The organism is Streptomyces sulphureus DSM 40104 (assembly GCF_000381025.1).
Lineage (GTDB): Bacteria > Actinomycetota > Actinomycetes > Streptomycetales > Streptomycetaceae > Streptomyces > Streptomyces sulphureus.
Window position 1 is genome coordinate 1 of record NZ_KB905823.1, and the last position, 113185, is coordinate 113185.

General features: G+C 72.9%; 104 protein-coding genes, 1 rRNA gene, 1 pseudogene and 1 riboswitch (1 of these 107 cut by a window edge). Of the genes and pseudogenes, 54 read left to right on the forward strand and 52 right to left on the reverse strand.

The window, feature by feature from the left end; translation table 11 throughout:
* From rrf to F603_RS32930, 11 genes and pseudogenes are all read left to right on the forward strand, one after another.
* A 5S ribosomal RNA gene (rrf, locus tag F603_RS33630) occupies positions 1-98 on the forward strand; the annotation flags it as partial.
* 253 nt (positions 99-351) lie between these two features.
* Positions 352-960, forward strand: a complete 609-nt coding sequence (gene clsA, locus F603_RS0125485) for a cardiolipin synthase ClsA (RefSeq protein ID WP_019548773.1) — start codon at positions 352-354, stop codon at positions 958-960.
* A 116-nt stretch (positions 961-1076) separates the two neighbouring features.
* On the forward strand, positions 1077-3572 hold the full coding sequence (locus tag F603_RS0125490; protein WP_026328706.1) for a mannose-1-phosphate guanyltransferase: 2496 nt from the start codon (positions 1077-1079) through the stop codon (positions 3570-3572).
* A gap of 96 nt (positions 3573-3668) precedes the next feature.
* Positions 3669-4562 carry a DUF881 domain-containing protein gene (locus F603_RS0125495; protein ID WP_211231125.1) on the forward strand — a complete coding sequence of 298 codons (894 nt, stop codon included), beginning with the start codon at positions 3669-3671 and terminating at the stop codon, positions 4560-4562.
* Entirely contained in the window at positions 4559-4891 is a 333-nt protein-coding gene (locus tag F603_RS0125500; RefSeq protein WP_016910425.1) for a small basic family protein, read from the forward strand. Before F603_RS0125495 ends, F603_RS0125500 begins: the two co-directional genes overlap by 4 nt.
* A gap of 5 nt (positions 4892-4896) precedes the next feature.
* Positions 4897-5733, forward strand: a complete 837-nt coding sequence (locus F603_RS0125505; protein ID WP_019548776.1) for a DUF881 domain-containing protein — start codon at positions 4897-4899, stop codon at positions 5731-5733.
* Between the two features lie 411 nt (positions 5734-6144).
* Positions 6145-6675 carry an FHA domain-containing protein gene (locus F603_RS0125510; protein WP_019548777.1) on the forward strand — a complete coding sequence of 177 codons (531 nt, stop codon included), beginning with the start codon at positions 6145-6147 and terminating at the stop codon, positions 6673-6675.
* 17 nt (positions 6676-6692) lie between these two features.
* Positions 6693-7391, forward strand: coding sequence for a transcriptional regulator FtsR (gene ftsR / locus F603_RS0125515; RefSeq protein ID WP_019548778.1), 699 nt, complete (start codon positions 6693-6695; stop codon positions 7389-7391).
* Between the two features lie 74 nt (positions 7392-7465).
* Entirely contained in the window at positions 7466-7939 is a 474-nt protein-coding gene (locus tag F603_RS0125520; protein ID WP_016910429.1) for a bifunctional nuclease family protein, read from the forward strand.
* 171 nt (positions 7940-8110) lie between these two features.
* Complete coding sequence (locus F603_RS0125525; protein ID WP_019548779.1) at positions 8111-8755, forward strand: MerR family transcriptional regulator; 645 nt, start codon at positions 8111-8113, stop codon at positions 8753-8755.
* Positions 8756-8817: 62 nt separating this feature from the next.
* Positions 8818-10275, forward strand: a pseudogene (locus F603_RS32930) (DNA polymerase IV).
* Here F603_RS32930 and F603_RS0125535 read toward each other — a convergent pair.
* Entirely contained in the window at positions 10185-10568 is a 384-nt protein-coding gene (locus tag F603_RS0125535; protein ID WP_019548781.1) for a PRC-barrel domain-containing protein, read from the reverse strand. The pseudogene F603_RS32930 and the gene F603_RS0125535 overlap by 91 nt on opposite strands.
* 154 nt (positions 10569-10722) lie before the next feature.
* A riboswitch (glycine riboswitch) is annotated at positions 10723-10820 on the forward strand.
* Between the two features lie 183 nt (positions 10821-11003).
* Between F603_RS0125535 and gcvP the strand changes: the two genes are divergently transcribed.
* Positions 11004-13889 (forward strand): aminomethyl-transferring glycine dehydrogenase, encoded by a 2886-nt coding sequence (gcvP, locus tag F603_RS0125540; protein WP_019548782.1) that lies wholly within the window; start codon positions 11004-11006, stop codon positions 13887-13889.
* A 132-nt stretch (positions 13890-14021) separates the two neighbouring features.
* Here gcvP and F603_RS0125545 read toward each other — a convergent pair whose 3' ends face one another.
* Positions 14022-14228 (reverse strand): DUF5999 family protein, encoded by a 207-nt coding sequence (locus F603_RS0125545; RefSeq protein ID WP_016910434.1) that lies wholly within the window; start codon positions 14226-14228, stop codon positions 14022-14024.
* A gap of 455 nt (positions 14229-14683) precedes the next feature.
* Positions 14684-15328 (reverse strand): hypothetical protein, encoded by a 645-nt coding sequence (locus F603_RS0125550; protein WP_019548783.1) that lies wholly within the window; start codon positions 15326-15328, stop codon positions 14684-14686.
* A 530-nt stretch (positions 15329-15858) separates the two neighbouring features.
* Here F603_RS0125550 and F603_RS0125555 point away from each other — a divergent pair.
* Positions 15859-17343, forward strand: a complete 1485-nt coding sequence (locus F603_RS0125555; protein ID WP_019548784.1) for a glutamate-cysteine ligase family protein — start codon at positions 15859-15861, stop codon at positions 17341-17343.
* A 13-nt stretch (positions 17344-17356) separates the two neighbouring features.
* On the opposite strand, the gene F603_RS0125560 is transcribed toward F603_RS0125555, so the two are convergent.
* A complete protein-coding gene (locus F603_RS0125560) occupies positions 17357-19168 on the reverse strand; it encodes a substrate-binding and VWA domain-containing protein (protein WP_026328708.1) in 1812 nt (603 codons plus the stop codon).
* A gap of 201 nt (positions 19169-19369) precedes the next feature.
* On the opposite strand from F603_RS0125560, the gene F603_RS0125565 reads away from it, so the two are divergent.
* Complete coding sequence (locus F603_RS0125565) at positions 19370-20176, forward strand: CPBP family intramembrane glutamic endopeptidase (RefSeq protein WP_425427022.1); 807 nt, start codon at positions 19370-19372, stop codon at positions 20174-20176.
* Between the two features lie 19 nt (positions 20177-20195).
* Here F603_RS0125565 and F603_RS0125570 read toward each other — a convergent pair whose 3' ends face one another.
* Positions 20196-21023, reverse strand: coding sequence for a PhzF family phenazine biosynthesis protein (locus F603_RS0125570; RefSeq protein ID WP_019548787.1), 828 nt, complete (start codon positions 21021-21023; stop codon positions 20196-20198).
* Positions 21024-21125: 102 nt separating this feature from the next.
* The gene (locus F603_RS0125575; protein WP_019548788.1) at positions 21126-21806 is read right to left on the reverse strand and encodes a DUF4232 domain-containing protein; all 681 of its coding nucleotides are present in this window, start codon (positions 21804-21806) and stop codon (positions 21126-21128) included.
* A gap of 352 nt (positions 21807-22158) precedes the next feature.
* Here F603_RS0125575 and F603_RS0125580 point away from each other — a divergent pair, with 352 nt between their 5' ends.
* Positions 22159-22689: a Clp protease N-terminal domain-containing protein gene (locus F603_RS0125580; protein ID WP_019548789.1), complete on the forward strand. Its 531-nt coding sequence runs from the start codon at positions 22159-22161 to the stop codon at positions 22687-22689.
* Positions 22690-22734: 45 nt separating this feature from the next.
* Entirely contained in the window at positions 22735-23742 is a 1008-nt protein-coding gene (locus F603_RS0125585; protein WP_019548790.1) for an EamA family transporter, read from the forward strand.
* Between the two features lie 6 nt (positions 23743-23748).
* On the opposite strand, the gene F603_RS0125590 is transcribed toward F603_RS0125585, so the two are convergent.
* Positions 23749-24420, reverse strand: a complete 672-nt coding sequence (locus tag F603_RS0125590) for a pyridoxamine 5'-phosphate oxidase family protein (RefSeq protein ID WP_019548791.1) — start codon at positions 24418-24420, stop codon at positions 23749-23751.
* Between the two features lie 84 nt (positions 24421-24504).
* Between F603_RS0125590 and F603_RS0125595 the strand changes: the two genes are divergently transcribed.
* On the forward strand, positions 24505-25836 hold the full coding sequence (locus tag F603_RS0125595; protein ID WP_078503752.1) for an aminotransferase class I/II-fold pyridoxal phosphate-dependent enzyme: 1332 nt from the start codon (positions 24505-24507) through the stop codon (positions 25834-25836).
* On the opposite strand, the gene F603_RS0125600 is transcribed toward F603_RS0125595, so the two are convergent.
* On the reverse strand, positions 25827-27944 hold the full coding sequence (locus tag F603_RS0125600; RefSeq protein ID WP_051096383.1) for a S9 family peptidase: 2118 nt from the start codon (positions 27942-27944) through the stop codon (positions 25827-25829). The two genes, F603_RS0125595 and F603_RS0125600, sit on opposite strands and share 10 nt — an antisense overlap.
* Before the next feature lie 238 nt (positions 27945-28182).
* Between F603_RS0125600 and F603_RS0125605 the strand changes: the two genes are divergently transcribed.
* The 8 genes from F603_RS0125605 to F603_RS0125640 all read left to right on the forward strand — a co-directional run bounded on the left by F603_RS0125605 (position 28183) and on the right by F603_RS0125640 (position 35147).
* Entirely contained in the window at positions 28183-29013 is an 831-nt protein-coding gene (locus tag F603_RS0125605; RefSeq protein WP_019548794.1) for a HipA family kinase, read from the forward strand.
* Positions 29010-29441 (forward strand): DUF3037 domain-containing protein, encoded by a 432-nt coding sequence (locus F603_RS0125610; protein WP_051096385.1) that lies wholly within the window; start codon positions 29010-29012, stop codon positions 29439-29441. Before F603_RS0125605 ends, F603_RS0125610 begins: the two co-directional genes overlap by 4 nt.
* Positions 29442-29562: 121 nt before the next feature.
* Positions 29563-30324, forward strand: a complete 762-nt coding sequence (gene fabG / locus F603_RS0125615) for a 3-oxoacyl-ACP reductase FabG (protein WP_019548796.1) — start codon at positions 29563-29565, stop codon at positions 30322-30324.
* Positions 30325-30341: 17 nt separating this feature from the next.
* Positions 30342-31100, forward strand: coding sequence for an SDR family oxidoreductase (locus F603_RS0125620; RefSeq protein ID WP_019548797.1), 759 nt, complete (start codon positions 30342-30344; stop codon positions 31098-31100).
* 63 nt (positions 31101-31163) lie between these two features.
* The gene (locus F603_RS0125625; RefSeq protein ID WP_019548798.1) at positions 31164-31850 is read left to right on the forward strand and encodes a M15 family metallopeptidase; all 687 of its coding nucleotides are present in this window, start codon (positions 31164-31166) and stop codon (positions 31848-31850) included.
* A 275-nt stretch (positions 31851-32125) separates the two neighbouring features.
* A complete protein-coding gene (locus F603_RS0125630; protein WP_019548799.1) occupies positions 32126-33724 on the forward strand; it encodes an ABC transporter substrate-binding protein in 1599 nt (532 codons plus the stop codon).
* Positions 33725-33821: 97 nt separating this feature from the next.
* Complete coding sequence (gene ung, locus F603_RS0125635) at positions 33822-34499, forward strand: uracil-DNA glycosylase (protein ID WP_019548800.1); 678 nt, start codon at positions 33822-33824, stop codon at positions 34497-34499.
* Positions 34500-34610: 111 nt separating this feature from the next.
* Complete coding sequence (locus tag F603_RS0125640) at positions 34611-35147, forward strand: hypothetical protein (protein WP_019548801.1); 537 nt, start codon at positions 34611-34613, stop codon at positions 35145-35147.
* A gap of 57 nt (positions 35148-35204) precedes the next feature.
* On the opposite strand, the gene F603_RS0125645 is transcribed toward F603_RS0125640, so the two are convergent.
* A complete protein-coding gene (locus F603_RS0125645) occupies positions 35205-35723 on the reverse strand; it encodes a DinB family protein (RefSeq protein ID WP_019548802.1) in 519 nt (172 codons plus the stop codon).
* Positions 35724-36434: 711 nt separating this feature from the next.
* Between F603_RS0125645 and F603_RS0125655 the strand changes: the two genes are divergently transcribed.
* On the forward strand, positions 36435-37340 hold the full coding sequence (locus F603_RS0125655) for a Gfo/Idh/MocA family protein (RefSeq protein WP_019548804.1): 906 nt from the start codon (positions 36435-36437) through the stop codon (positions 37338-37340).
* On the opposite strand, the gene lnt is transcribed toward F603_RS0125655, so the two are convergent.
* From lnt to F603_RS0125675, 4 genes are all read right to left on the reverse strand, one after another.
* A complete protein-coding gene (gene lnt / locus F603_RS0125660) occupies positions 37312-38850 on the reverse strand; it encodes an apolipoprotein N-acyltransferase (protein ID WP_019548805.1) in 1539 nt (512 codons plus the stop codon). The two genes, F603_RS0125655 and lnt, sit on opposite strands and share 29 nt — an antisense overlap.
* 193 nt (positions 38851-39043) lie before the next feature.
* Entirely contained in the window at positions 39044-40057 is a 1014-nt protein-coding gene (locus F603_RS0125665; RefSeq protein ID WP_019548806.1) for a DMT family transporter, read from the reverse strand.
* Between the two features lie 121 nt (positions 40058-40178).
* Positions 40179-40445, reverse strand: coding sequence for a hypothetical protein (locus F603_RS0125670; protein ID WP_019548807.1), 267 nt, complete (start codon positions 40443-40445; stop codon positions 40179-40181).
* A 91-nt stretch (positions 40446-40536) separates the two neighbouring features.
* Entirely contained in the window at positions 40537-41304 is a 768-nt protein-coding gene (locus tag F603_RS0125675) for a TVP38/TMEM64 family protein (RefSeq protein ID WP_019548808.1), read from the reverse strand.
* Positions 41305-41582: 278 nt separating this feature from the next.
* On the opposite strand from F603_RS0125675, the gene F603_RS0125680 reads away from it, so the two are divergent.
* Positions 41583-42428, forward strand: coding sequence for a spermidine synthase (locus F603_RS0125680; protein WP_019548809.1), 846 nt, complete (start codon positions 41583-41585; stop codon positions 42426-42428).
* A gap of 17 nt (positions 42429-42445) precedes the next feature.
* Here F603_RS0125680 and F603_RS0125685 read toward each other — a convergent pair whose 3' ends face one another.
* Positions 42446-43456, reverse strand: coding sequence for a DUF8017 domain-containing protein (locus F603_RS0125685; RefSeq protein ID WP_019548810.1), 1011 nt, complete (start codon positions 43454-43456; stop codon positions 42446-42448).
* A gap of 120 nt (positions 43457-43576) precedes the next feature.
* On the opposite strand from F603_RS0125685, the gene F603_RS0125690 reads away from it, so the two are divergent.
* The gene (locus F603_RS0125690; RefSeq protein WP_019548811.1) at positions 43577-44032 is read left to right on the forward strand and encodes a DUF4442 domain-containing protein; all 456 of its coding nucleotides are present in this window, start codon (positions 43577-43579) and stop codon (positions 44030-44032) included.
* A 50-nt stretch (positions 44033-44082) separates the two neighbouring features.
* Here F603_RS0125690 and F603_RS0125695 read toward each other — a convergent pair whose 3' ends face one another.
* Positions 44083-44667: a gamma carbonic anhydrase family protein gene (locus F603_RS0125695; protein ID WP_019548812.1), complete on the reverse strand. Its 585-nt coding sequence runs from the start codon at positions 44665-44667 to the stop codon at positions 44083-44085.
* A gap of 128 nt (positions 44668-44795) precedes the next feature.
* Between F603_RS0125695 and F603_RS0125700 the strand changes: the two genes are divergently transcribed.
* Positions 44796-45596, forward strand: a complete 801-nt coding sequence (locus F603_RS0125700; RefSeq protein WP_019548813.1) for an acyltransferase — start codon at positions 44796-44798, stop codon at positions 45594-45596.
* Between the two features lie 239 nt (positions 45597-45835).
* On the opposite strand, the gene F603_RS0125710 is transcribed toward F603_RS0125700, so the two are convergent.
* The 7 genes from F603_RS0125710 to F603_RS0125735 form a co-directional block, all read right to left on the reverse strand.
* Positions 45836-46579 carry an urease accessory protein UreD gene (locus F603_RS0125710; protein WP_019548814.1) on the reverse strand — a complete coding sequence of 248 codons (744 nt, stop codon included), beginning with the start codon at positions 46577-46579 and terminating at the stop codon, positions 45836-45838.
* Positions 46579-47307 carry an urease accessory protein UreG gene (gene ureG, locus F603_RS0125715; RefSeq protein WP_019548815.1) on the reverse strand — a complete coding sequence of 243 codons (729 nt, stop codon included), beginning with the start codon at positions 47305-47307 and terminating at the stop codon, positions 46579-46581. Before ureG ends, F603_RS0125710 begins: the two co-directional genes overlap by 1 nt.
* Positions 47300-47986, reverse strand: a complete 687-nt coding sequence (locus F603_RS0125720) for an urease accessory UreF family protein (protein ID WP_026328710.1) — start codon at positions 47984-47986, stop codon at positions 47300-47302. The genes ureG and F603_RS0125720 overlap by 8 nt, the downstream gene beginning before the upstream one ends.
* A gap of 22 nt (positions 47987-48008) precedes the next feature.
* Positions 48009-49730 (reverse strand): urease subunit alpha, encoded by a 1722-nt coding sequence (locus tag F603_RS0125725; RefSeq protein ID WP_019548817.1) that lies wholly within the window; start codon positions 49728-49730, stop codon positions 48009-48011.
* Positions 49718-49996, reverse strand: coding sequence for an urease subunit beta (ureB, locus tag F603_RS34330; RefSeq protein WP_078503753.1), 279 nt, complete (start codon positions 49994-49996; stop codon positions 49718-49720). The genes F603_RS0125725 and ureB overlap by 13 nt, the downstream gene beginning before the upstream one ends.
* A complete protein-coding gene (locus tag F603_RS0125730) occupies positions 49993-50295 on the reverse strand; it encodes an urease subunit gamma (protein WP_019548818.1) in 303 nt (100 codons plus the stop codon). Before F603_RS0125730 ends, ureB begins: the two co-directional genes overlap by 4 nt.
* Before the next feature lie 407 nt (positions 50296-50702).
* Positions 50703-51575, reverse strand: a complete 873-nt coding sequence (locus F603_RS0125735) for an EamA family transporter (RefSeq protein ID WP_019548819.1) — start codon at positions 51573-51575, stop codon at positions 50703-50705.
* 137 nt (positions 51576-51712) lie between these two features.
* On the opposite strand from F603_RS0125735, the gene F603_RS0125740 reads away from it, so the two are divergent.
* A complete protein-coding gene (locus F603_RS0125740; protein ID WP_019548820.1) occupies positions 51713-52285 on the forward strand; it encodes a helix-turn-helix domain-containing protein in 573 nt (190 codons plus the stop codon).
* A gap of 30 nt (positions 52286-52315) precedes the next feature.
* Here the strand turns inward: F603_RS0125740 and F603_RS0125745 are convergent, their stop codons facing one another.
* Complete coding sequence (locus tag F603_RS0125745; protein WP_019548821.1) at positions 52316-52726, reverse strand: CoA-binding protein; 411 nt, start codon at positions 52724-52726, stop codon at positions 52316-52318.
* A gap of 107 nt (positions 52727-52833) precedes the next feature.
* Here F603_RS0125745 and F603_RS0125750 point away from each other — a divergent pair, with 107 nt between their 5' ends.
* The 4 genes from F603_RS0125750 (at position 52834) to F603_RS0125765 (ending at position 59551) form a co-directional block, all read left to right on the forward strand.
* On the forward strand, positions 52834-53469 hold the full coding sequence (locus F603_RS0125750) for a YigZ family protein (protein ID WP_019548822.1): 636 nt from the start codon (positions 52834-52836) through the stop codon (positions 53467-53469).
* A 150-nt stretch (positions 53470-53619) separates the two neighbouring features.
* Complete coding sequence (locus tag F603_RS0125755; protein WP_019548823.1) at positions 53620-54786, forward strand: exonuclease SbcCD subunit D; 1167 nt, start codon at positions 53620-53622, stop codon at positions 54784-54786.
* Complete coding sequence (locus F603_RS0125760) at positions 54783-57848, forward strand: AAA family ATPase (RefSeq protein WP_019548824.1); 3066 nt, start codon at positions 54783-54785, stop codon at positions 57846-57848. The genes F603_RS0125755 and F603_RS0125760 overlap by 4 nt, the downstream gene beginning before the upstream one ends.
* An 836-nt stretch (positions 57849-58684) precedes the next feature.
* Positions 58685-59551 carry an SDR family oxidoreductase gene (locus F603_RS0125765; RefSeq protein WP_019548825.1) on the forward strand — a complete coding sequence of 289 codons (867 nt, stop codon included), beginning with the start codon at positions 58685-58687 and terminating at the stop codon, positions 59549-59551.
* A gap of 88 nt (positions 59552-59639) precedes the next feature.
* On the opposite strand, the gene F603_RS0125770 is transcribed toward F603_RS0125765, so the two are convergent.
* The 4 genes from F603_RS0125770 to F603_RS0125785 all read right to left on the reverse strand — a co-directional run bounded on the left by F603_RS0125770 (position 59640) and on the right by F603_RS0125785 (position 65056).
* Positions 59640-61334, reverse strand: a complete 1695-nt coding sequence (locus F603_RS0125770) for a DUF885 domain-containing protein (RefSeq protein ID WP_019548826.1) — start codon at positions 61332-61334, stop codon at positions 59640-59642.
* Between the two features lie 71 nt (positions 61335-61405).
* The gene (locus F603_RS0125775) at positions 61406-62764 is read right to left on the reverse strand and encodes a GNAT family N-acetyltransferase (protein WP_019548827.1); all 1359 of its coding nucleotides are present in this window, start codon (positions 62762-62764) and stop codon (positions 61406-61408) included.
* An 82-nt stretch (positions 62765-62846) separates the two neighbouring features.
* Positions 62847-63434 (reverse strand): DUF1990 domain-containing protein, encoded by a 588-nt coding sequence (locus F603_RS32935; protein ID WP_019548828.1) that lies wholly within the window; start codon positions 63432-63434, stop codon positions 62847-62849.
* A gap of 29 nt (positions 63435-63463) precedes the next feature.
* Positions 63464-65056: an alkaline phosphatase D family protein gene (locus F603_RS0125785; RefSeq protein WP_019548829.1), complete on the reverse strand. Its 1593-nt coding sequence runs from the start codon at positions 65054-65056 to the stop codon at positions 63464-63466.
* A gap of 265 nt (positions 65057-65321) precedes the next feature.
* On the opposite strand from F603_RS0125785, the gene F603_RS0125790 reads away from it, so the two are divergent.
* Entirely contained in the window at positions 65322-68135 is a 2814-nt protein-coding gene (locus F603_RS0125790; RefSeq protein ID WP_019548830.1) for a hypothetical protein, read from the forward strand.
* Between the two features lie 511 nt (positions 68136-68646).
* Here F603_RS0125790 and F603_RS0125795 read toward each other — a convergent pair.
* Genes F603_RS0125795 through F603_RS0125805 form a run of 3 tightly spaced genes read right to left on the reverse strand, consistent with a single transcriptional unit; the run spans position 68647 to position 70653 of the window.
* Positions 68647-69258 (reverse strand): DUF1707 SHOCT-like domain-containing protein, encoded by a 612-nt coding sequence (locus F603_RS0125795; RefSeq protein ID WP_019548831.1) that lies wholly within the window; start codon positions 69256-69258, stop codon positions 68647-68649.
* A gap of 35 nt (positions 69259-69293) precedes the next feature.
* Positions 69294-69710: a polyketide cyclase gene (locus tag F603_RS0125800; protein ID WP_026328711.1), complete on the reverse strand. Its 417-nt coding sequence runs from the start codon at positions 69708-69710 to the stop codon at positions 69294-69296.
* 55 nt (positions 69711-69765) lie between these two features.
* The gene (locus F603_RS0125805; protein WP_019548833.1) at positions 69766-70653 is read right to left on the reverse strand and encodes an alpha/beta fold hydrolase; all 888 of its coding nucleotides are present in this window, start codon (positions 70651-70653) and stop codon (positions 69766-69768) included.
* A gap of 125 nt (positions 70654-70778) precedes the next feature.
* Between F603_RS0125805 and sigJ the strand changes: the two genes are divergently transcribed.
* The gene (gene sigJ / locus F603_RS0125810) at positions 70779-71768 is read left to right on the forward strand and encodes an RNA polymerase sigma factor SigJ (RefSeq protein ID WP_019548834.1); all 990 of its coding nucleotides are present in this window, start codon (positions 70779-70781) and stop codon (positions 71766-71768) included.
* Here the strand turns inward: sigJ and F603_RS0125815 are convergent.
* The gene (locus F603_RS0125815) at positions 71728-72513 is read right to left on the reverse strand and encodes an SDR family oxidoreductase (RefSeq protein WP_019548835.1); all 786 of its coding nucleotides are present in this window, start codon (positions 72511-72513) and stop codon (positions 71728-71730) included. The genes sigJ and F603_RS0125815 overlap by 41 nt on opposite strands.
* Before the next feature lie 262 nt (positions 72514-72775).
* Here F603_RS0125815 and F603_RS0125820 point away from each other — a divergent pair, with 262 nt between their 5' ends.
* Positions 72776-73528, forward strand: a complete 753-nt coding sequence (locus F603_RS0125820) for a GntR family transcriptional regulator (RefSeq protein WP_026328713.1) — start codon at positions 72776-72778, stop codon at positions 73526-73528.
* 97 nt (positions 73529-73625) lie between these two features.
* Here the strand turns inward: F603_RS0125820 and F603_RS0125825 are convergent, their stop codons facing one another.
* Positions 73626-74786: an ROK family protein gene (locus tag F603_RS0125825; RefSeq protein WP_019548837.1), complete on the reverse strand. Its 1161-nt coding sequence runs from the start codon at positions 74784-74786 to the stop codon at positions 73626-73628.
* A gap of 361 nt (positions 74787-75147) precedes the next feature.
* Between F603_RS0125825 and F603_RS0125830 the strand changes: the two genes are divergently transcribed.
* The gene (locus F603_RS0125830) at positions 75148-75540 is read left to right on the forward strand and encodes a hypothetical protein (protein ID WP_019548838.1); all 393 of its coding nucleotides are present in this window, start codon (positions 75148-75150) and stop codon (positions 75538-75540) included.
* A 61-nt stretch (positions 75541-75601) separates the two neighbouring features.
* Here the strand turns inward: F603_RS0125830 and mug are convergent, their stop codons facing one another.
* The 6 genes from mug to F603_RS0125865 all read right to left on the reverse strand — a co-directional run bounded on the left by mug (position 75602) and on the right by F603_RS0125865 (position 81667).
* A complete protein-coding gene (gene mug, locus F603_RS0125835; protein WP_019548839.1) occupies positions 75602-76129 on the reverse strand; it encodes a G/U mismatch-specific DNA glycosylase in 528 nt (175 codons plus the stop codon).
* A 23-nt stretch (positions 76130-76152) separates the two neighbouring features.
* A complete protein-coding gene (gene purB, locus F603_RS0125840; RefSeq protein WP_019548840.1) occupies positions 76153-77583 on the reverse strand; it encodes an adenylosuccinate lyase in 1431 nt (476 codons plus the stop codon).
* Between the two features lie 52 nt (positions 77584-77635).
* A complete protein-coding gene (locus F603_RS0125845) occupies positions 77636-78466 on the reverse strand; it encodes an SGNH/GDSL hydrolase family protein (RefSeq protein ID WP_019548841.1) in 831 nt (276 codons plus the stop codon).
* 115 nt (positions 78467-78581) lie between these two features.
* Positions 78582-79601, reverse strand: coding sequence for a hemolysin family protein (locus tag F603_RS0125855; protein WP_019548842.1), 1020 nt, complete (start codon positions 79599-79601; stop codon positions 78582-78584).
* Positions 79598-80956, reverse strand: coding sequence for a hemolysin family protein (locus tag F603_RS0125860; protein WP_019548843.1), 1359 nt, complete (start codon positions 80954-80956; stop codon positions 79598-79600). The genes F603_RS0125855 and F603_RS0125860 overlap by 4 nt, the downstream gene beginning before the upstream one ends.
* Positions 80957-81208: 252 nt before the next feature.
* Positions 81209-81667, reverse strand: a complete 459-nt coding sequence (locus F603_RS0125865) for a GNAT family N-acetyltransferase (protein ID WP_019548844.1) — start codon at positions 81665-81667, stop codon at positions 81209-81211.
* A gap of 95 nt (positions 81668-81762) precedes the next feature.
* Here F603_RS0125865 and F603_RS0125870 point away from each other — a divergent pair, with 95 nt between their 5' ends.
* From F603_RS0125870 to F603_RS0125880, 3 genes are all read left to right on the forward strand, one after another.
* Positions 81763-81999, forward strand: coding sequence for a toxin-antitoxin system HicB family antitoxin (locus F603_RS0125870; protein ID WP_026328715.1), 237 nt, complete (start codon positions 81763-81765; stop codon positions 81997-81999).
* Positions 81996-82367, forward strand: a complete 372-nt coding sequence (locus F603_RS0125875; protein ID WP_019548846.1) for a hypothetical protein — start codon at positions 81996-81998, stop codon at positions 82365-82367. The genes F603_RS0125870 and F603_RS0125875 overlap by 4 nt, the downstream gene beginning before the upstream one ends.
* A gap of 270 nt (positions 82368-82637) precedes the next feature.
* Positions 82638-83105 carry an ATP-binding protein gene (locus F603_RS0125880; RefSeq protein WP_019548847.1) on the forward strand — a complete coding sequence of 156 codons (468 nt, stop codon included), beginning with the start codon at positions 82638-82640 and terminating at the stop codon, positions 83103-83105.
* Between the two features lie 415 nt (positions 83106-83520).
* Here F603_RS0125880 and F603_RS0125885 read toward each other — a convergent pair whose 3' ends face one another.
* Complete coding sequence (locus tag F603_RS0125885; RefSeq protein WP_019548848.1) at positions 83521-83826, reverse strand: hypothetical protein; 306 nt, start codon at positions 83824-83826, stop codon at positions 83521-83523.
* Entirely contained in the window at positions 83823-84461 is a 639-nt protein-coding gene (locus tag F603_RS0125890; protein ID WP_019548849.1) for an ATP-dependent Clp protease proteolytic subunit, read from the reverse strand. Before F603_RS0125890 ends, F603_RS0125885 begins: the two co-directional genes overlap by 4 nt.
* Positions 84462-84556: 95 nt before the next feature.
* Here F603_RS0125890 and F603_RS0125895 point away from each other — a divergent pair, with 95 nt between their 5' ends.
* Positions 84557-84859 (forward strand): type II toxin-antitoxin system Phd/YefM family antitoxin, encoded by a 303-nt coding sequence (locus tag F603_RS0125895; protein WP_037957077.1) that lies wholly within the window; start codon positions 84557-84559, stop codon positions 84857-84859.
* A 72-nt stretch (positions 84860-84931) separates the two neighbouring features.
* Here F603_RS0125895 and F603_RS0125900 read toward each other — a convergent pair whose 3' ends face one another.
* The gene (locus F603_RS0125900) at positions 84932-85903 is read right to left on the reverse strand and encodes a M28 family metallopeptidase (RefSeq protein WP_019548851.1); all 972 of its coding nucleotides are present in this window, start codon (positions 85901-85903) and stop codon (positions 84932-84934) included.
* Between the two features lie 270 nt (positions 85904-86173).
* Between F603_RS0125900 and F603_RS0125905 the strand changes: the two genes are divergently transcribed.
* On the forward strand, positions 86174-87826 hold the full coding sequence (locus F603_RS0125905) for an alpha/beta hydrolase (protein WP_019548852.1): 1653 nt from the start codon (positions 86174-86176) through the stop codon (positions 87824-87826).
* Between the two features lie 125 nt (positions 87827-87951).
* Here the strand turns inward: F603_RS0125905 and F603_RS0125910 are convergent, their stop codons facing one another.
* Entirely contained in the window at positions 87952-88935 is a 984-nt protein-coding gene (locus F603_RS0125910; protein WP_019548853.1) for a TIGR03557 family F420-dependent LLM class oxidoreductase, read from the reverse strand.
* A 70-nt stretch (positions 88936-89005) separates the two neighbouring features.
* Here F603_RS0125910 and F603_RS0125915 point away from each other — a divergent pair, with 70 nt between their 5' ends.
* Complete coding sequence (locus F603_RS0125915; protein ID WP_019548854.1) at positions 89006-89674, forward strand: DNA polymerase ligase N-terminal domain-containing protein; 669 nt, start codon at positions 89006-89008, stop codon at positions 89672-89674.
* A gap of 22 nt (positions 89675-89696) precedes the next feature.
* Here the strand turns inward: F603_RS0125915 and F603_RS35450 are convergent, their stop codons facing one another.
* From F603_RS35450 to F603_RS0125935, 4 genes are all read right to left on the reverse strand, one after another.
* Entirely contained in the window at positions 89697-89852 is a 156-nt protein-coding gene (locus tag F603_RS35450) for a hypothetical protein (protein WP_162130093.1), read from the reverse strand.
* A 90-nt stretch (positions 89853-89942) separates the two neighbouring features.
* Positions 89943-90908, reverse strand: coding sequence for a cytochrome c oxidase assembly protein (locus F603_RS0125925; RefSeq protein WP_019548856.1), 966 nt, complete (start codon positions 90906-90908; stop codon positions 89943-89945).
* Positions 90909-91038: 130 nt separating this feature from the next.
* Positions 91039-91767 carry a type 1 glutamine amidotransferase gene (locus F603_RS0125930; protein WP_019548857.1) on the reverse strand — a complete coding sequence of 243 codons (729 nt, stop codon included), beginning with the start codon at positions 91765-91767 and terminating at the stop codon, positions 91039-91041.
* A gap of 28 nt (positions 91768-91795) precedes the next feature.
* Positions 91796-93034, reverse strand: a complete 1239-nt coding sequence (locus tag F603_RS0125935; protein ID WP_019548858.1) for a Mur ligase family protein — start codon at positions 93032-93034, stop codon at positions 91796-91798.
* A 130-nt stretch (positions 93035-93164) separates the two neighbouring features.
* On the opposite strand from F603_RS0125935, the gene def reads away from it, so the two are divergent.
* Complete coding sequence (gene def / locus F603_RS0125940) at positions 93165-93725, forward strand: peptide deformylase (RefSeq protein ID WP_019548859.1); 561 nt, start codon at positions 93165-93167, stop codon at positions 93723-93725.
* A 1-nt stretch (position 93726) separates the two neighbouring features.
* Here the strand turns inward: def and F603_RS0125945 are convergent, their stop codons facing one another.
* Positions 93727-94395 carry a TetR family transcriptional regulator gene (locus F603_RS0125945; RefSeq protein WP_019548860.1) on the reverse strand — a complete coding sequence of 223 codons (669 nt, stop codon included), beginning with the start codon at positions 94393-94395 and terminating at the stop codon, positions 93727-93729.
* 160 nt (positions 94396-94555) lie between these two features.
* Between F603_RS0125945 and F603_RS0125950 the strand changes: the two genes are divergently transcribed.
* Complete coding sequence (locus F603_RS0125950) at positions 94556-95785, forward strand: acyl-CoA dehydrogenase family protein (protein ID WP_019548861.1); 1230 nt, start codon at positions 94556-94558, stop codon at positions 95783-95785.
* Between the two features lie 160 nt (positions 95786-95945).
* Here the strand turns inward: F603_RS0125950 and F603_RS0125955 are convergent, their stop codons facing one another.
* On the reverse strand, positions 95946-97751 hold the full coding sequence (locus F603_RS0125955; RefSeq protein ID WP_019548862.1) for a hypothetical protein: 1806 nt from the start codon (positions 97749-97751) through the stop codon (positions 95946-95948).
* A gap of 350 nt (positions 97752-98101) precedes the next feature.
* On the opposite strand from F603_RS0125955, the gene F603_RS0125960 reads away from it, so the two are divergent.
* The 3 genes from F603_RS0125960 to F603_RS0125970 all read left to right on the forward strand — a co-directional run bounded on the left by F603_RS0125960 (position 98102) and on the right by F603_RS0125970 (position 101637).
* Complete coding sequence (locus F603_RS0125960) at positions 98102-99730, forward strand: alkaline phosphatase D family protein (protein WP_019548863.1); 1629 nt, start codon at positions 98102-98104, stop codon at positions 99728-99730.
* A gap of 192 nt (positions 99731-99922) precedes the next feature.
* Positions 99923-101203, forward strand: a complete 1281-nt coding sequence (locus F603_RS0125965; protein WP_019548864.1) for a molybdopterin-dependent oxidoreductase — start codon at positions 99923-99925, stop codon at positions 101201-101203.
* Complete coding sequence (locus F603_RS0125970; RefSeq protein WP_026328718.1) at positions 101200-101637, forward strand: hypothetical protein; 438 nt, start codon at positions 101200-101202, stop codon at positions 101635-101637. The genes F603_RS0125965 and F603_RS0125970 overlap by 4 nt, the downstream gene beginning before the upstream one ends.
* Before the next feature lie 38 nt (positions 101638-101675).
* Here F603_RS0125970 and F603_RS0125975 read toward each other — a convergent pair whose 3' ends face one another.
* Both F603_RS0125975 and F603_RS0125980 read right to left on the reverse strand, forming a co-directional pair.
* Positions 101676-102557 carry a Vgb family protein gene (locus F603_RS0125975; protein ID WP_019548866.1) on the reverse strand — a complete coding sequence of 294 codons (882 nt, stop codon included), beginning with the start codon at positions 102555-102557 and terminating at the stop codon, positions 101676-101678.
* Between the two features lie 658 nt (positions 102558-103215).
* Positions 103216-104523 (reverse strand): pyroglutamyl peptidase, encoded by a 1308-nt coding sequence (locus F603_RS0125980; RefSeq protein ID WP_158678690.1) that lies wholly within the window; start codon positions 104521-104523, stop codon positions 103216-103218.
* A 133-nt stretch (positions 104524-104656) separates the two neighbouring features.
* Between F603_RS0125980 and F603_RS0125985 the strand changes: the two genes are divergently transcribed.
* Together F603_RS0125985 and F603_RS0125990 are read left to right on the forward strand one after the other, a co-directional pair.
* Positions 104657-105517 (forward strand): endo alpha-1,4 polygalactosaminidase, encoded by an 861-nt coding sequence (locus F603_RS0125985; protein WP_019548868.1) that lies wholly within the window; start codon positions 104657-104659, stop codon positions 105515-105517.
* A gap of 493 nt (positions 105518-106010) precedes the next feature.
* A complete protein-coding gene (locus F603_RS0125990; protein WP_019548869.1) occupies positions 106011-106511 on the forward strand; it encodes a hypothetical protein in 501 nt (166 codons plus the stop codon).
* A 200-nt stretch (positions 106512-106711) separates the two neighbouring features.
* Here the strand turns inward: F603_RS0125990 and F603_RS35240 are convergent, their stop codons facing one another.
* Positions 106712-106912: a hypothetical protein gene (locus tag F603_RS35240; RefSeq protein ID WP_158678691.1), complete on the reverse strand. Its 201-nt coding sequence runs from the start codon at positions 106910-106912 to the stop codon at positions 106712-106714.
* Between the two features lie 234 nt (positions 106913-107146).
* Here F603_RS35240 and F603_RS0126005 point away from each other — a divergent pair, with 234 nt between their 5' ends.
* From F603_RS0126005 to fdh, 3 genes are all read left to right on the forward strand, one after another.
* Positions 107147-108121 (forward strand): 4Fe-4S dicluster domain-containing protein, encoded by a 975-nt coding sequence (locus F603_RS0126005; RefSeq protein ID WP_026328720.1) that lies wholly within the window; start codon positions 107147-107149, stop codon positions 108119-108121.
* Positions 108118-109152 carry an NrfD/PsrC family molybdoenzyme membrane anchor subunit gene (nrfD, locus tag F603_RS0126010; RefSeq protein WP_019548872.1) on the forward strand — a complete coding sequence of 345 codons (1035 nt, stop codon included), beginning with the start codon at positions 108118-108120 and terminating at the stop codon, positions 109150-109152. The genes F603_RS0126005 and nrfD overlap by 4 nt, the downstream gene beginning before the upstream one ends.
* A 285-nt stretch (positions 109153-109437) precedes the next feature.
* A complete protein-coding gene (fdh, locus tag F603_RS0126020; protein WP_245600904.1) occupies positions 109438-112686 on the forward strand; it encodes a formate dehydrogenase in 3249 nt (1082 codons plus the stop codon).
* Positions 112687-112693: 7 nt separating this feature from the next.
* On the opposite strand, the gene selD is transcribed toward fdh, so the two are convergent.
* Positions 112694-113185, reverse strand: the end of a protein-coding gene (gene selD / locus F603_RS0126025) for a selenide, water dikinase SelD (protein ID WP_019548875.1). It continues 558 nt past the right edge of the window; the window shows 492 of its 1050 coding nt (coding positions 559-1050); its start codon lies off the right edge, out of view; the stop codon is at positions 112694-112696.

Sequence of the window (113185 nt, forward strand, 5' to 3'; positions counted from 1 at the left end):
GGGAAACGCCCGGTCACATTTCGAACCCGGTAGCTAAGCCTTTCTGCGCCGATGGTACTGCATACGGGAGTGTGTGGGAGAGTAGGACACCGCCGAACTTCCCTTGAAGAGAGGGGGAGGGAGTGTGTGGAACCCGGTATTGTCCGGGAGGTTTTCCACACGCCCCCTCCCCCTCTTCTTTGTGTTTGAGGACCGGGCTGACACGGGCTGCGCGGGTCGCAGTGCCGGTGCCATGCGGAGTGGGTGCTTCCGGGATGTGTTGGTGCTGAGTGCACCCGGTGTCGGGGTTGCGAGGACGTGCCGGTAAAGTCATGGGGCATCGTCGGTACGGTACTTAGGGGAGGCCCCCGGGTGGAGGTCCAGGAGACGCGGGTCCAGACGGACCGGGTCCTCACCATCCCGAACATTCTCAGCATGGCCCGCCTCGTGGGCGTCCCCGTCTTCCTCTGGCTCATCCTGTGGCCCGAGTTCGGTGGGCCCAACTGCGACGGATGGGCTCTGCTCGTGCTCGCGCTGAGCGGAGTCAGCGACTACCTGGATGGGAAGCTCGCGCGGCGCTGGAACCAGATAAGCGGGCTCGGGCGCATCCTCGACCCCGCTGCCGACCGGCTGTACATCCTCTCGACCCTCGTGGGGCTCACCTGGCGGGGCATCCTCCCCCTTTGGCTCACTGCTGCTCTCCTGGCGAGGGAAGTGCTGCTGCTGGTCATGGTGTGGGTGCTCGACCGGCACGGTTACGCGCCCCCGCAGGTGAACTTCCTGGGCAAGGCCGCCACCTTCAACCTGATGTACGCCTTCCCGCTGCTGCTTCTGAGCGACGGAAGTGGAGCCCTGGCGTCGCTCGCTGCTATTTTCGGATGGGCGTTCGCAGGTTGGGGCACCGCGCTCTACTGGTGGGCAGGCATCCTGTACGTGGTCCAGGTGCGCCGGCTCGTCAAAGCGGACGCCGAGGCCGACTGAGCCGGCCCTTCCGGCAGACGCAAAGGTCGGTTGCCCGTAGCGCCACCTCATGGGCCATCCTGGATGGGTGAGAGCCGGTACGACCGTCGTCTCTGTGCGAGGAGGACGCCTCCGACATGAAGGCAGTTGTCATGGCCGGCGGAGAGGGCACACGCCTTCGTCCGATGACCGCCAGTATGCCCAAGCCGCTGTTGCCCGTCGCCAACCGTCCGATCATGGAGCACGTGCTCCGGCTGCTGAAGCGGCACGGACTCAACGAGACCGTGGTGACCGTGCAGTTCCTCGCGTCCCTGGTGCGCAATTACTTCGGGGACGGTGAGGAGCTCGACATGGAGCTCACCTATGCGAACGAGGAGAAGCCCCTCGGCACCGCGGGCAGCGTCAAGAACGCGGAGGAAGCCCTCAGGGACGATTCCTTCCTCGTCATCTCCGGTGACGCGCTCACCGATTTCGACCTGACCGACCTCATCCGGTTCCACAAGGAGCAGGGAGCCATGGTCACGGTCTGCCTGACGCGAGTGCCGAACCCTCTGGAGTTCGGCATCACCATCCTCGACGACGAAGGAAAGGTGGAGCGCTTCCTCGAGAAGCCGACGTGGGGCCAGGTCTTCTCCGACACCGTCAACACCGGCATCTACGTGATGGAGCCCGAGGTCTTCGACTACGTCGAGTCGGACGTCTCCGTCGACTGGTCGGGGGACGTCTTTCCGCAGATGTTGAAGGAAGGCAAGCCGATCTACGGCTATGTCGCGGAGGGGTACTGGGAGGACGTCGGCACCCACGAGAGCTACGTCAAGGCCCAGGCCGACGTGCTGGAGGGCAAGGTCGACGTCGAGATCGACGGGTTCGAGATCTCGCCCGGCGTCTGGGTCGCGGAGGGTGCCGAGGTGCACCCGGACGCGGTGCTGCGCGGCCCGCTCTACATCGGTGACTACGCGAAGATCGAGGGCGACGTCGAGATCCGGGAGCACTCCGTCATCGGCTCCAATGTCGTGGTGCGGAGCGGTGCCTTCCTCCACCGGGCCGTGGTGCACGACAACGTCTACGTCGGGCAGCAGAGCAACCTGCGCGGGTGCGTCATCGGGAAGAACACCGACGTGATGCGTGCCTCGCGGATCGAGGACGGTGCCGTCGTCGGGGACGAGTGTTTCATCGGCGAGGAGTCCATCGTCCTCGGCACCGTCCGGATCTACCCGTTCAAGACGATCGAGGCGGGGGCGTTCGTCAACGACTCGGTCATCTGGGAGTCCCGGGGGCAGGCACGGCTCTTCGGGGCGCGGGGTATCTCGGGCATTCTCAACGTCGAGATCACGCCGGAGCTGTGCGTACGACTGGCCGGCGCCTACGCGACGACGCTGAAGAAGGGCTCCACGGTGACGACGGCGCGCGACCACTCGCGCGGCGCGCGGGCCCTGAAGCGCGCTGTGATCTCCGCATTGCAGGCGAGCGCGATCGACGTCCGGGACCTGGAGAACGTCCCGCTCCCCGTCGCCAGGCAGCAGACCGCGCGCGGCAGCGCGGGCGGCATCATGATCCGTACCAGCCCCGGGCGTCCCGACTCCGTCGACATCATGTTCTTCGACGCCAGGGGCGCCGACCTCTCGCAGGCGGGGCAGCGGAAGCTCGACCGCGTCTACGCACGCCAGGAGTACCGGCGGGCGTTCCCCGGGGAGATCGGCGACCTGCACTTCCCCTCCAGCGTCTACGACTCGTACACGGGCTCGGTCCTGCGGTCCGTCGACACCGCGGGCGTGGCGGAGTCCGGCCTCAAGGTGGTCGTCGACGCCTCCAACGGAAGCGCCGGACTGGTGCTGCCGAGCCTCCTCGGGCGGCTCGGTGTGGACTCGTTGACGATCAACCCCGGGCTCGACGAGTCGCGCCCGACGGAGACCGTGGATGCGCGGAGAGCCGGGCTGGTGCGGCTCGGCGAGATCGTCGCGTCGGCGCGTGCCGACTTCGGCGTGCGGTTCGACCCCGTCGGTGAGCGCCTGTCGCTCGTCGACGAGCGCGGGCGGATCATCGAGGACCAGCGGGCGCTGCTCGTCATGCTCGACCTCATCGCCTCGGAGCGCAGAAGCGGCCGGGTGGCGCTGCCGGTGACGACGACGCGTATCGCCGAGCAGGTGGCCGCCTACCACGGAACGCAGGTGGAGTGGACGACGACCTCGCCCGACGACCTCACCCGCGTCTGCCGGGACGAGGCGACGGCGTTCGCCGGGGACGGACGGGGCGGCTTCATCGTCCCGGAGTTCAGCTCGGTCTTCGACGGTGTGGCGTCCTTCGTCAGGCTCATCGGACTTGTGGCCCGCACCCAGTTGACGCTGAGCGAGATCGACGCCCGCATCCCGCGGGCGCACGTGCAGCGCCGCGATCTGGCGACTCCCTGGGCGGTCAAGGGGCTGGTGATGCGGACCGTCGTGGAGGCGGCCGGTGACCGGTACGTCGACACGACGGACGGTGTGCGCGTCGTCGAGTCCGACGGGCGCTGGGCGCTCGTGCTCCCGGACCCGTCCGAGGCGGTCACCCACCTGTGGGCGGAAGGACCCGACGACGCCTCGTCCCAGTCGCTCCTCGATGAGTGGGCGGCGGCGGTCGACAACGCCGGGAAGTGAACTGCCCGTCCCGCGGCCGGAGTTTGCCCGGTCGCGGGACGACGCCCGGGTGGGTCCGTTCGTTGAGGGGGCCGGCGGCATGCGACGATGTGCGGCATGTCGCAGCAGCCGGGTAGCAGGAGTTCGCGGTTCTCGCGGCCCGACGCCTCCATGTCGCTGCTGAACAACGTCATGGACCACAGCCTCGACGAGGGATACGCGGAGGCCGCCGCACGCGAAGGGACCAGCGGCCACGCGCGGTTGCCGCGTACCCGGCGTGCGAAGGCCGGCCTCGCGGTGGGCCTCGCGCTCGCCGCACTCGTGGTGACGGTCGGCGCCGCGCAGGCGAGGCTCGCGGCGCCGAGCCTCGCCAAGGAGAAGGAAGAGCTGATCGACCGGATCGAGGACGGCACCGAGAACGCCGACCAGCTCCAGGGACGCGTCGACGGCCTCCGTGCCGACGTCGAGAAGCGGCAGCGTGCGGCTCTTCAGCGGCACGGCGACGAGCGGGACCGCAGCACGGCGCTGCTCTCCGGTGCGCTGCCCGTGGCGGGCCCGGGTGTCAAGCTCGTCATCAACGATGCCAAGGACACCGAGGCGGGCGACGGCGACGGACCGAGGGAGAGCAGCGGGTTCTCCGACACCGGCCGGGTGCGCGACCGGGACCTCCAGCGGGTCGTCAACGGCCTCTGGGAATCGGGCGCCGAGGCGGTCTCCGTCAACGGCCAGCGCTTGACGTCCCTTTCGGCGATCCGGGCGGCCGGGGACGCGGTGCTCGTCGACAACAAGCCGCTGGCACCGCCGTACACGCTCCTGGCGATCGGTCCGGGCAAGGACCTGAGCACGGCGTTCCAGGACAGCGAGGACGGCCGGTACCTCTACGTGCTGCGGGAGAACTACGGGGTGCGTACCAGCATTTCGGTACAGGACGAGGTGCGGCTGCCGGCGGCGCCGCACCTGAGCGTCCGGACAGCAAAGCCGGCGGGGACAGGAGAGGGCAGCACATCGTGATCGCCGTACTGGGGCTCGTCGTGGGCGTCGTGGCGGGGCTGGTCGTACGACCGGTCGTGCCGACCGTGATGGAGCCCTACCTGCCCATCGCCGTCGTCGCGGCACTCGACGCAGTCTTCGGTGGACTGCGCGCGATGCTCGACGGCATCTTCAACGACAAGGTTTTCGTCGTCTCGTTCCTCTCCAACGTCGTCGTGGCGGCTCTCATCGTCTTCCTCGGCGACAAGTTGGGCGTGGGCGCGCAGCTCTCCACGGGGGTGGTGGTCGTCCTCGGTATCCGGATCTTCTCCAACGCGGCCGCGATCCGTCGGCACGTCTTCCGGGCGTGAGGCCGATGAGCGACGAGCACCGGTCCTCGGGGGAGCTGCCGCCGGAGGAGCCGAGCGACGGGCCGCAGGAGCCGGACGCCGGCGAGCGTCCGCAGACTCCGGAGAAGCAGGGGCCGACGGGACGGCAGCGGCTGGCGCAGGCGCTGTGGCCGCCGCGGGTGACGCGTGCCCAACTCGTCGTGGCCGTCCTCCTCTTCGTGCTCGGCCTCGCCCTCGCCATCCAGGTCAGGTCGACGAGTGAGAACAGCGCGCTGCGGGGCGCGCGCCACGAGGACCTCGTCCGCATCCTCGACGAACTCGACGACCGCACCACACGTTTGGAGGACGAGAAGCAGGAGCTCCAGTCGCAGCGGACGGAGTTGGAGAACAGCTCCGACCGTGCGGAGGAGGCGCGGAAGCAGACGGCCGAGAAGCAGCGCCAGCTCGGCGTCCTCGCGGGTACGGTGGCTGCTCAGGGGCCCGGCATCGAGATGACGATCACGGACCCGCGGGGGACGGTGGAGCCCGACATGCTCCTCGACGCGGTGCAGGAACTACGAGCGGCCGGAGCGGAGGCGATCGAGGTGAACGAGGTCCGGGTGGTCGCCGACACGCACTTCTCGCCCGGGAGTTCGTCGGGTGACGGGGTGCGCGTCGACGGGCGTAGGATCAGTCGGCCTTACAGCTTCAAGGTCATCGGCAAGCCGCAGGACCTGGAACCCGCCCTGAAAATCCCGGGAGGGGTCGTGCAGACACTCAAGGAGGAGCAGGCCACCGTCTCCGTGACGCGTGAGGAGACGGTGAAAGTGGACGCCTTGCGATCGGCGAAGCGGCCTGACTACGCTCGGTCGTCATCCCAGTAGGAGGCGGAAGTTCGTGGGGGGTCGGGGGGCTCGTCCGGCTCCGTGTAAGGGAAACTGTGTGCAGGTCATGGACGTTGAGTGGGCGTCCCGGCCGGCCAATGAGAGCATCGATGGTCTGTCCTGCCCCACGGGCGGGTCTGTTGTGTGCGAGGGGAATCGCCCGTGAGTTTTTTTGCGAAGTTGTTCGGCAAGGGCCGCCAGGACGGTGGCAACGCCGCTGCGCGCCACCGGGCTCCCCGTCAGCCCCAGGAATCGGGCGAGAGCCAGGAGGAGCGTCCGCTCTTCAGGGACGAGGTCGCAGGCGGCACGGCACTCGGTAACGGTGCGGCGTCAGTTGACCGCGGAGCGTCCGGCCGCATAGGTTCCGGGGTACCGCAAGCCTCGAATCCCGGTGGAGGGTCTGCCTTGCCCGTGTGTAACAGGTGCGGGACCCGTGCCTCCGAGGAGAGCCGCTTCTGCTCCAACTGCGGTGCGCCGCTCAAGGGTGGCGTCCCTGCGGCCGAGGGTTCCTCCGAGACGACGTCGACCATCTCCATCTCCGGTATCGAGGCGTACGACGCCGAGACGACGGGCCAGCACCAGGTGCCGGTCCTGCCGCCGGAGGCGCAGGCGGCCGTCGACGCGCTGCCGATCGGTTCGGCGCTCCTCGTGGTGCGTCGCGGTCCCAACTCGGGCAGCCGCTTCCTTCTCGACGGCGAACTCACCACGGCGGGACGGCATCCGGAGAGCGACATCTTCCTCGACGATGTCACCGTCTCCCGGCGGCACGTCGAGTTCCGGCGCGGCTCCGACGGCACCTTCACCGTCTCCGACGTCGGCAGCCTCAACGGCACCTATGTCAACCGCGAGCGCATCGAGACGGGTGTGCCGCTCGCGTACGGCGACGAGGTGCAGATCGGCAAGTACCGCCTGGTCTTCTTCGCGAGCCAGCGCACCGCCTGACGCACCAGGGAAGGCACATGCCCCACACCGCCGCAGAGTCAGGGGCGGGGACGGCGCTGAGCTTCGGCGCCGTCCTCCAGGCGCTCCGCGAGGAGTTCCCCGAGGTGACCGCCTCCAGGGTCAGGTTCCTGGAGGCGGAGGGGCTGGTGCGGCCCTCCCGATCTCCCGCCGGCGCACGGAAGTTCGGCGAGTCCGACGTCGAGCGGCTGCGGCACGTGCTGCGCCTCCAGCGGGACCACTGCCTTCCGCTGAGCGCCGTGCGGGCCACGGTCTCGCCCGAGGAGGAGCCCGCGCGGACGTCGGAGGCCGACACGGGCGCCTCCGCGCGCGGTGCGCCCGCCGAGGCCGCTGCCCGGTACGGGCGTGCCGCTCTCGCGGCGGAGGTCGGCGTGAGCGAGGAGCAGCTCGCCGAGTGGGAGTCGTACGGCCTGTTGCGGCCCGACGCCGAGGGGCAGTACGACGCCGGGCAGCTAGCGGTGGCGGGACTCGTCGCGGAGGTCGGGCGGTTCGGTCTGCAACCGCGCCATCTGCGGGCCGTCAAGGCGGCCGCCGAGCGGGAGGCGGCCCTCGTCGAGCAGCTTGCCGCTCCGCTTCGCCTGCACGGCAACCCCGAGCGGCGCGCCAGGGGCGAGGAGGAGCTGCGCGAGCTCGCCGGACTCGCCTCGCGCCTCCACTCGGCTTTCGTCGAGGCGGCGCTCGGGCCCCGAGGGGCCTGAACCGGTACCCGGATGCGCTTGTTGAACGGGTGCCCGACTACCCAAACGGGCCGCCCACGGCCTAGGGTTGCTGTGTGAACGAGCTCGACGTCGTGGGTGTCAGGGTGGAAATGCCCACCAACCAACCGATCGTGCTCCTGCGCGAGGTGGGAGGCGACCGCTACCTCCCCATTTGGATCGGCCCCGGGGAGGCGACCGCGATCGCCTTCGCCCAGCAGGGCATGACCCCTGCCCGGCCGCTGACGCATGATCTCTTCAAGGACGTCCTGGAGGCGGTGGGCCAGGAGCTCACCGCGGTGCGCATCGTCGATCTGCGGGAGGGCGTCTTCTACGCCGAGCTGGTCTTCGCCAGCGGCGTCGAGGTCAGCGCCCGGCCTTCCGACGCGATAGCGCTGGCGCTGCGTACCGGGACGCCGATCTACGGCAGCGACGGTGTGCTGGACGACGCGGGGATCGCGATCCCTGACGAGCAGGAGGACGAGGTGGAGAAGTTCCGCGAGTTTCTCGACCAGATCTCCCCCGAGGATTTCGGGACCAGCAACCAGTAGGGGCGTTCCGCCGGTGCGGCCCGACTCCGCATCCGGCAAGCTGTTCCCCGTGCCCCTTGCGGGAAACCATTCGCGGGGCCGGTGTCACCCGGCGTGCCGAATCCGGCGATCGTTGACCCACCGAGGGTGACTCCCTACCTTCAAGTGGGCAGGTTCCGGGGGTGACTCGGGATGCGGAAGACGGAGGTCGGCGTGGTGCGCACCGGCGGTGACGACGCAGCGGCGGGGGATTCAGCCCCGTTCGCCCGGCCCTCCGCGGGGCCGGCCGCTCCGCCGGCGGGGTCCGCGGCTCAGGAGGCAGAAGCGGGGGAAGGACCTTCGGACGAGGTCGGCTATCGCGGGCCGACAGCCTGCTCGGCGGCGGGCATCACCTACCGGCAGCTCGACTACTGGGCACGGACCGGACTCGTGGAGCCGAGCATCAAGGCTGCCTACGGCTCCGGAAGCCAGCGTCTCTACAGCTTCCGCGACATCGTCGTTCTCAAGATCGTCAAACGGCTTCTCGACACCGGCGTCTCGTTGCAGAACATTCGGGCCGCCGTGCAGCACCTGCGCGCCCGGGGGCGTACCGACCTGCCGAGGATGACGCTGATGAGCGACGGGGCCACCGTCTACGAGTGCTCCTCGCCCGACGAGGTGGTCGACCTCCTCCAGGGCGGGCAGGGCGTCTTCGGGATTGCGGTGGGCGTCGTCTGGAAGGACGTCGAGGGGGCGCTCGCGCAGCTCCACGGGGAGCGGGTCGACACCGGCGAGACCGTGGTGGGCGAGCACCCGGAGGACGAGCTCGCGCGGCGGCGCCAGAACCGCGCGGGCTGAGCCGGGACCGCGGCTGCGTCGCGGGGTTCGGATGTCAGTGCGGTGCGGCAGTATCGGTGGGTGTGAGAAGCGGACCGACCATCCTCCATCTCGACATGGACGCCTTCTACGCCTCCGTGGAGCAGGCGTGCAAGCCGAGCCTGCGGGGGAAGCCGGTCGTCGTCGGCGGGTTGGGGCCGCGCGGTGTGGTGGCGACGGCCTCCTACGAGGCGAGGCAGTTCGGTGTGCACTCGGCGATGCCGACGGCGCAGGCGCGTAGGCGCTGTCCCAACGCCGCGTACCTGAACCCGCGGTTCGGTCTCTACCGCGAGATCAGCCAGACGGTGATGGAGCTGCTGGCCCGCCTCTCGCCCCTCGTCGAACCGCTCAGCCTCGACGAGGCGTTCGTCGACCTCGAGGCGGGCGAGGCGCTCGCGGAGGAGGACCCGCGGGGCGTCGGTGAGCGGCTGCGGAGGCAGATCTTTGCGGCGACGGGGCTGAAGGGCTCTGTCGGCCTCGCCGGGTCGAAGATGCTGGCGAAGATCGCCTCGGAGGAGGCGAAGCCGGACGGTCTCGTCGCGATCGCGCCGGGGACGGAGCGGGAGCTGCTCGCCGGGATGACGGTGCGCACGCTGCCAGGGATCGGTCCGGCGACCGAGCAGGTGCTCCGCCGGGCCGGCATCCACACCATCGGCGAGACGGCGGAGGCGGGGGAGGACGAGCTGCTGCGGCTCCTCGGCAAGGCCCACGGCACCGCCCTGTACACGATGGCGCTCGGGGTCGACGAGCGCCCCGTCGTCGCTGAGCGGGACGCCAAGTCGGTGTCGGTGGAGGACACCTACGACGTCGACCTCACCGACCGCACCCAGGTCCAGGCGGAGGTGGCCCGGCTCGCCGACCGCTGCGTGCGGCGGCTGCGGGAGGCCGGACGCTCGGGCCGCACAGTGGTGGTCAAGGTCCGCAGCTACGACTTCTCCACGCTGACCAGATCGGAGACCCTCCGCGGGCCGACGGACGACCCCGGCGTCGTCCGCGAGGCGGCAGCCCGGCTCCTCGAGGGGATCGACACCACGGCGGGTGTGCGGCTGCTCGGCGTCGGTGTCAGCGGGCTGGCCGACTTCACGCAGGAGGACCTCTTCGCGCAGTGGAGCGAGGCGGAGGCCGCAGCGGCCGGCGTGGCCGAGCCGGCCGAGGCAGCGGCGCCTCAACCCGTGCGTGTGGACAGGGGGCAACCCGCGCGGGGCGAGTGGCGTCCGGGGCAGGACGTCGTGCACCGCGAGCACGGCGCGGGGTGGGTCCAGGGGAGCGGGCTCGGCAAGGTCACGGTGCGGTTCGAGGGCCCTGCCACCGCGCCCGGCAGGGTCCGCACCTTCGCCGCAGACGACGAGGGGTTGGAGCCCGCCCCTCCGCAGTGGCCCGTGCCGGGGCACGAGCCGCCCGCGGGGTGAACTCAGGCGGTGGTGCCGCCCTCCGGCTCGCCGGCGATGCGGCCGAACTCCTGGTCCGGCGGCGCGGGGTCGGCGGGGACGTCGAGGCCGTAGTGCTCGTAGAGCTGTAGCTCCTGGGCGGGGGAGAGATGGCGTCCCACGCCCATGTCGGGGGCCGCGCGCACCTGGTTGCGTTCGTACGGGACGTGGAGGCTGCCCTCGTCGAACTCGCTGGGCTCCAGCGGGACGAAGGCGTCTCGGCTGAAGAGGCCGGTGCGAACGGAGGCCCACTGAGCCCGTCCGGTGGCGTCGTCGAGGTAGACCTCGTCGACTCTGCCGATCTTGGCGCCGTCCCGGTCGAGCGCCGTGTGGCCTATCAGGCTCCGCGGGTCGATGTCGGTCTGCACGATCCCTCCAGTGGTCTCGGCGACGGGCCGTCGCGCGCACGCCGTCGCGGCGAGCGCCGTGAGTACAACGAAACGGTATTTTTCGGCCGTTGGCCACTCGAGTGCCTGCCCGGTTACGCAGAGCGGAACCGCTGGTAGGCTCGGAAACGGCTGTCGACCCCGTGCGGGAGAGTCCTCCGGTGATGGTGCCGGGGGCGCCGAAGGAGCAAATCCTCCCCGGAATCTCTCAGGCACACGTACCGTGCGGACGAGGTCACTCTGGAAAGCAGGGCGGGCCCGAGGACGAACGCCGAGAGTCCCCCTCACCGACGGTGTAAGCCGGGCCGGCCGAGAGAGGGCGGCGGCGCCGGTGAATCTCTCAGGTTGCGATGACAGAGGGGGAGGCCGCAGGGCGCCCGCAGGGCGCCTGAAGGTCACAGCGACCAGGAGGCCTCCATGACCCCCAACCCCGTCCCCCTCACCGAGCTCGAGAACGACAGTCCCTTCGCCGGCAGGCACATCGGGCCCGGCGCCGAGGCCCAGGCGAAGATGCTGGCGCAGGTGGGGTACGCCTCGCTCGACGAACTCACCGAGGCGGCCGTCCCCGACGCGATCAAGAGCACCGAGCGGCTGCGGCTCCCCGCGGCGCGCACCGAGGCCGAGGTCCTCGACGAGCTGCGCGAAATGGCGGGGCGCAACCGCGTCCTCCACTCGATGATCGGGCTCGGCTACTACGGCACCCACACCCCGGCCGTGATCAAGCGCAACGTCCTGGAGAACCCGGCCTGGTACACCGCGTACACGCCCTACCAGCCGGAGATCTCCCAGGGGCGCCTCGAGGCGCTGCTCAACTTCCAGACCGTCGTCGCGGACCTGACCGGACTGCCGACGGCGGGCGCCTCGCTCCTCGACGAGTCGACGGCGGCGGCGGAGGCGATGGCCCTCTCCCGCCGCGTCGGCAAGGTCAAGGGCGGGGTCTTCCTCGTGGACGCCGAGACGCTGCCGCAGACGGTCGCCGTGCTGCGGACGCGGGCCGAGCCGACCGGCGTCGAGGTGGTCGTCGCCGATCTTGCGGAGGGGGTGCCGGAGGACGTCGCGGAGCGCGGGGTCTTCGGCGTACTCCTCCAGTACCCCGGTGCGTCCGGGGCCGTGCGGGACCTGCGGCCTGTGATCGAGCAGGCGCACGAGCGGGGCGCGGTCGTCACCGTCGCGGCCGATCTGCTGGCGCTGACGCTGCTCGCCTCGCCCGGTGCCCTCGGCGCCGACATCGCGGTCGGCACGAGCCAGCGGTTCGGCGTCCCGATGGCCTTCGGCGGGCCGCACGCCGGGTACATGGCGGTGCGGGAGAAGTTCGCGCGCAGCCTGCCGGGGCGGCTCGTCGGCGTCTCCAAGGACGCGGACGGGCGGCAGGCCTACCGGCTCGCGCTCCAGACGCGCGAGCAGCACATCCGCAGGGAGAAGGCGACGAGCAACATCTGCACGGCGCAGGTCCTGCTCGCGGTGATGGCCGGTATGTACGCCACCTACCACGGGCCCGAGGGGCTCACGGCGATCGCGCGGCGCACCCACCGGTTCGCCGCGCTCCTCGCGGCGGGGCTCCGCGACGGGGGCGTCGAGGTGGTGCACGGCGGGTTCTTCGACACCGTGACGGCGCGGGTTCCCGGCGGTGCCGGGCAGGTCGTCGAGCGGGCCGGGGAGGCGGGTGTGAACCTGCGGCTCGTCGACGCCGACCACGTGGGCATCGCCTGCGACGAGACGACGACGCGGGAGCAACTCGCCCTCGTCTGGCAGGCGTTCGGCGTCTCGGCGGATGTGGAGGCGCTCGACGGGCGGACGCCCGACGCGCTCCCCGAGGGGCTGCTGCGCACGGAGGAGTTCCTGACGCACCCCGTCTTCCACGCCCACCGATCCGAGACGGCGATGCTGCGCTACCTCCGTCGGCTCTCCGACCGGGACTACGCGCTCGACCGGGGAATGATCCCGCTCGGTTCGTGCACGATGAAGCTCAACGCCACCACCGAGATGGAACCGATCAGTTGGCCGGAGTTCGCCGGTCTCCACCCCTTCGCGCCCGCCGATCAGGCCGAGGGGTACCTGAGCCTGATCCGGCAACTGGAGGAGCAGCTCGCCGAGGTGACGGGGTACGACGCCGTCTCGTTGCAGCCCAACGCCGGTTCGCAGGGTGAGTTGGCGGGGTTGCTGGCGGTCCGTGCGTACCACCGTGCGTGCGGTGAGACGCAGCGCGACGTCTGCCTGATCCCGTCGTCCGCGCACGGCACCAACGCGGCGAGCGCGGTGATGGCCGGGATGCGCGTGGTGCTCGTGGCGACGGGCGAGAGCGGTGACGTCGACCTCGACGACCTGCACGCGAAGCTGGCGAAGCACGGCGGGGAGCTCGCCGTGCTGATGGTCACCTATCCGTCCACGCACGGGGTCTTCGAGGAGCACATCCAGGACGTCTGCGCCGCCGTGCACGACGCGGGCGGGCAGGTCTACGTCGACGGGGCCAACCTCAACGCGCTGCTCGGGGTGGCGCGTCCGGGGCGGTTCGGTGCCGACGTCTCGCACCTCAACCTCCACAAGACGTTCTGCATCCCGCACGGCGGGGGCGGCCCCGGCGTCGGGCCGATCGGGGTGCGCGCGCACCTTGCGCCGTACCTGCCCAACCACCCGCTCCAGCCTGGTGCGGGGCCCGAGACGGGGATCGGTCCCGTCTCTGCGGCGCCGTGGGGGTCGGCCGGCATCCTGCCGATCTCCTGGGCGTACATGCGCCTGATGGGCGCGGAGGGCCTGCGCACGGCGACGCAGGTGGCGGTGCTCGGCGCCAACTACCTTGCCAGGCGGCTCGAACCGCACTACCCGGTGCTGTACACGGGCCCGGGCGGTCTCGTCGCGCACGAGTGCATCATCGATGTACGGGGGCTGACGAAGCACACGGGCGTGAGCATCGACGACGTCGCCAAGCGGCTGATCGACTACGGCTTCCACGCGCCGACGATGTCCTTCCCCGTCGCGGGGACGTTGATGACGGAGCCGACGGAGAGCGAGGACCTCGCCGAACTCGACCGGTTCTGCGAGGCGATGATCGCGATACGTGCGGAGATCGACCGCGTCGGTGCGGGGGAGTGGACGGCGGAGGAGAATCCGTTGCGCAACGCGCCGCACACCGTCGGTCAGCTCGCGGGTGAGTGGCCGCACCCCTACGGCAGGGAGGAGGCCGCCTTCCCCGCGGGGGTGGACGCTGCGGACAAGTACTGGCCACCGGTGCGCCGCATCGACGGCGCGTACGGTGACCGCAACCTCGTCTGCTCGTGCCCGCCGATGAGCGACTACGAAGAGTGAGCGGGACGGTGGCGCGGGGCTGAACACCCGGAGGCCCGGCGGGAGTCGGGCCCTCGGACGGCCGCGCGGCAACGCTGACAGAGGCCGGTACGCGCGGGCGTACCGGCCTCGGTTCTCCGCACGGCTGCCGGCTCAGGCCGCCGTGGTGATCCTGCCCGCCGTGAGCGGGCGGTGGGGCGCGATGACGCGCCCGTCGGGCAGCAGCTCACCGGTGTCCTCGAAGAGCAGGACCCCGTTGCACAGGAGGCTCCAACCCTGTTCGGGGAAGTGGACCAGCGGCTGGGCCGCCTCCCGGTCTGCTGATTCGGCTGTCGGACACGGTGGTTGGTGCTGGCACATCTTCGGTGTCTTCCGTTGTGGTGTGTACGTCTCGCCGTCTGCGGATGTCGATTCCATGCCGCCGGTCCCCGTCGTCGTGCGTCGCCAGTCTTCCTCCTGCCGGCGCCGATCCGCGTGGATTCCGCGCCGGCTGCCCTCAATTGAGACAGACGTGACGCCTCGCCGAGCGGATTCCGCGGAAGAACCACCAATCCGGGGTGTTCCCGTAGCCCGTAATGACTACGTCCTACGGTGCGCGGCGGTGCGTGGGGCGCGTGTGTCCGAAACCGAAAATCCTGTGGGGGAAGGGCGATTGCGGCGTAGGCGGCGCGAACGGCCGGGCGTTGCCGACGCGGTTGCGGTCCAACGCGCCGAGCACCACGGTCCGTTGGGCGGGCCTCACCGAGCGCCCGGGGGCCTGTCTCCGCGGCAGGCGCGGGCCGTCCGTGGCGACGGGCCCCGGGGCGTGTGCGACGTCAGTTCGCCGAGGCGAGGTCGCCCGTGCCGGTCATCGGACGGCTGAGCGGCGCTGTGACGAGGCGGTGGGTGAGGAGCGCCAGGAGAGCGTCGGCGCGCTGCGGCTGGTGCGCGGCGATGCCGGGGGGCGCGGGTGCGAGCGGGATGAGGAGGTCGGCGTCGGAGGGGCTGCCTTCGGCCGGGTCGGCGTCGAGGTCCTCGCAGAGCCACAGCGTGAGCATGTAGAGCTCGGGTACCGAGAGGAGCCTCGGTTGGTGGCCGCCGGGCAACGTGTGCGCCTCACGGAGCGCGCGTACCGAGGAGGTGACGTACGGGCCCTCGCAGAAGTGCGCGAACGCCCAACCGTCCGCGGTGAGCACGGCCTCGGCGGCGCCGACCGGTTCGCCGCCCTCGGTGCCGCTGTCGTGGAGATGGAACCGCCAGCCGGTGAGCCTGGTGTACGGCGCGTCGGCCGTTCTGCGGATGCCGGTCATCTCGTGGACGGGCAGCGGTAGTTGGGGGCGGAGTTGGCCTGCGGCCGCGCGGAGCGCGGAGCCGGCGTGGAGCGTCGGCGCCGTCCGCGGGTCGTGGACGGCGGTCGGGGAGCCGAGCGCGGTCTCGACGCTGCGGAGCGCGGGTGCGGGGGCCGGGGGGACATGCAGCATGATCGTTCGCCTCTCGTTCTGGAGACTCGGATACGCGGGCAACGGGTATGCGGCCGGGACACGACGACAGTGTCGTTTTCGGGGGAGGGCGGTGCGTGCGCGCACCGGTCGGTCGGGGCGGCGCCTGAACGCCAATTCCCGCCTCTTCAGGGGAGTTTATACGAACCGCGTTCCCCCGGCGTTTCGGCTAGCGTGCGCCGCCGGAAGAGGCAAGGCCGAGGCACGCCGAATCCGCGTGGTATTTCTCCGCATTTGCGCGGGATACGAGGTGCGTGCCCTGGTAATTCTCTGCCCGCGTAGTCGGCTTGATCTGCACCCGAGCTTTTCCTGAGGCGGACGTGCACGGCATGGTAGGAGCCGATGCCTGCCGTCTATGCCGTTGGCAGTCCGTATGCCGGAGGAATGTGCCGCATAACTCCCCTCAGCGTAATTGCATTCGCCCGCCGTCAGCCAGGGGGCGCAGGCGTTGTGGATCGTGTTCCGGGGCATCATCGGTGCACTGCCGGGCCCCGACCGAGGAGGAAGCTTCGATGGGAGAGAAGCTCGTCGCGGACAGGTTCGACCTGTCCGACCGGCGGCTGTACCGGGAGAAGCTGCAGAAGTGCAGAGCGGCGCTCGGGGAGCTGCTCGCACAGGGGAGGTTCCAGGGGCCGCGCGATCTCATGGGCCTGGAGATCGAGTTGAATCTCTCGGACGCCTCCGGGCTCCCGCGCATGCGCAACAAGGAGGTGCTGGAGCGCATCGCGAGCACCGATTTCCAGACCGAGTTGGGGCAGTTCAACCTCGAAGTCAACGTCGTGCCGCACCGGTTGGTGGGACGCGTCTTCGACCAGCTCGCCGAGGAGCTGCGTACCGGGCTCGGGTACGCCGACCGGCAGGCGAGCGAGGCCGCGGCCCGCATCGTGATGATCGGCATCCTGCCGACCCTGGAGGCGGACGACCTCGTGCCGGCGAACCTCACCGCCGTCGACCGCTACCGGCTGCTCAACGACCAGATCATGGCGGCACGCGGTGAGGAGGTCGCCCTCGATATCAGGGGCGTCGAGCAGCTCAGGCGGACCACCTCCTCGATCGCGCCCGAGGCCGCGTGCACCTCGCTCCAGCTCCACCTCCAGGTGACGCCCGACCGGTTCGCCGACGTCTGGAACGCGGCGCAGGCCGTGACAGGGCCGCAGATCGCGATGGGGGCGAACTCCCCGTTCCTCTTCGGGCGGGAGCTGTGGCGCGAGTCGCGGATACCGGTCTTCGTGCAGGCGACCGACACCAGGCCGCCGGAGCTCGCGGCACAGGGCGTGCGCCCGCGCACCTGGTTCGGCGAGCGCTGGATAGACTCACCGCTCGACCTCTTCGAGGAGAACCTCCGCTACTTCCCGCCACTCCTGCCGCTCCTCGACGAAGAGGACCCGCAGGAGGCGCTCGCCGCCGGGCACGCACCCTCCCTCGCCGAGCTGGTGCTCCACAACGGCACCGTCTACCGCTGGAACCGGCCCGTCTACGCGGTGGCCGGAGGCGTCCCGCATCTGCGGGTGGAGAACCGCGTCCTGCCGGCGGGGCCCACCGTCACGGACGTCCTCGCCAACACGGCGTTCTACTACGGGCTCGTCCGCACCCTCGCCGACGAGCGCCGCCCCGTGTGGCGACGCATGACCTTCGCCGAGGCGGCCGCCAACTTCGACGCCGCCTGCCGCGACGGCATCGGGGCGCGCCTCAACTGGCCCAGGCCCGGCGGCGGTACGGCCGAGTGGCCCGCGGCGCGGCTGGTGCAGGAGGTCCTGCTGCCGATGGCGGCCGAAGGGCTCGACGCCTGGGGCGTGGAGCCCTCCGACCGGGACCGGTTCCTCGGCGTCATCGAGGGGCGCTGCCGTACGCGGAGCAACGGCGCCGAGTGGCAGGCTCGTGCCTACCACCGCGCCGTCGACTCGGGGTTGGACCGCGCCAAGGCGCTCGCGGGCGTCACCCGCAGGTACTCGGAGCTCGCCTGGGAGGGGGAGCCGGTGCACACCTGGCCGGCGTGACGCGCGAGCGGCCTCAGGCGCCGCTGCCGGCCGCCATGATCGCCTTCAGGATCACCTCGTGGATCTGCGCCGGGTCGTTGACCTGGTGCGCCGAGCCGCTCGTCGCCTTGGCGATCTCCTTCGCCGCGTCCTCGTCCGCGTCCGGGCCGACGGCGATCGCGATCAGCGGGACGGGGCGCTTGTCGTCGGCGAGGTCGTCGAGTTCGGTGAGGAGCTCCTTGCGCGAGATGCTGCCCGGGTCCTCGTTGGCGCCGTCGGTGAGGAGGACGACCGCGTTGAACTTGCCGCTGGAGTAGCTCTCGGCGGCCTTCTTGTACGCGGCGAGCGTCGTGTCGTACAGGCCGGTGGCGCCGCCGGGGATCGGGTGCATCTTGCCGAAAGCGGAGAGGAGCTTTTCGCGCTGCGTCGCGCCGCTGCCGGCGCGGTCACCGAGGCGGACGGTCGGCACCAGCTCGCGGTAGTCGTGCTTGCCGTCGAGGCGGGTGGCGAACTCCCAGAGGCCGACCTCGTCCTCCGGTGTGAACTGCGAGAGTCCCTGCATCAGGCTCGCCTTGGTGACGTCCATCCTCGACTCGCCCGGCCGGCCGGGGACTTCGGCGGCCATCGAGGCCGAGGCGTCGACGACGAGGGTGAACCGTGCGCTCTGCACGGTGATCGTCCACATCCCGAGCGTCTCCTGGACGCTCTTGGGCGAGGGGGCGCCTGCCGGGCTCGCCGCGTAGGGCTGGGGCTTCTTCGCGCCGGCCGCGGTGGAGATGTCCTCCACGGCGTCGCCGTTCTTCGGGCGGAAGCCGCCGGTGGTGAGGGCGCGTTGGCCCTGGGTGTCGCCGAGGAGCGTCTGGAACCGCATGGCGGCGCGGCTCTGTTCGGTGCTCAAGTCGTCGCTGTCGACGAGGGCGTAGGGGTAGTCGAGGAGCGTCAGGCCGTCCTTGGGGTAGAAGAGTTGCAGGTCGGGGGAGTCGCCCGAGCCCTTGTTGTGGGAGTGGGCCGCCTGTTCGGAGAGGACCAGCGCCTGGTTGCGCTTCGGGTTGCCCAGCTCGGTGCCGGAGTCGTCGCGGGGGAGGGTGGCGAGGACCTGGGAGTCGCCCGGTGCCGTGCGCTCCGCGAGCTGCTTGGCGGCGGCGGCCGTCTTGGTCTCCGCGTCCTTGCCGCCCGCCTTGGCGGCCGACTCCTGGATGCGGGTGAGTGCCAGCAGCCCGGTGGCGCTGCGGGCCGGGTCGGCGGTGCCGATGCGCAGTTCGTCCCCGGGCGCCGACGAGTCGGCTATCTGCCCCCACGAGTACTGCTTCTTCGGCCACCCGAGCGCCTTCGCCGCGGGGGGTACGGCGGCGAGGGTGATCGGTGAGGAGGCGACGCTGCCGAGCGAGTCGGCGGCCGACGCGTTCCCCGAGGCGGTGGCCTGCTCGATCCAGAAGGAGGAGTCCGGCAGCCACACCTCGTACTCCGGGGCTTTGCCCGAGGAGCCGCCGTGCTGGAGCGCGTCGGCCATCTCGGCGCCCGCGCGTGCGCTCACGCGGACGTCCATGCAGCGGCCGTCGGACTTCGCCTCGCCGTCCTCGGTGCGCTCGGCGACCCGGCGCAGCACGGGGGCGATGTCGGGCGAGGCGGCGACGCGCAGCTCCACGGTCTCCCCGTCGCACCCGCTGCCGAAGGGCAGCATCCCCTTCTGCGCCGCGACGCCCGTGCCTGCGCCGAGGGCCACGACCAGCGCCGTCGCGAGCATGACGTTCCGTCGTCTCGCACTCTTGCGGGAGGGAGGCGCGGCGGTCGGCGCGTACCCCGACCCAGAGGTGTCCTGATCGTCGGGCAAGCTGTGACGTGCCATGGCGTGTGCGTCTCTCCTCGGGTGGCCCTAGGTGACGGCGGGAGGCAGCACGCCTTGATCGTGCTCGTCCCCCCGAGTCGTCGCGCGCGATCTACGTAGTGTGTGTTTTCGAGACCATAGCGTGGCGGACGTGGCTGATGAGACGCGATTGGCGAACTCGAGTCAATGGCGGGGGCCGGTTCCGTGCGAAGCCGTTCGAATCTGGAGGTTGCTGTGGCGTCGGATGAGGGCGTACGTCCCGAACTTTCCCGACAGGCGCTGTCCCGGCGGGTGTTGGGAACCGAGACGCTGCTGGTCCTCGCCCTGTCGCTCGGTGCCAGCGGCGTCTCGGCGCTCATCAGCTTCGTCGGCTCCCTCACCGAGCCGGGGGGCCTCGCCGACCAGTCGGCGCACCTCAACTCCTCGCGGGCGCCCGGGCGTCCGTGGCTCGACCTCGCCTGGCAGCTCTTCGGGATCGCGACGGCGCTCGTCCCCGTCGCCCTCGTGGCGCACCTGCTGCTGCGCGAGGGCGCGCCCGGGCTACGGGCGCTCGGCCTCGACCGGCGGCGCCCCTGGCCCGACCTCGGGTGGGGCGCCGCGGTGGCGGCCGGGATCGGTGGCTGCGGGCTGCTCCTCTACTTCGGGGCCAGGGCCGCAGGGTTCAACCTCACCGTCGTCCCCGAGGGGCTGCCCGACGTGTGGTGGAAGTACCCGGTGCTCGTCGCGGCGGCGGTGCAGAACTCCGTCGTCGAGGAGGTCATCGTCGTCGGTTATCTGCTGCGCAGGCTGGGGCAGTTGGGGTGGTCGCCGTGGACGGCGCTGGCGGCGAGTTCGCTGCTGCGCGGCTCGTACCACCTCTACCAGGGCATCGGCGGCTTCCTCGGCAACGTGGCGATGGGCGTCGTCTTCGTCCTGCTGTACCGCAGGTGGGGACGAGTGGGGCCGCTCGTCGCCGCGCACGCGCTCATCGACGTCGTGGCGTTCACCGGGTACGGGCTGCTCGCCGGGCGGGTGGGGTGGCTGCCGTGAGCCGCCCCACCCGCATTGCTCACAGCGGCACTCGGAGCTCGGCGTCGAGGACGGTGACGGCCGCACCCGTCAGGCGGGTGCGGCCACCGAGGACCTCGGTGCGCACGAGCCCGGTACGCCGCGAGCACTGAAGCCCGATGAGTTCGGTGCGGCCCAGCCGCTCCGCCCACAGCGGCGCGAGCGCGGTGTGCGCGCTCCCCGTGACGGGGTCCTCGGGGACGCCCTGCGCCGGTGCGAAGAAGCGGGAGACGAAGTCGTACTCGGCCCCGGCTGCCGCCTCGGCGGTGACGGCCACGCCGCGGCAGGGCAGCGCGGCGACGGCGGCGAGGTCGGGGGCGAGGGCGCGCACCGTCGCCTCGTCCGCGACCTCGACGACGAGGTCGCCGAGGTCGCCCGTCGTGTGGACTCGGCGCACCGGCGCGCCCAGCGCGGGCCGGAGGCCCTCCGGCGGCTCGACGAGGGCGAGGGCGGCCGTGGGGAAGTCGAGGGTGTGGCCGGAGCCGTCGGGGGTGGCCTCGGTGGTGAGGACGCCGCTGCGGGTGCGGAAGCGCACCATGTCCTGCGCGTGGCCGTCCTGGTGGAGGACGTGCGCGGTGGCCAGGGTGGCATGGCCGCAGAGGTCCACCTCGACGGCAGGCGTGAACCAGCGCAGGGCCCAGTCGGCGGTGTCCTCCCTGAGGCGCAGTGCGAACGCCGTTTCGGCGAGGTTGAGTTCGGCGGCGAGCATCTGGAGGCGCTCGTCGTCGGGGAAGCCCGCGGGGAAGTCCGCCTCGTCGAGGAGGACGACCCCTGCCGGGTTGCCGGAGTAGGGCTGGTCGGTGAAGGCGTCGACGGTTCGGATCCTCATGGCGGCGAGTCTACGGAGCGGCCCGGCTCCTCGAAGAGGGCCAATCGCCGGTGGGTGGCCCGGGATTGAGAGCCACCCACCGGTGGAGGCGGCGCGGGTGCCTCAGCGTGGACCGGTCCCCGCACGGAGTGCGGCCGCCGTGACATGGCCTGCTCCGCAGACCTCGCCCTGCGACCAGTCCGCCTCGGTCGCGGTGCGCTGGTCGGGCGGGATGACACGGAGCGAGCCGGGCGCCGGGCAGGGCCCGTCGTCTCCCTCGCCGGGGACCACCGCCCAGTGGAGTCGGCTCCAGGCGTGCGCGCCCGGGCGGAGCGTCACTTCCTGGGCGGCCTGTTCGCGGTCCCTGACGTTGTCGGTGGGGAGGCCGGAGCCCCCGCCGTCGACGAACTGGAGGCCCGGCCAGCCCTTGGTGCGGCAGGTGGTGTCGCCGGTGTTGGTGAGGACGAGCGCGGCGTACCGGTTTCCGGCGCCGGGGCTGAGGCCGCGCACCGAGGCGGAGAGCGAGTCCGTCGGGCACCAGGCGACGAGGCCGTCGGGCTGCGGGGTGCTCTGCCCGCCGTCGGAGCGCGGCTCCGACTGCTGCGGTGTCCCGGGCGACGGTTCCGCGGACGTGGGGGGCTCGCTCGTCGAGCCGCCGCCCGCCTTCGGGGCGGAGGCGCTCACCGTGGAGTCGCCGGCCTCCGTCGAGTCGGAGGTGCAGCCCGCCGCGAGGAGCGCGGTGCAGGCCGCGGCCGCGGCGAGTGCGATACGGGTGTGGCGCTGCGGAGAGGACGTGAGGGGCATGGCGGTCTCCCTGTGCTGCCGTTGGCTGGAGGTGCCCTGGCGTGTGCCCTGTCGGGGTGGTGCAGCCGTCGGTGATGGGACCGCGGGCACGCGTTGTCGGTTCCCGCTCCCGAACGCTCCAAGCCCCCAGCGGGGGCGGCGCGTTGGGAGCGGGGCGGCGTCGTGTACCACCCGCGTACCCGGAGCGTGCGCCGCTCCGGGGGCGCCTGACGCGGCCGCTTTCCCTGAGACACGTGACCGGATCTCCTCCCTGCGGAGGAGGTCGCGGATACCGCGTGGTGACCAGTCGGCCGGGCGGTATATGCCACGGGGTGGTGATGTTGAGGGTGCGGGGATGTGATGTGGTGGTCCTGTGCAGATTCCGATGCCGTCGGATGCCGAGTCCTCGACGGGGCATCCCGAGAGCCAGGTCAGCGAGGCCGTCGCCGTGATGGTGGCGGCTGCGCGGCGGCGTGCTGCTCGCGACGGGGATCGCCAGGTCGACACGGCGCACCTGCTCCACAGCGTCCTCGAATCCGACCGGGAGGTCTGGGAGTTGCTGGAGGGCGGGGCACCCCAGCTCGGGCGCCTCCTCGGCTACCTCGTGCAGCGCAGCGTCGGCTACGGGCTGAAGTGGCAGGGGTCCGTGGAGGATTCGGGGTCGCTGCCCGCCGTCGCCGAGCAGCCGGGCGGCGCCGCCGGCTGGTCCCCGAGCGCGTCGGCGGCGCTGGAGTGCGCCGTGTGCAGGGCGCAGCGGCGCGGGGTCGAACTCGCCGAGGGCATCGACCTCTTCGCCGGTATCGTCGCCGATCGCGAGTGCCGTGCCGTGGAGGTGCTCGATGCCGCCGGTGTGGACGTCGAGCTCCTCGCCGTCCGTCTGGGCACGGGGCGCGAGGAGGCGTGAGCCTTCATGAGTGACACGCTCAGTCGCTGCTGACATGATGCGGCCATGCCCGCTGCCACCTCCCACGCGGAGCCGCGACGCGTCGGCCTGCTCCTCGCGCTCGTCTCCGCCTTCGCCTTCGGGAGCTCCGGCACCGTGGCCAAGCCGCTCATCGAGGCCGGGCTCGACCCGCTGGAGGTGACGTGGCTGCGCGTCGCCGGTGCGGCGCTCCTGCTGCTGCCGCTCGCCGTCCGGCACCGGGCGCTGGTGCTGCAACGCCCCGGTCTGATCGCGGGGTTCGGCGTCTTCGCCATGGCCGGCGTGCAGGGCTGCTACTTCGCCGCCGTGTCCCGCATCCCGGTCGGCGTCGCGCTGCTCATCGAGTACCTGGGGCCCGCGCTGGTGCTCGGCTGGGTGCGGTTCGTGCAGCGCCGTCCGGTGAGCAGGGCCGCGGCGCTCGGAGTGGTCCTCGCCGTCGGCGGGCTCGCGTGCGTCGTGGAGATCTGGGCGGGGCTGCGGTTCGACGCGGTCGGCCTGGCGCTGGCGCTCGGTGCTGCGGTGTGCCAGGCGAGCTACTTCGTCCTCTCCGAGCAGGGGAGCAGGAAGGGGCGGGCGGGCGACGACCGGCCGGTGCCGCACCCGCTCGGCGTCATCGCGCAGGGGGCGCTCCTCGCCACGGTGGTGCTGACGCTCGCCGCGCGTCCCTGGGGCATGGAGTGGGGCCTCCTCGTCGAGCGCGTCTCCGTCGACGGGACGCCGGTGCGGGGCGTGGTCCTGCTGGTCTGGATGGTGGCGGTGGCCACGGTCGTCGCGTACGTCACCGGGGTCGTGGCCGTGCGGCGGCTCTCCCCTCAGGTCGCCGGGGTCGTTGCGTGCCTTGAGGCGGTGGTGGCGACGCTCGTCGCCTGGGTGGTGTTGGGGGAGTACCTGGGCTGGGTGCAACTCGCGGGCGGCGCTGTGGTGTTGCTCGGCGCCGCCGTCGCGCAGGCGCCGGGGCGCCCGCGCGGCGGCGCGGCCGCGGAGGGCCCGGTGCGTGCCGATGCCGTCGACGTACCGCCGTCGCGCACCGGTTGAGGCCGCCTAGCGGAGCGCCGCCAGGTACTCGGGGACCGGTGTCCCCGCCGTGAGGTCGTCGGCGGGTACCGGGGCGCCGTAGGTGCGGGAGACCGGGACGACGCCGCTCCAGAAGGGAAGCGCGAGGTCCTCGGCGTCGTCGTTCGGGCCGCCCTCGCGGACCTTCGCCGAGACCTCGGCGAGGTCGACCCTGAGCACCGCCGTCGCCGCCGACTCCTTGGCGTTGGCCGGACGCGAGTCCGCGGAGCGTCCTGGGACGACGGAGTCGACGAGCGTGTCGAGCGCCGCCGCCTTCTCCGCCTCGTCGCGGACCTGGACCGCCGTGCCGTGCACCACGACGGAGCGGTAGTTGAGCGAGTGGTGGAAGGCCGAGCGGGCCAGCACCAGGCCGTTCACCTGTGTGACGGTCACGCAGACCGGCAGGCCCTCCGGCGTCCCGCCGTCCCGCAGCGGACGCGATCCCGTGGAGCCGTGGAGGTAGAGGCGTTCGCCGACGCGGGCGAAGAGGGTGGGGAGGACGACGGGCGCACCCTCGCGCACGAAGCCGAGGTGGCAGAGGTACTCGGAGTCCAGGACGGAGTGGACCGACTCGCGGTCGTAGGCGGCACGTTCGGCGTGACGGGTCGGTGTGGTGCGGTCGGTGCGCTCGTACGGGGCCTCGGCGGATGCGGGGGTCATCGGTCCTCCAGGCGTTCGGGGCGGCTCGGTGCCGCTTCCGGGGCGGGTTGCTCAACTTCCTTGTACTAGTGCATAGTTGATTTTGTGCTAGGAGAGTACCGGATAGCAGGCCGGGGCGGTGCGGAGATCGCCGCCAGCGTGGAACGGGGCATCGCGGAAGGCGCGTTGGCGCCCGGCCAACACCTGCCGCCGCTGCGCGAGTTGGCGCGCGAACTCGGCGTCAACCCGAACACCGTCGCCGCCGCGTACCGCACCCTTCGGGAGCGCGGCGTCATCGAGACCGCGGGCCGCCGCGGCAGCCGCGTCCGTGCGCGCCCCGCGAGCACACCGCGCGAGGAGCTCCGCCCCGACGTGCCCGAGGGCGCCGTCGACCTCTCCACGGGCAACCCGGACCCCGCGCTGCTCCCTCCGCTCGACGAGGCGCTCGCCGCCGCCGCCCGCCGTGCGGCGGCCGAGCCGACGGTCTACGGCTCTCCGCCGCTCGTCCCCCGCTTCGCCCGACTCGCCCGCGCAGCACTGGCGTCGGACGGCGTCCCCGAGGCGCCGCTCGCAGCCGCCTCGGGGGCGCTCGACGCGATCGAGCGCGTCCTCTCGGCGCACCTGCGCCCCGGCGACCGCGTCGCCGTCGAGGACCCGGGCTGGGGCAGCCTCCTCGACCTCGTCCCCGCGCTCGGTCTCCGCCCCGTCCCGGTGGCTCTCGACGACGAGGGCCCCACCCTGCGCTCGGCCGAGCGCGCACTCGCCTCGGGCGCCCGCGCGCTCGTCGTCACGGCCCGCGCGCAGAACCCGACGGGCGCCGCGGTGAGCGAGGAACGCGCTGCCCGGCTACGGGAGTTGCTCGCCACCCGGCCGACGACCCTCCTCGTCGAGGACGACCACGGGCACGGCATCGCAGGACTCCCGCACCACCCGCTCGCCGGCGCCACGGCGCACTGGGCGCTGGTCCGCTCCACCTCCAAGGCGTACGGCCCCGACCTGCGCGTCGCGGTGCTCACCGGGGACGACACCACGCTCGCGCGGGTCGCAGGGCGGCAGCGCCTCGGCCCCGGCTGGGTCAGCCGGCTCCTCCAACACGCGGTCGTCCACCTGTGGGAGACGGACGCGGTCGACGGCCGTGCCGTCGCCCACTCCTACGACCGGCGCCGCGAGGAGCTGCGCGGCCTCCTCGCGGCCCGGGGGATCGAGGCGCGCGGGCGCAGCGGGATGAACCTCTGGCTCCCCGTCCCCGACGAGACCGGTGCCGTCGCCCGGCTCCTCCACGCGGGCTGGGCCGTCGCCCCGGGCGCGAGGTTCCGCACCTCCTCGGCGCCCGGAGTCCGGCTCACCGTCTCGCCGCTGACGCAGGCGTCGTTGGAGCCGTTCGCCGACGCCGTCGCCGCTGCGCTGCGCCCCTCCTCCGGCGGTCGCTACGACTGAGACCCAGTCGGACGCAGCGCGGAGAGCAGGAAGTTCCGCTCGTAGCGGAGGAGTTGGCGCTGTGTCACCGGATCGCGCACCAGGTGGGTCTCGCCCGGAAGCGGCAGGACGGTGTGCGGGCGTCCGGCGGCGAGGAGCGCGGCGGACAGCTTGAGGGTGTGGGTGAAGGCGACATTGTCGTCCGCGGTGCCGTGCACCAGCAGGAGCGGGCGGCGCAGGCCGGGAGCGTCGTCGAGGAGGGAGCTGCGCGCATAGTGGGCGGGGTGCTCGTCCGGATGGCCGAGGAAGCGCTCCTTCCAGTGGCTGTCGTAGTGGCGCTGATCGGAAGGGGCGGCACCGGCGACGGCTACGTGGAAGACGTCCGGGCGGCGCAGCACGGCGGCAGCCGCGAGCGTGCCGCCGAAAGACCAGCCGCGGATGCCGACCCGGGAGAGGTCGAGGTACGGCAGCTCGGCCGCCGCGGCGCGGACCGCGTCGACCTGGTCCTCCAGCGCCGGGCCCAACTGGTCGCCGCTGATGGCCTTCTCCCACGCGAGTCCGCGTCCCGGAGTGCCGCGGCCGTCGACGACGAGCACCGCGAAACCCTGTTCGGCGAACCACTGCGCGACGGCGTCCTGCCAGCCCGAACCCTTCCGCACGAGCTGCATCCCCGGCCCCCCGTACGGCGAGAGGAGCACCGGGAGCCGCGTGCCCGCGCGCGGCTCCCTGCCGCCCGGAAGGAAGAGAGCGCACCGCAGGCGCCGCTCCCCGAGTACCAGCAGCCGGGGCCTCGGCTGCGGGACGGGCTCCTCGGTGAGCGTCGCGAGCTCGCCGAGGAGCCCGTCACCGCGGTGGAGCGTGACGCAACTCCCGTGCGTGCCCGCGGAGTCGAGGACGAAGGTGTCGCCGCCGACGGCCGCCGTGTGCACCCCCGGCTCCTCGCTGAGCCGTTCGCATCCCCGCTCGGGCGTGTAGCGGTACACGTGCTCCTCGGTGGGCTCCTCGGCGCCGCCGAAGAGCACCGCGTCGCCCTGCGTCCCGTGTACGGCGATGAGTTGGAGCCCCGGAGGCGTCACGGCCCGGCCGTCCACGGCGAGCCGCCGCGTGTCGCAGCCCTCGTCGTCGTACGGCTCGACGAGCGCGCCGGACGCGGTGCGGCAGGGTGTTCCGCTGATCAGCTCCACCCAGTGCGCGTCGGTGCGCTCGGAGACCGTTCTGACGTGCCCCGTCGTCGGATCGACGGCGAGGGTGCGCAGCGTGCGCTGATCGCGGGTCTGTGCGGCGGCGAACGGGCCGTGCGCGTCCCAGCCGGCCGCCGGGAGGTACTCGAAGTCACCGCCCGGCAGGTCGATTCGGACCCGCTCGCCGTCGAGCCCCAGCACATGGAGCGTGACGCGCGGATTGGCCGTTCCGGCGGCCGGGTACGGCGCCGACCGCGGGGCGCGCTCGGGGCGGAACGGGTCGGCGTACCACCGCAGTTGGACGTCGGACTCGTCGACGCGCACCGCGAGGACGGCGTCTCCCCCGTGCGCCCACCAGTGGCCGCGCAGCCTGCCCATCGACTCGGCCGAGATGTGGTCGCTCGACCCGTAGCCGACGCAGGGGCCTTCGGGCGCTGCGAGAGTGCGCGCACCGGTGCCGTCGACGCCGACGACGTGCAGGGCGCCCTCGCTGACGTAGGCGATGCGGGAGCCGTCGGGGGAGGGCCGCGGATCGAAGACGGGTCCTGGTACGGGGACGCGGAAGGGGACGGCGTCCTCGGTGCGGACCGCCCAGAGTGCGCCGCCGAGCGTGAAGGCGGCGATGGTGCAGTCGGCGTCGGCCGCGAACGCCGTGATGCCCAGGGCGAGTTCGCGAGTGCGTTCGCGGAGCGGGTCCGCCGGCTCGGGGGCGGCGGGCAGCTCGCCCGGGTCGGCTAGGGTGCGCTCGGTGCCGTCCTGCCAGAGCCGGAGGAGGCTCACCGGATCGCTGCCTGTACGGGTGCGCAGGAACACGACGCGCCGACCGTCGGCCGAGACCGACGGTGCGCGTACGGCGCCGAGCGAGAAGCGCCGGGTGCGCGCGAACTGCTCGGGGAAGTCGGGGCACGGGTCGACGGGGCCGTCGTCCCGCGGGTCGGGAAGGTGCATCGGTTGCTCCTCGTCCTGGAGGGTCGGTATGTGCGCCGGGCCGTGCGCGCACACGAAAAAGCCTCCAGGCGGTGAACACCGGGAGGCTGGAGGAACGGGGCGGCTGCACGGGCAACTCGCGTACTGCGCAAAGTCGTTGGAAGAGTACACCCTGACACCGCGCCCGGTCCCGCTCTTCGCGGGCCACGCGGCACCCACCGGGCACACGGCGGCGGTGCACTCGGCATAACCTGGGCGGATGCTTCCAGAGACCACCGCCACGCGCTATGTGACGCCGCTCCGCGAGGGCGGCTCGCTCCCCGGCCTCGTCGAGGCCGGAGATCTGGGCACCTACGTGGCGAAGTTCACCGGCGCCGGGCAGGGGCGTAAGGCGCTCGTCGCCGAGGTCGTCGCCGGGCAGCTCGCCCGCAGGCTCGGGCTGCGCGTCCCCGAGCTGGTGTCCCTGGAGGTCGACCCGGTGATCGGGCTCGCCGAGCCGGACGAGGAGGTGCAGGAGCTCCTCAAGGAGAGCGGCGGTCGCAACCTCGGCATGGACTACCTGCCGGGCTCGCTCGGCTTCGACCCGCTCGCGTACACGGTCGGCCCCGAGGAGGCGGGCCGGATCGTGTGGTTCGACGCGCTCGTCGACAACGTCGACCGCTCGTGGCGCAACCCCAACATGCTGGTCTGGCACGGCGACCTGTGGCTCATCGACCACGGGGCCACGTTGGTCTGGCACCACAGCTTCGGCTCCGCGGGCCGCGCCGTCGCGAAGCCGTACGACGCCTCCGACCACGCGCTCGCGCCCTTCGGTCCCGACATCGCGGCGGCTGCCGGGGCGCTGGCGCCCCGCGTCACCGAGGAGCTGGTCGCCGCGTGCGCCGCGGACGTCCCGGACGAGTGGCTCGCACCCGAGCAGGGCGCTCCGGACGCGGACGCCGTGCGCGCCGTCTACGCGCAGGTCCTCTCGGAGCGGGCGCGCACGGTCCACGAGCACGTCACCGTCGGCGAACCGACGCGGGACCGCCCTTCGCAGGCGCCGGGCTGGCTCACGGGCCGCGACGAGCCGAGCGGGTGCGGTGCGAGATGAGCGGAAACGTACGGGCGAGCGGCAACCACCGAGTGAGCGGGGAGCGCAGGGAGTTGGACGTCTTCGAGTACGCGGTGCTGCGCGTGGTGCCGCGGGTGGAGCGGGGCGAGTCGATCAACGCAGGCGTGGTGGTGTACTGCCGTGCCCGTTCCTACGTCGGCGCCTGCGTCCACCTCGACGAGGCGCGGCTGCGGGCGCTCGACGCCGGTGCCGACGTGGTCGGTGTCCGCGCGGCGCTGCGTGCCGTCGAGGGGGTGTGCGCCGGCGGGCGGGCCGCGGGTCAGGCCGCCGACGAGGACCCGGGACGCAGGTTCAGGTGGCTGGTGGCGCCGAAGAGCACCGTGGTGCAGCCCGGTCCGGTGCACACGGGGCTCACGGCCGACCCGGAGGCGGAGACGGAGCGCCTGCTGGAGGAGCTCGTCCGCTGACGACCGCGGCCGACGACCGGTGCGCAGGCGGCCGTTGACAGCGGGTGCCGGGGCTCATAGCGTCACGACTGCCGTAGCAACTAAGCGTTTGCTCACCATCCAGGACGAGGAGATACCCAGCATGTCCACCACCGAGCAGCGTGTCGCGATCGTGACGGGTTCGGCCCGGGGCATCGGCGCGGCCACGGCCGTACGCCTCGCCGCCGAGGGCCGCGCGGTCGCCGTCGTCGACCTCGACGAGGCGGCCTGCCAGGAGACCGTCGACAAGATCACCTCCGCCGGCGGCACCGCGCGCGCCTTCGGCTGCGACGTCTCCGACTCGGCGCAGGTGGAGGCGGCCGTCGCCCGCGTCGCCGAGGAGCTCGGCGCGCCCACCGTGCTCGTCAACAACGCCGGCGTCCTCCGCGACAACCTGCTCTTCAAGATGAGCGACGCCGACTGGGACACCGTCCTCGGCGTCCACCTGCGCGGCGCCTTCCTGATGTCGCGGGCCTGCCAGAGCCACATGGTCGACGCCGGCTTCGGCCGCATCGTCAACCTCTCCTCGTCCTCGGCGCTCGGCAACCGCGGGCAGGTCAACTACGCCGCGGCCAAGGCCGGGATGCAGGGCTTCACCAAGACCCTCGCCAAGGAGCTGGGCAAGTTCGGCATCACCGCCAACTCCGTGGCGCCCGGCTTCATCGCCACCGACATGACCGCCGCCACCGCCGAGCGTGTCGGCATGGGCTTCGACGACTTCAAGGCAGCGGCGGCGACGCAGATCCCGGTGCAGCGCGTCGGCGCCCCGGAGGACGTGGCCCACGCGATCGCCTTCTTCACCGGCGAGCAGGCCGGCTTCGTCTCCGGCCAGGTCATGTACGTGGCCGGCGGCCCCCTCAACTGAACCCGGAGGCAGGCAGGATGGCAGAGCAGCAGGACACCGGGCGCGTCGCGCTCGTCACCGGCGCGAGCCGCGGGATCGGCTACGGCGTCGCGGAGGCGCTCGCCGCACGGGGCGACCGCGTCTGCGTCACCGGGCGCAACGAGGACGCGCTCAAGGAGGCCGTGCAGTCGCTCGGCACCGACCGTGCGATGTACGTCGCGGGCAAGGCGCACGACCCGGGGCACCAGGAGGAGGCCGTCGGCCGGGTGATGGAGGCGTACGGCCGCCTCGACCACCTCGTCAACAACGCGGGCACCAACCCGGTCTTCGGCCCGATAGCCGACGCCGACCCCGGCGTGGTGCGCAAGGTCTTCGAGACCAACGTCCTCTCCGCGCTCGGCTTCGCGCAGCAGACGTGGGCGGCGTGGCAGCAGGAGCACGGCGGCACCATCGTCAACGTCGCCTCGATCGCGGGGGTTTCGGCCTCGCCGTTCATCGGCCCCTACGGCATGAGCAAGGCGGCGATGATCAACCTCACGCTCCAATTGGCGCACGAGTTCGCGCCCGCGGTCCGGGTCAACGCGCTCGCGCCCGCGGTCGTCAAGACCAAGTTCGCGGTGGCGCTCTACGAGGGCCGCGAGGACGAGGCCGCCGCCCGCTACCCGATGGGCCGGCTCGGCGCCCCGGAGGACGTCGCAGGCGCCGCCGCCTTCCTCACCTCGGACGAGGCGGCCTGGATCACCGGGCAGACCCTCGTCCTCGACGGCGGTCTCTTCCTCAACGCCGGCGTGGAGTAGCCCGGTGGGGGCGCGCCGGAAAGGCGCGCCCCCGCGGTTACCCTGCCTCCGGAGGGAGCGCCGATGTCGTACACCGCCCGGCCCGTCGATCCGCGTACGGGCGTGCCGATCGTGTTGATGGGGGACGGCCGGGTGGCGCGGGTCCCCGTGCGCGAGTGCGGGGAGCCCCTCGTGGACTGCCGGGAGGCGGTGCGCGTCGACGACAGGCGCGGTGACGCGGCGGGGGAGTGGGCGCGGTTGCGTGCCGGCGTTCTCGAACTCCTCGTGCGCGCAGAGGCGTTGCTGCCGCGCGACCGGCGGTGGCTGCTCGTCGAGGGGTACCGCCCGCTGGCGCTGCAGCACCGCATCAGGGACGGGTATCTCGCCGTGCTCCGGGGGCGCCATCCCCGCGCCGGCGAGCGGGAGTTGCGCACCGCGGCGAGCCGCTGGGTGGCGCCGCCGGAGACGGCGGGGCACGTTGCCGGGGCCGCCGCGGACCTGACGCTGTGCACGGCCAGCGGCACCGAGGTGGATCTCGGCTGTCCCGAAGCGGCGACGCCCGAGGAGAGCGCGGGCGCCTGCTTCACGGCGGCACGCGGTATCGGGGCCGCGGCGGCAGCCGAACGACGCGCCATGGCCGAGGCATTGGGCTCCGTCGGCATGGTCAACTATCCGACCGAGTGGTGGCACTGGTCGTTCGGCGACCGCTACTGGGCCTGGTCGACGGGGGCGGAGGCGGCGAGGTACGGCCCGCTCCCGCACGACGGTTGAGCGTCAACTCCCCTGCTTGCACCGCCGGTTGAAGCAGGTGTCGACGCGGACGGGATGTTCCGCCGGCACGTGCTGGGGTAAGGTGCTCACTTGCCTCAGGCCAAAGGATTCGCCTGAGTGGTCACTCCCGGTACGGCGCACGCCTCGGGAGGCCGCTCGGCAGCGGACGGCCCGCAGGCCGAGCCCGGCGCCGCCGGAGCGCACCACCCGTGAGTTCCCGCCCCATCGCCGCCGGCGCCGAGTCGAGGCCGCGGCACCGCCGATCGAGGAGCGACGTGTTCGACCGGAAAGGCCCCCCGAGATCCGCTGCGCTGCTGCTGCCCCTCGCCCTGCTCGCCTCCGCGTGCAGCGCTTTCTCCGGTGACGAGGCCGACGCGGACCACACCCTCACCGTCGGCACCACCAGCGCCCCGAGCGTCCTCGACCCGGCCGCCGCCTGGGACGGTTCCTGGGAGCTGTACCGGAACGTCTACCAGACGCTGCTGAGCTTCCCCTCCTCCAGCACGGCCCCCGAGCCCGAAGCCGCCCGCACCTGCGGCTTCACCGACGGGCAGAGCAAGGTCTACCGCTGCACGCTCCGCAAGGGCCTCACGTTCTCCAACGGCAACAAGCTCGACGCCGCCGCCGTGCGGCACTCCATCGAGCGCGTGCGCACCATCGGAGCCAAGTCGGGCCCCGCAGCCCTCCTCGGCTCCCTCGACAAGATCGAGACCAAGGGCAACAGAACCGTCGTCTTCCGTCTGAAGCGGCCGGACGCCACCTTCCCCTTCCTCCTGTCCACCCCCGCGACCTCCCTCGTCGACCCGGCCTCCTACCCGCGCGACGCGCTGCGCGAGAAGAGCGGCATCGTCGGCTCCGGGCCCTACACCCTCCACCGGTACCGCAAGGACGACCGCGCCGAACTGCGCAGGAACGGCGACTACCGAGGCCCGATCGAGGCGAAGAACGACGGCGTCACGATCCGCTACTTCAAGCGCTCGACCCGCATGGTCTCCGCGCTGGAGCGGGGCGACATCGACGTCACCTACCGCGGCCTCACGCCCTCGCAGATCACCCGGTTCGAGAACACGGGACCCAAGAGCGCCGACGGCGCCGAGGAGATCCAGTTGAGCGAGATGGTGGGCACCGAGATCCACTACCTCGTCTTCAACCCTCGCGACCCCGCGGCGCGCAAGCCGGCGGTCCGCCGCGCCGTCGCCCAGCTCATCGACCGCAAGGCGCTGGTGCGGCGCGTCTACTACCGCACGGCCGACCCGCTCTACTCGATGGTCCCCGGCGGCATCGCCGGGCACACCAACGCCTTCCTCGACGTCTACGGCGAGCCGGACGTCGACAAGGCGCGGAAGACCCTCGCCGAGGCCGGCGTCCGCGGCCGCACCACCCTGCGGCTCTGGTACCCCACCGACCGCTACGGCGCCGCGACGAAGCGCGAGTTCCAGGAGATCAAGCGGCAGTTGGAGGAGTCCAAGCTCTTCGAGGTCGAGCTGCGGGGGCGCTCCTGGGACGCGTACCAGAAGGGATACCTCGACGGCGAGTACCCGGTCTTCGGCCGCGGTTGGTCGGCCGACTTCCCCGACGCCGACAACTACGTGGCCCCCTTCGTCGGCCCCGAGAACGCCATGGGCACCCCGTACGCGAGCCCGGAGCTCACCGAGAAGCTGCTGCCGGCCTCCCGCAAGCAGAGCAACCGCGGTGCGGCGGGCGGCGCCTTCAAGGAGGCCCAGCGGGTGCTCGCGGAGGACGCGAGGCTGCTGCCGCTGTGGCAGGGGCGCCTCTACCTCGCCTCGGCGAAGAACGTCGCCGGCATCGAGTTCGCCCTCGACCCCGCCGGGATCATGCGCATGTGGGAGCTGCACGAGAAGTCGAGCTGGTAGCGGGGACCAGGGCGCCCGATGTCGGTGCCCGACGGTACGTTCTGTGGTGCGAGCGCGGGTATCTGCGCCCGTCCCACCGCAACCGGAGGTCCCACGAGTGATCGGAACGCTCCCCGCATCCTGGCGCGAGGTACTCGCCGAGGAGGTCGAGCAGCCGTACTTCGCCGAGCTCTGCGAGTTCGTCGAGCAGGAGCGGGCCGCAGGCCCCGTCTACCCGCCGCAAGAGGAGGTCTTCGCCGCGCTGGAGGCGACACCGTACGACCGCGTCAAGGTGCTCCTCCTCGGCCAGGACCCGTACCACGGCGAGGGCCAGGGCCACGGCCTCTGCTTCTCGGTACGCCCCGGCGTGCGCGTCCCGCCGTCCCTCCGCAACATCCACCGCGAGCTCCGGGACGACCTCGGCCACCCCGTCCCGGACAACGGCTCGCTCACGCACTGGGCCGAGCAGGGCGTCCTGCTCCTCAACACCGTGCTGACGGTGCGCGCGGGCGAGGCCAACTCGCACAAGGGGCAGGGGTGGGAGCGGTTCACCGACGCGGTGATCGGTGCCGTCGCCGCGCGGGAGCGGCCCGCCGTCTTCGTCCTGTGGGGCAACCACGCGAAGAAGAAGGCGAAGCTGATCGACACCGAGCGGCACGCGATCATCGAGGGCGCCCATCCCTCCCCGCTCTCCGCGCGGAGGTTCTTCGGCTCCCGCCCGTTCTCCGCCGTCGACAAGGCCCTCGCCGAGCAGGGGCACGCGCCGGTGGACTGGCGGCTGCCCGACCTCGCCTGAGCCGTCCGCCTGCGCCTCACGTGCGTTGTCGGTGGTGGCGGTTAGCGTCGTGGCGACGGGCACCGGGCCGGGCGTCCGGGGCTTGCAAGTGCACTGAGTGGGAGGCAGCGCGTGGCGGAGGAAGAAGAGCGGACGACCCCGGCGGAAGCCGGGCCGATGACGGCCAGGATCGGCCAGGCGATCATGCTCCACCGGGCGGGCGACCGCGAGGAGGCGCGCAATCGCCTCGCGCAGCTTTGGGCGGAGACGGACCCTGAGCACGACCTCTTCCACCGCTGCACCATTGCCCACTATCTCGCCGACACCCAGGAGGACCGGGCGGACGAACTCGCCTGGGACCAGCGGGCGATGGCCGCGGCCGAGGCGCTCACCGGCGCCGAGGTCCACTGGGGCGAGCACGCCCTGGCCGTCCGCTCCCTCTACCCGTCGCTCCACCTCAACCTCGCCGCCGACCACGCCGCACTCGGCGACGAGCGCTCGGCCCGACGCGAACTCCACGCCGCCCGCTCCTACCTCCCCGAGCTGTCGGAGGACGGCTACGGGGACGGCATCCGCGCCGCGGTCCATCGCCTGGGCCTGCGCCTCGGGGACGTCGGCGACGATCCGGGCCCGCCCCCGTGCGGGGGAGCCGACGCGCAGGGGCGTTAGGCCGCGCGCCGCCAACCGCCGTGCGGCCGGGGCGAATCGGGCACCGGCAGGCGCCGCTCACATCCCCGTGGCGCCGTCGATGCGCTCCCGGACCAGGTCGGCGTGGCCGTTGTGGCGGGCGTACTCCTCGATCATGTGGAGGTGGACCCACCGCAGGCTGTACCTCTCGCCGGTGAGCGGGTCCGGGCTCGTCTCGTCGAGATCGCGCCCGGCCGCCGTGCTGCGGGCGAGGGCGATCTGCTCCCGCCAGGTGGCGAACGCCTCCTCCGTCGTGTCGCCCGGCTCGCACTCGAAGTCGCGGTCCGGCCTGTCCTCGGTGCAGTAGAGCGGCGCTGCCGGCTCACCGCCGAACACCGAGACGAACCAGCCGCGTTCCACCTCCGCCATGTGCCGCACCAGCCCGAGGAGCGTGATCGGGGAAGGCGGCGCTGAGCGGGCGCGGAGCTGCGCGTCGTCGAGCCCGGCGCACTTGAGCGCGAGGGTCTCCCGGTGGAAGTCGAGCCACCCTTCGAGTTGCTTCCGTTCGCCGTCGGTGGGGTTCGGCCGGGCGCGGTTGTCGGCTGGGTCGGTCGTCATGGGGGAGAGTCTCCGGCACGGCCCGCGCTCGGTCCAGGTGATTTATGGCTGCGGAGCCGAACGCGGCCGCCCTCTTTACGAGTTGGTTGCTGTGCGGCCGCGCGTGCCGAGCGTGCGGCGGCAGCGCGCGTCGTACGTGGGCGAGTTGACCGGCCGTGGTCGTGTCGGGGCTGAACTCGGCGCGGGACTGGGGGACGTGGCCGGCGGCGACCGGGCCTCGGCGCACGCCTCCGGTGCGAAGACGGCGGCCCGGACGCCGATGGCGCGCAGACGCGAGGAGCGGTGAGACCACCGCGACCCTCGCGGACGACCGCGACGGGGTGAGGGGTGCTCATGGCCTCCTTCGGATGACTGGCCGAGTGCGTGCGGGAACGGGGGCACGGAGCCGGCGAGTTGGCTTGCCTCCAACTGCCGGATGCTTTCCCGGCGTTCCTCGCCCGCAGGTCGCCGTCCTTGCTGTAGAAGAGGTCGTTGCCGGCGGAGTTCCGGTTCTGCACGATCGCCAACCCCCCACGATTCACCACCGGAAACGTCGGGCTGCGCCCCCGACAACCCGACCCGCGCCCTGCAACGCCGAGTCCCCCGAGGCAGCGCCCCGCACCGCCCACTCGTCCGCCCGTATGCTTCGCCCGCGCGGCCCGCCTACACGCAGCCGGTGGGGCCGTCGCGCGCCCGCCCGACCAACCGCTCCACCACCCTGAGGGGGGACCCGTGAAGATCGGCGTGATCGGCCTCGGCGACATCGCGCAGAAGGCGTACCTGCCGGTGCTCGCCGCCCAACCGGGCCTGGAACCGCACCTGTTCACCCGAACCCCTGCGACGCTCGAGCGCATCGGCGACGCGTACCGCGTCCCGGCGCACCACCGCCACCCCGACCTCGACGCGCTCCTCGACGCGCGTCCCGACGCGGCCTTCGTCCACGCGCCCACCGCGTTCCACCCGCCCCTCGTCCGCGCCCTGCTCGACGCCGACGTGCCCGTCTACGTCGACAAGCCGATCGGCTACCACCTGAGGGACGCCCAGGACCTCGTCGCCCTCGCCGAGGAGCGCGGCGTCCCCCTCGCCGTCGGGTTCAACCGCAGGCACGCGCCCGGGTACGCCCAATGTCTCGAGCTGTCACGGGAGTTGATCGTCCTCCAGAAGCACCGCGTCGGCCTGCCCGACGACCCGCGCCGGCTCGTCTACGACGACTTCATCCACGTCCTCGACACACTCCGGTTCCTCGTGCCCGCTGACCCGGACCGGATCGACGTGCGCGGCCTGCTCCGCGACGGGCTCCTCCACCACGTCGTCGTGCAGCTCGCGGGGGAGGGGTTCACGGCGATCGGTGCGATGAACCGCCGCTCCGGATCGGCCGAGGAGGTCCTGGAGGTCTCGGGCCACGACGCGAAGCGGGAGGTACGCAACCTCGCCGAGGTCGTCGACCACCGGGGGCAGCCCAGCGTCCGCCGGCGGGGCGACTGGGTGCCGGTGGCCCGCCAGCGCGGCATCGAGCAGGCGGCGCTCGCCTTCCTCGACGCCGTACGCGAGGGCCGTACCCTCTCCGCGCAGGACGCGCTGCGTACCCACGAGCTGTGCGAGCGGGTCGTCATCTCCGTACGGGAACAGGAACGTTGAACTCCTCGGCCTGCCGGGCGCGGACGGTGCGGGCCCACTCCAGCGCGCAGAAGGCGAGGAGCACGGTGGTACTGGCGTGCACCACCCAGTCCCCGAACCTGACGTACGGACTCGTCCCGGTGGCGGTCGGCGCCGCGTACTCGGCCACGCCGGAGCGGTCGGTGCCGAGCCGTTCGCCCTGCTGCCGGCCGTCGGGGCCGTAGACGGCGCTCACGCCTGTGAGGGTCGCGTGGACGACGGGCCGCCAGGTCTCGGCGGCGCGGAGCGCGGCGAGCGAGGCGTGCTGCTCGGGCGCCCAACTCTCCTGGAAGGAGGACGTGGCCGACTGTGCGACGAGCATTTCGGCGCCGTCGCCCGCGAGTTGGCGGCTCATGTCGGGGAACGCGGTCTCGAAGCAGATCAACGGCCCGATCCGGACGCCGCCCGCGTGCATCATCACGGGGCCCGAGCCGCGCTGCCTGTCCTCGTTGGCCGCCTTGCCCACCGAGGTGGCCCAGCCGAGCACGGAGCGTGCCGGGATGTACTCGCCGAAGGGGACGAGACGGGTCTTGTCGTACCGCTGTCCCGTGAGGCCGTCCCCGTCCACGAGGACCGAGCTCTTGTAGATGCCTCCGCCCCCGTCGGCGCGCGCCGAGTCGACGTTGACGAGGATCGGGGTGCCGATCCGTGCGGCGAGACCGCTGATCTTGCGGCGCAGGTCGGGCCGGTGCGTCAGATCGAAGCCGACGCTGCTCTCGCCCCACACCACCAGATCGGTGCGGGAGTCGGCGAGCCTTTCGGTGAGCGCGATGGCGCGGTAGAGGCGGTCGCCCGCAGTCTTCGTCATCCCCGGCTGTACCACCGCCACGCGTACGTCGTGGCCCGAGCGCTGCGGCGCGGGCGACCACAGCCAGGCACCGCCGATCGGCACGACGACGGCGGCGACCGCGGCGAGCGCCGGCAGGCGGCGGGTGCCGGGCGCGCAGGAGACGAGCAGCACCGCCAGCGCGGTGTTGGCCGCCACGAGCGCGAAGCTCACCAGCCACACGCCTCCCAACGAGGCGAGCCGCAGGGCCGGTTGGAACTCGTACTGGCTCGCCCCGAGCAGCCCCCACGGACCGCCCAGGTACTCCCAGGAGCGCACCAGCTCCACCATGAGCCATCCGGAGGGGAGCAGCACCAGCGCGGCAGCCGTACGCGCCCCCCGCTGAGGGCCGGAGAGCACCCGGCGCACCAGCCATCCCCACGGCGCCCACAACAGCCCCAGCAGTGCGGCGAGGAAGAGGATGAAGACGTGCAGGCTCGGCAGCAGCCAGTGGTGGACGGCGAGCATGAAGGCACTGCCGCCGAGCCACCCCGTCATCGCCGCAGCCCGCGCCGTCGGCGCCGTGCGCGCCAGCAGCATCCAGGGGACGAGCCCGAACCAGGCGAGCCACCAGAGGCTCGGCGTCGGAAAGGACAGCGCGGGGAGCGCCCCGGCGAGGAGGCTCAACGGCCAGCGGCCCCATCGGGACTCCAGCGCTCCCTGCATCCCGCGCCTCCTCTGTCCCGCTGTGACCCGGCAGCCGCATCGGCTACCCGCGCGTGTCGCCTCACCAGTGTGCGCAAACAACACGCTCCGGGCGAGGGCGCGATGGGGCGGGGCCCGACCTTTTCCGCCGTCCGGGGGTCGTACGGAGCGAGGAGAGGGGCAGCGCCGGCAGGCAGCCGAACGCGGGACGCCGTCAACCGGTGCGCCCGGCGTCCGTCCCTGGCGCAGGAAGCAGGACCCGCAGCTCGTCGCGCGTCGCGGAGCGCGGCGGGCGCCGGAACGTCGGCTGCTCCTCGCCGCGCTGGCGCGGGATCACCACGCGTACCCCGTGGCACGGGCCGCCGCGGTCGCGGGCGCTCTCGCGGGCGAGCACGGCGATGCCCCAGGCGGCGACGGCGCCGGCGCACACCGCGCCCGCCGCGCCCGCCGTGCCGAACCTGAACCCCTCGCCGAGCAGGAGGACGCCCGCCGTTGCCGCGAGGACGGGGTTGGCGACTGTGGTGGTCGCGAGCGGCGCCGCGAGGCCGCCGCCGCGGTAGGCGGCCTGCGACAGGGCGAGGCCCGCGACGGCGAGTACGGCGACGAGCACGAGCAGCGGGGCGGCGGCCAGCAGCGAGCGGAGCGACGGCTCCTCGACCGCGGTCTTCACGAAGAACGACGCGGCACCGTGCGCCGTGCCGGAGGCTGCGGCGAGCAGGATGCTGCGGGTGACGGCCCGTTGACGTGCTCCGTGGCCTCCGCCGCCCGTACGGCGTCCGAGTGCCCTGGCCAGGACCGTGAGGAGGGCCAGCAGCGCCGCTACCGCACCGGCCGCCCACCGCAGCTCGTCGCCGCTGCCCGGGTCGCTGCGCCCCGCCCCCGTCAACAGGAGCACCCCGCCGAGGCCGGCGGTGACGAGCAGGATGCCGCGCCAACCGGCCGCGCCGACGGGGCGTTTGACGACCACGGCGGCGAGCGGCGCCGCGAAGACGAGCGTCAGGACGCCGAGCGGCTGGACGACGACGAGCGGGCCGAGCGCGAGCGCGGCGACGTGGAGCAGTGCTCCGGTGCTCTGCAGCCCGGCCGCCGCCCACCAGCGCAGCCTGCGCAGCAGTCCGAACCGGCTGGGCGCGGTCGTCGCCGCGAGCCGCTCCTGCACGAGGGCCGCGCCCGCGTAGCCGAGCGCGGAGGCGAGCGCGAGCAGCACGGGCGCCAGCAGCGGGGTCACCGGGTACTGCCGGGGCCGTGCGCGGGGAGAATCATGTCTCCACGATGCGCCGTGGCCCTGCGCCTGTCGTCATCTCGGGGAGGGGCCCGACCTACCACCTCAGGAGTACTCCGAGTGGGACTTACGACGGAAGGCCGCCCTCCCCGACGATCTCCGCGGGGCCGAAGCCGCTGCCCGTGATGCGTACGTAGCCCTCCCGGCCGTCGGAGAGGCGCAGTTGTGCGACGTCGGTGACGAACTCGGCCCACAGGGACTCGTCGCCCGTCGCGCGGAGCGTCCCCGTCCACGGCTTCTCCGGCCCTTCGGCGTCGGTGTAGAGAGCCGCGTCGACCTCGATCTCGACGGCTCCGAAGATCAGCGTCGCAGGTCCGCGGTAGAAACTGTCCATGATCGCCAGTCTGGCAGGCTCTGCCGACGGCACCACCGCAGACGGTTGCATGTCGCAGCGAGCGCAAGGCCGCCGCGCACGTCCGGGGGCGTCAGCCGGCGGTGTGGCCGGCGGGCTCCTGCTCGGCTTCGGCGTTCCCCGGCTTCGGCCCGCGGGCGACGACCCGGCGGATGCGACCGCGCCGGCACCAGGCGTACGCCGTCCCCGCCAATCCGGAGACGGCGATGAAGCCGAACGAGACGAGGAAGGCGGGCGAGGTCGGGGTGGTGGCGGCGCTGCCGGCGACCGTGTACGCGGCGGTGTTCGGCACCGAGCCGAGCGCGGTCGCGGCGAGGAAGGCCGGCCAGCGCATGCGGGAGACGGCGGCGCCGTAGTTGGAGGCGGCGAAGGGGATGCCGGGCAGCAGCCTGAGGATCAGGGTGGAGCGGAAACCGTGGCGGCTGAGGTACCTGTCGGCGGTGTCGAGCCAGCGTCCTCTCAGCAAGGGGCGCAGCGCGCACTGACCGAGGAGGCGGCCGAGGCCGAAGCAGATGCCGGCGCCGAGGACGGTCCCTGCGACGGCGGCGGCCGTGCCGACCTGGGCGCCGAAGAGCGCGCCCGCAGCGACGTTGAGCACGGGGCGCGGGACGAACGCCGCCGTGCACGCTCCGTAGCCGGCGGCGAAGAGGGCCGCGGCGCCGGCCCCGGTGAGGCGCGAGGGCCAGCCGTCGACGAGGAGGTCCTGGGGTTGGTAGGCGAGCGCGGCGGCGGCCGCGGCGCACAGGAGGAGTACCAGCAGGGCGAGTCGGGACCAGGGGGAGAGCAGGGTCTGGACGAGACGGCCGGGGACGCCGTCGGATTGCGTGGCGGGGACGGGCACGGGGCGAGCGTAACCGACGCGACGGCGCGCGGCCGGACGCCGAGCGCCGCGGACCCGCCGCTCCGGCCGTCCTCTCCGGCCCACCGCCCGGCGCTTCTCCCGGCCGCCGACCTCGTCCGGAACCGGCGACGGCCGGCAACCGGCCCGTGCCCGGGCGGCGTTCGCGGAGTCGGCGAAGTGACGGAGAAAACACCGGATTTGGGGAAAGGGGAGCAACGCGCAGGCGCACGGGCGCAGTCGGCACGCGGGTGCGGCCCCGCGCCCCGCACAATGGAGGTGTGCCAGAGCCGATCCCCGTCATCCGCGCCGTCGCAGGCGGCACCGCGAAGCTCCTGCCCGACGTCGACCGGCCGCGCGCCTGGCTGCTCACGCTCGACGGCGCGCCCCAGTCCTACGTCGACCTCGACGACCCGCACCATCTGGAGTTCGAGTACGCCCGCCGAGTGGCCCACCTCCTGGACGCCGCGGCGCCGCCCGAGGCGCCTTTGGCCGCGCTCCACCTCGGCGCCGGCGCCTGCACGCTGCCGCGGTACCTCGCAGCGACGCGCCCGGGCTCGCAGCAGACCGTCGTCGACGCGGACGGCGAACTCCTCGCGCTCGTCGAGGAGTTCCTGCCGCTGCCGGCGGAGTGCGGGGTGCGGCTGCACACGGCGGACGCGCGTGCGGCGCTGGAGGCGGCGGAGCCCGGCCGCTTCGACGTCGTCCTCTCGGACGTCTTCGGCGGCGCCCGCGTCCCGGCGCACCTGGGCACCGTCGACTACGTGCGCGCGGCCTCGCGGGCGCTGCGCCCCGGTGGCCTCTACGTCGCCAACCTCGCCGACGCCGCGCCCTTCTCCTTCCTCGCCCCGCAGTTGGCGACGGTCGGCGCCGTCTTCTCCGAGCTCTGCGTGGTCGCCGAGCCCTCGGTGCTGCGCGGGCGCAGGTTCGGCAACGTGGTGCTGGCGGCGAGCCAGGGCCCGCTGCCGGTGGGCGAGTTGGCCCGCCGGTGTGCGGCCGACCCGTTCCCCGCGCGGGTGGCGCACGGGGCGGCCCTCGGCGGATTGCGGCGGGGCGCCGCACCGGTGGCGGAGGGCGCCGCCGTCGCCTCACCCGAGCCGCCCGCCGGCGCCTTCAGCCTGGAATAGCCGGGGGCGGCGGGGTCTCAGCCGCGGGGCTCGTCGTCGTCCCCGGCGGAGCCGGCGTCGTAGCTCCGCAGGCTCGCCATCATCTTCTTGACGGTCGTGTCCGGCACCTCGTCGTCGACGTTCATGTCGCTGTAGAAGACCCAGATCGCCAGGTCGTCATTGGAGTTGATCCAGGAGACGGCGGTGACCTTCCCGTCGGCCGAGCACTTGTCCTCCTTCGGCGCCCCCGTGATCTCGGCGGTGGAGACATGGCCCTTGATGCCGTGCTTGTTCTTGAAGGGGCGGGGCTTGCTCTGCTCGAGGCTGCCCTTCTGGTCCTGGTCGAAGCCGGCGATCGCGAAGTTGCCCGCGGCTATCCTGGCCGCCTCTTTGGTGTTCTTCGAGCCCTGCGCGCCCTTGGTGCCCACCCCTGCCCTCGTCGAGCTCTTGCACCAGTCGTCCTTGTAGTAGGCGGGCGCCGACATCGCGACGAGGACCTTGCCGTCGTCGTCCTCGAAGCCGGTGATGGTGCCGGGGCTCGACACCTCCCAGTCCTTGGTCTTCGGTACGTCGAAGGCCGAGTACCACTTGGGGTTGACGACGGCCTGCCAGCCGGGCGTCACCGGGTCGCTCCCGTCCGACTTCGTCGGCTGCGGCTCCGGCTGCTGCGTCGGCTGCTGGTTCGGTGAGGCCGAGGTGGTCGAGGAAGGCGCACCGCCCTTCGCCTCGTCGTCGTCCTCGCCGCCGCCGAGCACGAAGACCCCGGTCACCACGGCGGCCGCCACGACGGCGACCGCGGCCACGACCGCGATCGCCGTGTTCCGGCCTCGCTTGCCGCCCGAGGGCTTCTGCGGCCCCGGCGAACTCGCCGGCCCCCACTGCGGGTTGGTGCCGTACGGGTTCTGGTCCTGCTGTCCGTACCCGGGCTGTGCCTGCTGCCCGTACCCGTGCTGCTGGTACGGGTTCGGCTGCCCGTATCCCGGCTGCTGGTACGGGTTCGGCTGCTGCGGGTTCTGCTCGCCCCCTGGCGGCTGCTGTCCTGGCCACATGGCCGACAAGCCTATGGGCAGCGGTCGTTCGCGGCCACGCCGTGCGGGGCTTCGGTACCGAGCCGGTACATACGGGGGAGCGGCGGAAGGAGGCTTATTACCCGGTGGTAACCTCCGGGTATGACAGCCGAACCCCAGCCGTCGATCGGCGAACTGATGGCGGCGAGCGTGCCGATGGTCCGTACGCTCAACCTGGAGTACCTGGAGACGACGCCGGAGCGCGCCGTCGTCGCCTTCCCCGACCAGCCCGAGTACCGCAACCACGTCCAAGGCCCGCACGCCGGCGCCATGTTCACCGTGGGCGAGTCGGCGAGCGGGGCCGTCACACTCGCCGCCTTCGCCGACCAGCTCGCCAGGGCGGTGCCGCTGCCCGTCCGCGTCGAGGTCAGCTACAAGAAGGTGGCGAGGGGCCGCGTCACCGCGACCGCGACCCTGCGGCGGCCCGTCGCGGAGGTCGTGGCCGAGCTCGACGCGGGCAACCGCCCCGAGTTCCCCGTCCACGTCTCCCTCACGCGGGAGGACGGGGCCGAGACGGGGGAGATGACCGTCGTCTGGACGCTCAGGCCCAACGACTGAGCCCTGCCCGCGAGTCGGCCCCGCGCCCGCGCGGCACGCGGCCCGGGGCCTCACTGCTCGGGCGCCGCCTCGTCGCGCGAACCGCCGTCCTGTGCACGGCCGTCGACCGGTTCGGCTCCGCGGTGCGTCTCCGCGAGGTCGAGGTAGACGGCCGCGTTGAGGCGCACCCCTTCCCGCTCCTCCTCGGTGAGCTCCCGCTTCACCTTCGCCGGTACGCCGGCGACGAGCGAGCCCGGCGGCACCTGCATGCCCTGCGGCACGAGCGCCTGCGCCGCGACGAGCGAACCGGCCCCGATCCGGGCGCCGTTGAGCACCGTCGCGCCCATGCCGACGAGCACCTCGTCCTCGACGGTGCACCCGTGGAGTACCGCGTTGTGGCCGACGGAGACGCGCTCGCCGACCGTCACGGGGAAGCCGGGATCGGCGTGGACGGTGCTGTTGTCCTGGATGTTGGACCCCGCGCCGATCGAGACCGAGGCGGTGTCGCCGCGCAGCACGGCGCCGTACCAGAGCCCCGTGCTCTCGCCCATCGTCACCTCGCCCACGACCACCGAGGTCGGTGCCGTGTACGCGGTGTCGGCCAGTCTGGGACGTCGCCCACCGACAGCGGCCACCACCGCTTGCTGCTCGCCCATCTCTCGACCTCCGCCGACTCGTTGGCTCCACCGGTACTCCGGCACGGCAGCACCGTAGGCGATCGGCGGGAGAAAGATCACAGCGACTCCGGAGGCGCCGCATCCGTCGCGCCGTCTACCGTGACCGCGTGTCCTCCCACCGCACCCCACGCGCGCGGCCGCGGCTCGGCGCGCTCGGTCGCAGGCTCGCCTCCCGCGCCGTGCACGGTGCCTGGCGACTGGCCCAGCGCGCCGGCGCCGTCACGGCGGAGCACCCGGGCGGCTACGCCTTCCATCGGATCGGCACCGGCACCCGACTCGCCTTCCCGCAGGGCACCGTCTTCGGCGCCGGGTGGATCGAACTCGGCGACCACTGCGTCGTCGGGCAGGAAGTGACGCTCACGGCAGGGATGATGCCCGACCTCGATCTCGGCCCCGAGACGGTGCTGCGGATCGGCGACGGCGTCGTGCTCGGCCGCGGTAGCCACGTCGTCGCGGACACCGCCGTGACCATCGGCGACGACGTCTTCTGCGGCCCCTACGTCTACATCACCTCCACCAATCACTCCTACGACGACCCGTATCAGCCCGTCGGCCGGCAGTGGCCGCGCGCCGCTCCCGTGGAGATCGGCGCGGGTAGCTGGCTGGGCGCGGGCGCCGTGGTGCTGCCCGGGGCGCGGCTCGGGCGGAACACCGTGGTCGCGGCCGGCTCGGTCGTCCGCGGCGAGGTGCCGGATCACGCGGTGGTCGCCGGGGCGCCGGCGCGGGTGGTGCGCCGCTGGGACGAGGAGTCCGGCTGGCAGCCGCCGCTCGCGACACCGCCCCCGGCCCCGGTGCCGGAGGGCGTCACCCCGCAGGAGCTCCGCGCCGGCGCCGAGTTGGCGAGCGGCACCGGTCCCGACGGGGAGTCCAGGGGCGCGTCGGGCAAGGGCGGGAGCACTCGGCGGTGACGGCACACTGGGGGAGAGCGCCCGCTGGAGAGCCCCGCGTCGAAGGGACGCCCACCGTGAACGACCGTCTGCTGCGCATCCTGCTCGCCTGCGCCGTCGCCCTCGTTGGCCTCGGCATGCTGCTGAGCCTGGTGGTGCGCGCGTAGGAGTGCTTCGCCGGGACAACCCGGATTGCTCCCCGGTAGAAGCTCGGGGAGCTGCGTGATCAGCACCATGGTGAGACACGCTGGAACGGCGGGTCAGGGTCTCTCCGAAGGCTGCGGATCTTGAGGGCACTCGTGCCAGGCGTCCCACGCCGTATCGAGTGCGGACTCCAGGGGCGGAGCCGAGGGGCCGAGATGGCGTACGAGCGCGCCAGGACCCGCGAGTGCGGTGAGGTACGGGTCGGCCGGGTCCTCGGGGCGCCCGGCGCCGAAGTGGGTGACGGAGCCCAGGAAGCGGGCCCCGCCCAGAATGCCGGGCAGATCGCGTTCTTCGGGCGCGGAGAAGGCCAGGTCCTCCACCAGAAGTTCGTCCCCGTCGTACGAGGCCCTGGTCACCGAGTGCAGGGCGCCGCCGCGTTCGCCACAGCGACCGAGCACGAGCAGCTCGCGCCAGAGCATCGCGGCCCCATGCGCGAGTTCAGCCGCCATGGAGCGGTGGACACGTGCGCCGGAGGAGACCACGAACGGGCGCGCGCCCCAGCACAGCCGCGCGCCCTCACCAAGCGTGACGTCTGCCGACCAAGTGGCGCCGCCGCCCCGGTGGTCGTAGGCCACCAGCCCTGCTGGTTCGACCAGTTCAAGCCGGGCACCGGGCCCGACGGTGACGCGCAAGTCGAGCGCGTCCCCCGTGAGGAGCCCGGCGCGAATGCCGACGAGCGCAAGCCGCAGGACCCCGGGCGGCGAGGCCAGGGGGCGCGGTGCCAGGAAGGTGCCGGAGGCCAGCTCACGCGCGACGTGCCGCTCGCCCTCGCGCTCGACGGTGACGACGGTGGGTTCCATCAAGGTCGCGCGTCGCCGTGGGTGTGGCTGCCCTCGTGCACGTGGCTGTGCGGGGCCATGGGGCCGGGGTCGACGGGGGTGTGGCGGTCCGCACGGTACCGGGCGAGCAACGAACGTACCCAGTCGGCGAGTTCGGCTACGGAGGAGGCGTCCTTCTTGGAGAGGGCGAGCACGGGCAGACCTTCACGGGCGCAGCGCGCGTCGTCGACCATGCGCGCCACGTCGACATCGACGTGCGGTGCCAGATCCGTCTTGTTGATCACTAGCAGATCGGCCTTCGAGATGCCGGGGCCGCCCTTGCGCGCGACATCGCCGCCGCCCGCGACGTCGAGGCAGAATATCTGCGCGTCGACCAGCGCGGGACTGAAGGTGGCTGTGAGATTGTCGCCGCCGCTTTCGATGAGGATCACGTCCAGTGGCCCGTACGCGTCCTCCATGTCCTCGACAGCGTCCAGGTTCACGCTGACATCGTCGCGGATCGCGGTGTGCGGGCAGGCCCCAGTCTCCACGGGGCGTATGCGCTCGGCGGGCAGGACGCCGGCTGAGCGCAGAAAGCGTGCGTCTTCATCGGTGTAGATGTCGTTGGTGACGACGGCCATGGACAGCTCGTCGGCGAGCTCGCGGCAAAGCGTGGCCAGGATCGAGCTCTTGCCTGTGCCGACGGGACCCGCGACGCCGAGGCGCAGCGTCCTGCGGACGGTGCCAGCCTTGCTCCGGATGTTATGCAAGGAAAAGTCTCCGTTCTGTTCGTGCGTGTTCCAGTGCCCACTGTTCGATCAGGGGCGCCGAGCGGGCCGGGAGGTCCGACGGCTTCGAGGTGGCGACCGCCTCGACGACGGCCTCTTCCACCGAGGAGGCGGTTTGCGCTACCCAGGCGACCGAGTCGAGCGGGTCGCCGGGCAGCAGTTTGAGCGCGGCCGAGGCGACGGCTTGGAGGTCGTCGTAGACGACGGTGCGCGCCAACTCGGCTTCGGCCAGGCCCAGTACGGCCCCGAGCGCCCCCGTGACCACGGGCCGCAGGGGTCGTAGTACGGGTGGCCCCGGCAGCACGGCCGTGTCCAACGCCGCGATCGCGGGATGTCCGGGCGCGAGCCGTAGTGCGAGGCGGTGCACGCCCCGGCCGAGTGCTGCACCGACCTCGCGTAGGGGAGCGACCGGCGTACGGGCCGCGAGGGCCCGTTGGAGCGGCCCGTAGTCGACGGGGTCGCGGGCGACTGCCTCTCGCGCCGCCAGCACCGCTGCCGCTGCCTCCGTCACGCATACCGTGCGCACTCGGGCCCGCAGAAGCGCCGGGATCTCCTCACGGGTCAGCCCCGCGGCGACCGCAGGCTCCAGGCCGGCGCTGTAGACGTAGGCGCCGACCGGAAGGCGACCGTCGGCAAGCAGCAGCGCGGCCAGCGGCCCGATGCCTGCCGTCATGGCGTCGCCATCAGAACAGGCTGTACCGCTGGGCGAGCGGTACCTCGGTTGCGGGTTCGGGCCGTACCAGCTCGCCATCGACCCGGATGTCGAAGGTTTCGGGGTCGACGTGGATGTGCGGCGTCGCCGCATTGTTGCGCATGTCAGCCTTGGTGATCCCGCGCGTGGACCGTACGGGCAGCAACTCCCGTACGAGGCCGAGGCGTTCGGCGAGCCCGTCCTCCAACGCGGCGGGCGCGACGAAGCTGACGGACAGGTGCGGCGCGGCAGCCGCAGCGGCCGAGGGGCGCAGCAGCACGGGTTGGGCAGTGGGGATGGCCGCGTTCGGATCGCCGACGGGGGCGTAGACGACCATGCCGCCCTTGAGGACGGCCGAAGGCCGAATCCCGAAGAACGCCGGGTCCCAGAGCACCAGGTCAGCGAGCTTGCCGGGTTCGACGGAGCCGATGACGTGATCCACGCCGTGCGCGAGCGCCGGGTTGATCGTGTACTTCGCCACATAGCGCCGGGCGCGCTCGTTGTCGGCGCGCAGCCCGCCGGGGAGCGCGCCGTTGCGACCTTTCATCACGTGCGCGACCTGCCAGGTACGGCTGATGACCTCGCCGATCCTGCCCATCGCCTGTGCGTCGGAGGAGGTGATGGAGAGTGCACCCAGGTCGTGCAGGACATCCTCGGCAGCGATCGTGGAGGCCCGGATGCGGGACTCGGCGAAGGCCAAATCCTCCGGGACGCGCGGATTGAGGTGATGGCAGACCATCAGCATGTCGAGGTGCTCGGCGACGGTGTTGACGGTGTGCGGCAGCGTCGGATTCGTGGAGGCCGGCAGTACGTTGGTGTGGGAGGCGACCGCGATGATGTCCGGGGCGTGGCCACCGCCCGCGCCCTCCGCGTGGAAGACGTGAATGCCTCGGCCTCCGATCGCGTCCAGGGTTCGTTCGACGTATCCGGCCTCGTTGAGGCTGTCGGCGTGCAGTGCGACCTGGAGGCCGTAGGTATCGGCGGCGCGGAGGGCCGTGTCGATGGCTTGCGGGGTCGCGCCCCAGTCCTCGTGCACCTTGTAGCCGCCAGCGCCTGCGAGCGCCTCCTCACCGAGCGCCCGGTGGCCGGCCGGGCCGCGCGTGCTGCCCTTGGCGAACAGCAGGATGTTCAGCGGTACGTGGTCGAGGGCGCGGTGCATCATTGCCAGGTGCCGGGCCCCGGGCGTGACGGTGGTGGCCTTCGATCCCTCAGTGGGCCCGGTGCCGCCGCCGATGACGGTGGTTGTGCCGGTGGCCAGGGCCTCGTGCAGGGTGTGGGGGATCAGTACGTGCACATGAGTGTCGACTGCTCCCGCCGTCAGGATGCGGCCCTCGCCTGAGACGACGTCGGTGCCTGGACCGATCACCATTTCCGGGTGGATGCCGTCGGAGACCTCAGGATTGCCTGCGCGGCCGAGCGCGACGATCCGGCCGTCGCGCACGCCGACATCGGATTTGATCACGCCCCAGTGGTCCAGGACGACAGCGTTGGTGATGACGAGGTCGAGGGTGCCTTCGGAGCGTGGCGCGGCGGACTGGGCCATGCCTTCGCGGATGGACTTGCCGCCGCCGAAGACTGCCTCGTTCCCCGCGCCGTCCCCGCCGCAGCGGTCCTCCTCGACCTCGATCCACAGGTCGGTGTCGCCGAGGCGGATCTGATCACCGGTGCTCGGGCCGTACAGCGCCGCGTAGGCGCTCCTGTTCAGCTCAACCAATTACGACTGCCTCCGAATTCCACGATGATTACCTCCACATCCACGCCCGGATCAAAACGCAGGGAGGTGCCCGAAGGGTTGTTGATCCGAAAACCCCGAGTGGATTCCCGGTCGAATTCCAGGGCCGGATTCGCATCGGGCAGGTGGAGATGGGAGCCGATCTGGACGGGTCGGTCCCCAGTGTTGGTGACCGTCACCGAGCGGGTGCGCCTCCCGGAATTGAGAGCCACGGCGCCGGCGCCTGTGCGAATCTCGCCGGGGATCACGGGATGGGCTCCGTGATCGTGACGAGCTTGCGGCCGTCGGGGAAAGTGGCCTCGACCTGCACATCTTGCAGTATCTCGGGGATGCCGTCCATGACGTCGGCTCGACCGAGGACCGTACGTCCCTGAGTCATCAGGTCCGACACGGTGTGGCCTTCTCGGGCGCGTTCGATGGCCCAGCAGGACAGCAGCGCGACGGCTTCGGGGTAGTTCAGGCGAACTCCGCGGGCCTGCCTGTCCCGTGCCACCAGACCGGCAATACTAAGCAGCAATTTCTCCGTGTCAGACGGAGTGAGCAGCATGAGAAACCTCCACGGAAGGGGTTCACGAAATTTTTTCGTGAGACCGCGAAAGACTTCTCTCTTATAGCTCCATCCAGCACGTAAAGGCAAGTTTTCTGTGCGCCGCAAGAAGCCGCCTTGTCCTACTATGCCCTCAAACGTTGACAAAGTTTGCATATGGCATGTGCAACTCACCACTGATCGCCGTACGGCGTCGTGCGGCATGTACGGGGCGTAGAGCGTGACCGCCACGCAGTGTCGGGCCGTGTGATCTGTGCGCCCAGAGCGGACTGTCGGCGGACGGTGGGGCGGCTTGCGCCGTGAAGGGCGAGGTCGAAGCGCTGGTGCTGCGCTTCCGCACCAGTGCCGACTGAGGCACCCTCCAAGGCCGCACCGGAACCAACGATCAGGTGATCCGAAGCGACGGCCTAGCCCGAGGCGAGCAGCAGCGAACCGAGGAGTGCGAGGCCGGCCCCGGCCGTCTGGAGCGCGCGGAGCCGCTCCTGGAGAACGCCGCGTGCGGCGAGTGCCGTGACGACGGGGTAGAGCGACGCGAGCACGGCCGCGACGGTGACGGGGCCGCTCTGCGCCGCGACGGCGTAGGTGCCGTTGGCCGCGACGTCCGCGAGTCCGACGAAGGCGAGTGAGGGCAGCGCGGCCCGCACCTCGGCCACCCCGCCCGCCGGCAGCACGGGGGTGCCGCGGCGGGCCGAGACGGCGAGGGCGCCGCCGCCCACGAGCACGTTCACCAGCCGCTGGACGAAGAGCGCGAGGAAGAGCCCGGTGACCGTGGGCGTGGCCTCGGCGACGAGTTGGATCGTCGTGCCGAAGCCGAGTGCGGCCCCGAGCGTCAGCCCGATCGTGCGCCGCTCGACGGAGGCGCCGCCCGAGCCGACCCCGCCGGCGAGCACCACGCCGCCGAGCGCCACGAGGACGCCGGCCGCCTGCCAGACGCCCGGCCGCTCCGCGTGGAGGAGGACGCCGGTGCCGATCGGGACGACGACGCCGCCGAGGGTGGCGATCGGCGAGACGACGCCCATCGGGCCGAGCGCCAGGGCGCGGTAGAAGGCGAGCATGGCCACCGGGCCGATCGCGCCCGCCGCCCCTGCGCACCACAGCAGTCGCGCGTCGAGTTCGCTCCATGCACCCGTGGCCACCACGACCGCGCCGAGCACCACGGCGGCCGTCCCCTGGGAGACCACCACGACGGTCAGTTCGCGCATCCGCTTGCTGAGGAGCCCGCCGCCGAAGTCGGCGAGGCCCCACAGCAGGCTGGTGGCGAGCGCGAACGCAGCGGTCATCTCGGTGGCTCCCCTGAGTACAGTGGCGTGCAATCGGCGGTGGTGCGGAGTGCACTCCGCGCGCGCTTCAGTGTAGTCGAATCCACTGTACTTCAGTATCAATTATTTTTGACTGAGAGGGGACGGTGCAGACGCCCGTGACCGACCTTGACCGCCTGACGCTGTCCCTCGCTCGCAACCTCAAACGCCTGCGCACGGAACGCCAGTTCACGCTGGACGCGCTCGCGGCGCGAGCAGGCGTCAGCCGCGGGATGCTGATCCAGATAGAACAGGCGCGGACCAACCCGAGCGTCGGCACCGTCGTCAAGATCGGCGACGCGCTCGGCGTCAGCATCACGACGCTTCTCGACTTCGACCAGGAGCCGCGCGTCCGGATCGTCCCCGAGGCGCAGGCGGTTCGGCTCTGGTCGACCGAGGCGGGCAGCCACAGCACGCTCCTCGCGGGGGCCGAGGCGCCCGGGCCTCTGGAGCTGTGGTCGTGGCGGCTGATGCCGGGCGACGCCAGCGACTCCGACGCGCATCCGGCCGGCACGGCCGAACTCGTGCACGTGTCGTCCGGCGAGCTCACCCTCACCGTGGAGGGCGAGGAGTACCGCATCCCGGCCGGCACCTCGGCCGCCTTCGAGTCGGACGCCGCCCACGGTTACCGCAACGACGGGGACGAGCCGGTCGCGATGGTGATGGCCGTCAGCGTCCCGCCGCCGCGCTGAGGGCGGTCCGCCGCCGACGCGCCGTCCGCCTCAGCCGCCGAGCCTCGGGATCTCGATGGCGGGGCAGCGGTCCATCACCATCGCGAGGCCGGCCGCCCGCGTCCGGTCGTACGCCGCCTCGTCGACGACACCGAGCTGGAACCAGACGGCTCGCGCCCCCACCGAGACGGCCTCGTCCGCGACGGGACCCGCGAGCCGGGAGTTGACGAAGACGTCCACCACGTCGACGGGGAAGGGGACGGCGGCGAGCGACGGATACCCCTGCTCGCCGTGGACGGTCTCCGCGTGCGGGTGGACGGGAACGATCCGCTTGCCGAACCGCTGGAGCACCTCGGCGACCCCCCACGCGGCGCGTGAGCGGTTGGCGGAGAGCCCCACCACGGCCCAGGTGTCGCCGAGTTCGGTGAGGATGCGCCGAACCTGGCCTGGCTCTGCGTACATCTGCGCCTCCTGCGTCGCGCGGGTGCTCGTGCGGCGGGAGAACCCCCGCAGCGTTTCCGGTATTCCCCCGGCCGTACGTGCGGACCGCGCGTGCATAGGGTTGCCGTATGGAGCAGGGTCCTGACGAGTTCGCGGCCGTCGCCGCCGAGGGCGTCCACGAGACGGAGATCAACCGGTCGCGGTTCCGGTGCGCCCTCGCGCCCGTGGCGGACGAGGACGACGCGCGTGCCTTCGTCGCCCGCGTACGGGCCGAGCACCCGGGGGCCAACCACAACTGCTGGGCGTACGTGGTCGGTGCGGACGCCTCGGTGCAGAAGGCGAGCGACGACGGCGAGCCCGGCGGCACGGCAGGGGCGCCGATGCTCCAGATGCTGCTGCGGCGCGACGTGCGGTACACGGCAGCCGTCGTCACGCGCTACTTCGGCGGCGTCAAGCTCGGCGCGGGCGGGCTCATCCGCGCCTACGGCGGCGTCGTGGGCGAAGCGCTCGACGCGGTCGGCACCGTGCGCCGCCGTCGGTACCGCCTCGTCACCGTCACCGCCGACCACCAGCGTGCCGGCCGCCTCGAGAACGACCTGCGGGCCGGCGGCCGTACCGTCCGCGAGGTGCGTTACGGCGCCGAGGTGGAGATCGAGCTGGGGGTCCCCGAGACCGAAATCGCGGCGTTCCGCGCATGGTTGGCCGACGCGACGGCGGGCGGCGCGCGGCTGGAGCTCGGAGGAGAGGCGTACTTCACCGGCTGAGCAGGTGTCGACTCGGCGGCCAACCCCGCCTCGGGCCACCGGAGATGGCCTTCCGGACGCCAGGTGCGCCGCGGTCGCGGGAGGCGCGCGGCGGCCGTCGTGACGAGGGCGTACGGCCGGTGTCGGTGGTGGCGTCTAGGGTCGTTGACCATGCGCCTGCTGCACACCTCGGACTGGCACCTCGGCCGGAGCTTCCACCGCGTGAGCCTCCTCGAAGCCCAGCGTGCCTTCCTCGACCACCTCGTGGAGACCGTCCGCGACCGCGAGGTCGACGCCGTCCTGGTCGCCGGGGACGTCTACGACCGTGCCATCCCCCCGCTCCCCGCCGTGGAGCTCTTCGACACCGTCCTCCACCGGCTCGCCGCACTCGACGTGCCCGTCGTGATGATCTCGGGGAACCACGACTCCGCCCGCCGACTCGGCGTCGGCTCGGGGCTGTTGGCCCGCGCCGGCGTCCACCTGCGCACCGACCCCGAGGGCTGCGCGGAGCCGGTCGTGCTCCGCGCCGGCGGGGTGGAGGCCGCCGTCTACGGCCTGCCGTACCTGGAGCCGGCCCTGAGCGCCCCGGCCGTCGGCGCCGCGGGGCGCAGCCACACCGCGGTGCTCGGCGCCGCGATGGACGCGGTCCGCGCAGACCTGGCCGCACGTGCGCGCGGCACCCGTTCCGTCGTCCTCGCGCACGCCTTCGTCACCGGCGGCGAACCGTCCGACAGCGAGCGGGACATCACCGTCGGCGGCGTCTCCGCCGTCCCGGCCGCGGTCTTCGAGGGCGTCGACTACGCCGCCCTCGGCCACCTGCACGGCCCCCAGCGCCTCACCGACCGCGTCCGGTACAGCGGCTCGCCCCTCGCGTACTCCTTCTCCGAGGCCGACCACCGCAAGTCCATGTGGCTCGTCGACCTCGACGCCGCGGGCGGGCTCCGCACCGAGCGCCTGGAGCTGCCCGTGCCGCGGCCCCTCGCGCGTCTGAGCGGCACCCTCCAGGAACTCCTGGAGCGACCGGAGTTGGACCGTCACACCGACTCCTGGGTCGAGGCGACCCTCACCGACGCGCACCGCCCCGACGAACCCATGGCCCGCCTCGCCGAACGGTTCCCGCACGTCCTCTCCCTCGTCTTCGACCCGCAGGGCGCCGAGGCCGGGTCCGGCGGCTCGTACGCGGGCAGGCTGCGCGGCCGCTCCGACCGCGAGGTCGCCGAGGACTTCGTCACCCACGTACGCGCCGGCCGCGGCCCCGACGCTTCCGAGAGCCGCATGCTCCAGGAGGCGCTCGACACCGTCCGCGTGGAGGCGGCGGCGCAGGAGGTGGCCCGATGAGGCTCCACCGGCTCGACGTCACCGCCTTCGGCCCCTTCGCCCGAACCCAGCGCGTCGACTTCGACGCGCTGTCCTCCGGCGGCCTCTTCCTGCTCCACGGCCCGACGGGCGCCGGCAAGACCTCCGTCCTCGACGCCGTCTGCTACGCCCTCTACGGCAGCGTCCCCGGAGCCCGCCAGCAGCCCGGCGCCTCCCTGCGGAGCGACCACGCGGACCCGGCGGTGCGCACCGCCGTCACCCTCGAACTCACCGTGGCCGGCCGCAGGTTGGAGCTCACCCGGCAGCCCGAGCAACTCCGCCCCAAGGCCCGCGGCAGCGGGACGACGCGCGAGCGCGCCCGCTCCGAACTCCGCGAATGGGATGCGGCGACGGCCGGTTGGCAGGGCCTCAGCCGCTCGCACCAGGAGATCGGCGAGGAGGTCGGCCGCCTCCTCGGGATGAGCCGCGAGCAGTTCTGCCAGGTCGTGCTCCTGCCGCAGGGCGACTTCGCGCGGTTCCTCCGCTCCAACGCGGAGGACCGCGCACGGCTCCTCGGGCGCCTCTTCGACACCGGTAGGTTCGCCGCCGTCGAGGAGCGCCTCGCAGAGCAGCGCCGCCTCGCCGCCCAGGACGTCCGCGAGGGGGACGAACAGCTACTCGCCCTCGCCCAGCGGATGCGCCAGGCCGCCGGCACCGACACAGGCGTCGGCGAGCTCCCGCTGCCCGGCGCGGAATCGGGCACCTCCCCGGTGCCGAGGGCGCGCAGCGCCGAGCAGCTCGCCCCTGGCGACCCGCGCCTCGCCGAGACGGTGCTGGAGTGGGCAGCCCTCGCCCGCACGGCGGCGAGGGAGCGACTCACCGCAGCCAGCAGCGCCGTCGCGCTCGACGAGTCCCGCCACGTCTCGGTCACCGCCGAGCTGGAGTCGGTACGCCAACTCGCCCGCGACCAGCAGGCGTACGCCGACTTCCGGAAGCGCGCCGAAAACCTCACCGCCACCGAGGGGAAGCGGGACGCCGCCGCGCGCCGGCTGGAGCTCGCGCGCGCCGCCGAGGCGGTCGCGCCTGCCGTCACCCGCAGCCGCACCGCGGCGGCCGAGCATCGACGGGCCGCCGAGGCGGAGACGCGCGCCCGGGCACCGCTCCCGGTGGAGCTCGCTTCGGCTTCGCCCGAGCAGCTCGCCGCGCGCGAGGGCGCGCTGCGGGCCGAGCTCGGCGGCCTCGCAGCGGCCGCCCGCAGCGAGGGGCGGCTCGGCGAGGTCGAGTCCGAAGTCGGGGCGCTGGAGGCCGAGTCGGCAGCCGCCGAGGAGCTGCTGCGGGAGGCCGAGGAGTGGCTCACCGGCTGGGAAGGGCGCAGGGCCGCGCTGCAACGCGGGATCGAGGAGGCGCAGCAGGCCGTCGCCCGTGCCGAGCACCTCGCCGGCCTGCTCGGCCCCGCCCGCGAGCGGCGCGACGCAGCCCGCACCCGGGACGCCCTCGCCGCGCGGCGCGAGGAAGAGGAGGCGCGGCGCCTACGGCTCGCCGAGCGGGCCGGAGCCGCACGCGAGACCTGGCTCGATCTCAAGGAGCGCCGGGTCCTCGGCATCGCGGCCGAGCTCGCGGAGCGGTTGGTCGCGGGGGAGCCGTGCGCGGTCTGCGGCTCGGCCGAGCATCCGGCTCCGGCGCGCGCCGGAGCCGGCCACGTCGACCGCGCCGCGGAGGAGCAGGCGTTCGAGCACTACCAGCGGGCCGACGAGGCGGCGGAGGAGGCGGAGCGCCGACTCGTCCCGCTGCGCGAGCAGCTCGCCGCCGCCACCGCCTCGGCCGGTGACCGCTCCGCCGAGGAACTCCTCCGCGAACACGCGGACTTGGAGCAGGAGCACGCCGCAGCGCGGCACACGGCGGGCGAGGCGCACACCGCGCGGGAGGCGCTCGCCGCGGCCGAAGGCGAGCACGCACGCAGGACGGCAGCGCGCGGCGAGGCCGAGCGCCGGGTGGCGGCGAACACCTCGCGCAGGGAGGCGCTGCTCCTGGAGGCCGGCCGGCTGGAGAAGGAGGTCGCGGAGGCGAGGGGAGATGCGGCGAGCGTCTCGGCCCGCACCGCGGAGTGGGAGAGACGGGTCGAACTCCTCGCCGTGGCGGCCGAGGCGGCGCGCGCTGTCCGTACCAGTGCGCAGCACCTCGAGGAGGCCGAGGCCGAACTCGCCGACGCAGCGCGGCGCGCGGACTTCGCCACCCCCCAGGAGGCGACGGAAGCCCTCCTCGGCGAGGCCGAGCAGCGCGAGCTGCGGGAGCGCCTAGCCCGCCGCGAGGCGGAGGAGGCCGCCGTCGCCGCCGGCCTGGAGGACCCGCGACTGCGGCAGGCCGCCGCGGCACCGACCGCCCAACCCGCGGAGACACAGGCCCGGTTGGAGGAAGCCACCCGCCGGCTGCGGCACTCCTCGGCGGCCGAGCAGAGCTGCCGCACCCGCTGCGCCGAACTCGACCGCCTCAGCCTCCTCGCCGCCGAGGACGCCGAGAACCTCGCACCGCTGCGCGAATCGGCCGCCCGGGTAGCCGGCCTCGCGTCGCTGGCTGCCGGCACCTCGCAGGAGAACGAGCACCGGATGCGACTGGAGTCCTACGTCCTCGCCGCCCGTCTCGAACAGGTCGCGGCGGCGGCCGGCGCCCGGCTCTCCCGGATGTCGGGCGGCCGGTACACCCTCGTCCACTCGGATCAACGCGCTCCCGGACGCGGCAGATCCGGCCTCGCCCTCCACGTCGTCGACGCGTGGACGGGCGCGGAGCGCGACACCTCCACCCTTTCGGGCGGCGAGACCTTCTCCGCCTCGCTCGCGCTCGCCCTCGGACTCGCCGACGTCGTCACCGAGGAGGCGGGCGGCACCCGCCTGGAAACCCTCTTCATCGACGAGGGCTTCGGCAGCCTCGACGAGCAGACCCTCGACGAGGTGCTCGACGTCCTCGACTCCCTGCGCGAACGCGACCGCTGCGTCGGCATCGTCAGCCACGTCGGCGATCTACGGCAGCGCATCCCGACCCAGCTGGAGGTCCTCAAGACCCGCACCGGTTCGGCCCTGCGCCACCGGTCGGCACCGATGCAGGAGTGAGCCGCCGGGCTTTCAAGGGGGCACCGGGCGGGCGTTCCGATCGCCGCCCGGCGGCTCAGGGGGCGCTGCGTTGGCGTCGATGCCGGTCGGTGCAAGTCGGGTTAGGGGTGCGCACCAGCCGCATACCTCCGAATGGCGGGCGGCCGAGCCCCGCGGTTGTGTCAGGCATACGCATGCAGGCGGACGGCAGCGGCGGCCTTGCGGAGGCTCCGCGTCCTGTCGGCGTCGAGGGCTCGGACGCCGAGCCACGGTCGCCCCGCGGTCTCTCCGGACGCGGCCCGCTGGAGGCCGGTCCGCTGACGCCGCCGCCCGGTGTCCCCAGGGGCCGCGCCCCGCGTCGGCGCCAACACCGAGCGGAGCACGTCCGGTTGAGAGCGAACACCACCCCGTACCCCCGAATGGTGGGCAGCGGAGCCCCGCGGTTGTGCCCGGACATACGGACGCAGGCAACCGGAGGGAACGGTCCCCACGGAGGCGCCGCTTTCCGCGTCGACGCCGGAACGCCGACGCCGGAACGCCGACGCCGGGGCGCCGGCTCCCCGACGCCCGCAGTAGGCCGGACCGCGAGCACCACCGCGCCGCGTGCATCCCCCCGGCCGGACTCGCCCCGTTGGTGCCACCGGTCGCGCAGACAACGCCACCGGCCGCCCCACCCGGCCCGCTCCCCGCTCCCGGCTACCGGCCGCCCAGGTGAACACCCGCCGGCCGATGAACCGGCCCGCCTCCGCCGTCGGCCCCAAGTCCCCTTGGGCGCGCGGGAGACCGGAGGCAGGCGCACCGGCTGACCCGCCCCGGATACGCATGACACGGCGCGCCCCCTGTACCAGGATCGCCCCATGAACCAGCCCCCGAAGCCCGCCTCCCCCTACCGCGACCCGTATCCCCTCCGTCGGCGCACGGCCCTGGTGACCGGCGCCAGCAGACGCCTCGGCATCGGGCACGCCGTCGCGCGCCGGCTCGCCGCCTACGGCGCCAGCGTCTACCTCCACCACCACACACCGCACGACGAGGAGCAGCCTTGGGGCGCCGACTCGGGCGGCATCGAGGCGGTCCTCGAAAGCGTCCGCGAGGTCGGCACCGAGGACGCCGTCTTCGCCGACGGCCCCGCCAACCTCGCCCAGCCGGACGCACCGGCGCGGCTCGTCGCCGACGCGGCGGAGGCGCTCGGCGGCCGCCTCGACATCCTCGTCGCCAACCACGCCCTCAGCGGCGACGACGGCCCTCTCGACGCGATCGACGCCGGCATGCTCGATGCGCACTGGGCCGTCGACACCCGTTCCACCGTGCTGCTGACGCAGGCGTTCGTGCGTCAGCGGCGCAGCACCGAGGCGGAGCTGCGCCGCCGCGCCGAGGACGAGCCGCCGACGGGCCGCATCGTCTGCCTCACCTCGGGACAGGACCGCCGCGGAGGCATGCCGGACGAGGTCGCCTACGCCCTGGCCAAGGGCGCGCTCGCCTCCGCGACGCGGACCCTCGCCACCGCCCTCGCCGAGGAGCGCGTCACCCTCAACACCGTCAACCCCGGCCCCGTGGACACCGGTTACGTGACGGGCGAGGAGCATCTGGCCGTCGCCCGCCTCTTCCCGGGCGGCCGGTGGGGCACCCCCGACGAGGCGGCGAAGCTCGTCTCGTGGCTCTGCACGGACGAGGCCGAGTGGATCACGGGAGAGGTGATCAACTCCGAGGGCGGCTACGCGCGTTGACGCGCCGGGGTCCCGGGCGGGGAGACGGGGGCCGGACCGGCGGTGCCGGCTCCGCGTCCACCGAGTACGGTGGCGCGGAGCGCGGCGGCTAGAGCACCGAAAGCTCCTCGACGAGGTCGTCGAGCCCCAACGACCCCTGCGAAAGCGCCGCCATGTGCCACCTCTTCGCGTCGAACGCGGCACCGTGCGCCCTGCGCGCCGCCTCCCGGCCGGCGAGCCAGGCACGCTCGCCGAGCTTGTAGCCGATCGCCTGGCCCGGCATCCCGAGGTAGCGGACGATCTCGCTCTCCACGAACTCGGCCGGCCTTCCGCTGTGCCGGCCGAAGAACTCCTGCGCGAGGGCGGGCGTCCACCGCTCCCCGGGGTGGTACGGCGAGTGCGCGGGGATCTCCAACTCCAGGTGCATGCCGATGTCGACGATGACCCGGACCGCGCGCATCATCTGCGCATCGAGGTAGCCGAGGCGCTGCTCGGCGTCGGTGAGGAAGCCCAGCTCGTCCATGAGGCGCTCGGCGTAGAGCGCCCATCCCTCCGCGTTGGCGCTCACCATGCCGACGCCCGTCTGGTAGCGGGAGAGGTCGTCGGAGCAGTAGGCCCACTGCGCGAGCTGGAGATGGTGGCCGGGGACGCCCTCGTGGTACCAGGTGCTGACGAGGTCGTAGACGGGGAACTCGGTCTCGCCCATGGTCGGCAGCCAGGTGCGGCCGGGACGCGAGAAGTCGAGCGACGGCTGCGTGTAGTAGGGAGCGGCGGCGCTGCCGGGCGGGGCGAGGCGCGACTCCACGCGCTTGACGGGCTCGGAGAGCTCGAAGTGCGTCCCGTCGAGCTCGGCGATCGCCTCGTCCATGAGGGACTGGAGCCACCCCTGCACCTCGTCGATGCCGACCGAACGGCCGTGCTCGTCAAGGTACTTGAGCGCTTCCCAGGGGGTGGCGGCGCCGGGGAGCACCTTCTCCGCCTCCGTGCGCATCTCGCCGAGGATGCGGTGGAACTCCTCCCAGCCGTAGGCGTACGCGTCCTCCAGGTCGAGGTCGCTGCCGTTCCACAGGCGGGACATCCGGGCGTACCGGTCGCGTCCGAAGATGTCGGAGGTGCCCGCGACGGCCGGTGCGTACACCTCGCCCAGCCAGCGGGCGAGTTCGGAGAAGGCGCGTGTCGTCTCCTCCGCGGCCGCGGCGAGTTCGCCGCGCAGCTCGTCCGGGCCCTCGGCGGCGAAGTCGGCGAACCAGTCGTCGCCGCCGGAGGCGCCCGTCCACTCCTCCAACTGCTCGATCATCGTCTCGACTTGGCGGGGGCCGCCGAGCAGGCCGCGCTCCAGGCCCTGTCCGAGTGAGGCCCGGTACCCTTCCAGAGCCGCCGGCACGGCGCGCAGCCGGGCGGCCACCGCCGACCAGTCCTCCACCGTCTCGGTGGGCATCACGGTGAAGATGCCGCGGACCGAGTGCACCGGGGACTCGATGTTGCTGACGGTGCGCAGCCCCTCGCCGGCGTCGTGCACGGCGAGTTCGGCGGTGAGGCGCTCGCGGAGGAGCCTGGCGCAGCGCCGTTCGGCGGGGGAGTCGCCGCCGGGGCGATTTTCGGCGTCGGTGAGGCGCTGGAGCGTCTCGCGTGCGAGCCCGGCGAGCCTCTCCTGGCCTTCGGGGGAGAAGTCGGGGAGGTATCGGTTGCTCTCCGGGACGCCGAGGTAGGTGCCGGTGAGGGGGTCGAGTGCGACGAGCGCGTCCACGTAGGCGTCGGCGACCTCGCGGGGCAGGGGGGCGGTGGCGTTCAATGCATCGGACATGCGCCCATCCTGGTACGCCGCGCCGGCGGCGTCACCCGTATTCGCCGCCGGCGCATCCGCGGAGCCCCCGGTCAGTTGGGTACGTGCTCGCCGGCGTCCGGCGCGCCCTCCGGTGCGTGCTCGGCCGTCAGCAGGGAGCTGACCACGAGGGTGCCCCCCTCGATCTGGTAGTCGAGCGGGAGCCCGAGGCTCCGCATCGCCGCCACCATCCCGGTGTTGGAGGCGCGCGTCACCGCGTAGACGCTCTCGGCGCGCGCTCGGCGTGCGGCGTCCACGAGGCGCCGTAGCAGGGCGCCGCCGACACCGCGCCGCTGCCACCCGTCCTCGACGAGCAGCGCGACCTCGGCCTCCTCCCCGTCCCAGAGCAGGTGCCCGAGCGCGACGAGCCTCCCCGACGCCGTCTCGACGGCGAGGGTGCGCCCGAACCGAGGGGAGAGCAGGTGCTCCAGGTACCGGTCGGCGTCCCGGAGCGGGCCGTGGTAGCGCGCGGTGAGCGTCTCGTCCGAGCAGCGTGCCTGCATCGCCTTGGCCGCTTCCAGGTCGTCGAGTCCCGCCCGGCGTACGGTGATCGGCTGCCCCTCGGGGAGGGTGCAGCGCTCGCGCCGGTCTGGCAGGCGGTGGCCGAGGCGGGCGTCGAGCTCGACGAGGGCGCGGGCGCGCGCGAACTCCGTCGGCGTGAACGGCAGGGCAGGGCGCTCGACGAGGAGCCGTCCGCCTGCGGGGTCGGGCAGGGTGAGCACTGTTTCCGTCATGGACGCCGGCGCTTCCTCGCCGTCGGCCGGCAGCCACCGCAGCCGGCAGCGGCCGAGCAACTCGCGCAGGGTCAGGGGGAGTTCGGCCGGGTCCTGGGCGGTGCGGCCGGCGAGCCGCAGGACCCGCGTCGGGGTGTCGACGAGGTCGTGCGCGTCGGCCCGTTCCAGCCATGTGTCGCTCCCTCCGGCCGCGGAGACGCTGTGCGACAGCGTGCCGGCTTCCAGCGACTCGGGGGCGCGCAGGAGGAGTTCGTCGACGGCGGTGGGTCCGAGCGGGTGCGTCTGGAGGGCGAGGATGTCGACGCGGCGGTCGGCGAGGGCGCCGCACAGGGCGGCGAGCGCGCCGGGTTCCTCCCGCACGGTGGTCCGCATCCGCCACAGCGCCGTGGGTGCCTCGTCGGCCTCCGTCGGGGCGGGCGGCTCCGCGTCGGGTGCGGTGTGCCGGCGGCGCCTTCCCCACCAGGTGTGGAAGGCGACGGTGGTGAGGAGGACGAGCGCGGCGACGGCGAGTGTCACGGGCCCGTCGGGCGCGTTGACCACCGTCTTCGCCGCGGTGTCGGCGACGGTGACGGCGAGGAACAGCGCGGCGAGCTCGACGAGTTCCCGCCGCCAGCGGTGCGGCTCCTGCGCGGTCGGCGCGGTACGGGTACGGGTGGCCTTCGCGGTCTTCTCCGTCATGCCGTCCACCTTCGCGGACGGGCGTTGCGTGATCACGAACGGTGTGTGACCCGTTGATTAAACGTGCATCTGCTGGCTTGTCTCAGGTTTCGCCGAGGTTGCACTCTTTGCCCGAATCGCCTGCCCGGTGCCGATGCGACCGCACCAGCCTGCGGAGCACCGCGCCGCACCAGTGCGCGTACGCGCGCTGGAAGAGCCGCACCAGCGGCAGGGCGGCGCGCACCCACCCGGCTGCCGGCGAGCTGAACGCCGTGACGGTGAGAACCACGGTCTCGTCGGGCTCCAGCCGCAGGGCGAACGCCTCCTCCCCGCTCAGCAGGTGCCCCGGCAGCGTGCCGTACGCCCACCCCGCCGCCGACCCGTCGCACCGCGTCCACACCACCCGGCAGGCGCACCGCACCCGTACCGCGCGCGGGCCGATCCCCACCCGCACCCGTACCCCGGGGGCGGCTCGCGGCGCGGACGCGCACATCTCGACGCCCATCGCACGGTGCAGCCGGAACTCAGACAACTCCCGTGCGGCGACGGCGAAGACGCCACGCCCCCGCCCGATCCGCTTCCGCACGCACAGCGAACCGGGGAGTCCGGGCGGCAGACGCCCCGCCGTCGCGCCGACGGCGCGGTACGTCAACTCGGAGGCGGCCGAGGCGTCGAGGTGGTGGTAGGCCATGGCTGACGAGTATCAGGGCGCGTCCTCGTCTACGCGGAGCCGGGGCTGAGCGTCTGCGTGAAGAGGACGGCTCCGCCCTGTTCGCGCAGCCGGACCGTCATCTCGCCCGTGGTGCCGTCGATGTCGACCTGGCCGAAGTACTGGCCGCCCTCCGACGGGGGTGTGTTCGCCTTCTGCGGAGCCTTGAGGAAGCGCTGGTCGGGTCCGAAGGTGGCGTCGAGCTCCAGCGCGGGGAACCCGCCGGCGTTGAGCGGCCCGGAGACGAACTCCCAGAACGGCGTGAAGTCGCCGAACGCGGCCCGGTCGGGGTCGTAGCGGTGCGCGGCCGTGTGGTGGACGTCCGTGGTGAACCAGACCGTTCCCGTGATGCCGTCGTGCTTGATGTGCCGCAGCAGTTCGGCGAGCTGGAGCTCGCGGCCGAGCGGCGCTCCGGGGTCGCCCTGTGCGACGGCCTCGACGTCGGTGTCGCCGTCGGGTACGACGAGGCTGATCGGCATGTCGGAGGCGATCACCTTCCACGTCGCGCGGGAGCGGGAGAGCTCCCGCTTGAGCCACTTCAGTTGCGCCGCGCCGAGGATGCCCTGGCGGTCCTCGGGCTGGCGGCCCGGGGAGTTGGCGTTGCGGTAGCTGCGCATGTCCAGCACGAAGACGTCGAGGAGCGGGCCGTGGTGGACGACGCGGTAGACGCGCCCGTCCTCGTCGCGCGGGGGAAGCGTGGTGACGGGCAGGTACTCGCTGAAGGCGCGCAGCGAGCGGGCGGCGAGGGTGTCGACGTCCTTCTCCGTGTAGCGGTCGTCGTCGAGGACCTCGCCCGGGTACCAGTTGTTGAGCACCTCGTGGTCGTCCCACTGGGCGACCGTCGGGACCTGTGCGTTGAAGCGGCGCAGGTGCGCGTCGAGGAGGTTGTAGCGGAAGTTGCCGCGGAACTCGGCGAGCGTCTCCGCGACCTTGGACTTCTCCTCCGTGGTGACGTTGCGCCAGGTGCTGCCGTCGGGCAGCGGGACGCTCGCCTCGATCGGGGAGTCGGCGTAGATGGTGTCGCCGCTGTTGAGGTAGAAGTCCGGGTCGAGGCGGCGCATCTCCTCGAAGATCCGGTAGCCGCCGCGGTCCGGGTTGATGCCCCAGCCCTGCCCCGCCAGGTCGCCCGACCACACGAACCGCACCCCCGCGCGCTGCTGGAGGGGAGCGGTGCGGAAAGTGCCGTGCACGGGCTCGCCGGCCCGGCGGCCGTCGTCGGGGTCGAGGAGGGTGACCCGGTAGTGGATCTGCTCGCCGGGCGGGAGGCCGTGGACGGCGACCCGTCCCGTGAAGTCGGTTTCCGGGCCGACGAGGGGGCCGTCCCAGCGCCGCGGGTCGCGGAACGCCTCCGTCGGGGCGGTCTCGACGAGCATCCGCGCCGGCCGGTCCGCGCGCGTCCACACCAGCCCCGAGGAGCTCGTCACGTCGCCGGCCTGCACGCCCCACTTCGCCGCCGGGGCGCTGCGCCGCAGCAGGTGCGCGGGCGCGGCCGAGGCGCCGCTCGCCAGCACGGGCATCGAGAGCGCAGCGGAGGCGGCGAGCGTGCCGCGCAACAGGGCGCGCCTGTCGGGGGCGTGGGCTCTCGTCGGGTCGCCGTGGTCCATCGGTTCTCCTCACTGTCGTACGGCCGGAGTGGCAGCTCTATCCCGGGCAGGTGCCGCGCACACGAACGCCGCGTGAACTTCGGCGCCCCGGCCCACAGGAGAGGGTGGCCCCCGACCCCCTGTGCGGGGAAGGGACGAGAGGCGCCGTGGTGCGCCGGTGCGCGTCCGCCTAGGATCGCTCGGTGACCGGGAGACGGAGAGCGAGAACCGTGCAGGGCGGCACCCCGAGCGACCGGCAGCCGAAGTGCCGTACGGGGGAGGCCGGATGAGCAGCTACGAACTCGGACCGCGCGAGCGGTTCCTGCGCGCCGACGCGCTGGCCCCGGGCCCGGAGCGTACCGCGGCGCTCGACGAGGCCCGCCGCGCAGCCGAGGCCGACGGTACCCTCCGCACGGAGGTCCACCTCGCCCAGCTCGCCGACGCCTCCCGATCCGGGGCGTCCGCCCGTCTGTTCGCGCCCCTCGCCCGCCTGCTGCGCGTCCTCGACGAGCGTCCCGGCGACCTCGGTCCCGACCAACACCGCGCGCTGCACCGGGCGTTCCCCAACGCCGTCGACGCCATGGTGGCCCAGCCGCACGTGCCGCTCGACGCGATCGAGGAGTGGCTCGGCGAGGCGTCGGAACGGACCGGACGCGCCGGTTACTCGCTTCGCGGCATCCACCGCGCCGAGGCGGCCTTCGCGCTGCACCTCGGCGACGCCGGGCGCGCGGAGCGCGCCGCCGACGCCTGGCGGCGGGCGCCGCGGGACGGCGCGGCGGAGTGCCGCGGCTGCGAACTCCTCTTCGAAGGGCGCCTGTTGGCGGGCGTCGACGACGCGGGGGCGCTGCGCGCGTGGCGCCCGCTGCTCGCGCCGCGCGACGAGCTCCCGGGCGGCCCGGAGCAGAGGGAGGAGGGCTGCGCGGTGTGCCGGGCCTCGGTTCTCGCTGCTTCGGTGCTGCCGCTCGTCCGCGTCGGCAGTACCGCTCTTGCGCGCGGGCACCACCTGCGCGGCTACCGCCTCGCACGCACCGTGCCCGGCGCGCTCGGCGACATCGCGGCGCACCTGGAGTTCTGCGCCCGTACCGGCAACGAGCAGCGCGGCTTCGAACTCCTCGACGAGCAGTACCTGGCGGGCGAGCCCGGCGTCGGAGAGCCTGCCGCCCGTCTGGAGTGGCTGGTCGCCGTCTCGCTTGTGCTGCGCCGAAGCTGCGAACTGGGCGGCGGCGAGGAGCGGTTGCACACACCGGACGGTGGCCGTCCCACCACGGCGTCGCATCTGCGCGCCACGCTCGACGAGGCTCTCGACCTCGCTGCCCGCTTCGACCGCCGCAACGGCACGAGCGCAGCGGGCGACCGCAGCAAGGTCCGCCTGGCCGCCGCACCGCTGCTCGACGCACTCGCGGTGCACGGCGGTCGCACGGAGCCCCTCCCGCACGGCGGTCCTGAACAACTCCTCACGCATGCACGGCAGTTGAGTGCCGACGGGCGCCCCGAGGCGCCGGCGGCGTGGTCGGCCGTGGACGCGGCGTCCGACCACGGTGGGCTGCTGCCGGGCGCGGCCCGCGCGGAGCTTCGCGACCACCGAGCGATGGACCTCGCGCGCAGCCGCCCGGAGGAGGCCGTCACCGAATTCCTCGGCGCGGCAGCCGAGTTCGACGCGTACGGCCTCCCGGGATCGGCGCTCGCCTGCCGAGCCCGGGCCGCGCTCGCCACCGCCTTCGCCGGCGACCCGGCGGCGGCCCTCGCCGAGGCGGACGAGCTGTGCGCCGCCGCGCACCGGCTCCTGGGCAACGGGGAGGCCGACCTGCGTCAGGTGACGGCCGTCCTCCTCACACGCGCCAGGATCGAGTCTGCGCTGCTCCCGGAGGCGCGCCGACCGGACACTGCCGCCGCGCAGTTGGACGCACGGTTGTCCGAACTCGTCGCGTTCGCGCAGCCGTACGCAGCCGAGCCCGCGGTCCGCGCCAGGATCGCGGAGGCGACCGAGTCCCGTGGACGTCTCGCCGAGCGGTGCGCCGACGATCCGCGCGCACGGGAGTACCTCGGCGAGGCGGTCACCTGCTATCGCGCAGCAGGCCGCCCCTGGTCCGCTGCCGGCGCCCAACTCGCCCTGGCTCGCGTCCTGCTGAACACCGAGGACCCCGAAGAAGCCGTCCGGGTCCTCGCCGCCGCACTCGACGACGCCGACCGCGGCGACGTGCCCGCCTCCGCCGACCACGTGCGTCTGCGCCTCCTGTACGCCGAGGCCGTCGAGGCGGACGGCGGGCGGCGCGAGGCGGCGGCTGCCTGGCGCGAGGCCGCGCTCGCCGCGGAGGAGGAGGGCGACGGCGAGGGCGCGGGAGCCCTCGCGCGGATGCGCCTGGGCGGCTCCCTCCTGGCGCTCGGCCTCCACCGTGCGGCGGTACGGACGCTCCGCCGGGCTCTGCCCCTACTGGACGAGGCGCACCCGCCGTCCCGACGCGCCCGCGCCCACTTCTGGCTCGCCTCCGCCTACGGCGCGCTCGCGGCCCACCGTTCGGCCGCCGAGGAGTACGCCGTCGCGGCGGACCTCACCGACCGGGAGGACGACCCGTACGACGGCGCCCACCTCCTCCACCTCGCGGCCGACTCCTACACGGAGGCCGGCTACGACGACGAGGCCGCTCGCGCCTACGCGCGGGCCGACGCGGCGTGGCGCTCCCTCGGCGAACCGGCCCCGCTCGCACGGGTGGTGCGGATGCGCGCCCGTCTCGTGCTCCGCGCGGCCCCTCAGGCGCCGGCCCCTGCCCTCTCCGAGGCCGCAGGCGAGGGCGTCGCGCTCCTCGCGGACGCGGTCAGGGGGCTCCGGCACCACATGCCGTCCGCACCGACCGGCGAGCTCCGCGCCGAGCTGGCGCTGGAGCTCGGCCACACCCACCTGCTCGTCGCCGAACTCCTCGACCACCGCAGTCCGCCCGAACCCCGCCGCGTCGCCGAGGAGTTGGAGGCGGCGGCCACCGCGTACGCCGAAGCCGCGGAAGCGGGTGGCGAGTTGGGCGAGGAGGCGCGGGAGGCGTACGGCGAGGTCCGCCGCCGTATCGCTGCCGCTGGGGGACGCGGGGGTCGGGGGGGCGTGCGGTAGTAGTCCGACTTCCCGTGGCGAGGCTGAGGTGCAGGGGCCGGCTCCGTACGTGTCGCCCTTGTCGACGGCTGAGCGCCGCACACGAGCCTCGTCCTTGACGCGCCCTCGGTTCCGCTTTGCCCTGCGCCGTGTCCCGCGCGGGCCGTCCGGTTGCGCTGCATGAGTCGGCCCCGGGCGAGTGCTGCGCACCGAGCCGGCAGGAAGTTGGCAGGCGTCCGCGTCGTCGGCATGCCGGAGGGTCCCAGCGTACGCATCACCGAGTGCGTCCTGTCGAAGGCGAGTTGGTGGCGAGCGCCTGTCACTCTTGTGTCGAGTGGAGGTGAAAGAACGGCCGCCGCGACAGCAGCCCACCGCCGTCAGCCTCCCGAACAGCATGTCGACGTGCCTCCCGGGCCCGCGAGGCGAGAGCCCCCGCTCCGCACGTCCGGCGAGGGCACGGAGCCGAACGGCCACCTCCGACCCGCGGGGGACGAGCACCGGCCGGGACCGACGCACGCCCCACCAGCAGCCCCTACCGCCCCGCCCGCCGTGCCCGCGCCGTCTCGAAACGGCTCGGGTGGCGTACTTTGAGCGTCCCCATGCGCACACGGCCCGTGAAGTGCACAACGGCGGCGTCCGGTTCAGGCGGCCCCGTGACCCAGTTGACGACGCTGCTCATGCCCGTGCTCAGCTCGTCGATCCGCACCGCCCAGCCGCGCGGCACCACGACAACCACCGTGCCCATGCCGACGGCGAGTTCGATGGTGACCTCGCGCCTGCGGCATTCGGCCGCCGTGAAGTCGATCGTGATCGTACCCATGCTCGTGTTGGCGACGATCGTCTCCGGGACTTCCCAGTAACCGGTCTGCTGGAGAACGCCGTTGGTCTTCAGCACCAGCGGCCGATCCGAACCCCCCGCGCGTGGCGGCGCGTCGGGGAGGTCGACGACGAGCGGTTCCAGCTCCGCGAACGTCTTGGCTGAGAACGCCGCCTCCAGCCGCTGCTCCAACTCCGTCAGCGACAGCCGCCCTTCCACCGCCGCTTCCCGCAACCGCTCGGCGACTGCCTCCCGGTCGGTGTCGGCGGCCCGCAACTCTTTTGCACCGGTGGAGGGTTGCGGAGTCAGGTCGTCGGAGGAAGCCATGCCCCGAAGTGTAGGTGGCCGGGCATCCGGCGGCCTCAGCGCGCACCGGACTCCAGCAGCGTCCTGAGCCGGGCGAGGTCGGCGGTGACCGCAGCGGCGTCCCGAGCGAAGGCGTCGTCGCCGGTTCCGGGTGCACGCCGCAGGGTGAAGACGACCTCGCTGCCCTCGCCGTCGGCGAGCACCCGTACCGGGTTGTGGACGGTCGTCCCGTGGGAAGGCGTCACGTCGTGGTCGAGCACGCCGAACTCGTTGCACGGCGCGAAGACGACCACGACCCGCCCCAGCTCCGGGGAGTGTGCGACCCACTCGCCGTCGATCCTCTCGACCGTCTCGCCGAGCCCGTGCGCCCACTCCGGCAGGTTCGCCGGGTGCGACGCGTAGGCGTGGACCTCGGGAACAGGACGGGCGATACGGACGCTCAAGTGCCGCGATTCCTCGCTTGCGTGGGTCATGCCGACGACGCCAGCGGGCGGCGGGCCGACTCGGCTTGAACCCATCGGACGGGGCTCAGCCCGATGCGGCTCGGGCCGCCGCCGTCGTGTCGAGGACCGTCCGCGCGACGGCTGCCGGGTCGTCGTTCATCGGCACGTGGCCGCAGCCGCGGAGCCGCACCAGCCGGGCGCCGGGTAGCACGTGCTTGGCGCGGACCCCCTGCCGCGGCAGTAGCACCCGGTCGCGGTCGCCCCAGGCGAGCGTCACCGGCACGTCCGGGATGTCGCTCCGAAAGAGCGCGTCAGGACGCCGCCCCGAGGCCAGCACCGGCTCGAACCCGGTCGCGTCCCGGAGTGCGGCCGTCTCCGCGACCACCGCCTCGGGCGAACGCCGGCCGGGGCGCGCGTAGATGGTGCTGGTGAGTGAGGCGCGTCCGGCGGCGCTGCGCGCCAGCGTCCGCACGGCCGACTCGGGGAGCGCGGCGGCTCCCGCCCGCATGCCGCGCAGCACGGCGAAGGCGTACCGCCGCTCGCGCTCCGTCCAGAAGCCGGCCGGGGAGAGCGCCGTCACCGAGCGGGCCCGTCCGGTCCGCGCCAGCTCCAGGGCGAGCAGTCCACCGAGCGAGTTGCCTGCGACATGGGGGCGCTCCAGAACCAACGCGGCGCAGACGGCGGCGAGTTGACGTGCCGCGCTCGCCGCGTCGTAGCCATGCCCCGCTGGCAGCTCAGGGGAGGCACCGAAGCCGGGAAGGTCGAGTGCGACGACGTCGTGGGAGGCGGCGAGGGCGCCGAGCACCGGTTCCCACGCCTGCCAGTGGTGCCCGACCCCGTGGAGCAGGACGAGGGGTTCGCCTGCGCCGCGTCGCTCGTACACGACGTCGAAGGGCGGGCCCTCGTCGGAGTCGACCCGGACGCGGGTGCGGGAGACGGGCACGGGAGCGTGCGGGGAGCTGACGGCGGGCACGGGGACCTCCTTCGGATCGGACCGCTCGCGCGAGTGCGGTACCGCAGTGTCGACACGATGTCAGCAGCGGCTCGCCCCGGGAACCCCCTGGCGGCCGCGGAGCCGCCCGGTGCCATCCTGGGGACGTGGCGGCAACCGAGGCGACGAACCCCCAACCCGGCGATCCCGGCGGCGAGTTGATCCAGGCGCTCTCGTCCGTCTTCGAGGAGTACCGCGCGGTGCTTCTCCAGGTCGGATACCGCATGCTGGGCAGGTACGCCGACGCGGAGGACGTCGTCCAGGAGACGTGGCTGCGGTGGTCGGCGGCCGACCGCAGCGACGTCCGCGACCCGCGCGGCTACCTCGTGCGCACCGCGACGAGACTCGCCCTCGACCGCCTCCGCCAGGCCGCCCGCCACCACGAGGAGTACCCGGGCGTCTGGCTCCCCGAGCCACTCCCCACCGATGCGCTCGCGCCCCCGCCCGGCCCCGACGGAGAGGCGCACGCGACGCGGCGCGAGTCGGTCTCCTACGCCGTCCTCGTCGTACTGGAGTCGCTCTCCCCGCTGGAAAGGGCGGTCTTCGTCCTCCGCGAGGCGTTCGAGTTCCCCTACGCCGAGATCGCCGGAACCCTCGACAGCACCCCGACGGCCGTCCGCCAACTCGCCGTCCGCGCACGGCGGCACGTCGCCGCGCGCAGTCCCCGCTACGACGTCGACGCGGCGCACCACGGCGAACTCACCGAGCGGTTCCTCGACGCCGCCACCGGCGGCGACCTCGCCGGGCTCCTCGCGCTCCTCGCTCCCGACGTCCGCCTGGTCTCCGACGGCGGCGGCAGGGCGAAGGCGCCCCTGCGCACGATCACCACGGCGCAGAAGGTGGGCCGCTTCCTCGCCGCGATCGGCTCGCAGGCGGCGGACCTCGCCGTCACGGTCCGCGAACTCAACGGGCTGCCCGCGGTGGTCGCCGTGCGGCCCGACGGTGACCTGCACGGCGTCTTCGTACTGGAGCAGGACGCGCAGGGCCGCATCGGCACCGTCTACCTGCTCGCCGACCCGGAGAAGCTCGCCCATCTCGCCGTGCAGCCGCGCCCGTTCAGAGGCCGCCGCTCACCCGCAGCACCGCACCGGTCGTGAAGGACGCCTCCTCCGAGAGCAGCCAGCTCACGGCGGCGGCGATCTCCTCCGGTTCACCGGCCCGCCGCAGCGGCGTGATCGCGGCCTTCCTGCGGGGGCGGTCGGCGTCGCCCATCGCCTCGTGCATCCCTGTGAGGATGGCCCCTGGCTGTACCGAGTTGACGCGGACGCCCTCGGGGCCGAACTCCTTGGCGAGGCCCGTCGTCATCGCGTCGACGGCCGCCTTGCTCGCCGCATAGTGGACGTACTCCTCGGGCGCTCCGAGCGTCGCGGCGCCCGAGGAGATGTTGACGATCGCCCCGCCGCGCCCGCCGTACGCGGTCGACATCGTGCGCAGCGCGCGCCGCGCGCAGAGCAGCGCGCCGACGACGTTCACCTCCACCACCCGCCGCATCACCTCGGGCGACGTCTCGGTGAAGCGGCCCAGCGGGCCGGAGATGCCGGCGTTGTTCACCAGCCCGGTGACGGGCCCCAACCGCTCTTCGGCGGTGGCGAAGAGGGCGTCGACCTGGGTTTCGTCCGAGGTGTCGACCTGCACGGCGGTCGCCTCGACGCCGAGGTCGCGGACCGCGGCGAGCGTCCGCTCCGCCGCCTCGGCGTCCCGCGCGTAGCCGACGCAGAGCCGGTGGCCCTCGCCTGCGAGGCGCAGTGCGGTGGCGGCGCCGATGCCGCGGGAGGCACCGGTGACCACGGTCGTACGCGGCCCGTCGGCGCGGGCTGCGGGGGAGTGGGGCTCGGGCTGCATAAGCGCTCCAGGGGTCCGAGGATGATCGATCATTTCTCCTCGCGTCCTCGCCGTCAACGTCCATCGGCCCTGCGGAAACCCGCAGTTGGGGCGTGGGGGCGACGATTGGTCTTGACCAAGGGGGGCGCCCCGCCTATCGTCGCGGGCATACGCAAGGACCTTTAAGAAACAAGGAAGCGGAAACGCCCGCGCCTTACGGGGGCCGCAGGCGGGCGGGTTGAGGCGTACGACCACGGGGTGAAGAGCAATGGCGGAGGCAACGGTGGGGACCACGCAAACCGAGGCAGTGCCGGAGCCGAAGTACTGGCACCTGAAGACCGTCCTGTCCGAGGCGCTCGATTCCGAGTTCTCCGTCGGGGAGGTCCTGCCCAACGAACGCGAGCTCGCCGCCCGCTTCGGCGTGGCCCGTGCCACCCTCCGACAGGCCCTGGAGCAACTGGAGTTGGAGGGCAGGTTGCAGCGGCGCCGCGGCGTCGGCACCACCGTCGCTCCTCCCCGGGTCGGCGTCGACGTCGGCCCAGGGCAGCCCGGATGGCCCGGCGCGCCCGACGACCTCTGGCAACTCGAGGGGTCCGAGGAGGAGGCACCGCTCCCCGCAGAGATCTCCCGCCTCCTCCGGCCGCATCTCGGCGAGGGCGAGCCGGTCCACGCGGTGCGGCGCAGCAGGATGAACCACGGCCAGCCCGTCGCGACCGAGGTGCTCCACGTCCCCGGGTCCTCCGTGCCCGGCCTGCCCGCGATGGCCTCGTCGGCGGGTGCCGCCGCGCACGCCCGAGCTGTCCTCCGCGAACTCCACCGCCTCACCCTGGAGGGCCAGGACCGCACCGTCGAACTCGGGTCCGCCCGCGCGGAGGAGGCACGCCGTCTCGACCGCCTCCCCGGCGCCCCCGTCCTCGTCGTCGCGACGCGCTACCTCTCCGAGGGCCGCGTCGCCGCCGTCTCGCACGCCACCTACCGCGCCGACACCTGCCGGCTCTCATTCGCCGAGGCGGAATCGCTGTCGCTGGCCGGCTGATACGGCCCGCGGGGCCAACCCAGGGCCGTACGCCGGCAGATGGGGTGCCGAGGGCCCACGGCGCGCGGTTGTCCGAGGACGGCACCCTTCCGTCGACCTACTCCAACGCCCCTTCGACGGTGAAGAGTTCACCCTCCACGTGGTCGAGCGCGAGCCGAAGGGCGCCCGTCGCCACCGCCGTTCCGCCGAGCGCGGAGAGCGCCACGCGGGGCGTGCGCAGGCAGTAGCGCCCCAACTCGGCGTGCAGCGGCTCCAGTACGTCGTCGAGCCCCGAGGCCCAGCCGCCGACGACCACCAACTCGGGGTCGAGCGCCAGCACCAGCGCCGCGACGTCGTGCACCAGCCGCTGGATGAACCGCTCCACGGCGGCGCCGGCCTGCGCGTCGCCCTCCCGCGCCAGTGCGAAGACGTGCGCGACGGCGGCCTCGTCGAGCGGGTGCAGGGGCTCGCCCGTCGTCGAGAGGAGGTGCTCGGGCGTGGCCTCGCGGCCGAGCAGGTGGAGGGCGCCGATCTCGCCGGCCGCACCGCCGAAGCCGCGATGCAGCCGGCCCCCGATGAGGGAGCCGGCCCCGGGGCTCAGGCCGGCGAGGACCATCACCACATCGTCGGCGTCCTGCGCCGCGCCCAGCCAACGCTCGGCGAGCACACCGGCGTTGGCGTCGTTCTCCACCAGCACCGTGCAGCGGAAGGAGCGCCGCAGCCGCTCGCCGAGCGGCAGCCCCGTCCAGCCGGGGAGGGCGGCGCCGAGGGTGACGGTGCCGTTGTCGCGGACGATGCCGGGGGTGGCGACGCCCACGGCGCGGAGCGTCGAGCGTGCCACGTGCGTGGTGCGGAGCAGCTCGGCCACGGCGTCGTGGGCGCGCTCCAGGCGCACCTCGGCCTCGTCCGTGCCGTCGATCGAACGGGAGGCGGTCCCCAGGCGCCGGCCCGTGAGGTCGGAGAGGACCGCCGACACCCGGCGCGCGCCGAGGTCGATCCCGAGAAGGTGCCCGGCCTCGGCCCGGAATCGGAACCGCCGCGCCGGTCTGCCGCGCCGCACGCTTCCGGTGGACGGCCCCTCCTCGGCCTCGGCGACGAGACCGGCGGCGAGGAGCTGCTCGACGACCCCTTCGACCGTCGGCCTCGACAGCTCGGTGGCCTGCACCAGGTCGGTCAGGGAGCGTCCGGCCGGCTCCTCGCAGCCGCGCAACGCCCGCAGCACCACCGTCGAGTTGATCCTCCGCAGCAGCGCGGGGTCCCTGCCGATGAGCCTCCCCAAGGTCTGCCTCCCTGACTGTGCCTGTGCGGCGGATCGTATCCGCTGGTGCTGGTCACGGCGAGTGCGCGGAGTGCGTCCGTGCGGTGACGAACCCCGACCCGTAGGCTCACGGCCCGGGTGCGGTCCCGCGCGCCGAGTGTGATGAGGACGGGGAACTCGGCCGTCTCGGCTGCGGCCTGCGCGTACTTCGGCTGAACCCGGCGCACGGCGGCCGCGGTATCCCCTGCTCGCGGACGGTCAACTCGGCCCGCTCCACCGGCAGGGCAGGCGTGGGCGGCCCTAGTCGTCGGTGCCGGAGGGCTTGCGCTCGACGCCTGAACCCGCCCGCGACCGGCTCGCCGGAGTGGGGTTGACTGGAGGCATGTCCCTCGTGCCGCACCTCGCAGCCGTGGCCCGGCTCCGGGGCCAACCGACCGCGGGCATCGTGGAGTTGGTTGTCGGCGAGGCCGACGCCGACCAGGACGCGGCCGAACTCCGCGCGGAGCGCGAGTGGTTCGCCGCCGAGTGCGAGGCGCTCGCCGTCCGCCTCGCCGCCGACTGGGGGCCTCCCCGCCTCGTCGACCTCCTCCCGGTCCTGGAGCAGCGGCTGTCGGGCGACCCGGTCGACGAGCCCCTCCGCTCGCTCTGCGACCACGGGGTGCGCTCGCTCCGCGCCTGGACGCCGCACGGGCGGTTCGTCGCGCTCGGCATCGGCCGCGCAGGGCCGCACCTGCCCTACCGGCTGCTCGCGGCGGCGGGGGAGGAGCCGCGATGACCTTCGTCCCAACGGCTGCCGCACATAGGCGACTTCTCTTGCGGGGCCTTCCGAGGAGAGCTCACCGCTCGCCTTCCACGGCCTCCCGCAGCCGCCCGAACTCTTCAGCCATCCCCTCCAGCGACCAGTGCGCGTTGAGCCCGCTCGGATTGGGCAGCACCCACACGGGGACGCCGCCGACGCGCCGCTCCTGCGCCCCGATCTGCGCGCGCTTCTCGTCGAAGGCCGTACGGTAGGCCGTCACGCCGACGACGGCGAGCCGCCGCGGCGCGTAATCCGCCGCGACCTGCGCCAACCGCCGCCCGCCGGCGACGAATTCGGCGTGGTCCACCTCGTCGGCGCGTGCGGTGGCCCGTGCGACGACGTTGGTGATCCCGAGACCGTACCGGAGCAACTCGCCTTCCTCGTCGGGCCGCAGCCGACGAGGTGTGAACCCGGAGGCGTGCAGCACCGGCCAGAAGCGGTTGCCCGGCCTCGCGAAGTGGTGCCCCGTCGCCGCCGACATCAGCGACGGGTTGATCCCGCAGAACAGCACCCGCAGTCCGGGCTCCAGCACGTCGGGGACCGTGCCGCCGCGCGCGGCCTCCAACTCCTCGCGGCTGAACCGCGGCGTCAGAGGATCGCCCCCGCCTTGTACGCGGCGGCCTCCGGATGCGCGGCCGCGACCTCCTCGATCTGCCGCACCACCTCGACCGCCTGCGCTTCGGCGGCGCCCGTGAAGGAGATCCGGTCGGCCATGAGTTCCCCCAACTCACCGCGGTCGAGGGGGATTCGGGCATCGGCGGCGAGCCGGTCGAGGAGTGCGTTCTGCTCCGCGCCCTCGCGCAGCGCGAGCGCGGAGGCGACCGCGTGCTCCTTGATCGTCTCGTGCGCCTCCTCGCGTCCGACGCCGGCGCGCACGGAGGCCATGAGCACCTTCGTGGTGGCGAGGAAGGGAAGGTAGCGGTCGAGCTCGCGGGTGACGACGGCGGGGAAGACGCCGAACTCCTCCAGCACCGTCAGGAAGGTCTCCACGAGTCCGTCGAACGCGAAGAAGGCGTCGGGCAGCGCCACCCGCCGCACCACGGAGCAGGAGACGTCGCCCTCGTTCCACTGGTCGCCCGCGAGTTCGCCGGCCATCGAGGCGTACCCGCGCAGGACCACCATGAGCCCGTTGACGCGCTCGCAGGAGCGGGTGTTCATCTTGTGCGGCATCGCCGACGAGCCGACCTGCCCCTCCTTGAACCCCTCCGTGACGAGCTCCTGCCCTGCCATGAGGCGGATCGTCTTCGCCAGGGACGAGGGGGAGGCGGCGAGCTGCACCAGCGCGCTCACCACCTCGTAGTCGAGCGAGCGCGGGTAGACCTGCCCGACGGAGGTCAACACCTCGCCGAAGCCCAGGTGTTCGGCGACCCGCTGCTCCAACTCGGCGAGCTTCCCGCTTTCTCCGCCGAGCAGGTCGAGCATGTCCTGCGACGTCCCGACGGGGCCCTTCACGCCGCGCAGCGGGTAGCGTCCCAGCAGCGCCTCCAACCGCCCGTACGCCGCCAGCAGTTCGTCCGCCGCCGTCGCGAACCGCTTGCCGAGCGTCGTCGCCTGCGCCGCGACGTTGTGCGAGCGGCCTGCCATGACGAGCCCCGCGTGCTCTCCCGCGAGCTGCCCCAGCCGCGACAGCAGCGCCACGGTGCGGTCGCGCACCAACTGGAGGGAGAGGCGGATCTGGAGCTGCTCCACGTTCTCCGTCAGGTCCCGCGAGGTCATGCCCTTGTGGACCTGCTCGTGCCCCGCGAGCGCGTTGAACTCCTCGATCCGCGCCTTGACGTCGTGCCGCGTGACGCGCTCCCGCTCGGCGATCGAGTCGAGGTCGACGTCCTCCACGACCCGCTCGTAGTCCTCGATCGCCCCCTGCGGCACCTCGACGCCGAGGTCGCGCTGCGACTTCAGCACGGCGAGCCACAACCGGCGCTCGAGGACGACCTTCGCCGCGGGCGACCAGAGATCGACGAGCGCGGCGGAGGCGTAGCGGGAGGCGAGGACGTTCGGGATGCGGGGCGAGTCAGTCACGCTGCCCGAGTCTACGGGGTCGCCTCCGACGTCCCCGCAGGCCAGCCCCGGCTCAGAGCGGCCGGAGCTCGGGGCGCTTCGGTTCGCGGCCGTCCCCCGAGGAGCGGCCGGTGAGCCTGCGCCCTATCCACGGCAGCAGGTGGACCTTGGCGAACCGCAGGTCGGCGCCGCGCTGTTGGAGCCACTTCGCCGGCTCGGCCGGCGGCAGCGGCGCCCGCCAGTCCGACTCGGGCGCGTGGCCGAGGCGCTGCCAGACCGCCTCCGCGACCCTCCGGTGCCCCTCGTCCGTCAGGTGCAGCCGGTCGTCCGCCCACAGCCGGTCGTCGCCGAGCGGGTTGCCGCTGTAGAGGTCGACGACGAGGGCGCCGTACCGCTCACCGAGCTCGTCGATGACGTCGAAGAGGCGCTCCATGCGCGGCCGGTACCGCTCCAGCACCGGCCCGTCCCGCCCGGGGCTGCGCATCAGCACCAGTTGCCCGCAGCGCGGCGCGAGCGCGGCGACCGACTCCTCCAACAGTGCACAGACGCGCTCCGTGTCGCAGTTGGGCCGCAGCACGTCGTTGAGCCCGCCGACGAGCGTCACCAGGTCGGCACCCATCTCCGCGGCGGCGGGCACCTGGTCCCTGGCGATCTGCCCGATCAGCTTGCCGCGCACCGCGAGGTTGGCGTACCTGAACCCCTCGTGGCGGGCGTCGAGTCGGGCGGCGAGCAGGTCGGCCCAGCCGCGGTAGCTGCCATCGGGCAGCGCGTCGGACATCCCCTCGGTGAACGAGTCGCCGAGTGCGACGAAGCTGCCGACGGCACGCGGCGCGGGACGCTCTTCGGTGCCGGCCGCCGCGGGGGCGTCGGCGCTGTCTACGGGGGAGGGGGCTCGGCTTTCCACGAGGTACGAGGGTAACTCGTTGCGTCGGGCAACCGATTGCCGGGCCCGCCGCCTTCACGAGGGCACGCGAAGGGGCGCGGACCACGCGGCCCGCGCCCCTTCGAGGTGGGCTCCGTCAGGCGGCGGCCTGCCCGCCGACGAGTTCCCTGAGCACGTCCTCCATCGTGACGACGCCGCCGGGGCGCCCGCCGTCGGCGGTCACCGCGGCGAGGTGCGTACCGCTGGAACGCATCGCGGCGAGCACGTCGTCGAGCGGCATCGAAGCCTGCACCCGGGCGATGCGCCGCATCGCCGAGACGGGGAAGGGCACATCCCGGGGCGAGGCGTCGAGCGCGTCCTTGACGTGCAGGTACCCCAGCACCTTGCCACCGGCGCCGACGACGGGGAAGCGCGAGTAGCCCGAGGTCGCCGAGAGCTGTTCCAGCCCCTCCGGGGTGATCCCCTCGCGCGCGGTGACCATCTCCATGGTCGGCCGTGCGACTTCGCCCACCGGGTGGCGGCCCAGCTCCAGCGCGTCCCTCAGTCGCTCCGTCGAGCGGTCGTCGAGGAGGCCGGCCTCGCTGGAGTCGGCGACCATCTGCGCGAGGTCGTCGTCGGAGAAGGCCGACTCGACCTCGTTCTTCGGCTCCACCCGCAGCAGCTTCAACAGCGCGTTCGCGAACGCGTTGATTGTGAAGATCACCGGACGCAGCGCCCGGGAGAGCGCCACGAGCGGCGGACCGAGCCAGAGCGCGGCCCGCTCCGGTTCGGCGAGCGCGATGTTCTTCGGCACCATCTCGCCGAGCAGCATGTGCAGGTACGTCGCGGCGGCGAGCGCGATCACGAAGGAGATGGCGTGCGTCAGGCCGCCCGGCACACCCACCGCGTGGAAGACCGGCTCCAGCAGGTGCGCGATCGCCGGCTCGGCGACGACGCCCAGCACCAGGGTGCAGAGCGTGATGCCCAACTGCGCGGCGGCGAGGAGGTGCGAGACGTGCTCCAGACCCCAGATCACGCGCCGTGCGCGCTTCTCGCCGGCCTCGGCCCTCGGCTCGATCTGACTGCGGCGCACCGAGATCAACGCGAACTCGGCGCCCACGAAGAAGGCGTTGACGACGAGTGTCAGCAGCCCGATGAACAACTGGAGCGCGATCATCGCCTGGCCTCCTCGTCCTCGTCGGCCGTCGCTTCCTCGTCGACGGGCTCGGGCGGTGCCGTCATCCGCAGCCGTGCGGCCCGGCGGCCGCCCGCGTCGGTGACCTCGATCCGCCAGCCGGCGACCTCGCACGCGTCACCGAGTGCGGGGATGCGCCCCAACTCGGTCGCGACGAGCCCGGCGAGCGTCTCGTACGGGCCGTCGGGCGCACGCAGGCCGATCGCCTCCATCTGGTCGGTGCGCACGGCGCCGTCGGCGTCGTACCGCCGGCGCCCCTCGGCGTCCTCGCCCGCGGGGACGAGGTCGGGGAGCTCCTGCGGGTCGTGCTCGTCCCGCACCTCGCCCACGACCTCCTCGATGATGTCCTCCAGCGTGACGACTCCGGCGGTGCCGCCGTACTCGTCGATGACGACCGCGATGCTGCGGTCCCCGCCGGAGAGTTGGTCGAGCAGCCGGTCGACGGTGAGCGTCTCGGGGACGAGCAGCGCCTCGCGCGTCAACTCCGTGACGGGCGTGCGCAACCGCTCCTCCGCGGGGACGGCGAGCACGTCCTTGATCCGGACGATGCCGACGACCGTGTCGAGGCTGCCCCGGTGCACGGGGAAGCGCGAGAGACCGGTCGCACGCGTCGCGTTGGCGACGTCCTCTGCGGTCGCCTGCACCTCCAGGGAGGTGACCTGGACACGCGGGGTCATGACGTTCTCCGCCGTCAGCTCGGCGAGGTGGAGGGTGCGGACGAACAGGTCAGCGGTGTCCTCCTCGAGCGCGCCCTCCTTCGCCGAGTGCCGTGCGAGCGCGACGAGTTCCTGCGGCGAGCGCGCGGAGGCGAGCTCCTCGGTGGGTTCTATCCCCATGCGCTGAAGAATGCGGTTGGCCGTGTTGTTGAGGTGGCGGATCAGCGGCAGGAAGACCGTCGAGAAGATCCGCTGCGGCGTCGCCACCCGGCGGGCCACCGCGACCGGGCTGGAGATCGCCCAGTTCTTCGGTACGAGTTCGCCGATGACCATGAGCACGACCGTGGAGAGCGCCGTGCCCAGCACGAGCGCCACGGACGACGACGCACCGGCGGGTACCCCGATGTCCCGGAGCGGCCCCGCGATCAGCTTGGAGATCGAGGGCTCGGCGAGCATCCCGACCACCAGGTTGGTGACGGTGATGCCGAGTTGGGCACCGGAGAGTTGGAAGGTGAGGGAGCGGACGGCCTTGAGGGCGCTGGAGGCCCCTCGCTGGCCGGCGTCGACGGCGCGCTCCAACTCGGCGCGCTCGACGGTGGTGAGGGAGAACTCGGCGGCGACGAAGGCTCCGCAGGCGAGTGCGAGCAGGAGCGCGACGAAGAGCAGAAGGACTTCGATCACCAGGTCACCACCCGCCCGCCGTGCGGGGCGCACACGCGGAGGGCGGTGCGCTCGGTTCCTGGCCGGCTTCGGCCGCTGCTATGGGATCTATGACGACAACTGGGAGGGTCGCCCATGGGCGGACGCTCACACCTTTCGAAGGAGGCGCCGACTGGGAGCCGGCGCCGTGAGGGTTTGGATTGTTCATCGTAAACGCAGGCGACGGCGTGCGCGTTCCCCCGCACGGCGGCTGTCACGGGGGAGTTCGCCGGCTCATGGCAGCGGTCTCACCCAGCGCCGCCACTCCTGCTGCGGAGCGTAACCGGCCGCGCTCCAGACCGCGTGCGCCGGAGCGTTCTCCTGGAGCACCATCGCGTCGCCCCGTCTGCCGCCGAGCGCGAGGAACCGCTCCTCGGCGGCGGCGAGAAGGGCCCGCGCGACGCCGCGCCGCCGTGCTGCGGGGTGCACGGCGAGCCGGTAGAGGTGACACCGCCAGCCGTCGAACCCCGCGATCACGCTGCCGAGGAGGCGCCCTGCGGCGTCCTCGGCGAGCAGGAGCGAGTCAGCGTCCCGCCCGAGGAGGCGCTCGACGCCTTCGACGTCGTCCGTGATGCTCGTCCCCTCGGCGGCGACATGCCAGAACTCCAGCACCTCGGCGGCCTCACCGGGGTGTGCGGTGCGTATCCGGAAATCGGCTTGAGCGGGGGACTCGGCCTCGGGCATGGGGCGCATCCAAGCATCCCGGGTGCCGCCGGGGTGCGCCGGTCCGCGATCCGGACCGGCGCACGCGGTGGTCGGTGCTAGCGGATCGGTGCTAGCTTGGCGGTGTGGCGAAGACACAGATGAACGTACGCGTGGACGAAGCAACAGCCGAGGCAGCCCGGGAACGGGCGCTCCAGAGAGGGGTCAGCGTGAACCGTTACATCGAGGAGCTGGTGCAGCGGGACGCCGGCGAGGTGGGCGCCACCTTCGTCGACGCGGCCGCCGACTTCATGAAGAGCTACCAGGCCGTGTTCGCCGAGGAGTTCGGGCATGAGGAGCGCGGAGGCAGCCGGGCCGCGTGACACTCAGAATCGATCTCGCCTGGCTGCTCATGGTCGCCGAGGAGAAGGTCCCCGGCGACCCGCGCATCACCGACTACGGCGCTCTGGTCGCCGCCGTCAGCCGGCACCAGGCCGCCGTGCTCGAACGTCCCGTCTATGCGGAGCCGGCGGACCGCGCCGCCGCCCTCCTCCAACTCCTCCTGCACGTAACCGCGTTGGAGCGCACCAACGCGCTCTACGCGTCCGCCGTCGCCTACGGCTACCTCGTGGCGAGCGGTGAGAAGGTGGCGACCTCGCCCGAGCAGGTGCGCGATCTCGCCAAGCTCGTCAAGGACGGCACCGTCGACGTCCACCGCATCGCGGACGAGCTGCGTAGCTGGACCCTGTGATCCGGCAGCGCCGGTCAGCCGAACTCCCGCCGCCGGGCGCCGTGATGACCTCACGCGCGTCGGGCGGCGGCAGACGGCTGCCATTCGTCACCGTGCGTGACAGAGGCGCTCACTGCTTCGGGCGACAGACCGCCCCGGATCGCCGGGATGCGCCTCGTGCGGCGTCGCGTGATGGCAGGCTGTCGCCTGGCGACCGGACGGCGTCTCCGTCCCGGGGCGGCCGGGCGAACGGGGGACGCCGCCCCCGCGAAGGGAAGGGACGGTGCCGCCATGGCGGACCACGTGCACCACGAGCGGGCGACCACGGCCGTCACGCTCGACACGAGCGCCGCCTCGGTGGGCGCGGCCCGTAGACACGTCGCCGACATCCTCGTGGGCTGGGGGGTCCCGGAGCACGGGGAGGCGCTCGACACCGTCCGGCTGATCGTCTCCGAGCTCGCCACCAACGCCGTGCAGCACACCAGGGGCGAGTCCCCGGACTTCCGAGTGGACGTCCGGCGGGAGTCGGCCGAACGGGTCGGCATCGGGGTCACCGACGCCTGCCCGCGCCCGCCCCAGCGGCTCCCCGCGGCGGTACGCCTCGACAACGGGCGGGGCATGGACATCGTCCGCGCCCTCCTCGGCGAGGTCGGGGGCCGTCTCTCGGTGGTGCCTTCCGAGTCGGGCGGCAAGACCGTCTGGGCGGTGCTTCCTTGGGAGCGGCTCGCGGGGGAGGACTCGGCGCGCGCCCTCGACTGAGGGGCCATCCTGCGTCGGGGACGACGCATGTTGTCTGGCTGTCCACCTCACCCGGGTTGCGAACTGCCGGGCGGTAAGGGGGAGTCGGAGTTCCGGCCCCCGGCCGCTGTTCCTGTTGCCGCCTCGACAGCCGCCCGGCGGTCGGTCGCGCGCTCGGGGCGCCCCGCGCCCGCACACTGCCGCAGCGGCCCAGGCCACTCGCGGATGCCGTGCTGCCGCGAGGGCCGGCTCTTCCCTCCTGGCCGGCGGCATGCGGTGACGACGCAGACGTCGCCGGACCGGTGCGGCAAGCACCGACCGCCCACGGGGAGCGTTCCGGAGGGCAGGGGACGGGGTTCAACCTGCCCCGCTCCCGGGCGAGTTCGGCGACGGTAAAAGCGGACGCAGTGCCGCGAGCGCAACGCCCCCGACCCCTTCACGCGCGGCGCCGCAACTCCACTCGGGACGCCCGCAGTTCGCCGTCGAGCACGAGGAGTGCTCGGACGAGCGCCTCGTGGTCGATCCTGTCCTCGCCGCGCTGGTGCATGAGGGTCAGGGCGTCGCGGAGTTCGGCGGCGTGGCGGACGAGCGCCTGCGCCGCACGGAGGCCGGTGTAAGTGTCCCTGCCGCGGGCCGGGTTGATCCGGCCGAGGTCGTCGAGCGCGTCGAGGTAGGTGTCGACGAGGCGGCACTCGGCGCGGGTCAACGCCGGCAGCGGCTGCTCGGAGGGGCGGGCGCTCATCCCGACAGGCCCTGCGCTTCGGCGTTCCCGCGGCCCACTGTGACGCTGTCGGCGAGGCCGTACTCGATCGCTGCTTGCGCGTCGAAGATGGTGTCGCGCTCGAGGTCGGCGGCGATACGGGAGCGCGACTGACCCGTGTGATGCGCGAGCAGCTCCTCCAACAGGTCACGGGTGCGCGCGATTTCACGCGCCTGGATCTCCAGGTCGGCTGCCTGACCGTGCACGGGTTCGGCGAGCGCGGGTTGATGGATGACGACGCGTGCGCCGGGGAGTACCAGGCGCTTGCCCGGCGCCCCTGCCGCCAGCAGCACCGAGGCGGCGGAGGCGGCCTGCCCGAGGCAGCAGGTGCCGACCTCGCAGGTGAGGTAGCGCATCGTGTCGTAGAGCGCGGTCATCGCCGTGACGGAACCGCCGGGCGAGTTGATGTAGAGCCAGACCTCCCGCTCGGGGGCGCGGTGTTCGAGCAGGAGTAGCTGCGCCATGACGTCGTTGACGGCGGTGTCGTCGACGGGCGTGCCGAGGAAGACGATGCGCTCCTCCAGCAGCTTGGAGTACGGGTCCATCGAGCGGTTGCCGCTGCTCGTGCGTTCGGTGAACTCGGGGAGCACGTAACGGGATTGGGGACGGGTGTGCATCGCTTCACCTCTCGTCGCCGGCCGCGGGCGGCACCGTGCCGCCATGCTGCCCTGTCAAAAATGTACAGGACGTACATGCCGTTATGCTGGGGAGCATGACCTACGAGATTCCGGTGACGCAAGCACGGGCGGAGCTCGCCGAGTTGATGAACCGCGTCGTCTACGGCGGCGAGCGGGTCGTCGTCACGCGCCACGGCAGGCCGATCGCCGGCCTCGTCTCCGCCGCTGACCTGCGCAGGCTGGAGGAGGAGGGCGAGGGCACCGAGGAGGGCGTGATCAGCACCGTCTCCGACGTCGGCGGCCCGGGTTCCGCTGCGGGTGAACGCGGCCGGTTCGGCATCGCCGCACAACAGCGCGACCCGGCCCCTGGCGATCGGGGGCCGGGCCGCACTGGATGAAGGACCGCTCAACTACCGTCCGACGCCGACGAGTTGCCTACCCGGCAGGGCTCGCGGCGCCGGCCGCGTCGCTCAGGAGCTCAGCTCCCAGACGGCGTTGGCGAGCGCGTCGGTGTGCAGGTCGAGCGAGTCGACGTCGATGTTGTCCGTGCCGTCGCAGGCGGAGTGGTAGCAGGGGTCGAACGGCTCGCCCGCCGTCCCTCCCCACTTCTCGGCCTGCTCGGCCGACTTGGTGTACCCGGCGCCGGTGAAGGTCCCGCCGACGGTGACGCCCGCGTCCTCGAACGAGGCGTGGTCGCTGCGCCCCGCCGTCTCCTCCGCCGGCTCGGTCTCGACGCCCTGCGCCTCGAACCACTCGGTGAAGACTGCCTCGACCTCGGGATCGTCGTCGTAGACGAACTGACCGGCGTTGGGCGAGCCGATCATGTCGAAGTTGAGGTAGGTGTCGATGCCGTCGACCTCCTCCTCGCTGAGCCCGTCGACGTAGGAGGAGGAGCCGACCATGCCGAGCTCCTCGGCGCCCCACCACGCGAACCGCAGGTGCTTCGCAGGCTCCAGGCCGCTCTCGGAGACGGCGAGCGCCGTCTCCAGGACGCCCGCCGAGCCGGAGCCGTTGTCGTTGACGCCGGCGCCCGCGGAGACCGAGTCGAGGTGGGCCCCGGCCATGACGGTCTGCGCCTCGTCCCCGCCCGGCCAGTCGGCGACGAGGTTGTACCCGGTCGAGCCGTCGGCGGTGAACTCCTGCACCTGCGTCTCGAATCCGGCCGCGTCGAGCTTCTCCTGGAGGTACGCGACGGACGCCTCGTAGCCCGGCTCGCCGTGTGCGCGATTGCCGCCGTTGGCGTCGGCTATGGACTCCAGTTCTTCCAGGTGCTGTTGGACGTTCTCCACGGGTATGTCCGGCGCTGCGGCGGCCTGTTCGCCGCCCTGGCTGGCCTGGGCGCCGGCGGTGCCGAGCAGCGCGAAGGCGACGGCCGTCGCGGCGGAGGCGGCCAACGCACGGCGGCGGCGGGTGTGTTGGTGTCTGCGGCTGCGGATACTCACATGCGGCTCCGATGTGTGTGGGGGGACGTGCGGAGCTGTGCGGCGTCCGAGAATCCCGGGCACCGCCCCACCCGTCAAGACCGCACCGGACCCGCGGAAGACGCCAACCCACCGCGTGCAGACGCGCGTTGAAAGCCTTACGTCTTGGCAAAGAACACCCGTACTCCCTGGTCCGGGCGCGTGGTGGAGAGGAAGTATCCCCCTGGCACACCACCGAGCAAGCGACCGGCGTCGCCATCGCAGCGCCGTCACGGAAGGGGGAGGCAGGCAGTGAAGAGACGCAGAGCCCGAATAGCCGCCGCAGCGACCGTCGCAGCAGCGGCGCTCCTGGCAGGAGCCGTCGCAGTACCGTCCGCGCTAGCCGACGGCGCCGAGGCGTCCGGCCACCAGGACGGTCGCGCCGAGGCGAAGGGCGCCGCGCTCGCCGCCGCCCGCGCGGCGAAGACGGGCATCGACTGGGCCGAGTGCCCGAAGGACTGGGGCCTCGAAGCCCCCATCGAGTGCGGCACCGTCACCGTGCCCGTCGACTACGCCAAACCCAACGGGCGCACCATCGAGATCGCCGTCGACCGGGTGGGCAACATCGGCGGCGACGAGAAGCGCCAGGGATCGCTCGTCTACAACCCGGGCGGGCCCGGAGGCTCGGGGATGCTCTTCCCCGCCCGCATCCCCGACGGCAACGAGCTGTGGGCGAAGGCGGCCGAGGCGTACGACTTCGTCGGCTTCGACCCCCGGGGCGTCGGCCACTCCGCGCCCCTCTCCTGCCAGGACGGGCAGGAGTTCGTCAAGGCGCCCAAGCCCGACCCGGTCCCGGACACCGAGGCAGACAAGCGGGCACACCGCAAGCGCGCCAGGGAGTACGCACAGGGCTGCGCCGAGCGCAGCGGCCCGCTGCTCCACCAGATGACGACGCCCAACACCGCGCGGGACCTCGACGTCCTCCGCGCGGCGCTGGGCGAGAAGAAGCTCAACTACCTCGGCGTCTCCTACGGCACCTACCTCGGCGGCGTCTACGCCACCCTCTTCCCCGAGCACGTCAGGCGGATGGTGCTCGACAGCATCGTCAACCCCTCGCAGGACAAGATCTGGTACGGCGTCAACAACGACCAGAACGTCGCCTTCCAGACCCGCTGGGACGACTGGACGGCCTGGGTCGCCGAGCACGACGACGCGTACGGCATCGGCACCACGGCCGCCGAGGTGCAGCGCGAGTGGACGAAGCTGCGGGCGCAGGCGAAGAAGGAGCCCATCGGCGGCGTCGTCGGCCCCGAGGAGCTCCTCGGCTTCTTCCAGAGTGCGCCGTACTACGACACCGCCTGGGCGGAGGTCGCCGCCGTGTGGTCCGCCTACCGCGGCGGCGACGAGGAGGCGCTCGTCGAGGCGGCAGGGCCCGACATGTCCGACGTCGAGGGCAACGCGGCCGACGAGAACGGCAACGCGGTCTACAACGCCGTCGAGTGCAGCGACGCCAAGTGGCCCACGGACTGGCGCACTTGGAACCGCGACAGCGAACGGCTCCACCGCGACCACCCGTTCCTCACCTGGTCCAACACGTGGATGAACCTCCCGTGCGCGACCTGGCCGACGAAGCAGCGGCGGGCGATCGAGGTGGGCTCGCACAAGCTCCCCGACACCCTGCTCGTCTCCTCCACGAGGGACGCCGCCACCCCGTACCCGGGCGCTGTCGAGCTCCACAAGCGGCTCGGCGGCTCGCGCCTGATCACGGAGAAGGGCGCCGGCTCGCACGGCGTCACCAACACGGTCAACACCTGCATCAACGAACGCGTCGACACCTACCTGCTCACCGGGCGCGTCGACCGCAAGGACGTCACCTGCGGCCCGCACGCCACACCGCGCCCCGAGACGTCCGAGGCGAAGGCGAAGGCGCACGCGGAGGCAGCCGAGTCTCCTGCACTGCCCTAGGGGTGTCGTCGAATCCGCGTCGTCGCCCGCACAGCAGGCGGGGGTTTGACGACACGCCCTGGCGGAGCCGACCGCCCAGGGGCCCGCGCACGATGTGTCGCGGGCCCCTCCGGCGCGGGACGGCCTCAGGAGGGCCCGGGCACCAACGCGCGCAGCGGGCCGTCGAGTTCGCGGCGGTAGAAGCCGAGGAACCCCTCGGGGTCGGGGCCTGCGTTCATCAGTACCAGGTGGTCGAAGCCGGCGTCCGCGTAGGCGCGCGCCGTGCGCAGGTACGGCTCCGGATCGGGGCCGCAGGGCAGCTCGGCGCGGATGTCGTCGGTCCCCAACCACGCGCTGGCCGCCTCGAAGTGGGCGGGGTTCGGCAGCTCGCTCATCACCTTCCAGCCCAGCACCATGAACCGCGACCCGTCCAGCGCCGCCTGCGCCGCCTCGTCGGCGTCGGGCGCCCAGGCGACGGGGACCTCCGCGTACCGCGGTCCCTCGCCGCCGGCGGCGAGGTAGTGGCGCACCAGCGACTCCTTCGACTCGGTGGCGAAGAGCCCGCCGCCGCTCTCCGCGGCGAGCTTCGCCGCCTGCGCGCCGCCCGCCGCGACGGCGAGGGGGATCGGCCCCTCCGGCAGGTCGAAGACGCGCGCGTCGGCGACCTCGAAGTACCGCCCGTGGTAGGAGCGGTAGCCGCCCTTCCACAGCATCTGCATGATCTCGATCGCTTCCCGCAGCCGCCTGTGCCGTTCACCGATCGACTGCGGGAACGTCGTCGGACGGTCGCCGACGACGTGCTCGTTGAGCCGCTCGCCCGCACCGAGCCCCAGCGTGAAACGGCCCTCGGAGAGCACCGCCGTGGTGGCGGCTGCCTGCGCGACGACCGCCGGGTGGTAGCGCACGGTCGGGCACGTGACGCCCGTCGCCAGGCCGAGCTTCTCGGTGCGCTCGGCGATCGCGCCGAGCACCGTGAACGCGAAGGGGGAGTGGCCCTGGGTGTTCAACCACGGGTGGTAGTGGTCGCTGATCTCCACGAAGTCGAACCCCGCACGCTCCGCGGCCGCGGCCTGAGCCACCAACTCGGCCGGGCCGAACGCCTCGGCGGCGAGCTTGTACCCGATCCTCATCCCGTACCTCCCCTGCCGTGTGTGCACCATGGCTGCGGGTGCCGCACGGAAAGGCGCGGCAAACCAGCGGATGCCGGCCGGGCGCTGCGGGCGGAACCTGGAAGGGAGCATCCGGAGGGAGGCCGACGTGAGCAAGTACCGCACGCTGGAGACGTACAGGTCCAAGCGCCACTTCGACGAGACGACCGAGCCGAGCGGGGAGGACGGCCACCGCAGCACGGAGAACGGCAACGCCTTCGTCGTCCAGATCCACGACGCCACCACACTCCACTTCGACGTGCGCCTGGAGGCCGACGGCGTACTGAAGTCCTGGTCCGTCCCGAAGGGACCGCCGGCGGAGCCGGGGGATCGCCGGCTCGCCATGCCGACCGAGGACCATCCGCTGGCGTACCGGGAGTTCGAGGGCGTCATCCCGCACGGCGAGTACGGCGCCGGGTCGGTGATCGTCTGGGACGAGGGCAGCTACCGCGTCCTCAGCCACGACCGGCAGGGCCGCGCGAAGGGTCTCGCGCAGGCTCTCGACGAGGGGCACGTCACCGTCCGTCTCAGCGGCGCCAAGCTCCGCGGGGATTGGTCGCTGGTCCGCTTCCGCGGCGAAGACGGCTCGGGCGACCGCGAGGCGTGGCTGATGCTCAAGCGCGGCCGTGCGGCGGCACCGAGCGCCTCGCCCGATCCGATCCGTGCCCGGTCAGCGCTGAGCGGGCGGACGCTCAAGCAGGTCGCCCGGAGCGCGGAGTGACCCTGCGCGACGGCTCCGTGGATCAGCCGCGCGTCGACGCGGCCCCGATCGTCACCATGCAGAGCACCGCCCACGCCAACCACGCCCAGGCGCTGCCGCCGAGCGCCGCGGAGTAAGCCGTCACCACCACGAGTCCGAGCACCGTGCAGACCGTCATGGCCTTCGCCGATCCAGGCATCTCAACGCCCTCCTTCAGCCGGCTGCCGAGCATCGGGGCCTTCGAGGCCCCGCGCTCCACCCCATGGTCGCCCGGCCGGAGGGGTCCGCGCTACCGCCGTTGGCCCTGGAGCGAGGCGAGATAGGCGTTGTACGCGGCGAGCTCCTGGTCCCCGTCGCGGTCGGCGACCCGGTCGCGGCGACGGGCCTGCCGCTGCTCGGAGAAGTACCACTGGTACACCAGCGCCAGCAGCACCACGACCGAGGGGATTTCGCTGAACGCCCAGGCGATGCCGCCGGCCGCCGTCTGGTCCCAGAGCGCGGAGACCCCGAGCGAGGCGGGAGGGTTGGCGTAGGTGTCGACCATCGGCTCGGAGGCCATCATCAGCGCGATCCCGAAGAACGCGTGGAACGGCATCCCGGCGAAGAGCTCCAGCATCCGCATCACGTAGCCGGGCCGGTTGGGGCCCGGGTCGACGCCCATGATCGGCCAGAAGAAGACGAGGCCGACGGCGAGGAAGTGGACCATCATCGCGAGGTGGCCCGGCCGCGAGCCCATGAGGGCGTCGAAGAGCGGCGTGAAGTAGAGCGCGTACAAGCTCGCGATGAAGAGCGGGATGGTGAAGAGCGGGTGCGTGATCGCCCGTACGTAGTGGCTGTGCAGGAGTCGGACGAGGACCTCGCGGGCTCCGGTGCGCTTGGCACCGTCCGGCCCGCGTCCGGCTGCGGGCAGCGCGCGCAGCGCGAGCGTCACGGGGGCGCCGAGGAGCAGCAGGATCGGCGAGAGCATGCTGATCACCATGTGCTGCACCATGTGCACGCTGAAGAGGACCATGCCGTACTCGTTGAGCGCGGTGCACATCACCAGCGCCACCGTCAGCACGCCGAGCGTGAAGGCGACGGTGCGGCCGACGGGCCAGCCGTCGCCGCGGCTGCGGAGCCGTACGACGGCCGTTCCGTAGAGCAGCAGGGCCAGCACGCAGCCGACGAGGAAGAAGGGCTCGCCGGTGAACTCCAGCCCGCGTCCCAGGGTGAACGGCGGCAGATCCGCCGTCGTGCCGTGTCCGCCGTGGTCCATCCGTACTCTCCCGGTTCGCGCCGATCCGCCCGCGCACCAAGGGTATGACCGTGCTCCGGGCGCTCCCGCGGCGGGGCGCCGCACGCAGAAGCGGACCGCCCACCGTGGTGGGCGGTCCGCCGGAGCCGGGTCAGGCCGGCTGCGTCGCCGCCGTGATGCGCTCCTCGCGCAGCGCCTCGTACCACCGGTCGTCCGTCGGGGGCAGCGCGTTGACGTCGAGCGCCAACTTCACCAGCAGGTCGGCGATCTGCGGGTTGCGCGCGAGCACCGGGCCGTGCATGTAGGTGCCGAAGACGGTGTCGTTCCACGCGCCCTCGGTCCCGTCCCCCGTGCCGTTGCCGCGGCCGAGCCGGACGCGGGCCAACGGGCGGGCGGTCGGGCCGAGATGGGTGATGCCCTGGTGGTTCTCGAACCCGGTGAGCTGCGGGAGGTTCAGCCGTTCGTCCATGTCGCCGAGGACGTCCCCGACGCAGCGGTCGGCCTCGCCGCGGGTGCTCGTGACGTCCAACAGCCCCAGGCCCTGGGAGGTTTCACCGAGGTCGTTGACGAACTCGCGACCGAGGATCTGGTAGCCGGCGCAGACCGAGAAGATGATGGCGCCGTTGTCGACCGCCCGATTGAGGCCGCCGTCGCGCACGAGGCGCTCGGCGGCGAGCCGCTGCGGACGGTCCTCGCCGCCGCCGATCAGGTAGATGTCCCCGGAGGTGGGGATGGGCTGGTCGGAGCGGATGTCCTCGCGCTGCACCGCGAGTCCCCGCTGCTGCGCGCGCCGCTCCACCACCAGCGCGTTGCCCTGGTCGCCGTAGGTGCTCAGCAGGTCGGGGTAGACCCAGACCAGGCGCAGGCTCGTGTCACTCATGCCGTCAGCTCCTTCGTGCGGACCGCGGTCAGTTGCCGACGACGCGGCGGAGGTCCTGGAATGCGGTGTAGTTGGCGATCGCCTCGATGCGTCCGGGCGGGCACCGGCGCACCGCGTCGTCCGCGTCGTTGCAGACCTGGAAGTCGACGCCGGCCACCTCCAACCGTACTGCGAGGTCCAGTTTCCGGTCGCCGATCACGCAGATCGGGTGGCCGGCGAGGCGGGAGTAGTCGACGTCCCAGAGCCACGAGGTGTCGGTGCCGTCGGCGCCGCGTGCGTTGACGGAGAGGAGCACGGGCGCCGGCGGCGCGTCGATGAGCGAGAACGTCTCCAGCCAGCCTGCCGGGTTCTTCGCCAGCAGCAGCCGGATGTCGCGCCCCGCGTACTGCACGACGTCGTACCGCCCGGCGACGGCGGTGACCGAGCCCATCCGCTCCAGCGCGACCTGCGGCGGCACCCCGAAGGCGGCGGCGACGGCGGCCGAGGTGGTGGCGTTGGCCTTGTTGGCCCGGCCGGGGAGCTGGAGGCTGATCGGCCACGCCGAGCCGTGCGGGTCGAGGACGTGGTCCCCCGAGAGCGCCCAACTCGGCGTCGGGCGGCGGAAACCGCACTCGGCGCAGAACCAGTCGTCGTCGGGGCGCTGCATCACGCCGCCGCACGAGGGGCAGGACCAGGCGTCGTCCTTCCACTCCTGGCCGGCGGCGACCCACACCACGTTGGGGGAGGAGGAGGCAGCCCACACCACCAGCGGGTCGTCGGCGTTGGCGATGATCACGGCCTTCTGGCCCTGGAGCCCCTCGCGCCAGCGCTCGGCGAGCATCCGCGTCTCACCGGCCCTGTCGAGCTGGTCGCGGGAGAGGTTGAGCAGCGCGATCGCTTTCGGCGTGACGTCGCGCGCGACGCCCGAGAGGTACTTCTCGTCGACCTCGATCACGCCGTACTGCTCCTCGGCGCCGCCCGCGAGCGCCGAGGTGATGCCCGCCGGCATGTTGGCGCCCAGCGCGTTGGAGACGACGCCGCCGTTGGCGCGGAGCGCCTCGGCGATCAGTCGTGTCGTGGTGGTCTTGCCGTTGGTCGCCGAGACGAGCACCACGTCGAGGTGCTGGGCCACCCGTGCGAGGAGGTCGGGGTCGAGTCTGAGGGCCACCTTGCCGCCGATCACCGACCCGCTGCCGCGCCCCGCTGCCCGCGACACCGCGGCGGCTGCCCTCCCCGCCGTCACGGCCAGCCGCGAGCGCGGCGACAACGGCTCCGTGTTGCCTGCCATCGTCCTGCATCCTCCTTGCCCCTCGGTAGGGGAGAAGCCTACCGAGATCCGCTGCACACCCCGAACCCTGCCACCCTTACGCGATCACCTGCACGGTTCCCGGCCGGAGTTGCACCGTAGCCTGACGGGCATGCAACGCGGTCCCATTCCGGGCGGCTCGGGAGCCGTCCGCCCCCTGCTGCTCCATCCGGACCCGCTCCTGCGCGCGACGAGCCGCGAGGCGACGGCGGAAGACGGGCCGCTCGCTCCCCTCGCCGAGGACATGTACGCCTCGATGTACGCGGCGAACGGTGTCGGTCTCGCAGCCTGCCAGATCGGCGTCCCGCTGCGCCTGTTCGTCTATGACTGCCCGGACGACGAGGAGCGCAGGCACAGGGGAGCGCTCGTCAACCCGCGCCTCGTCGAGGCCGACGGGCCGACGGTGCGCGGACCCGAGGGGTGTCTCTCGCTCCCGGGGCTCGAGTCCTCGACGCCCCGCCCCGACCACGCCGTCGTCGAAGGGTACGACCTCGCGGGCGCGTCGGTGCGGGTCGTGGCCACGGGCTTCTTCGCGCGCTGCCTCCAGCACGAGCTCGACCACCTCGACGGCGGCCTCTACCTCGACCGACTCTCGGGGATTCGGCGCCGGTTGGCGGTGCGCAGGGCCGGGCGCAGGCCGTGGCTGCGGCGTGCGGGGGCGCGTGTGCGGTAGGTCAGAAGCCGGGGGCGCCCGGACGGTCGTCCGCCTCGGTGAGCCCGCCCCAGAGCAGGTCGGCGAGGTACCGCACCAACTGCTCGCGAGGCACGGGCTGTTCGCGCAGCCACCAGTCGCCGGCCGCGTGCATCATGCCGACGATGCCGTGGCCCCAGACCCGCGCGCGGTCGACCCCGTCGGGGCCGAGGTCGAGGCGCTCGCCGACGACGGTCGCCAACTCCTCGCCGAGGCGCCGCAGCAGCGGTGCCGAGTGCTGCCCGGCGTCGAAGCCCTGCTCGCCCGCAGGTCCCGTCTCGGCGGGGTGCATGAGGAAGCGGTAGACCTGCGGGTGGGCCTCGATGGCGGTGAGGTAGGCGTCGAGCGTTGCCTCGACGCGGCTGCGCCGTTCGCGGGGGGCGTCGAGGGCGGCGCGCAGGGAGCGCAGGAGTGCGTCGGTGTGGCGTGAGGCGAGGGCGCGGTAGAGCCCTTCCTTGTCGCCGAAGTGCCGGTAGAGGATGGGTTTGGTGATGCCGGCCTCGGCGGCTATGGAGTTCATGGAGGCGCCGGGGCCGTCCCGCAGGACGACGCGGTCGGCTGCGTCGAGGAGTTCGCGGCGCCGCTCGGTGGCGTCCTGGCCCTCGCGTCCTTCGGGTCTGGCGCGTCCGCCGTTCTGCTGCGTCGTGTTCATCTGTTCCTTCCGCCCCGGCGTCCGTCGATCTCCCCTGCGCAACGTAACACCACCGCCCCGAAAGCCGTCGTGATGGCGGGAGTTGACACAATTACTGGCTGGTAACACACTGACCGAATTACCGATGGTAACCACTGTGAGATTGGGTGGAGGCACGGCGATGGCCGATTCCGGGTTTGCGATCGACCTCAACGACGACCAGAAGGAGGTCCGCGACTGGATTCACGGGTTCGCGGCGGACGTGATCCGGCCGGCGGCCGCCGAGTGGGACGAGCGGGAGGAGACCCCCTGGCCGATCATCCAGGAGGCGGCGAAGATCGGCCTCTACTCGCTCGACTTCTACGCGCAGCAGTTCTTCGACCCGACCGGCCTCGGCATCCCGCTCACCATGGAAGAGCTCTTCTGGGGCGACGCCGGTATCGCCCTGTCGATCGTCGGCACCGGGCTCGCGGCCGTCGGCGTCCTCGCCAACGGGACCGAGGAGCAGATCGGCACCTGGGTCCCGCAGATGTACGGCGACCAGAACGACGTCAAGGTCGCGGCCTTCTGCTCCTCGGAGCCGGACGCCGGCTCCGACGTCGCCGCCATGCGCACCCGTGCCGTCTACGACGAGGCGAAGGACGAGTGGGTGCTCAACGGCACCAAGACGTGGGCGACCAACGGGGGCATCGCCAACGTCCACGTCGTCGTCGCGGTCGTCGACCCCGAACTCGGCTCGAAGGGGCACGCCTCCTTCGTCGTCCCGCCGGGCACGCCCGGGCTCAGCCAGGGGCAGAAGTTCAAGAAGCACGGCATCCGCGCTTCGCACACCGCCGAGGTCGTCCTGGAGGACGTGCGCATCCCGGGGCACTGCCTGCTCGGCGGCAAGGAGAAGCTCGACGAGCGCCTCGCCCGCGCTCGCGAGCGCGCCAAGGCGGGGGAGCGCGTGAAGAACGCCGCGATGGCGACCTTCGAGGCCTCGCGCCCCGCCGTCGGCGCCCAGGCCGTGGGCATCGCGCGCGCCGCGTACGAGGTGGCGCTCGAATACGCCAAGACCCGCGAGCAGTTCGGCCGTCCCATCATCGACAACCAGGGCGTCGCCTTCCAGCTCGCCGACATGCGCACGCAGGTAGACGCCGCGCGCCTGCTGGTGTGGCGGGCCTCCTGGATGGCCGCGGCCGGGCGGAAGTTCGACTCGGCCGAGGGGTCCATGTCGAAGCTGTACGCGGGGGAGACGGCGAAGAAGGTGACCGGTCAGGCGATGCAGCTACTCGGCGGCAACGGCTACACGCGGGAGTACCCCGTCGAGCGGATGCACCGCGATGCCGCGATCTACTCGATCTTCGAGGGTACGGCCGAGATCCAGCGCCTGGTGATCGCGAGGACGGTCTCGGGCATGCAGATCCGCTGACGTCTGCGGACGGGTGCGGACAAGAAAAGGCGCCGGCCAGGACGGGGGAGCCTGGCCGGCGCCGGTCTGTGGACGAGGGGGCGTCCGAGGCGCCGCCCGCGTGTAGTTCAACTATAAACCATACGGGGGTGCACCCACGCAACCCTCGTGCCGCACGGGTTCAACTCGCGCGCGCCGACGTGCCGTTCGCCGGGAGCGGTTCGCCGCGCGGCAGCAGCAGCACCCGTACCAGGTGGGGCGTCGCCGCGGCGACGGCCGGGTCTCCCCCGAGCGGCAGAGCGACCGGCGCGAGCCCCGACGCCACCAGCGCACGCACCGCCCGATGCGCGGGGTTCGGCCCCGTCTCCTTCTCGTCCTCCGGAGGTTCGACGCTCCTGGCCGCGGCGAGCCGCGGCCCCCGCACCACTCGGCGGCCGGACGCGCATGCGGCCAGGGCGAGTTCGAGCGCCCCCGTCAGCGCACGCGCAGCGCTCCCCGCGCACCGCACCGCCACCGCGCGTCCGTCGAGCGTGACGGCGTACGTCGGCAGGCCGAGCGCGCCCGTCAGCTCGTAAACGGCCAACTCCCCGCCGTACGCCCGCACTGCGCGCCAGAGCGGGCCTCTTGCCCCGCCGTCCCCGAGCCCGACCCGGGGGAAGAGCTCGGAGCCGCCCGCCAGCATCGTCCACACCACCTGCTCGGCGAGCGAATGCAGCGCGGCGTCGAGCGCCTCGCCGACGCTGCGGCCGCCCGCCACGCCGGCCGGCGGGTGCGCCCGCGCGGGCTGCGCGGGATGCGGTGGGACGAGCGGCCCCGGCGGCAGCGCCCGCGGACGTGAGGCCGACAAGTCCCAGCCCCACAACGAGCCCTCGGCGCCCCGCCGTTCCCTTAGCTGCGCCTGCGCCGCGTATCCGGCGAGCGCGTCGAGCACGGCGCTCTCCCACGCGGCCGCCCGCGTCCTCGCCACGGCCAGGGCCGACGGCGCCGACGGCGCGCGCCCCGCAGCCCGGCACACGTACCGTCCACCCGCCGAAACCGTCTCCTCGACTCCGGCGAGCACCCCGGTGAACGGGTCGACCAGCGCCGCCGCCCGCTCCCGCAGGCCCCCCGCCGGCAGGGGCGCCGAGGAGAGCCACCCCTCCAACTCCCGCCGCGCACGCGCCACCGCGCTCTGCGCGAGGCACCAGGTGTGCGTGCCCGGCCTCTCGCGCACCGCCGGCACCACGTGCCTGCTCCACGTCGACTCGGCGGCGTCGACGCGCACCGCCGTCGACCGCGCCCACCAGCCGACGTCGGGGCGCACGCCGCCCGCGAGGTACCGGAGGCACTCCCCGGCGACCTGCTCGGCGACGACGGCCGCCAACCGGCCCGCGAGCACCGGCACTTGGCGCCCCGCGTCCTGCGCCCCCAGCCGCTCGTGGAGCGCCACAGCGCAGGAGTCGACGGCGCCGACAGGCCCGACCCACACCTCCCCGCGCCGCACCAGCACCTGGCACAGGGCGGTGCCGCGCGCCCCGCACACGGCAGCGGTCCCGCTCCGTGCGCCCTCGGCCGCCGCTTCCGGAAGCTGCACCACCAGGTCGCTCTCGCGGCACAGGACGCCGAGCGAGGACGTCCGGCGGAACGCGACCCGCTGGGCCGCGTCGCGGCGCGCCTCGCCCGCCGCCCGCCTCAACTCCCGTTCCTCCGCCGCCGGATAGCCCGTCACCCCGACCTGCCGCCACCCGGACCTGAGCCCGGCGCGCACCACCTCGTCCAGCAGAACGCCCTCGCCGACGACGGTGACCTGCGCGGCACGGACCTTCGCAAAGCGCGCGGCCGCCTCCTCGCGATCTCTGCCGAGCGTGGCCGTCACGCCGTCGTAGAGGCGCAGCTCGGCCTCGCTCGGCAGCGGCGGCTCCTCGGCGGCTTCCGGCTCCGGGCGGCGGGGGAGGGGGAAGGCCACCGGCACGGAGCCCGACGCGTCGTCCCTCAGGGGTGGGCGCATGGCGTCTCCTGGTGTCCTGGGTGGTCCGGCCCGTTCCGTATGCGGGCGACGTGGCTCCGCTACGTCCTGCCCCCGCACGACGGACACCGGTGGTCTTGCCTCGCCACGCCCTTCCCACGCGCACCCGGGCGGTGAATCGCCCGATCGTGTCGGGCGTACGTCGGCGCTTTCACGGGCGCGGGGAGGGGCCCGTGCGCCCGGCCGTCGCCCGCGGTTCACCGGGTGTTCGATGCCCGCGTGAAGCTCATCCCGCGGCCATGTCCTGGCCCTGTACGCGTCAAGAACTCGCCTCCCCAGGGCACTGCAATCGAGGCGACCAGCCCGCGCGTCCCAAGAGAGGCAGTGCTCCCGTGACGCAGTCCCCACCGGCACACTCACCCGAACTCCGCGCAGCGGCACGCCACTTCGGCCGGCGCGGTTTCCTCACGGCCACTGGCGCGGCCACCGCGCTCGCCTTCGCCGTCCACCTGCCGCAGGCCGCGCACGCGGCCGAAGGCTCGGCCCGCAGCCTCCCGGACGACCCGTTCACGCTCGGCGTCGCCTCAGGCGACCCGCTGCCCGATTCCGTGGTGCTGTGGACGAGGCTCGCGCCCAGCCCCTACGAGCCGGGCAACGGCATGCCCCGGGCGCGCTTCACCGTCGAGTGGGAGATCGCGGAGGACGAGCGCTTCGCCGAGGTCACCGCGCGCGGGCAGGCGGCCGCGCACCCGGAGTTCAACCACACGGTCCACGTGGAGGCCGGTGGCCTGCGCCCCGAGCGCTTCTACCACTACCGCTTCCGCGTCGGCACCTGGACCAGCCCCGTCGGCCGCACCCGCACCGCGCCTGCGGCCGGCGCGGACCCTGCCAGGCTCCGGTTCGGCCTCGTCTCCTGCCAGCAGTACACGGACGGCTACTGGACGGCGCACAAGCACCTCGCGGAGGAGGACCTCGACCTCGTATTCCACCTCGGCGACTACCTCTACGAGTACCCCGTCGACTCCGCGGGCGGCTCCCGCGCCTACACCGACCGCACCCTCCCCGCCGTCTTCGCCCGCGAGACCGAGACGCTCACCGACTACCGCCTGCGGTACGCGCTCTACCGCTCCGACCCCGACCTGCGCGCGGCCCACGCCGCCCATCCCTTCGTCGTCACCTGGGACGACCACGAGGCCGACAACAACTACGCAGGCGACACCCCCGAAGACGACGTGCCACCCGAGGAGTTCCTCATCCGTCGCGCCTCCGCCTACCGCGCCTACTGGGAGAACCAGCCGCTGCGCGCACCGCAGCACCCCTCGGGGCACGACATGCGCCTCTACCGCCGCCTCCACTTCGGTCGCCTCGCGCAGTTCGACGTCCTCGACACCCGCCAGTACCGCTCCGACCAGGCGTACGGGGACGGCTGGCAGCGCCCCGGACCCGACTCCGAGAACCCCTCGCGCACTCTCACGGGCGGCAGCCAGGAGCGCTGGCTCCTCGACGGTTGGCGCTCCTCCACGGCGCGCTGGAACCTCGTCCCGCAGCAGGTGACGTTCGCGCAGCGGCGCAACTCGACGGCGAAGGACTACGAGTTGAGCATGGATGCCTGGGACGGCTACCCCGCCTCCCGCAGCCGCGTCCTCGACGGCGCGGCCTCGGCCGACGTGCGCAACCTCGTCGTCCTCACCGGAGACGTCCACGTCCACTACGCCTTCGACCTCAAGGCCGACTTCGACGACCCCGACTCCCGCACCGTCGGAGCCGAACTGGTCACCACGTCGATCTCCTCGGGGAAGGACGGCACCGAGCGACCCGGCGACTGGGAGACGTACATGGCCGCCAACCCGCACATGCGCTTCTACGACGGCCGCCGCGGCTACGTCACCGTGGACCTCGAACCCTCGCGGGCGCGCGCCGACTTCAAGACCGTCCCCTACGTCACCAGTCCGGGCGCCGGCCTCACGACGGCCGCCTCCTTCGCCATCGAGGACGGCCGCCCCGGCCTGCACGACGCCTGAACCGCCCGACGCGCTCCGGCGGTCCGGCCGGAGCGCGTCCTCTGTCCTCGCACAGCACCGAGCAGCAGCACAGCCACCGCGCACGCCGAACCACCCGGCGCACCACGGGTGTTGCGGCACCGGCGCAGCTTGCGGCCCGACACGACGCCACGTGCGCTCGCGCCGACGGCCCTCGCCCCTAGGCTCACCGGCATGAGATCCCCGCGCGGTCCGCAGGCGCCGCTTCCCGCTTTCGCGAGCCGCTGGCGGAGCCCTCTGCGCGGTCCCTGGCTCACCTCGCTCCTCGGCCTCGCCCTGCTCGTCGGGGCGCCGGTGCTGCTTCTCACCGGCCTGCTGTCGCACGCCGCCTACCACCCCGACCTCGCGCCCACCAACAACACCACCCCGGGCAGCGGGCTCCTCGGCATCCCGCTGGTCTCGTGGCCCACCCGACCGCGCTGGCTCTACCGGCTCACCCAAGGCGTCCACGTCACCCTCGGCATCGCGCTCGTCCCCGTCCTCGCCGCCAAGCTGTGGTCCGTCATTCCGCGGCTCTTCGCGCACCCGCCGTTCCGCTCGCTCGCGCAGGCCCTGGAGCGGATCTCCCTCCTCCTTCTCGTGGGCAGCGCCCTCTCGCAGTTCGCGACCGGCATCCTCAACATCCAGCTCGAGTACCTCTTCCCCGGCTCCTTCTACCCTCTCCACTTCTACGGCGCGTGGATCTTCGCCGCCGCCTTCGTGCTGCACGTCGCACTGCGGCTTCCGCTCGCTCTCCGTACGCTCCGCGACGGCGGCTTCCGCGCACGCCTCCGCACCACGGCCCCCGAACCTCCTGACGCGCACGGCCTCGTGGCGACCGCCCCGGCTCCGCCGACGCTCTCCCGACGCGGCGCCCTCGGCGCCGTCGGCCTCGGCTCGCTCACGCTCACCGCGGTCACCGTCGGACAGAGCCTCGGCGGCCCCCTCCGCTCCACGGCCCTGCTCGCCCCGCACGGGCAGACGCCCGGCAGCGGCCCCGACGGCTTCCCCGTCAACACCACGGCAGCGGCCGCCGGCGTCACTCGCCCGGGGCCCGAGTGGACGCTCCACCTCCACGGGCCGCACGGGCGCCGGGTCCGGCTCCACCGCGACGACCTCGCCGAACTCCCGTGGCGCCACGCCGCGTTGCCGATCGCCTGTGTCGAGGGCTGGTCCACCGAGGACCAGCGTTGGGAGGGCGTCGCGCTGCGGACCCTGGCCCGGCTCGTGGACGCCGACGACCCCGCGCTTCCCGTCTTCGTCCGCTCGCTCCAGCGGCAGGGCCCCTTCCACCAGGTGGCGCTCACCGCGGAGCAGGTCGCGGACGCGCGCTCGCTCCTGGCGCTCCGCGTCAACGGGGCCCGGCTCTCCGACGACCACGGCTACCCGGCCCGCGTCATCGTGCCGGCCGCACCCGGCGTCCTCAACACCAAGTGGGTGAGCGAGCTCCGGTTCGGCGAGGGGACGTGGCCGTGAACGGCGGACCGTCGCGCCGCCTCGGCAGCCCCGTGGTGCTGCTCGGGACCTTCGCCTCCTTCGCCGTGACGGCGTACGCCGGCTGGCGGCTGCTCGGGCCCCAACCGCTGCCCGTCGCCCTGTGGTTGCTCGGCGCCGCCGTCGTCCACGACACCGTCGTTCTGCCGGCGTACACGCTGCTCGACCGTGCGCTGTCGCGCCTCGCGTCCTACGCCGGACCGGTGCGGAACTTCGTGCGCGTCCCCGCATGGCTCTCGGTCCTGCTGCTCGCGGTGTACTGGCCGCTGATCCTGCGCACCTCGGACCGCTTCGCCCCGCACACCGGCCTGCGGATCGAGCCGTACCTGTGGCACTGGCTCGCCGTCAGCGGATGCCTCTTCGCGCTCTCGGGCGTGTGGTACGCGGTGCGGCGGGCGCGGCGCGTGGACACGTAGCCGAGCCGAACGGCCCCGTCGTCGACGGGCGTTCGCGGCTACGGCGTCACCCGTGCGACGGCTCCTCCTTCGAGGGCGATCCAGAGGGCGCCGTCGGGGCCCACGGTGATGCCGTGCGGTTCCGACGACGGCAGCTCGTACTCCGTGACGTCGCCGCCCGCCGTGATGCGGCCGACGCGGCCGGCGCCCCACTCGGTGAACCAGCACTCGCCCGCGGACGTGGCGGTGATCGCGTGCGGCCGGGCCGTGCGGTCGGGGAGGGGGAACTCGTCGATCGCGCCGTCCGTCGAGATCCTGCCGATCTGGCCGGCCGCGATCTCGACGAACCACAGCGCCGAGCCGTCGCTGGTCAGGCCCACGGGTGCCGCTCCCGCGGTGGGCAGGGCGTGGAGGGCGACGTCGCCGCCGACCGTGATCCGGCCGATCGCGTGCGCCTGGTTGAGGGTGAACCACAGGGCGCCGTCGGGGCCGTCGACGAGCGCGGAGGGGAAGGCGCCGGTGACGGGCAGGGGGAACTCGGTGACCTCCCCGTCGGCCGCGATGCGGCCGATGCGGTCGGAGTGGAGCTCCGCGAACCACATGGCACCGTCAGGTCCAGCGGCGATCCCGTACGGCCCGCTGTCCGGTGTCGGGAGGGGGAAGGAGTCGACCTGACCGGCGGCGGTGACGCGGCCGATCCGGTGGTCCCCGTACCGGGCGAACCACAGCGTGCCGTCCGGCCCGGGCGCGATAGCGGTGGGGCTGCAGGCGGGCGAATCCAGCGGGTACCAGGTGAGTTCCCCGTCGAGCGTCAGACGTGCGAGGCGGCCGCTGCGCGCGAAGGTGAGCCAGAGCGCGGCGTCGGGGCCGGCCGCGATGCCGTACGGGCCGGTGCTGCCGTCCGTCGCGGGGATCTCCCGGACGGTCGGGGGGCCGTGCATGTCAACTCCTCGCGCATGGACGGTCGGACTCGCTTCCGTGCCCGGCCGAGCTGCGGCCGTCCGGGGTCGGAGGTGACGCGCTGGCCTTGGGCCAGGACCGAGTCGACGCCCGCGAGCCAGACGCGGCGGCGTCGGGCTTCCGCGCCGCTGCCGTCACACACTGCCTGGCGGCGCGCGGCGGTTTCAACCGCATTTCCGTGTGCCAGTTCGTGGGCACACGGGGGCTTGCTCCGACACCGCCCCGACGTCCCGCCCCTGGGGAAGTGCGTCCTCCGACTCGCCTCGCACACAGGGCCAGGCAGGCGCCGGGCACGACGGAGCTGTCACCGCCCAGCGCAACCGTGAAGTCGCTCTGCGCCACGCGGTGTTCGATCCTGTCGGCGAGGCGCCTCGCATACCCGGACGGCGCTTCCGCTGCACCACCCCGCCGCCCTCGGCACCGATCCGCCACGGCAGGTCCTGTTCGCGCATCGCCCCGGCGAGCCCGTGCCAACCGGGCACCGCCCGTGGGCGCCGACCGGCGCAGCCCGAAGTGCACCCCACGCCGGTCCGTGTTCAAGTTGTCCACACCGGGACCGGCTCCCAACGGCCTTCAGAACCGCACGACTTGGCGGTGGCTACGGGAGAACGCCGTCCCGCAGCCACCGACAGCCGGCCGTCACCGCCCCGCGTGCTCGGCCACCACCTCCACGACCTCCCGCACCTGCGCGCTGATGGCCTCCCGGTTGCGCTCGAAGACCGGATCGCTGACCCGGCCGCCGTCCGGCGCACTGTTGTCCTCGCCGAACTCCAGTACCGGCGTGTGGAGATGGCCGCCCGCGATGCGTGCCCCCACCGCGTCGCGCAGCAGCGTCGCCCGGTAGGCGATCTCGTTCGACAGGTAGTTGCCGCCGCCCCCGGCCCGAGCCGTCGAACCCGGCGTCGGTCCGTCGGGCCGCTCCACCGGCTCCCCGCCGTCCGCCGGGATCTCCGTCACCGCTGTGTTGTCGCGGACCGGGAACCGTCCCGTGTCCGCGTCGACGATCGCCCGGTACGGCAGTGACGTCACCGTCCACTGCGGCTGCGGAACGGGCGTGGGCACACCGGGCGCTACCGGGACCGTCTCCGCGCGGGACACCCGTACGTTGTCCGGCGAGCCGCCCCGCCACGCACCGTTGTACCGCTCGACGTCGAACCGGCCCGGGCTGCCCTGGCTGACGGTGACCAACGCGTCCGTCTGCCGCGCCCCTTGGCGCAGCGCCGGAAGCAGCGCCGTCTCCACCATGCCGTCCGCGAAGTCGTCCCAGCGCACGGGGAAGAGCATCGTCTCCACCCGGGCCCGCTCGCCCGACGCCGTCCGTACCACCGCGCCGTCCAGCGCCAGCGCCGCAGCCCCCGACGGGTTGCTGCGCCGTATGTCCTCGTCCAGTTGGAACGGATCGAAGCCCGTGACGACCACCCGCCGAAGCCCGTCCGACTCGGCCGGCAGCCGCGCCGAGTCGTGGCCGCGCGAGGCTACCTCCAACCTCTCCAGCAGTCGCGTCCGACGCTCTTCGTCGAGCGCGAACGAGGGGGACCAACTGCGCAGCGCCTTCGTCATCCCCAACCGGGCCCAGTACAGCGGCCGATCGTCACCGCGGCTCAACTCGCCGCCCGCCGCACCGCGCCCCTGCACCCGGTCGACGGCCCGCTGCCAGAGCCGCTTGCCGTGCCGCACGACGACGCGTTCGGCCTCCCCGACCGACCGCGCCTCGCCCAGCGCATGCCGGAACGCGGGAGCCGCGTCGTCGAAGCCGCTGCGCCGGAGAACCTCCCGCGGCTCGTCCTGCGCCAGCCGCTGCTCTTCGACGGTGGGCGCCCCGCCGTCGACGTCGGCGGCCTCGGCACCCGAAACCGGCAGCACGACCGCGAGCGCCGTCCCCGCCACCGCCGCCCGTACCAACTGCCGCCGTGTCCTTGCGGAACCTCTCGCACGCTGCCTGTTCATGCCGTCCTCTCGACGCGGTGGACATGCCGACGGCATCCGATCACGAAGCGTCCACTCGCGGAAGACCGCAGGCCAGGCCCCGCGCACAACAGCCGGGGAAGGCCCGCCCCTTGCCGACGCATAGGATCGGGGCGTGGGGGAGTGGACCGGTCAGAAGAAAGCGCGCGCCGCCTCGGCAGCGGTCGCGCTCGGCGTGCTCGCCGGGTGCGGCCCCACGGCAGCCGGCACCGGCCCCGCCCCACCGACCGACACGAAACGGTCCGCGCCGTCGGCACCGCCCGCCGGGGTCCGCTTCGACTACCAACTCGGCGGTGCCTCCCCGCTGCCCGAGGGCACGGGGCTCGTCGTCCGCGACAGCACGGCTTCCCCCGCCCCGGACGCCTACAACGTCTGCTACGTCAACGGGTTCCAGACCCAGCCGGCCGCACGCGGCACGTGGCTGGCGCACCACCGCGACCTCGTCCTCGACGACGCCGAGGGCCGCCCCCTCGCCGACGAGGAGTGGCCGGACGAACTCCTCCTCGACACCTCGACCGCCTCCAGCCGGGCCCGCCTGGCCGAGGTGCTCGGCAAAACCGTGTCCCGCTGCGCGAAGAAGGGCTTCGAGGCGGTGGAGATCGACAACCTCGACTCCTTCACCCGCTCCCGCGGCGCGCTCACCCCCGAGGACAACTTCGCACTCGCGGCGGCGCTCGCACGCACCGCACACGCTGCCGGCCTGGCGATCGGCCAGAAGAACGCGGCCGAATACACCGCACGCGGCAAGCAGGCGGGCTTCGACTTCGCCGTCGCCGAGGAGTGCGCGCAGTACCGCGAGTGCGCCTCGTACACCCGCGTCTACGGCGCCCGCGTCCTCGACGTCGAGTACACCGACAACCTGGACACCGACTTCTCCCGGGTGTGCCGCGCCGGGGACACGCCCCGTTCGACGATCCTCCGCGACCGCGCCCTCGTCCCGGCCGACGAACAGGAGCACGTCTACCGCCGCTGCTGACGGGGCCGGCCGACCGCGCCGCACGAGCAGGCCGAGACCCGGACCCTTACGGACGCCGCTGCCCGAGGACACATGACTCGTTGCCCTCGGGGCTCGCCGGCGGTGCCCGCGACTGCTCGCCGTATCGACGCGCCGAGCGCCACCGGACGAGCCACCTCGGCGTCCCGGTCGTCAGGGCGGAAGCCGGGGTGCAGCGGGCTCTTGGCGTTCTTGCTCTCCGAGAGCCGGACGAAGTCGAGCCCCGGCGGACGAACCGGCGCCGGACGGCTCTCGACTCGTCCGAGGAGTGGACGAGAACCCAGCCACGCGAGCGGAGGTCGGAACCGCGCCCGCAGGCGGGACCCCCGCCGGGCCGATCGGTCTCCGTGCAGCCGGTCACGCGTGCATACGGTGGCGCGAGCGAGGAACCCGAGCCGCGGATGTGGAGTGCTTCCGCGGCCACGGCGCCCCGGCGCGCTCCAGTCGGAAGCCGACGAGGAAGGCGGTCCCCGGCATGGTCCGTAAGAAGGTGGAAGGCGACGAGGACGAACGTCGCGCCGCAGCCCACGAGGCCGAGAAGGCGGGCGACCGGCCGAGCGCCCGGGGCGAGACCACGGGCGCCTCGAAGCAGCCTCGCCACCTCAAGGGCGGCGACGCCGCCTCCCACGAGAAGAAGGTGGGAGCCCTGCACCGCGGGAAGCAGGAGTGGAGAGCGGGCGACCTCGCTGAGGAGGACGTGTACGACAAGGCGGCGACCGAGCCGGCCCGCGACTTCCGGGACCGCGCCACCCAACCGTACGACGCGCGTCACGAGAGGGTCTTCCGCGCACTCGCCGAGAGGGAGGAGGCGACGGGCGGCGAGGCGGTCCCCCTCCACGACGTGGCCCGGGAAGCCGGACTGCCCGTCGAGGAGACCCGCCTGGTCCTGCACGACCTGGTGTCCGTCCACCGCCTCGCCAACGAACTGCAGGAGAGCGAGGCGGGCGCCCTGTACCAGGTCGCCTCCCGCGCCTGACCCCGGCCCGCCCGGCAAGCGGGGCGGCTGCCCGCCGTCCCCCGAGACCGTACGAAGCAGCCGGAGAGCCGACACGCATCCCGTTGCGCAGAGCGACATTGCGAGCCCCTCACGCCGGCGCCGACCCGGAGTCGGCCGTGAGTACGGTGTGCTCGGAAACCCGGGCGGAGAGCTCGGCCGCAGCGAGCCGACGCAGCAGCTCACAGCGCCGGTGAGCTCGCCCCGCACGAAGCCACGGCCGCGTCCGCCGCGTCGACCAGCCGGAACGGCGCGGGGCCGCCTTCGGGAGCGGGGGCGGCGAACGACTCCGGGTCGGCGGCCGTCGGTGCCTGCTCCACGGAGACCCGACGGGTGAGGCCCGCCTCCGCAGGCGGACACCAGAAGGCCCACGCCTTCCTCACGGCGGTGGAGGAGGACGTCCCGAGGTACCGCTGAACGACACGTTGAGCAACCGATACTTCCGCGACCGCGTCGAACTGTCCGCTGACGAGCCGCAGCGCCGACACGCCCAAGCCGCCTGACCCCGCCCCAACAGGCCGCCGACGGCGAAAGAACCGAGACTGGACGCACCGCGCACCGCCCGGGCAAGCCGGGCCGCTCCGCAGCACCCCCTCCGCCGAAGGAAGATGGCGCTCATGACCGAACAGGGACCGCCGCAGCCCGGCGCCGACCACCCGCCGCGCATGGGCTTCTTCACCGACACCTCGGTGTGCATCGGCTGCAAGGCCTGCGAAGTGGCGTGCAAGGAGTGGAACGCCGTCCCCGCGGACGGCCTCGAGCTGACGGGCATGTCCTACGACAACAGCCGCCGACTCAGCTCCGATACGTGGCGGCACGTCGCCTTCATCGAGCAGCGCAAGCCGCTCGGCGGCCAGGAACCCGGCGTCAGCCACGACAACGTCGACATCTTCCGGGCCGCAGCCGGCCTCGGCGTCACCATCGCCTCCCCGGGGCCCGGCGCCACCGCACCCGCCCCCGCGGACGCACTCCCCGGAGCCCCCGCAGGCGAGACCTCGCCCCTCGCACCCGACGGCCGCACCGAACTGCGCTGGCTGATGTCCTCGGACGTCTGCAAACACTGCACCCATGCCGCCTGCCTCGACGTCTGCCCGACCGGATCGCTCTTCCGCACCGAGTTCGGAACCGTCGTCGTCCAGGAGGACATCTGCAACGGCTGCGGCTACTGCATCCCCGCCTGCCCCTACGGCGTCATCGACCAGCGGCCCGACGACGGACGGGCCTGGAAATGCACCCTCTGCTACGACCGGCTCGGCGTCGGCGCGGAGCCGGCATGCGCCAAGGCGTGCCCGACCGACTCGATCCAGTTCGGCCCCCTCGAACAGCTCCGGGAGCGAGCGGCCTCCCGAGTCGCGCAACTCCACAGCGCGGGCGTCCTCGACGCCCGGCTCTACGGGGAGGACCCCCAGGACGGTGTCGGCGGCGACGGCGCCTTCTTCCTCCTCCTCGACGAGCCGGAGGTGTACGGGCTCCCGCCCGACCCCGTCGTCACGACCAGGGACCTGCCGTCGATGTGGCGGTACGCGGCCGCTGCCGCCGTGACCCTCACCGCCGGGGTCGCCGTCAGCTTCCTCGGAAGGAGCCACCGTTGAGCGAGTCCGACGTCACCCCCGAGGGCGTCCGCGGTGCACGCCCGGGCAGGGAAGCGGTCACCGGCCGCGCCGCCGGCCGCCGCCGGCGCGGCGGGCGGGGAGAGCGGCCCGTGGTCCCCGAGGCGGAGTTCTCCACGTACTACGGCATGCCGGTCCTCAACCCACCGAGGTGGGAGGCGCTCGACATCGCCGGCTACCTCTACCTCGGCGGCCTCGCCGGCGCCTCCTCCCTCCTCGCGGCCGGCGCCCACCTGACCGCACGGCGCCGGCTGGCCCTGGTCGCCAAGTCCTCGGCCACCGGGGCCGTTTCCCTCTCCCTCGTCGCACTCATCCACGACCTCGGCAGGCCGGAGCGGTTCCTGAACATGCTGCGCGTCTTCAAACCCACCTCACCCATGAACGTGGGCTCCTGGCTGCTCGCCGGATACGCGCCGCTGACGATGGCCGCCCTGCTGAGCGACGTCTCCGGGAGGTACCGCCCGGCCGGCGCGGCGGCGACCGCGGGCGCCGCGGTGCTCGGTCCCCTCGTCACCACCTACACGGCCGTGCTCCTCGCCGACACCGCCGTCCCGTCGTGGCACGACGGGTACCGTCAACTCCCGTTCGCCTTCGCCGGATCGGGCGCCGCCGCAGCAGCCGGAGTGGGCCTCCTCGCCGCCCCCGTGGCGGAGACGGCCCCGGCGTGCAAGCTCGCTTCGCTGGGAGCCGGGCTCGAACTCGGCAGCACGCAGGTAATGAAGCGGCGCATCGTCCTGACCTCTGAACCGTTCGAGCAGGGCCACGCAGGCACCCTCATGCGGGCGTCGAAGGCGCTGACCGTCGGCGGTACGCTCCTCGCCGTCTGCGCCGGACGGCGCAGCCGCGTGGCGGCGTCGGTCGCCGGAGCTGCCCTGCTCGCGGGGTCGGCGATGCTGCGCTTCGGCGTCTTCCGGGCGGGCGTCGCCTCGGCGGAGGACCCGAAGTACACGGTCGTACCGCAGCGCGCCAGGCTCAAGAAACAGCGCAACAAGCCGAGCGCCGCGACGAGTTGACGCCGCGCCGGCGGTACGGCGCCACCCACGGACAGCATGCTGACGACCCATGACGAACCTGAGGCCACGATCGGGCACTACGGACCGTGTCCACACGGCGGCGCGGCGGACACACCGCCGTCCCCTGCACCGTCCGACGCAACGAACAGCCGCCGCCCCCGCTGGACACGGCACCGCGTCCGCCGCGCCGCCGCACTGTTCACGTGAGAGCATCGGCGAGCGAGCCCGGAACGGAGCCCGGCGACACACGGGCGACCGGACGGAAGCGAGGAAAAAGGACGGCCCATGGGCGTGCGGACCTGGATCGAATCGTGGCCGGTCTACCGGCAGTTGACGGGCAGCGACCCGCTCGGCCGGGGCGCCGCAGCCAAGAGCGCCGTGAGCGAGCACCTCGCCCCCCGCCTCGGCACCGCCGACAGGATCGTCAAGTCGATCTGCCCGTACTGCGCCGTCGGCTGCGGCCAGAACATCTACGTCCAGGACGAGCGGATCACCCAGATCGAGGGCGACCCCGACTCCCCGGTCTCACGCGGCCGGCTCTGCCCCAAGGGCGCCGCCAGCCTCCAACTCACGACGGGATCGGCGCGCGAGCACCGTGTCCTGTACCGGCGGCCCCACAGCACCCGCTGGGAGCGGCTCGACCTCGCCACGGCGATGGACATGATCGCGGACCGCGTGATCAAGTCCCGCCGGGAGGGCTGGCAGTGGGAGGCCGAGGGCTCCCGCACCCGCCGCACGCTCGGCATCGCGAGCCTGGGCGGCGCCACCCTGGACAACGAGGAGAACTACCTCATCAAGAAGCTGTTCACGGCTCTCGGAGCGGTACAGGTGGAGAACCAGGCCCGTATTTGACACTCCTCCACCGTTCCCGGTCTGGGAACCTCGTTCGGCCGCGGCGGCGCGACCACCTTCCAGCAGGACCTCCAGCACTCCGACTGCATCGTCATCCAGGGCTCCAACATGGCCGAGTGCCACCCCGTCGGGTTCCAATGGGTGATGGAGGCGAAGGCCCGCGGAGCCAAGCTGATCCACGTCGACCCGCGCTTCACCAGGACCAGCGCCCTCGCCGACGTACACGTCCCGCTGCGGGCCGGAACCGACATCGCCTTCCTCGGCGGCGTCATCAACTACGTCCTCGAGCACGAGAAGTACTTCCGCGACTACGTGCTCGCCTACACCAACGCCGCCGCCGTCCTCACCGACGAGTACCGCGACACCGAGGACCTGGACGGCGTCTTCTCCGGCCTCGACCCGGAGAGCCGCACGTACGACAACAGCACCTGGCAGTACGAGGGCCTGGTGGTGGAGGCCGCTTCGGGCCACCGCGACCAGGAGCCGAGAACCAACGGCTCGTTCACCGGCGCTGCGCGTGGGGAGTCGCACGGTTCGGGCGGCGCGACCGTCGGTGAGGGACAACCCAGGCGGGACGACACCCTCACCCACCCGCGGTGCGTCTTCCAGGTGCTGCGGCGGCACTACGCCCGGTACACACCAGAGTTGGTCGAGGAGGTGTGCGGAGTACCGCAGCAACAGTTCCTCGAGGTGTGCCGCCTGCTCACCGACAACTCCGGACGCGACCGCACCACCGCGTTCGCCTACGCCGTCGGCTGGACCCAGCACACGGTCGGCGTGCAGTACATCCGCGCAGCCTCCATCCTCCAGACCCTGCTCGGCAACATCGGCCGCCCCGGCGGTGGCATCCTCGCACTGCGCGGACACGCCTCCATCCAGGGTTCGACCGACATCCCCACCCTCTTCAACCTGCTGCCCGGCTACATCCCGATGCCCTACGCGCACAAGGCGGAGGACCTCGAGAAGTTCGTCGACGCACTCGCACCCCGCAAGGGCTACTGGGGCGACATGCGCGCCTACCTCGTCAGCCTCCTCAAGGCCTACTGGGGCGACGCCGCGACCGAGGACAACCAGTTCTGCTTCGACTACCTGCCCCGCCTCACCGGCTCGCACAGCACCTACGACACCATCACCGCCCAGCTCGACGGTGTCTGCAAGGGCTACTTCCTGATGGGCGAGAACCCGGCCGTCGGCTCGTCCAACGCCAAACGGCAGCGCCTCGGCATGGCCGCGCTCGACTGGCTCGTCGTACGCGACTTCTCCCTCGTGGAGTCCGCCACCTGGTGGCAGGACGGCCCCGAGATCGAGACCGGCGAACTGCGCACCGAGGACATCGGCACCGAGGTGTTCTTCCTCCCGGCCGCCGCCCACACCGAGAAGGACGGCAGCTTCACCAACACCCAGCGCATGCTCCAGTGGCACCACCAGGCAGTCGAGCCGCCCGGGGACGCCCGAAGCGACCTGTGGTTCATGTACCACCTCGGCCGCATCATCAGAAACAAGCTCGCGACCTCCGACGACGAGGCCGACCGCCCCCTGCTCGACCTGAACTGGCAGTACCCGACAAAGGGCCCCCTCGACGAACCGGACGCGGAGGCTGTGCTCGCCGAGATCAACGGCCACGACGCCGAGGGCCGCCCCCTCGCCTCCTACGAACAGCTCCGGACGGACGGCTCCACCGCCTGCGGCTGCTGGATCTACTGCGGTGTCCGCGCCGACGGCGTCAACCAGTCAGCACGCCGCAAGCCCGGCACGGAACAGAACTGGGTGGCCAACGAATGGGGTTGGGCCTGGCCCGCCAACCGCCGCATCCTCTACAACCGGGCGTCCGCCGACCCCGACGGCGCACCGTGGAGCGAGCGCAAAGCCCTGGTGTGGTGGGACGCGGAGCAGCGCCAGTGGACCGGCCACGACATCCCCGACTTCGCCAAGAACAAGCCGCCGGACTACCAACCGCCCGAGCGCTCCACCGGAGCCGAAGCCCTCGCCGGCACGGACGCGTTCGTCATGCAGGCCGACGGCAAGGCATGGCTCTACGTACCGGCCGGACTCGCCGACGGCCCCCTGCCGACCCACTACGAGGCTCAGGAATCCCCGTTCGACAACCGGCTCTACACCCAGCAGCGCAACCCCGTACGCGACATCGTGCCGACCCGCCCCGAGAACTATTACCAACCCAGCGGTTCCGCACCCGGCGCCGGCGTCTTCCCCTACATCGCGACCACCTACCGCCTCACCGAACACCACACCGCAGGCGGCATGTCCCGCTGGCAGCCCTACCTCGCAGAGCTGCAACCCGAGTTCTTCTGCGAGGTCTCGCCGGAGCTCGCGACGGAACGCCGTCTCACCCACACCGGGTGGGCCACGCTCGTCACCGCACGCGGCGTCATCGAAGCGCGCGTACTCGTCACCGACCGGATGGCGCCCCTCACCGTCCAAGGACGCACCGTCCACCAGATCGGCCTGCCCTACCACTGGGGGCCCAACGGCTACTCCACGGGCGACGCCGCCAACGAACTCACCCACATGTCGCTCGACCCCAACACCCACATCCAGGAGTCCAAGGCACTCACCTGCGACATCCGCCCCGGCAGGCGCCCACGCGGCCCCGCAGCCGTCCAACTCGTCCGGGACTACCGCCGGTTGGCCGGAATCGACGCACACACCGGCACCCAGCGATGACGGCCGCTCAACGCACCACCACACTCCGCTCCCCGCGCGGCACCAACTCTCCCACGACGGGAGCCCCCGGCACCTCGCCCGCCACCAGCAGCCCGCCCGAGGTCTGCGCGTCGGCCAGCAGCAGCCGCGTCTCCTCGTCCACCGCGCCGAAGTCGGTGAAGGGGGCCACCCACTCCAGGTTTCGCCGCGTGCCACCGCTGACGTATCCGTCCCGCACCGCCTCCCGCGCTCCGTCGAGGTACGGCACGGCCCCCGCGTCGACGAGCGCGCTCACCTTGGACGCCCGAGCCAGCTTGTGCAGATGCCCCAGAAGCCCGAACCCCGTCACGTCCGTCGCACACCGCGCCCCGGCGGCCAACGCCCCCTCCGCCGCACCGCGGTTGAGCGTCACCATCGTCTCGACCGCCTGAGCGAACCACTCCCCGGTCGTCTTGTGACGGTTGTTCAGCACACCGAGCCCCAGCGGTTTCGTCAGCGACAACGGCAGCCCGGCAACCCC

What these genes read in the sequence shown, in the direction of transcription:
- F603_RS0125490 (WP_026328706.1), top strand. Translation starts at nt 1,077, where the DNA reads ATGAAGGCAGTTGTCATGGCCGGCGGAGAGGGCACACGCCTTCGTCCG.
- F603_RS0125495 (WP_211231125.1), top strand. Translation starts at nt 3,669, where the DNA reads ATGTCGCAGCAGCCGGGTAGCAGGAGTTCGCGGTTCTCGCGGCCCGAC.
- F603_RS0125505 (WP_019548776.1), top strand. Translation starts at nt 4,897, where the DNA reads ATGAGCGACGAGCACCGGTCCTCGGGGGAGCTGCCGCCGGAGGAGCCG.
- ftsR (WP_019548778.1), top strand. Translation starts at nt 6,693, where the DNA reads ATGCCCCACACCGCCGCAGAGTCAGGGGCGGGGACGGCGCTGAGCTTC.
- F603_RS0125525 (WP_019548779.1), top strand. Translation starts at nt 8,111, where the DNA reads ATGCGGAAGACGGAGGTCGGCGTGGTGCGCACCGGCGGTGACGACGCA.
- gcvP (WP_019548782.1), top strand. Translation starts at nt 11,004, where the DNA reads ATGACCCCCAACCCCGTCCCCCTCACCGAGCTCGAGAACGACAGTCCC.
- F603_RS0125545 (WP_016910434.1), bottom strand. Translation starts at nt 14,228, where the DNA reads ATGTGCCAGCACCAACCACCGTGTCCGACAGCCGAATCAGCAGACCGG.
- F603_RS0125550 (WP_019548783.1), bottom strand. Translation starts at nt 15,328, where the DNA reads ATGCTGCATGTCCCCCCGGCCCCCGCACCCGCGCTCCGCAGCGTCGAG.
- F603_RS0125555 (WP_019548784.1), top strand. Translation starts at nt 15,859, where the DNA reads ATGGGAGAGAAGCTCGTCGCGGACAGGTTCGACCTGTCCGACCGGCGG.
- F603_RS0125560 (WP_026328708.1), bottom strand. Translation starts at nt 19,168, where the DNA reads ATGGCACGTCACAGCTTGCCCGACGATCAGGACACCTCTGGGTCGGGG.
- F603_RS0125570 (WP_019548787.1), bottom strand. Translation starts at nt 21,023, where the DNA reads ATGAGGATCCGAACCGTCGACGCCTTCACCGACCAGCCCTACTCCGGC.
- F603_RS0125575 (WP_019548788.1), bottom strand. Translation starts at nt 21,806, where the DNA reads ATGCCCCTCACGTCCTCTCCGCAGCGCCACACCCGTATCGCACTCGCC.
- F603_RS0125585 (WP_019548790.1), top strand. Translation starts at nt 22,735, where the DNA reads ATGCCCGCTGCCACCTCCCACGCGGAGCCGCGACGCGTCGGCCTGCTC.
- F603_RS0125590 (WP_019548791.1), bottom strand. Translation starts at nt 24,420, where the DNA reads ATGACCCCCGCATCCGCCGAGGCCCCGTACGAGCGCACCGACCGCACC.
- F603_RS0125600 (WP_051096383.1), bottom strand. Translation starts at nt 27,944, where the DNA reads ATGCACCTTCCCGACCCGCGGGACGACGGCCCCGTCGACCCGTGCCCC.
- F603_RS0125605 (WP_019548794.1), top strand. Translation starts at nt 28,183, where the DNA reads ATGCTTCCAGAGACCACCGCCACGCGCTATGTGACGCCGCTCCGCGAG.
- F603_RS0125610 (WP_051096385.1), top strand. Translation starts at nt 29,010, where the DNA reads ATGAGCGGAAACGTACGGGCGAGCGGCAACCACCGAGTGAGCGGGGAG.
- fabG (WP_019548796.1), top strand. Translation starts at nt 29,563, where the DNA reads ATGTCCACCACCGAGCAGCGTGTCGCGATCGTGACGGGTTCGGCCCGG.
- F603_RS0125620 (WP_019548797.1), top strand. Translation starts at nt 30,342, where the DNA reads ATGGCAGAGCAGCAGGACACCGGGCGCGTCGCGCTCGTCACCGGCGCG.
- F603_RS0125625 (WP_019548798.1), top strand. Translation starts at nt 31,164, where the DNA reads ATGTCGTACACCGCCCGGCCCGTCGATCCGCGTACGGGCGTGCCGATC.
- F603_RS0125645 (WP_019548802.1), bottom strand. Translation starts at nt 35,723, where the DNA reads ATGACGACCGACCCAGCCGACAACCGCGCCCGGCCGAACCCCACCGAC.
- lnt (WP_019548805.1), bottom strand. Translation starts at nt 38,850, where the DNA reads ATGCAGGGAGCGCTGGAGTCCCGATGGGGCCGCTGGCCGTTGAGCCTC.
- F603_RS0125670 (WP_019548807.1), bottom strand. Translation starts at nt 40,445, where the DNA reads ATGGACAGTTTCTACCGCGGACCTGCGACGCTGATCTTCGGAGCCGTC.
- F603_RS0125685 (WP_019548810.1), bottom strand. Translation starts at nt 43,456, where the DNA reads ATGTGGCCAGGACAGCAGCCGCCAGGGGGCGAGCAGAACCCGCAGCAG.
- F603_RS0125690 (WP_019548811.1), top strand. Translation starts at nt 43,577, where the DNA reads ATGACAGCCGAACCCCAGCCGTCGATCGGCGAACTGATGGCGGCGAGC.
- F603_RS0125695 (WP_019548812.1), bottom strand. Translation starts at nt 44,667, where the DNA reads ATGGGCGAGCAGCAAGCGGTGGTGGCCGCTGTCGGTGGGCGACGTCCC.
- F603_RS0125710 (WP_019548814.1), bottom strand. Translation starts at nt 46,579, where the DNA reads ATGGAACCCACCGTCGTCACCGTCGAGCGCGAGGGCGAGCGGCACGTC.
- F603_RS0125730 (WP_019548818.1), bottom strand. Translation starts at nt 50,295, where the DNA reads ATGCTGCTCACTCCGTCTGACACGGAGAAATTGCTGCTTAGTATTGCC.
- F603_RS0125735 (WP_019548819.1), bottom strand. Translation starts at nt 51,575, where the DNA reads ATGACCGCTGCGTTCGCGCTCGCCACCAGCCTGCTGTGGGGCCTCGCC.
- F603_RS0125745 (WP_019548821.1), bottom strand. Translation starts at nt 52,726, where the DNA reads ATGTACGCAGAGCCAGGCCAGGTTCGGCGCATCCTCACCGAACTCGGC.
- F603_RS0125750 (WP_019548822.1), top strand. Translation starts at nt 52,834, where the DNA reads ATGGAGCAGGGTCCTGACGAGTTCGCGGCCGTCGCCGCCGAGGGCGTC.
- F603_RS0125755 (WP_019548823.1), top strand. Translation starts at nt 53,620, where the DNA reads ATGCGCCTGCTGCACACCTCGGACTGGCACCTCGGCCGGAGCTTCCAC.
- F603_RS0125760 (WP_019548824.1), top strand. Translation starts at nt 54,783, where the DNA reads ATGAGGCTCCACCGGCTCGACGTCACCGCCTTCGGCCCCTTCGCCCGA.
- F603_RS0125765 (WP_019548825.1), top strand. Translation starts at nt 58,685, where the DNA reads ATGAACCAGCCCCCGAAGCCCGCCTCCCCCTACCGCGACCCGTATCCC.
- F603_RS0125770 (WP_019548826.1), bottom strand. Translation starts at nt 61,334, where the DNA reads ATGTCCGATGCATTGAACGCCACCGCCCCCCTGCCCCGCGAGGTCGCC.
- F603_RS0125775 (WP_019548827.1), bottom strand. Translation starts at nt 62,764, where the DNA reads ATGACGGAGAAGACCGCGAAGGCCACCCGTACCCGTACCGCGCCGACC.
- F603_RS32935 (WP_019548828.1), bottom strand. Translation starts at nt 63,434, where the DNA reads ATGGCCTACCACCACCTCGACGCCTCGGCCGCCTCCGAGTTGACGTAC.
- F603_RS0125785 (WP_019548829.1), bottom strand. Translation starts at nt 65,056, where the DNA reads ATGGACCACGGCGACCCGACGAGAGCCCACGCCCCCGACAGGCGCGCC.
- F603_RS0125790 (WP_019548830.1), top strand. Translation starts at nt 65,322, where the DNA reads ATGAGCAGCTACGAACTCGGACCGCGCGAGCGGTTCCTGCGCGCCGAC.
- F603_RS0125795 (WP_019548831.1), bottom strand. Translation starts at nt 69,258, where the DNA reads ATGGCTTCCTCCGACGACCTGACTCCGCAACCCTCCACCGGTGCAAAA.
- F603_RS0125800 (WP_026328711.1), bottom strand. Translation starts at nt 69,710, where the DNA reads ATGACCCACGCAAGCGAGGAATCGCGGCACTTGAGCGTCCGTATCGCC.
- F603_RS0125815 (WP_019548835.1), bottom strand. Translation starts at nt 72,513, where the DNA reads ATGCAGCCCGAGCCCCACTCCCCCGCAGCCCGCGCCGACGGGCCGCGT.
- F603_RS0125830 (WP_019548838.1), top strand. Translation starts at nt 75,148, where the DNA reads ATGTCCCTCGTGCCGCACCTCGCAGCCGTGGCCCGGCTCCGGGGCCAA.
- F603_RS0125855 (WP_019548842.1), bottom strand. Translation starts at nt 79,601, where the DNA reads ATGATCGCGCTCCAGTTGTTCATCGGGCTGCTGACACTCGTCGTCAAC.
- F603_RS0125865 (WP_019548844.1), bottom strand. Translation starts at nt 81,667, where the DNA reads ATGCGCCCCATGCCCGAGGCCGAGTCCCCCGCTCAAGCCGATTTCCGG.
- F603_RS0125880 (WP_019548847.1), top strand. Translation starts at nt 82,638, where the DNA reads ATGGCGGACCACGTGCACCACGAGCGGGCGACCACGGCCGTCACGCTC.
- F603_RS0125885 (WP_019548848.1), bottom strand. Translation starts at nt 83,826, where the DNA reads ATGAGCGCCCGCCCCTCCGAGCAGCCGCTGCCGGCGTTGACCCGCGCC.
- F603_RS0125890 (WP_019548849.1), bottom strand. Translation starts at nt 84,461, where the DNA reads ATGCACACCCGTCCCCAATCCCGTTACGTGCTCCCCGAGTTCACCGAA.
- F603_RS0125895 (WP_037957077.1), top strand. Translation starts at nt 84,557, where the DNA reads ATGACCTACGAGATTCCGGTGACGCAAGCACGGGCGGAGCTCGCCGAG.
- F603_RS0125910 (WP_019548853.1), bottom strand. Translation starts at nt 88,935, where the DNA reads ATGAGGATCGGGTACAAGCTCGCCGCCGAGGCGTTCGGCCCGGCCGAG.
- F603_RS0125915 (WP_019548854.1), top strand. Translation starts at nt 89,006, where the DNA reads ATGCCGGCCGGGCGCTGCGGGCGGAACCTGGAAGGGAGCATCCGGAGG.
- F603_RS35450 (WP_162130093.1), bottom strand. Translation starts at nt 89,852, where the DNA reads ATGCCTGGATCGGCGAAGGCCATGACGGTCTGCACGGTGCTCGGACTC.
- F603_RS0125925 (WP_019548856.1), bottom strand. Translation starts at nt 90,908, where the DNA reads ATGGACCACGGCGGACACGGCACGACGGCGGATCTGCCGCCGTTCACC.
- F603_RS0125930 (WP_019548857.1), bottom strand. Translation starts at nt 91,767, where the DNA reads ATGAGTGACACGAGCCTGCGCCTGGTCTGGGTCTACCCCGACCTGCTG.
- F603_RS0125935 (WP_019548858.1), bottom strand. Translation starts at nt 93,034, where the DNA reads ATGGCAGGCAACACGGAGCCGTTGTCGCCGCGCTCGCGGCTGGCCGTG.
- def (WP_019548859.1), top strand. Translation starts at nt 93,165, where the DNA reads ATGCAACGCGGTCCCATTCCGGGCGGCTCGGGAGCCGTCCGCCCCCTG.
- F603_RS0125945 (WP_019548860.1), bottom strand. Translation starts at nt 94,395, where the DNA reads ATGAACACGACGCAGCAGAACGGCGGACGCGCCAGACCCGAAGGACGC.
- F603_RS0125950 (WP_019548861.1), top strand. Translation starts at nt 94,556, where the DNA reads ATGGCCGATTCCGGGTTTGCGATCGACCTCAACGACGACCAGAAGGAG.
- F603_RS0125955 (WP_019548862.1), bottom strand. Translation starts at nt 97,751, where the DNA reads ATGCGCCCACCCCTGAGGGACGACGCGTCGGGCTCCGTGCCGGTGGCC.
- F603_RS0125965 (WP_019548864.1), top strand. Translation starts at nt 99,923, where the DNA reads ATGAGATCCCCGCGCGGTCCGCAGGCGCCGCTTCCCGCTTTCGCGAGC.
- F603_RS0125975 (WP_019548866.1), bottom strand. Translation starts at nt 102,557, where the DNA reads ATGCACGGCCCCCCGACCGTCCGGGAGATCCCCGCGACGGACGGCAGC.
- F603_RS0125980 (WP_158678690.1), bottom strand. Translation starts at nt 104,523, where the DNA reads ATGAACAGGCAGCGTGCGAGAGGTTCCGCAAGGACACGGCGGCAGTTG.
- F603_RS0125990 (WP_019548869.1), top strand. Translation starts at nt 106,011, where the DNA reads ATGGTCCGTAAGAAGGTGGAAGGCGACGAGGACGAACGTCGCGCCGCA.
- F603_RS0126005 (WP_026328720.1), top strand. Translation starts at nt 107,147, where the DNA reads ATGACCGAACAGGGACCGCCGCAGCCCGGCGCCGACCACCCGCCGCGC.